The sequence below is a fragment of the Paenibacillus sp. JT22N15 genome (genome assembly GCF_059383755.1).
Window position 1 is genome coordinate 115,343 of record NZ_JBXENV010000005.1, and the last position, 115,343, is coordinate 230,685.

109 protein-coding genes, 12 tRNA genes and 3 pseudogenes (1 of these 124 cut by a window edge) are annotated in these 115,343 nt (G+C 45.4%); 94 read left to right on the forward strand and 30 right to left on the reverse strand.

The genetic code is table 11. From position 1 onward, the window contains the following. The first annotated feature begins 83 nt into the window (after window positions 1-83). The 5 genes from AC50X8_RS11205 (at window position 84) to AC50X8_RS11225 (ending at window position 4,606) form a co-directional block, all read left to right on the forward strand. On the forward strand, window positions 84-1,490 hold the full coding sequence (locus AC50X8_RS11205; RefSeq protein ID WP_494859551.1) for an undecaprenyl-phosphate glucose phosphotransferase: 1,407 nt from the start codon (window positions 84-86) through the stop codon (window positions 1,488-1,490). A 13-nt stretch (window positions 1,491-1,503) separates the two neighbouring features. Next, entirely contained in the window at window positions 1,504-2,460 is a 957-nt protein-coding gene (locus AC50X8_RS11210) for a glycosyltransferase family 2 protein (protein ID WP_494879793.1), read from the forward strand. A 199-nt stretch (window positions 2,461-2,659) separates the two neighbouring features. Beyond that, the gene (gene cls, locus AC50X8_RS11215; protein WP_494879795.1) at window positions 2,660-4,105 is read left to right on the forward strand and encodes a cardiolipin synthase; all 1,446 of its coding nucleotides are present in this window, start codon (window positions 2,660-2,662) and stop codon (window positions 4,103-4,105) included. A 95-nt stretch (window positions 4,106-4,200) separates the two neighbouring features. Continuing rightward, window positions 4,201-4,401 (forward strand): hypothetical protein, encoded by a 201-nt coding sequence (locus AC50X8_RS11220; RefSeq protein WP_235533129.1) that lies wholly within the window; start codon window positions 4,201-4,203, stop codon window positions 4,399-4,401. Between the two features lie 25 nt (window positions 4,402-4,426). Next, on the forward strand, window positions 4,427-4,606 hold the full coding sequence (locus AC50X8_RS11225) for an H-type small acid-soluble spore protein (RefSeq protein WP_056034102.1): 180 nt from the start codon (window positions 4,427-4,429) through the stop codon (window positions 4,604-4,606). 112 nt (window positions 4,607-4,718) lie between these two features. Here AC50X8_RS11225 and AC50X8_RS11230 read toward each other — a convergent pair whose 3' ends face one another. Then, the gene (locus AC50X8_RS11230; protein WP_494879798.1) at window positions 4,719-5,030 is read right to left on the reverse strand and encodes a dehydrogenase; all 312 of its coding nucleotides are present in this window, start codon (window positions 5,028-5,030) and stop codon (window positions 4,719-4,721) included. A gap of 147 nt (window positions 5,031-5,177) precedes the next feature. Here AC50X8_RS11230 and uptA point away from each other — a divergent pair, with 147 nt between their 5' ends. The 6 genes from uptA to AC50X8_RS11260 all read left to right on the forward strand — a co-directional run bounded on the left by uptA (window position 5,178) and on the right by AC50X8_RS11260 (window position 10,909). Further along, window positions 5,178-5,786 (forward strand): undecaprenyl phosphate transporter UptA, encoded by a 609-nt coding sequence (gene uptA / locus AC50X8_RS11235; RefSeq protein WP_056034095.1) that lies wholly within the window; start codon window positions 5,178-5,180, stop codon window positions 5,784-5,786. Window positions 5,787-5,845: 59 nt separating this feature from the next. Then, the gene (locus tag AC50X8_RS11240) at window positions 5,846-6,412 is read left to right on the forward strand and encodes a thioredoxin family protein (protein WP_056034092.1); all 567 of its coding nucleotides are present in this window, start codon (window positions 5,846-5,848) and stop codon (window positions 6,410-6,412) included. A gap of 32 nt (window positions 6,413-6,444) precedes the next feature. Continuing rightward, complete coding sequence (locus AC50X8_RS11245; protein ID WP_081418765.1) at window positions 6,445-7,080, forward strand: MBL fold metallo-hydrolase; 636 nt, start codon at window positions 6,445-6,447, stop codon at window positions 7,078-7,080. A gap of 197 nt (window positions 7,081-7,277) precedes the next feature. Further along, window positions 7,278-9,554 carry a Tex family protein gene (locus tag AC50X8_RS11250; protein ID WP_494879997.1) on the forward strand — a complete coding sequence of 759 codons (2,277 nt, stop codon included), beginning with the start codon at window positions 7,278-7,280 and terminating at the stop codon, window positions 9,552-9,554. A 102-nt stretch (window positions 9,555-9,656) separates the two neighbouring features. Continuing rightward, window positions 9,657-10,121 (forward strand): RrF2 family transcriptional regulator, encoded by a 465-nt coding sequence (locus AC50X8_RS11255; protein WP_056034085.1) that lies wholly within the window; start codon window positions 9,657-9,659, stop codon window positions 10,119-10,121. A gap of 146 nt (window positions 10,122-10,267) precedes the next feature. Continuing rightward, window positions 10,268-10,909 carry a nitroreductase family protein gene (locus AC50X8_RS11260; RefSeq protein WP_056034082.1) on the forward strand — a complete coding sequence of 214 codons (642 nt, stop codon included), beginning with the start codon at window positions 10,268-10,270 and terminating at the stop codon, window positions 10,907-10,909. Window positions 10,910-11,091: 182 nt separating this feature from the next. Here the strand turns inward: AC50X8_RS11260 and cmpA are convergent, their stop codons facing one another. Then, window positions 11,092-11,244, reverse strand: coding sequence for a cortex morphogenetic protein CmpA (cmpA, locus tag AC50X8_RS11265; RefSeq protein ID WP_099516750.1), 153 nt, complete (start codon window positions 11,242-11,244; stop codon window positions 11,092-11,094). 78 nt (window positions 11,245-11,322) lie between these two features. Further along, window positions 11,323-11,673, reverse strand: coding sequence for a hypothetical protein (locus AC50X8_RS11270; protein WP_056034079.1), 351 nt, complete (start codon window positions 11,671-11,673; stop codon window positions 11,323-11,325). Between the two features lie 224 nt (window positions 11,674-11,897). On the opposite strand from AC50X8_RS11270, the gene AC50X8_RS11275 reads away from it, so the two are divergent. The 12 genes from AC50X8_RS11275 (at window position 11,898) to AC50X8_RS11330 (ending at window position 18,648) form a co-directional block, all read left to right on the forward strand. Further along, window positions 11,898-12,380 (forward strand): SprT family protein, encoded by a 483-nt coding sequence (locus AC50X8_RS11275; protein ID WP_442952525.1) that lies wholly within the window; start codon window positions 11,898-11,900, stop codon window positions 12,378-12,380. A gap of 55 nt (window positions 12,381-12,435) precedes the next feature. After that, window positions 12,436-12,511, forward strand: a tRNA-Asn gene (locus AC50X8_RS11280). A gap of 5 nt (window positions 12,512-12,516) precedes the next feature. Continuing rightward, window positions 12,517-12,605 (forward strand) — tRNA-Ser (locus tag AC50X8_RS11285). 88 nt (window positions 12,606-12,693) lie between these two features. Then, window positions 12,694-12,768 (forward strand) — tRNA-Glu (locus AC50X8_RS11290). An 18-nt stretch (window positions 12,769-12,786) separates the two neighbouring features. Then, window positions 12,787-12,862 (forward strand) — tRNA-Lys (locus tag AC50X8_RS11295). A gap of 28 nt (window positions 12,863-12,890) precedes the next feature. Beyond that, window positions 12,891-12,975: transfer RNA gene (locus AC50X8_RS11300), tRNA-Leu, on the forward strand. Between the two features lie 121 nt (window positions 12,976-13,096). Next, window positions 13,097-14,020, forward strand: a complete 924-nt coding sequence (locus tag AC50X8_RS11305; RefSeq protein ID WP_494879800.1) for a tyrosine-type recombinase/integrase — start codon at window positions 13,097-13,099, stop codon at window positions 14,018-14,020. 13 nt (window positions 14,021-14,033) lie between these two features. Continuing rightward, a complete protein-coding gene (locus AC50X8_RS11310) occupies window positions 14,034-14,267 on the forward strand; it encodes a hypothetical protein (RefSeq protein WP_494879802.1) in 234 nt (77 codons plus the stop codon). Continuing rightward, a complete protein-coding gene (locus AC50X8_RS11315; protein WP_494879804.1) occupies window positions 14,264-14,521 on the forward strand; it encodes a hypothetical protein in 258 nt (85 codons plus the stop codon). Before AC50X8_RS11310 ends, AC50X8_RS11315 begins: the two co-directional genes overlap by 4 nt. A gap of 649 nt (window positions 14,522-15,170) precedes the next feature. Beyond that, window positions 15,171-15,368 (forward strand): XRE family transcriptional regulator, encoded by a 198-nt coding sequence (locus tag AC50X8_RS11320; RefSeq protein ID WP_494879806.1) that lies wholly within the window; start codon window positions 15,171-15,173, stop codon window positions 15,366-15,368. Next, the gene (locus AC50X8_RS11325) at window positions 15,365-16,957 is read left to right on the forward strand and encodes a hypothetical protein (RefSeq protein WP_494879808.1); all 1,593 of its coding nucleotides are present in this window, start codon (window positions 15,365-15,367) and stop codon (window positions 16,955-16,957) included. Before AC50X8_RS11320 ends, AC50X8_RS11325 begins: the two co-directional genes overlap by 4 nt. A gap of 293 nt (window positions 16,958-17,250) precedes the next feature. Then, window positions 17,251-18,648, forward strand: coding sequence for a TOTE conflict system archaeo-eukaryotic primase domain-containing protein (locus tag AC50X8_RS11330; RefSeq protein ID WP_494879998.1), 1,398 nt, complete (start codon window positions 17,251-17,253; stop codon window positions 18,646-18,648). Window positions 18,649-19,053: 405 nt separating this feature from the next. On the opposite strand, the gene AC50X8_RS11335 is transcribed toward AC50X8_RS11330, so the two are convergent. The 4 genes from AC50X8_RS11335 to AC50X8_RS11350 all read right to left on the reverse strand — a co-directional run bounded on the left by AC50X8_RS11335 (window position 19,054) and on the right by AC50X8_RS11350 (window position 23,052). After that, window positions 19,054-20,010 (reverse strand): EcsC family protein, encoded by a 957-nt coding sequence (locus tag AC50X8_RS11335; RefSeq protein WP_494879810.1) that lies wholly within the window; start codon window positions 20,008-20,010, stop codon window positions 19,054-19,056. 221 nt (window positions 20,011-20,231) lie between these two features. Then, window positions 20,232-21,125 carry an RES family NAD+ phosphorylase gene (locus AC50X8_RS11340; protein ID WP_494879812.1) on the reverse strand — a complete coding sequence of 298 codons (894 nt, stop codon included), beginning with the start codon at window positions 21,123-21,125 and terminating at the stop codon, window positions 20,232-20,234. A 182-nt stretch (window positions 21,126-21,307) separates the two neighbouring features. Beyond that, window positions 21,308-22,033, reverse strand: coding sequence for a hypothetical protein (locus AC50X8_RS11345; RefSeq protein ID WP_494879814.1), 726 nt, complete (start codon window positions 22,031-22,033; stop codon window positions 21,308-21,310). A 71-nt stretch (window positions 22,034-22,104) separates the two neighbouring features. Next, window positions 22,105-23,052 carry a hypothetical protein gene (locus tag AC50X8_RS11350; protein WP_494879816.1) on the reverse strand — a complete coding sequence of 316 codons (948 nt, stop codon included), beginning with the start codon at window positions 23,050-23,052 and terminating at the stop codon, window positions 22,105-22,107. A gap of 449 nt (window positions 23,053-23,501) precedes the next feature. On the opposite strand from AC50X8_RS11350, the gene AC50X8_RS11355 reads away from it, so the two are divergent. Both AC50X8_RS11355 and AC50X8_RS11360 read left to right on the forward strand, forming a co-directional pair. Continuing rightward, window positions 23,502-24,152 carry a DUF1643 domain-containing protein gene (locus AC50X8_RS11355; RefSeq protein ID WP_494879818.1) on the forward strand — a complete coding sequence of 217 codons (651 nt, stop codon included), beginning with the start codon at window positions 23,502-23,504 and terminating at the stop codon, window positions 24,150-24,152. Between the two features lie 303 nt (window positions 24,153-24,455). After that, the gene (locus AC50X8_RS11360; protein ID WP_494879820.1) at window positions 24,456-26,360 is read left to right on the forward strand and encodes an AAA family ATPase; all 1,905 of its coding nucleotides are present in this window, start codon (window positions 24,456-24,458) and stop codon (window positions 26,358-26,360) included. 519 nt (window positions 26,361-26,879) lie between these two features. Here the strand turns inward: AC50X8_RS11360 and AC50X8_RS11365 are convergent. From AC50X8_RS11365 to AC50X8_RS11375, 3 genes are all read right to left on the reverse strand, one after another. Beyond that, complete coding sequence (locus tag AC50X8_RS11365) at window positions 26,880-27,899, reverse strand: hypothetical protein (protein WP_494879822.1); 1,020 nt, start codon at window positions 27,897-27,899, stop codon at window positions 26,880-26,882. A gap of 90 nt (window positions 27,900-27,989) precedes the next feature. After that, window positions 27,990-28,190, reverse strand: a complete 201-nt coding sequence (locus tag AC50X8_RS11370) for a hypothetical protein (protein ID WP_494879824.1) — start codon at window positions 28,188-28,190, stop codon at window positions 27,990-27,992. A gap of 416 nt (window positions 28,191-28,606) precedes the next feature. Beyond that, complete coding sequence (locus AC50X8_RS11375; RefSeq protein ID WP_494879826.1) at window positions 28,607-28,870, reverse strand: helix-turn-helix domain-containing protein; 264 nt, start codon at window positions 28,868-28,870, stop codon at window positions 28,607-28,609. Between the two features lie 135 nt (window positions 28,871-29,005). Between AC50X8_RS11375 and AC50X8_RS11380 the strand changes: the two genes are divergently transcribed. The 5 genes from AC50X8_RS11380 (at window position 29,006) to AC50X8_RS11400 (ending at window position 34,457) form a co-directional block, all read left to right on the forward strand. Next, window positions 29,006-29,737 (forward strand): hypothetical protein, encoded by a 732-nt coding sequence (locus tag AC50X8_RS11380; protein ID WP_494879828.1) that lies wholly within the window; start codon window positions 29,006-29,008, stop codon window positions 29,735-29,737. A gap of 516 nt (window positions 29,738-30,253) precedes the next feature. Then, complete coding sequence (locus AC50X8_RS11385) at window positions 30,254-31,180, forward strand: restriction endonuclease (protein ID WP_494879830.1); 927 nt, start codon at window positions 30,254-30,256, stop codon at window positions 31,178-31,180. A gap of 291 nt (window positions 31,181-31,471) precedes the next feature. Beyond that, window positions 31,472-32,125: a restriction endonuclease gene (locus AC50X8_RS11390; RefSeq protein ID WP_494879999.1), complete on the forward strand. Its 654-nt coding sequence runs from the start codon at window positions 31,472-31,474 to the stop codon at window positions 32,123-32,125. After that, window positions 32,122-33,006: a hypothetical protein gene (locus AC50X8_RS11395; protein WP_494879832.1), complete on the forward strand. Its 885-nt coding sequence runs from the start codon at window positions 32,122-32,124 to the stop codon at window positions 33,004-33,006. The genes AC50X8_RS11390 and AC50X8_RS11395 overlap by 4 nt, the downstream gene beginning before the upstream one ends. Window positions 33,007-33,017: 11 nt before the next feature. Next, window positions 33,018-34,457, forward strand: a complete 1,440-nt coding sequence (locus AC50X8_RS11400) for an SEFIR domain-containing protein (protein ID WP_494879834.1) — start codon at window positions 33,018-33,020, stop codon at window positions 34,455-34,457. 205 nt (window positions 34,458-34,662) lie between these two features. Here AC50X8_RS11400 and AC50X8_RS11405 read toward each other — a convergent pair whose 3' ends face one another. Both AC50X8_RS11405 and AC50X8_RS11410 read right to left on the reverse strand, forming a co-directional pair. Further along, the gene (locus AC50X8_RS11405) at window positions 34,663-34,815 is read right to left on the reverse strand and encodes a hypothetical protein (protein ID WP_494879836.1); all 153 of its coding nucleotides are present in this window, start codon (window positions 34,813-34,815) and stop codon (window positions 34,663-34,665) included. Window positions 34,816-34,818: 3 nt separating this feature from the next. Next, on the reverse strand, window positions 34,819-34,983 hold the full coding sequence (locus AC50X8_RS11410; protein WP_494879838.1) for a helix-turn-helix domain-containing protein: 165 nt from the start codon (window positions 34,981-34,983) through the stop codon (window positions 34,819-34,821). Window positions 34,984-35,084: 101 nt separating this feature from the next. Here AC50X8_RS11410 and AC50X8_RS11415 point away from each other — a divergent pair. The 3 genes and pseudogenes from AC50X8_RS11415 to AC50X8_RS11425 all read left to right on the forward strand — a co-directional run bounded on the left by AC50X8_RS11415 (window position 35,085) and on the right by AC50X8_RS11425 (window position 37,813). Further along, window positions 35,085-35,169, forward strand: a tRNA-Leu gene (locus AC50X8_RS11415). 666 nt (window positions 35,170-35,835) lie between these two features. Further along, window positions 35,836-35,949: pseudogene (locus AC50X8_RS11420) on the forward strand (AraC family transcriptional regulator); the annotation flags it as partial. 142 nt (window positions 35,950-36,091) lie between these two features. Then, the gene (locus AC50X8_RS11425; protein ID WP_494879840.1) at window positions 36,092-37,813 is read left to right on the forward strand and encodes a DUF4127 family protein; all 1,722 of its coding nucleotides are present in this window, start codon (window positions 36,092-36,094) and stop codon (window positions 37,811-37,813) included. A 100-nt stretch (window positions 37,814-37,913) separates the two neighbouring features. Here AC50X8_RS11425 and AC50X8_RS11430 read toward each other — a convergent pair whose 3' ends face one another. Continuing rightward, window positions 37,914-38,831, reverse strand: coding sequence for a stalk domain-containing protein (locus AC50X8_RS11430; RefSeq protein ID WP_056034070.1), 918 nt, complete (start codon window positions 38,829-38,831; stop codon window positions 37,914-37,916). 323 nt (window positions 38,832-39,154) lie between these two features. Further along, window positions 39,155-39,847 (reverse strand): S-layer homology domain-containing protein, encoded by a 693-nt coding sequence (locus AC50X8_RS11435; protein ID WP_056034067.1) that lies wholly within the window; start codon window positions 39,845-39,847, stop codon window positions 39,155-39,157. Between the two features lie 898 nt (window positions 39,848-40,745). On the opposite strand from AC50X8_RS11435, the gene AC50X8_RS11440 reads away from it, so the two are divergent. From AC50X8_RS11440 to AC50X8_RS11480, 9 genes are all read left to right on the forward strand, one after another. Beyond that, on the forward strand, window positions 40,746-40,979 hold the full coding sequence (locus tag AC50X8_RS11440; RefSeq protein ID WP_155973058.1) for a hypothetical protein: 234 nt from the start codon (window positions 40,746-40,748) through the stop codon (window positions 40,977-40,979). 223 nt (window positions 40,980-41,202) lie between these two features. Beyond that, window positions 41,203-41,279 (forward strand) — tRNA-Glu (locus AC50X8_RS11445). 2 nt (window positions 41,280-41,281) lie between these two features. Next, window positions 41,282-41,357, forward strand: a tRNA-His gene (locus AC50X8_RS11450). 4 nt (window positions 41,358-41,361) lie between these two features. Then, window positions 41,362-41,435 (forward strand) — tRNA-Gln (locus AC50X8_RS11455). A gap of 9 nt (window positions 41,436-41,444) precedes the next feature. Further along, window positions 41,445-41,517, forward strand: a tRNA-Trp gene (locus AC50X8_RS11460). Window positions 41,518-41,542: 25 nt separating this feature from the next. Next, window positions 41,543-41,619 (forward strand) — tRNA-Glu (locus AC50X8_RS11465). 7 nt (window positions 41,620-41,626) lie between these two features. Beyond that, window positions 41,627-41,711 (forward strand) — tRNA-Leu (locus AC50X8_RS11470). 51 nt (window positions 41,712-41,762) lie between these two features. Beyond that, window positions 41,763-42,353, forward strand: coding sequence for a ribonuclease H-like YkuK family protein (locus AC50X8_RS11475; protein ID WP_056034289.1), 591 nt, complete (start codon window positions 41,763-41,765; stop codon window positions 42,351-42,353). A gap of 280 nt (window positions 42,354-42,633) precedes the next feature. Further along, entirely contained in the window at window positions 42,634-43,056 is a 423-nt protein-coding gene (locus AC50X8_RS11480) for a pyridoxamine 5'-phosphate oxidase family protein (protein ID WP_494879844.1), read from the forward strand. A 171-nt stretch (window positions 43,057-43,227) separates the two neighbouring features. Here AC50X8_RS11480 and AC50X8_RS11485 read toward each other — a convergent pair whose 3' ends face one another. The 3 genes and pseudogenes from AC50X8_RS11485 to AC50X8_RS11495 all read right to left on the reverse strand — a co-directional run. Then, window positions 43,228-43,782 (reverse strand): SEC-C metal-binding domain-containing protein, encoded by a 555-nt coding sequence (locus AC50X8_RS11485; protein WP_056034060.1) that lies wholly within the window; start codon window positions 43,780-43,782, stop codon window positions 43,228-43,230. A gap of 138 nt (window positions 43,783-43,920) precedes the next feature. Then, window positions 43,921-45,093 (reverse strand): annotated as a pseudogene (locus tag AC50X8_RS11490) (right-handed parallel beta-helix repeat-containing protein); the annotation flags it as partial. 120 nt (window positions 45,094-45,213) lie between these two features. Then, a pseudogene (locus AC50X8_RS11495) lies at window positions 45,214-45,825 on the reverse strand (LamG-like jellyroll fold domain-containing protein); the annotation flags it as partial. Window positions 45,826-46,099: 274 nt separating this feature from the next. Between AC50X8_RS11495 and AC50X8_RS11500 the strand changes: the two are divergent. The 22 genes from AC50X8_RS11500 (at window position 46,100) to AC50X8_RS11605 (ending at window position 68,911) form a co-directional block, all read left to right on the forward strand. Next, window positions 46,100-47,167 carry an AI-2E family transporter gene (locus tag AC50X8_RS11500; protein ID WP_494879846.1) on the forward strand — a complete coding sequence of 356 codons (1,068 nt, stop codon included), beginning with the start codon at window positions 46,100-46,102 and terminating at the stop codon, window positions 47,165-47,167. Window positions 47,168-47,240: 73 nt separating this feature from the next. Next, a complete protein-coding gene (hflK, locus tag AC50X8_RS11505) occupies window positions 47,241-48,275 on the forward strand; it encodes an FtsH protease activity modulator HflK (RefSeq protein WP_063892544.1) in 1,035 nt (344 codons plus the stop codon). Further along, window positions 48,272-49,138 (forward strand): protease modulator HflC, encoded by an 867-nt coding sequence (hflC, locus tag AC50X8_RS11510; protein ID WP_056034052.1) that lies wholly within the window; start codon window positions 48,272-48,274, stop codon window positions 49,136-49,138. Before hflK ends, hflC begins: the two co-directional genes overlap by 4 nt. A gap of 158 nt (window positions 49,139-49,296) precedes the next feature. Next, window positions 49,297-50,055: a peptidoglycan recognition protein family protein gene (locus tag AC50X8_RS11515; protein ID WP_494879848.1), complete on the forward strand. Its 759-nt coding sequence runs from the start codon at window positions 49,297-49,299 to the stop codon at window positions 50,053-50,055. Window positions 50,056-50,196: 141 nt separating this feature from the next. Further along, window positions 50,197-51,942 carry an ABC transporter ATP-binding protein gene (locus AC50X8_RS11520; RefSeq protein ID WP_494879850.1) on the forward strand — a complete coding sequence of 582 codons (1,746 nt, stop codon included), beginning with the start codon at window positions 50,197-50,199 and terminating at the stop codon, window positions 51,940-51,942. Beyond that, on the forward strand, window positions 51,935-53,764 hold the full coding sequence (locus tag AC50X8_RS11525; RefSeq protein ID WP_494879855.1) for an ABC transporter ATP-binding protein: 1,830 nt from the start codon (window positions 51,935-51,937) through the stop codon (window positions 53,762-53,764). Before AC50X8_RS11520 ends, AC50X8_RS11525 begins: the two co-directional genes overlap by 8 nt. A 147-nt stretch (window positions 53,765-53,911) precedes the next feature. Then, on the forward strand, window positions 53,912-54,679 hold the full coding sequence (locus AC50X8_RS11530) for a VWA domain-containing protein (protein ID WP_056034043.1): 768 nt from the start codon (window positions 53,912-53,914) through the stop codon (window positions 54,677-54,679). A 171-nt stretch (window positions 54,680-54,850) separates the two neighbouring features. Continuing rightward, window positions 54,851-55,453 (forward strand): TerD family protein, encoded by a 603-nt coding sequence (locus AC50X8_RS11535; protein ID WP_056034039.1) that lies wholly within the window; start codon window positions 54,851-54,853, stop codon window positions 55,451-55,453. A 36-nt stretch (window positions 55,454-55,489) separates the two neighbouring features. Continuing rightward, window positions 55,490-56,065, forward strand: a complete 576-nt coding sequence (locus tag AC50X8_RS11540) for a TerD family protein (protein ID WP_056034038.1) — start codon at window positions 55,490-55,492, stop codon at window positions 56,063-56,065. A gap of 139 nt (window positions 56,066-56,204) precedes the next feature. Beyond that, complete coding sequence (locus AC50X8_RS11545) at window positions 56,205-56,783, forward strand: TerD family protein (RefSeq protein ID WP_056034033.1); 579 nt, start codon at window positions 56,205-56,207, stop codon at window positions 56,781-56,783. After that, a complete protein-coding gene (locus AC50X8_RS11550; protein WP_056034030.1) occupies window positions 56,780-58,150 on the forward strand; it encodes a TerD family protein in 1,371 nt (456 codons plus the stop codon). Before AC50X8_RS11545 ends, AC50X8_RS11550 begins: the two co-directional genes overlap by 4 nt. 18 nt (window positions 58,151-58,168) lie before the next feature. Continuing rightward, on the forward strand, window positions 58,169-58,909 hold the full coding sequence (locus tag AC50X8_RS11555) for a TerC family protein (RefSeq protein ID WP_056034027.1): 741 nt from the start codon (window positions 58,169-58,171) through the stop codon (window positions 58,907-58,909). 157 nt (window positions 58,910-59,066) lie between these two features. Continuing rightward, window positions 59,067-60,272 (forward strand): HpcH/HpaI aldolase/citrate lyase family protein, encoded by a 1,206-nt coding sequence (locus AC50X8_RS11560; protein WP_494879861.1) that lies wholly within the window; start codon window positions 59,067-59,069, stop codon window positions 60,270-60,272. Further along, complete coding sequence (locus tag AC50X8_RS11565; RefSeq protein ID WP_494879863.1) at window positions 60,217-61,650, forward strand: phosphoribosyltransferase family protein; 1,434 nt, start codon at window positions 60,217-60,219, stop codon at window positions 61,648-61,650. The genes AC50X8_RS11560 and AC50X8_RS11565 overlap by 56 nt, the downstream gene beginning before the upstream one ends. Then, on the forward strand, window positions 61,647-62,828 hold the full coding sequence (locus AC50X8_RS11570; RefSeq protein ID WP_056034024.1) for a cysteine protease StiP family protein: 1,182 nt from the start codon (window positions 61,647-61,649) through the stop codon (window positions 62,826-62,828). Before AC50X8_RS11565 ends, AC50X8_RS11570 begins: the two co-directional genes overlap by 4 nt. After that, window positions 62,825-63,676 (forward strand): HAD family hydrolase, encoded by an 852-nt coding sequence (locus AC50X8_RS11575; protein ID WP_494879865.1) that lies wholly within the window; start codon window positions 62,825-62,827, stop codon window positions 63,674-63,676. Before AC50X8_RS11570 ends, AC50X8_RS11575 begins: the two co-directional genes overlap by 4 nt. Beyond that, window positions 63,673-64,704, forward strand: a complete 1,032-nt coding sequence (locus AC50X8_RS11580) for an ATP-grasp domain-containing protein (protein WP_056034020.1) — start codon at window positions 63,673-63,675, stop codon at window positions 64,702-64,704. The genes AC50X8_RS11575 and AC50X8_RS11580 overlap by 4 nt, the downstream gene beginning before the upstream one ends. Before the next feature lie 37 nt (window positions 64,705-64,741). Beyond that, a complete protein-coding gene (locus tag AC50X8_RS11585; RefSeq protein ID WP_442952527.1) occupies window positions 64,742-65,422 on the forward strand; it encodes a hypothetical protein in 681 nt (226 codons plus the stop codon). Between the two features lie 39 nt (window positions 65,423-65,461). Then, on the forward strand, window positions 65,462-66,568 hold the full coding sequence (locus AC50X8_RS11590; RefSeq protein ID WP_494879867.1) for a toxic anion resistance protein: 1,107 nt from the start codon (window positions 65,462-65,464) through the stop codon (window positions 66,566-66,568). 540 nt (window positions 66,569-67,108) lie between these two features. Next, complete coding sequence (locus tag AC50X8_RS11595; RefSeq protein WP_494879869.1) at window positions 67,109-67,504, forward strand: hypothetical protein; 396 nt, start codon at window positions 67,109-67,111, stop codon at window positions 67,502-67,504. Between the two features lie 46 nt (window positions 67,505-67,550). Then, on the forward strand, window positions 67,551-68,177 hold the full coding sequence (locus tag AC50X8_RS11600) for an RNA polymerase sigma factor (RefSeq protein ID WP_056034011.1): 627 nt from the start codon (window positions 67,551-67,553) through the stop codon (window positions 68,175-68,177). 59 nt (window positions 68,178-68,236) lie between these two features. Further along, window positions 68,237-68,911: a TIGR00266 family protein gene (locus tag AC50X8_RS11605; protein WP_056034008.1), complete on the forward strand. Its 675-nt coding sequence runs from the start codon at window positions 68,237-68,239 to the stop codon at window positions 68,909-68,911. A gap of 104 nt (window positions 68,912-69,015) precedes the next feature. Here AC50X8_RS11605 and AC50X8_RS11610 read toward each other — a convergent pair whose 3' ends face one another. Then, window positions 69,016-69,561 (reverse strand): glutathione peroxidase, encoded by a 546-nt coding sequence (locus AC50X8_RS11610; RefSeq protein ID WP_494879871.1) that lies wholly within the window; start codon window positions 69,559-69,561, stop codon window positions 69,016-69,018. A gap of 102 nt (window positions 69,562-69,663) precedes the next feature. After that, window positions 69,664-71,940: a helix-turn-helix domain-containing protein gene (locus AC50X8_RS11615; RefSeq protein ID WP_056034005.1), complete on the reverse strand. Its 2,277-nt coding sequence runs from the start codon at window positions 71,938-71,940 to the stop codon at window positions 69,664-69,666. A gap of 328 nt (window positions 71,941-72,268) precedes the next feature. Here AC50X8_RS11615 and AC50X8_RS11620 point away from each other — a divergent pair, with 328 nt between their 5' ends. From AC50X8_RS11620 to AC50X8_RS11670, 11 genes are all read left to right on the forward strand, one after another. Then, on the forward strand, window positions 72,269-74,290 hold the full coding sequence (locus tag AC50X8_RS11620; protein ID WP_494859595.1) for a beta-galactosidase: 2,022 nt from the start codon (window positions 72,269-72,271) through the stop codon (window positions 74,288-74,290). Window positions 74,291-74,636: 346 nt separating this feature from the next. Continuing rightward, window positions 74,637-75,560 (forward strand): ABC transporter permease, encoded by a 924-nt coding sequence (locus AC50X8_RS11625; RefSeq protein ID WP_200931609.1) that lies wholly within the window; start codon window positions 74,637-74,639, stop codon window positions 75,558-75,560. 835 nt (window positions 75,561-76,395) lie between these two features. Then, window positions 76,396-77,289 (forward strand): carbohydrate ABC transporter permease, encoded by an 894-nt coding sequence (locus tag AC50X8_RS11630; RefSeq protein WP_056033995.1) that lies wholly within the window; start codon window positions 76,396-76,398, stop codon window positions 77,287-77,289. An 85-nt stretch (window positions 77,290-77,374) separates the two neighbouring features. Next, entirely contained in the window at window positions 77,375-78,970 is a 1,596-nt protein-coding gene (locus AC50X8_RS11635; RefSeq protein WP_056033992.1) for an extracellular solute-binding protein, read from the forward strand. Between the two features lie 246 nt (window positions 78,971-79,216). Beyond that, entirely contained in the window at window positions 79,217-80,377 is a 1,161-nt protein-coding gene (locus AC50X8_RS11640) for a Gfo/Idh/MocA family protein (RefSeq protein WP_494859598.1), read from the forward strand. Between the two features lie 41 nt (window positions 80,378-80,418). Beyond that, window positions 80,419-81,489, forward strand: coding sequence for a Gfo/Idh/MocA family protein (locus AC50X8_RS11645; RefSeq protein WP_046228814.1), 1,071 nt, complete (start codon window positions 80,419-80,421; stop codon window positions 81,487-81,489). A gap of 63 nt (window positions 81,490-81,552) precedes the next feature. Beyond that, on the forward strand, window positions 81,553-82,416 hold the full coding sequence (locus AC50X8_RS11650) for a sugar phosphate isomerase/epimerase family protein (protein ID WP_494880000.1): 864 nt from the start codon (window positions 81,553-81,555) through the stop codon (window positions 82,414-82,416). Continuing rightward, window positions 82,379-83,236: an AraC family transcriptional regulator gene (locus AC50X8_RS11655; protein WP_494879873.1), complete on the forward strand. Its 858-nt coding sequence runs from the start codon at window positions 82,379-82,381 to the stop codon at window positions 83,234-83,236. The genes AC50X8_RS11650 and AC50X8_RS11655 overlap by 38 nt, the downstream gene beginning before the upstream one ends. A 26-nt stretch (window positions 83,237-83,262) precedes the next feature. Beyond that, window positions 83,263-83,919 carry an SGNH/GDSL hydrolase family protein gene (locus AC50X8_RS11660; protein ID WP_056033983.1) on the forward strand — a complete coding sequence of 219 codons (657 nt, stop codon included), beginning with the start codon at window positions 83,263-83,265 and terminating at the stop codon, window positions 83,917-83,919. Between the two features lie 203 nt (window positions 83,920-84,122). Continuing rightward, window positions 84,123-84,845, forward strand: a complete 723-nt coding sequence (locus tag AC50X8_RS11665) for an MBL fold metallo-hydrolase (RefSeq protein ID WP_056033980.1) — start codon at window positions 84,123-84,125, stop codon at window positions 84,843-84,845. A gap of 57 nt (window positions 84,846-84,902) precedes the next feature. Further along, window positions 84,903-85,478, forward strand: coding sequence for a TetR/AcrR family transcriptional regulator (locus AC50X8_RS11670; RefSeq protein ID WP_056033977.1), 576 nt, complete (start codon window positions 84,903-84,905; stop codon window positions 85,476-85,478). Window positions 85,479-85,507: 29 nt separating this feature from the next. Here the strand turns inward: AC50X8_RS11670 and AC50X8_RS11675 are convergent, their stop codons facing one another. The 3 genes from AC50X8_RS11675 to AC50X8_RS11685 all read right to left on the reverse strand — a co-directional run bounded on the left by AC50X8_RS11675 (window position 85,508) and on the right by AC50X8_RS11685 (window position 87,852). After that, entirely contained in the window at window positions 85,508-86,863 is a 1,356-nt protein-coding gene (locus tag AC50X8_RS11675) for a hypothetical protein (protein WP_494879875.1), read from the reverse strand. Beyond that, the gene (locus AC50X8_RS11680) at window positions 86,860-87,543 is read right to left on the reverse strand and encodes an ATP-binding cassette domain-containing protein (protein ID WP_056033973.1); all 684 of its coding nucleotides are present in this window, start codon (window positions 87,541-87,543) and stop codon (window positions 86,860-86,862) included. Before AC50X8_RS11680 ends, AC50X8_RS11675 begins: the two co-directional genes overlap by 4 nt. 105 nt (window positions 87,544-87,648) lie before the next feature. Next, the gene (locus tag AC50X8_RS11685; RefSeq protein WP_056033970.1) at window positions 87,649-87,852 is read right to left on the reverse strand and encodes a hypothetical protein; all 204 of its coding nucleotides are present in this window, start codon (window positions 87,850-87,852) and stop codon (window positions 87,649-87,651) included. A 521-nt stretch (window positions 87,853-88,373) separates the two neighbouring features. Between AC50X8_RS11685 and AC50X8_RS11690 the strand changes: the two genes are divergently transcribed. The 9 genes from AC50X8_RS11690 to AC50X8_RS11730 all read left to right on the forward strand — a co-directional run bounded on the left by AC50X8_RS11690 (window position 88,374) and on the right by AC50X8_RS11730 (window position 96,641). Further along, window positions 88,374-88,592, forward strand: a complete 219-nt coding sequence (locus tag AC50X8_RS11690; protein ID WP_046228807.1) for a response regulator transcription factor — start codon at window positions 88,374-88,376, stop codon at window positions 88,590-88,592. A gap of 39 nt (window positions 88,593-88,631) precedes the next feature. Further along, a complete protein-coding gene (locus AC50X8_RS11695; RefSeq protein WP_056033966.1) occupies window positions 88,632-89,318 on the forward strand; it encodes an ABC transporter permease in 687 nt (228 codons plus the stop codon). Between the two features lie 5 nt (window positions 89,319-89,323). Beyond that, window positions 89,324-90,244, forward strand: a complete 921-nt coding sequence (locus tag AC50X8_RS11700; protein ID WP_056033963.1) for an ABC transporter ATP-binding protein — start codon at window positions 89,324-89,326, stop codon at window positions 90,242-90,244. A gap of 63 nt (window positions 90,245-90,307) precedes the next feature. Beyond that, a complete protein-coding gene (locus AC50X8_RS11705; protein ID WP_056033960.1) occupies window positions 90,308-90,664 on the forward strand; it encodes a hypothetical protein in 357 nt (118 codons plus the stop codon). A gap of 163 nt (window positions 90,665-90,827) precedes the next feature. Beyond that, window positions 90,828-92,084, forward strand: coding sequence for an MFS transporter (locus AC50X8_RS11710; protein WP_056033957.1), 1,257 nt, complete (start codon window positions 90,828-90,830; stop codon window positions 92,082-92,084). A gap of 95 nt (window positions 92,085-92,179) precedes the next feature. After that, window positions 92,180-93,286 (forward strand): rhamnogalacturonan acetylesterase, encoded by a 1,107-nt coding sequence (locus AC50X8_RS11715; protein WP_056033954.1) that lies wholly within the window; start codon window positions 92,180-92,182, stop codon window positions 93,284-93,286. Window positions 93,287-93,415: 129 nt separating this feature from the next. After that, window positions 93,416-94,132: a hypothetical protein gene (locus tag AC50X8_RS11720; protein ID WP_494879878.1), complete on the forward strand. Its 717-nt coding sequence runs from the start codon at window positions 93,416-93,418 to the stop codon at window positions 94,130-94,132. 150 nt (window positions 94,133-94,282) lie between these two features. Then, window positions 94,283-94,942, forward strand: a complete 660-nt coding sequence (locus AC50X8_RS11725) for a hypothetical protein (RefSeq protein WP_056033948.1) — start codon at window positions 94,283-94,285, stop codon at window positions 94,940-94,942. Beyond that, on the forward strand, window positions 94,935-96,641 hold the full coding sequence (locus AC50X8_RS11730; protein ID WP_056033945.1) for a GMC family oxidoreductase N-terminal domain-containing protein: 1,707 nt from the start codon (window positions 94,935-94,937) through the stop codon (window positions 96,639-96,641). Before AC50X8_RS11725 ends, AC50X8_RS11730 begins: the two co-directional genes overlap by 8 nt. A 390-nt stretch (window positions 96,642-97,031) precedes the next feature. Here AC50X8_RS11730 and cobA read toward each other — a convergent pair whose 3' ends face one another. The 4 genes from cobA to nirB all read right to left on the reverse strand — a co-directional run bounded on the left by cobA (window position 97,032) and on the right by nirB (window position 101,558). After that, complete coding sequence (cobA, locus tag AC50X8_RS11735) at window positions 97,032-97,805, reverse strand: uroporphyrinogen-III C-methyltransferase (protein WP_494879881.1); 774 nt, start codon at window positions 97,803-97,805, stop codon at window positions 97,032-97,034. Continuing rightward, window positions 97,805-98,692: a formate/nitrite transporter family protein gene (locus tag AC50X8_RS11740; protein WP_494879887.1), complete on the reverse strand. Its 888-nt coding sequence runs from the start codon at window positions 98,690-98,692 to the stop codon at window positions 97,805-97,807. Before AC50X8_RS11740 ends, cobA begins: the two co-directional genes overlap by 1 nt. Before the next feature lie 100 nt (window positions 98,693-98,792). Then, window positions 98,793-99,104, reverse strand: coding sequence for a nitrite reductase small subunit NirD (gene nirD / locus AC50X8_RS11745; protein WP_056039167.1), 312 nt, complete (start codon window positions 99,102-99,104; stop codon window positions 98,793-98,795). A gap of 18 nt (window positions 99,105-99,122) precedes the next feature. Beyond that, window positions 99,123-101,558, reverse strand: coding sequence for a nitrite reductase large subunit NirB (nirB, locus tag AC50X8_RS11750; RefSeq protein ID WP_056039168.1), 2,436 nt, complete (start codon window positions 101,556-101,558; stop codon window positions 99,123-99,125). A gap of 301 nt (window positions 101,559-101,859) precedes the next feature. Here nirB and AC50X8_RS11755 point away from each other — a divergent pair, with 301 nt between their 5' ends. Further along, window positions 101,860-102,480, forward strand: coding sequence for an ANTAR domain-containing response regulator (locus tag AC50X8_RS11755; RefSeq protein WP_056039171.1), 621 nt, complete (start codon window positions 101,860-101,862; stop codon window positions 102,478-102,480). A 12-nt stretch (window positions 102,481-102,492) separates the two neighbouring features. Then, a complete protein-coding gene (locus AC50X8_RS11760) occupies window positions 102,493-103,557 on the forward strand; it encodes an anthranilate phosphoribosyltransferase (protein ID WP_056039173.1) in 1,065 nt (354 codons plus the stop codon). A gap of 98 nt (window positions 103,558-103,655) precedes the next feature. Here the strand turns inward: AC50X8_RS11760 and AC50X8_RS11765 are convergent, their stop codons facing one another. The 3 genes from AC50X8_RS11765 to AC50X8_RS11775 all read right to left on the reverse strand — a co-directional run bounded on the left by AC50X8_RS11765 (window position 103,656) and on the right by AC50X8_RS11775 (window position 105,630). Then, a complete protein-coding gene (locus AC50X8_RS11765; protein ID WP_056039176.1) occupies window positions 103,656-104,087 on the reverse strand; it encodes an HlyD family secretion protein in 432 nt (143 codons plus the stop codon). 196 nt (window positions 104,088-104,283) lie between these two features. After that, a complete protein-coding gene (locus tag AC50X8_RS11770) occupies window positions 104,284-104,511 on the reverse strand; it encodes a hypothetical protein (RefSeq protein WP_046228538.1) in 228 nt (75 codons plus the stop codon). 150 nt (window positions 104,512-104,661) lie between these two features. Then, a complete protein-coding gene (locus tag AC50X8_RS11775) occupies window positions 104,662-105,630 on the reverse strand; it encodes a helix-turn-helix transcriptional regulator (protein ID WP_494879890.1) in 969 nt (322 codons plus the stop codon). Between the two features lie 150 nt (window positions 105,631-105,780). Between AC50X8_RS11775 and yicI the strand changes: the two genes are divergently transcribed. The 8 genes from yicI (at window position 105,781) to AC50X8_RS11815 (ending at window position 114,489) form a co-directional block, all read left to right on the forward strand. After that, window positions 105,781-108,102, forward strand: coding sequence for an alpha-xylosidase (yicI, locus tag AC50X8_RS11780; RefSeq protein WP_056039180.1), 2,322 nt, complete (start codon window positions 105,781-105,783; stop codon window positions 108,100-108,102). Window positions 108,103-108,369: 267 nt separating this feature from the next. Next, window positions 108,370-109,140: a sugar phosphate isomerase/epimerase family protein gene (locus tag AC50X8_RS11785; RefSeq protein ID WP_056039181.1), complete on the forward strand. Its 771-nt coding sequence runs from the start codon at window positions 108,370-108,372 to the stop codon at window positions 109,138-109,140. A gap of 59 nt (window positions 109,141-109,199) precedes the next feature. Continuing rightward, window positions 109,200-110,219 carry a Gfo/Idh/MocA family protein gene (locus AC50X8_RS11790; protein WP_046228542.1) on the forward strand — a complete coding sequence of 340 codons (1,020 nt, stop codon included), beginning with the start codon at window positions 109,200-109,202 and terminating at the stop codon, window positions 110,217-110,219. A gap of 495 nt (window positions 110,220-110,714) precedes the next feature. Then, a complete protein-coding gene (locus AC50X8_RS11795) occupies window positions 110,715-111,035 on the forward strand; it encodes a PadR family transcriptional regulator (protein WP_046228543.1) in 321 nt (106 codons plus the stop codon). Then, window positions 111,032-111,592, forward strand: a complete 561-nt coding sequence (locus tag AC50X8_RS11800) for an HAAS signaling domain-containing protein (RefSeq protein WP_056039184.1) — start codon at window positions 111,032-111,034, stop codon at window positions 111,590-111,592. Before AC50X8_RS11795 ends, AC50X8_RS11800 begins: the two co-directional genes overlap by 4 nt. Beyond that, the gene (locus tag AC50X8_RS11805; protein ID WP_494879893.1) at window positions 111,589-112,536 is read left to right on the forward strand and encodes a DUF4097 family beta strand repeat-containing protein; all 948 of its coding nucleotides are present in this window, start codon (window positions 111,589-111,591) and stop codon (window positions 112,534-112,536) included. The genes AC50X8_RS11800 and AC50X8_RS11805 overlap by 4 nt, the downstream gene beginning before the upstream one ends. 366 nt (window positions 112,537-112,902) lie before the next feature. Then, the gene (locus AC50X8_RS11810) at window positions 112,903-113,685 is read left to right on the forward strand and encodes a CAP domain-containing protein (protein WP_056039190.1); all 783 of its coding nucleotides are present in this window, start codon (window positions 112,903-112,905) and stop codon (window positions 113,683-113,685) included. A gap of 108 nt (window positions 113,686-113,793) precedes the next feature. Next, complete coding sequence (locus AC50X8_RS11815) at window positions 113,794-114,489, forward strand: 3D domain-containing protein (RefSeq protein WP_494879895.1); 696 nt, start codon at window positions 113,794-113,796, stop codon at window positions 114,487-114,489. 130 nt (window positions 114,490-114,619) lie between these two features. Here the strand turns inward: AC50X8_RS11815 and AC50X8_RS11820 are convergent, their stop codons facing one another. Continuing rightward, window positions 114,620-115,343 carry the 3' portion of a polysaccharide deacetylase family protein gene (locus tag AC50X8_RS11820; RefSeq protein WP_494879897.1) on the reverse strand. Its footprint extends 128 nt past the window's final position, so only the last 724 of its 852 coding nucleotides appear in the window; the start codon falls outside the window, past its right edge; the stop codon is at window positions 114,620-114,622.

The window sequence follows — 115,343 nt, forward strand, 5'->3', positions numbered from 1 at the left end:
GAAGCGGGGTTTTATCTTCTCCTAGATTTTGTTACAATGCTAGTAGAGTCGAAATTTGATAGAATGTAGGTGAGTGCGCTGTAATGATCCGACAGAATCAAAGGATTTTAACGCAATTATATATGTTGGCGGATCTTCTGTGTACGCTAATCGTTTTCTTAGCAGCGTATTGGCTTAAGTTTTACAGTGAGTTGCTTGATTATGTTCAATCCATTCCGTTTTCTACTTATTTGCTTTGGGGAACCGTTTATTCTTTCTCAGCTGTTGTTGTGGGCTTCTATTTGCAGTTTTATTCACCCAAACGCCGCAAAAACTTTTCCTATGAAGTATTGAAAATTATTCAAATTCAGACGATTAGCTTTCTTGGTTTGCTGAGCTTGTTTTATTTTACAGGCGAAGTACATATTTCCCGGGAGTTTCTTGTTATTTTCTTTGTAATGAATATTATTGCGGTATCGTTATATAGGTATGTAATTAAGTCAATGCTGTTCTCCTTCCGTCGCCGCGGGTATAACAAGCGTTATGTGCTTATTGTTGGTGCAGGCTCAGTGGGGCGAAGCTTTTACGAGAAATTGATTAGGCGTCCGGAACTCGGTTATGAAGCAGTCGGCTTCCTTGATGATTACCAGGAGGAGCATGCGGAAGAGTTTCAGACCATGAAGCCGATTATCGGCTGCCTGGATGATCTTGAGGCGAAGCTGAACGAGCTAACGATTGACGAGGTCATTATAGCGCTTCCGTTAGAAGCGCATAAGAAATACGCGCAAATTATTGAGACATGCGAAAAGACAGGCGTGAAGACGCTAATTATACCGGACTTTTTCGATTTGCTGCCGGCTAGGCCGTTCTTTGATAATTTTGCGGGTATTCCGCTTATTAATGTGCGGGATGTGCCGCTGGATGAGCTCAGCAATCGCGTGCTGAAACGTGGCTTTGATATTATTTTTTCCTTAATCGCAATTATCTTAACGTCCCCCATTATGCTAGCTACGGTAGTCGGGATCAAGCTCACTTCCCCTGGTCCTGTGTTGTTTAAGCAGGAACGGATGGGGCTTGATCGCAAAAACTTTTTTATGTATAAATTCCGCTCGATGCGCGTATCGACTGGTGAGGTTTCCAACACGCAGTGGACGGTGGAAAATGATCCGCGGCGTACGAAATTTGGCAGCTTCCTGCGCCGTACGAGTCTAGATGAGCTTCCGCAGTTTTTCAATGTGCTGTTCGGGCATATGAGCGTCGTCGGTCCGCGGCCTGAGCGTCCGTATTTCGTCAGCCAGTTCAAGGAAGAAATTCCGAAGTATATGATCAAGCACCAGATTCGCCCTGGTATAACCGGTTGGGCACAGACGAACGGGCTGCGTGGCGATACATCGATTGAGGAACGCATCGTCCATGATATTTTTTATATCGAGAACTGGACGTTTATATTGGATTTGAAAATTATCGTAATGACGATTGTGAGAGGGTTTGTCAATAAAAATGCTTACTGACCGCAGTACGGATGTGAAAGTATCAGTTATCATACCAACGTTAAATGCGGGGGCGGGATTGGCTGAGCAGGTGGAGCGGCTGAAAAAACAGACTCTGCGTCCCTACGAAATTATTATAATGGATTCTTCTTCAGAGGACGGTACGGTCGAACGGGCGCGAAAGCTGGGAACGCGGTTGATGTCCGTGCAGCGCAGTGAATTTGACCATGGGGGAACACGAAATGCGGCGGCGGCTCAAGCTAAAGGCGATTTTTTCGTATTTATGACGCAGGACGCCCTTCCTTATGATGACTATTTACTTGAAAAGCTGATCCAGCCGCTGCTGGCAGACGAGAGAACGGCCTGCTCTTATGCGAGACAAATCCCTTATCCAAATGCTGGCATACTGGAACGGCTTGCGCGGGAATCAAACTATCCGCTAGAACCACGTTTGAAATCTAAAGCGGATATTGACCAAATGGGCATTCAGACGTTCATTTGCTCAAATGTGTGCGCGGCGTACCGGAGGGAAACCTTTTATGAGATGGGCAGCTTTGACGCACCGGTTATCTTCAATGAGGATATGTTTATGGCGGCTACTTGTGTGATGAATGGCTATAATATTGCTTATGCTGCTGAAGCTGGTGTGTATCACTCCCATGAATATACGGTACTGCAGCAGTTCAGGCGTTTCTTTGATAATGGGGTGTCCATGTGCCGAAATGAATGGATTATCCCATACAGCAAGGTGGGAAAACCCGGTTTCAAGCTGGTAAAAACCCAGCTCAAATGCTTGCTGAAAGAACGGCGTTATCACTTGATTCCTGTACTGGTTGCGGAATCGGCTGCGAAGCTCATTGGCTACAAGCTCGGCATTAAGCATAAGCGGCTCCCATTATTTTTGTGCCGGCATTTCAGTATGCATAAGCTGATATGGGACCGGATGCACAGAGTCAATGATACTTCGGCAACGATGAAGCGCACTGGTTAGCACGGGACGAAAATGAACCGCACAGCCTAGCATGTCACCTGGTTTATCAAATCAGGCTGGCATGCTTTTTTTATCTTCAATGTGATTTGCCTTCCGTTTAACTTGAAAAAAATGAACGCATAAGGAAACCTTGAACCGCCGACACTAAAACAGCAAGCGCACGAACGCAGGTTATATGGGGGATGCAAGGGGGACTACTATGTCCGTTTGGTTGATTACAATTGCCCTAGCCATCGTTCTAGGGCTTTATTTACTGCAATTTGTATTTATCTTCACAATGGAATATCGTAGGCCTGCACGCCTAGCTGCCTGGATGACGATTACGATGCTGCTGCCGATTTTAGGGATTGTGCTTTACTTGCTGCTTGCACGGCCGGTGAATCGCCAAAGCAGCCATACACATAAACGGCTGGCTCAAGAGAAGCTTCTCCAAGCCGGGGAGCTGACGCAAAATGCGCAAAGCTTTGCTGATTTGAAGGCAAGACAGGAGCTTGATGGGCAAGAACAGCTATTCCGGCTGTTGACGGCTTCGAAAGGCCACTGTATTACGCTGCGCAATAAGGTCGATGTGCTCCAAAATGGACACGATACCTACGAGGCGATCTTGGCGGCGATAAGCCGGGCACAAAGCTTTATTCATCTTGATTATTATACGATACGGGATGATAGAATCGGACAGCGCTTCAAGCAAGCTTTGATCGAGAGGGCAAGGGCGGGGGTAAAAGTTCGCGTGCTGTATGACGGCATCGGCAGCATGAATCTAAGCCAGGCCTATATTCACGAGCTTAATACGGCTGGCATTCAGACAAGCTGTTTTTTGCCGCCGCGCCATGCCTGGTACGAGCGGAGGCTGAACAACCGCAATCACAGTAAAATCGTAGTCATCGATGGCAAAATCGGCTTCGTTGGAGGTATTAATATTGGCGATGAGTATTTGGGTAAAAATCCGAAGCTTGGGTTTTGGCGGGATACCCATGTGCAGCTGGAGGGAGATGCGGTTTATTTTTTACAGCAGCTGTTCAGGAGCGATTGGGCTTTTGCTGCAAAAGAAGAGCTGAGCGAAGCGCTCTATATGCCGCTGCATCATTGTGAAGGCAACGATCCCGTATTGATTACGCCTGGAGGCCCTGATCAAATCGGGGAGCCGATCTTGGAATCAGTCGTTGCTTCGGTAATGGCTGCGAAAGAAAGCATATGCTTGTCGACGCCCTATTTTATACCTGATCCGGGATTGCTGATGGCGCTTCGCGTAGCGGCGCTGAGCGGCGTCGATGTGCGAATTATTATTCCGGGCAAAGGGGATTCCCAGCTTGTATTGTGGGCTACGCTCTCCTATGTAGAGCCGCTGCTTAAGGCGGGGATTAAGGTGTTTCGCTATCGAAAAGGATTTATACACGCCAAGGTGCTCATCATTGATCGCATGCTGGCGTCAGTGGGAACGGCGAATATGGATATGCGCAGCTTCTACAACAATTATGAGCAAAATGCGCTTTTATTTGATGCGGGATCTATTTCGCAGCTGAAGCGGGATTTTCGGCAGGATGAGCGGGATAGCGAGGAGCTGAGCTTGAACCGTTTTTCGGAGCGGCCAGTCCTTCAGAAAATGGCGGAAGCTGCTGCGCATCTGCTGTCTCCATTATTATAAGCGGGCACTTGAACGGCAGGAATGAATGAACAAGTGTCCGATCGGGCATATTTTGCAAGTAGGCAAGGAGCTGTTTAAAGAAAGGAGGGATGGCAATGACAGATATGAATGATCAACCAGCAGGCGAAAACACAACTAATGGTACAGGCGTTGACGCCCAGCATGAAGGGCGCTCCGATTATTTTATGGATATTGACCGTATGGTGAACGAAGGGCTTGGAGGAGGCAATGTAACGCCTCATAACGGCCTTATTGATGAATCGACGACCGATACGATGGAGGAAGAGGGCAGATAGCAATTAAGCTTAAGGAGGGATCCTGATGGACGTTTCGCGCGCCAAGCAGATCTATGATTCATCGCAAACAATTGGAGTGCAGCTCGATGGGAAAGCCGTATGGATCGAGCATGTAGACGTAGCGAACAGCATGGCAACCGTACAGGTGGGCTCCAATCCATTAAATACGGAAACGGTATCGGTGGAGCGGCTGCGGGAAGAGTAATTCCCGCTTTAAGAGGCGCAGCCTAAGCATATCATGAAAAGCAGGGTATTTTCTCAGGCCAGCGGCCCATAGAAAAACCCTGCTTTTTTCGTATGCCCACAGGCCGGGCATCTTACCCGCCAAACGACTCGCGGAAGGCTTCGCTTAGCTTCGCTCGGTCCGTCTCCCATAGCTCGGCGATTTCAGCAGAGACGTTCTCATCCCACCAATCCACGAGCAGCTTGCGATTGCTTTTATGCTCGTGAATCCACAGCAGATTGACTGCTACCTTCTTAAAATACAAATTTTCCGCCTGATCAAGCTTTTCTTTGGACACCCACAGCTTCAAACGTTTGGCCGTACGGTACAGCTCATTGCTGCAGGCACGCCGTATTTTGCGAGCGGTAGGCAGGCTTGAGTCATGCTTCTGGGCAGTAGGCTTCATGGCAGACCCGCTCCTCTCTTTCCTCTATATGTATGCTTCCGCCCGTATGAACGTCACCTGCACGGTTTCGACTGGATGAGCCTTCCTTCGGTGTGGTAGAATAACAAACGAAGCAGTAGTTTAGAGAGGATGTGAGAGGCAAGCGTGATGGATAGCATTTCGGAGATTTTGCATACCCTGCTTTTATGGATTGAAAGCCTTGGCTACTTTGGGATTTTGATCGGTTTGCTGATGGAGGTCATTCCAAGCGAGATTGTACTCGGCTTTGGCGGCTACTTGGTGTACAAAGGCGAAATTTCCTACGCGGGCGCCGTCTTTTTTGGAACGCTCGGCGCGGTTGGGCAAAACTGGATTTTGTATGCTTTCGGCAGATTCGGCGGACGTCCCCTGGTGGAGAAATACGGAAAATATATTAAAATTAAAAAGAAGCATGTCGACCTAGCCGAAGAATGGTTCAAAAAATATGGCTCCGGCATTGTATTTACAGCCCGTTTCGTTCCCGTCATGCGTCAGGTCATCTCGATTCCTGCAGGCATGGCGAAGATGAATTTCTGGCTGTTTACTGCACTTACCGCAGCTGCTTCCCTGCCATGGGCGCTATTGTTCGTCCATTTGGGCCGCTCGCTTGGCGAAAATTGGGAAAATATTCATGAGCAGGCGAAGGATTATGTGCTTCCAGCTATTATTCTCGCAGTATTGTTAATCATTGTTTATTCGCTTTATAAATTTAGAAAATCACGTAAGAAATCAGCGTAATGCAGCCTGATCCGCATGAACCTACGATACATATAACAGGAGAAAGAGGGTAATTAATTATGAGCAAAAGCGTAGCAGAGAAATTGAATAAAGGCATTAGCCCGCAGCAATTCATCGACGGCATGGAGAAAAATAAAGAGGCTTTTCAAGACTGGTACAATCAGTTTGCATGGACGGATGAAAGCGATCGTGAATTTTTCGAATCGCTGAACAACCGCGACGATTTGCGCTGCTTGATTTTAATGGCAGAATGGTGTGGCGATGTCATTCGCAATATTCCGGTTGTATTCCGTGCGCTCGAAAATAGCGGCGTTCCAACAGAGGTGCTCATTATGGAGGAGCATCTCGATACGATGGAGCAGTTTTTGACCATGGGCGGCCGCGCGGTGCCGATCGTTATTATTGCAGATACAGGCGGCCATGTGCTCGGACAATGGGGACCGCGTCCTAAGCATGTTCAAGAAGCGATGACCGCATTCAAGCTGGAAAATCCAGACCGTGAAGCAGCGGATTATCAAGACAAGCTTGGACTTGTTCGCCAAGAAATGGGCCGCCGTTACGGCGAAGGCACAGGCTATCATTCGGTTATTGTGAAAGAGCTGCGCGATCTGCTGGAGTCGTTCTAAACAGAAGAATAGGAGCGCTGATCATGAGTGAAATGCGAGTTGAGTCATTTGCGCTGGGACCTCTCCAGACAAATTGTTACCTGCTCACGGTAAAGGATGAGGAAACAGGCAAGGAACGGGGCCTCATCATTGATCCGGGCATGAACCCGAAAGGTGTGCTGAAGCGGATTGCCGATACGCATATTGAGGCGATTTTGCTGACGCATGCCCACTTCGATCATATGGGCGGTGTGGATGAGGTTCGCAAAGCGGCAGGCTGCCCAGTTTATATTCACGATCTGGAGGCCGACTGGCTGACGGATGCTGGGAAAAATGGTTCCATGCGCTGGCAGGAAGTAACGCCGCCGCTGACGACCGATCCGGCGGAATACGCCTTGGATGAAGGGATGACGCTGGAGCTGCTGGGCGAGAAATTTCGCGTTATGCATACGCCGGGGCATTCTCCAGGCAGCGTGAGCTTTTTGCGCGGCAACGATCTTTTTTCCGGCGACGTGCTGTTCAGGCTTTCCGTTGGACGTACGGATTTGCCGGGCAGCCGCGAGCGGGATTTATACGATTCCATTCAGGGCAAGCTTTACAAGCTGCCTGATGAGGTTAAAGTATATCCGGGGCATGGCCCGCGGACGACGATTGGCTTTGAGAAGGCGAATAATCCTTTTACGCGATAATCGCTTAGGCTTTTACAAGCAATATAACCGTCAGCCAGCGTGGCATTTGCCGCCTGCGGCAGGCGGTTTTTTTGTGCTGAATCCGGTAGCTGTGCACATTTGAAATGTATAGGCGGTTCAATGATTTTGAACACTTGCCCAACATAATGGTAAAATAGGGAGAAGCCCACCTGCGGCAAAACAAGCAGGCTATGAAAATGCAAAAGGACGGTGCGTACCGCTTGGCAAATACGACGACGAATATAACGAGTGAAGCACTCGATGGACCAACTGGCAAGGTGGAACGGACAGCGGAGCAAATAGCTGCGGAAAATGAACGGATTATTAAAGGCGTAGCTGCCCAGCTGTCTATCCCGGTTACTAAAGTGAAAGCGGCTGTCGCCTTGCTGGATGAAGGCAATACGATTCCGTTTATCTCCAGATACCGCAAGGAAATGACGGGCGAGCTGGATGAAACCGAGCTTAGAGCGATTGAGGAAAAACTGCAATATTTGCGTAATTTGGAAGAGCGCAAGCGTGAGGTAATCCGGCTTATCGACGAGCAGGGCAAACTAACCGAGGAATTGAGCTTAGCCATCAATGCGTCCGTAAAGCTGCAGGAAATCGAAGATTTATATCGGCCGTATCGCCAGAAGCGCAAGACGCGGGCGAGCGTGGCGAAGGAGCGTGGATTAGAGCCGCTTGCCCAGTGGCTTTGGTCGCAGCCCCGTCAAGGGGAGCCGCTCGCCGAGGCTGCTAAATATATCGATGAGGCCAAAGGTGTTCCCGGCGCTCAGGAAGCGCTGCAAGGGGCAATGGATATTTTGGCTGAAAATATAGCGGATGACGCGTCGATTCGCTCTTGGGTGCGAAAGCATACGTTTGATCATTCGCTTATTCGTACCGAGGCACGTGATGCGAAAGCGGAGTCTGTATACGAAATGTACTACAGCTACAATGAACCGCTGCGCAAGCTGCCTCCTCATCGCGTGCTGGCGATTAATCGCGGCGAGCGCGAGGATGTGCTGAAGGTAGCATTCGAATTGTCCACAGAGCGGATTCATGAGCATGTTGGTCGTAAAATTTTACGGAATCATACAGCTGAAGCGGTGCGAAGCGTGCTCGTTGCCGTCATTGAGGATTCGTATAAACGCTTGATAGCGCCGTCCATTGAGCGCGAGGTTCGCGGTGAGCTGACGGATAAAGCGGAGGAGCACGCGATTTCGATTTTTTCGGAAAATCTGCGCAATCTGCTGCTTCAGCCGCCTGTTCGCGGCAATGTCGTGCTTGGCGTCGATCCCGCCTTCCGCACAGGCTGCAAACTGGCGGTCATAGACGATACAGGCAAGCTGCTGGAGGTGGCTGTATCCTATCCGACTGCCCCGCATCATAAAGTAGTGGAAGCGGAGCGTTTAATTAATGGCCTGATTGATAAATATAAAGTCGAGCTGATTGTCATTGGCAATGGGACGGCCTCAAGGGAAACGGAGCAATTTATTGCGAACCTGATTAAAGCCCGCCAAGCTGCGCCTGGTCTCGAGCTGAAATATATTATTGTCAGCGAGGCAGGGGCGAGCGTGTATTCGGCTTCCAAGCTGGCAGCCGAGGAATTCCCTTCGCTTGACGTTGCCGAGCGCAGCGCCGTGTCCATTGCACGCAGGCTGCAGGACCCGCTGGCCGAGCTGGTCAAGATTGAGCCAAAGGCAATCGGCGTCGGCCAATACCAGCATGACGTGAGCCAGAAGCGCCTGGATGAAAGCCTGGGCGCTGTCGTGGAGTCAGCGGTTAACCATGTTGGTGTAGACGTTAATACGGCTTCAGCGTCGCTGCTGTCCTATGTGGCAGGCATTAATGCAACAACAGCTCGCAACATCGTCAAATACCGCGAGGAAAATGGCCGTTTCGTGAAGCGGGCGCAGCTGCAAAAGGTGCCGCGTCTTGGTGCGAAAGCGTACGAGCAGTGTATCGGCTTCCTGCGCATTCCTGAAGCGGCCAATCCGCTGGATGCGACACCAATCCACACCGAGTCGTATGCGGTCGTGGACAAGCTTTTTGCCCATCTGGGCGTTAAGCTGAACCAGCTTGGCTCGGAAGAGCTGAAGCAGAAGCTGACAGAGCTTGATGTGGCTTCCGTTGCTCCTGAGCTTGGCGTCGGGGTTCCAACGCTGCGCGACATTGTGGACAGCCTCCTGCGTCCCGGACGCGATCCGCGGGAGGAGCTTCCCGCTCCTATTTTTCATACCGAGGTGCTGAATCTGGAGGATTTGACAGCGGGCATGGAGCTGCAGGGCACGGTTCGCAACGTCATCGATTTCGGCGCTTTTATCGATATTGGGCTTAAAAATGACGGGCTCGTCCATATTTCCCAATTAAGCGATAAATTCGTGAAGCATCCGATGGACGTTGTTTCTGTAGGGGATACCGTTACCGTCTGGGTACTGACCGTAGATGTGAAAAAAGGGCGCGTTGGCCTTACGATGCGCAAGCCAGGTTAATAAAAGCTTGAAAGACGGACTTGCCGATTGCCGGCAAGTCCGTCATACTTAACAGGGAATATAATGAATGACCCTGTTATGTGACAGAGAGGATGACTATCTATGCAAGCCGAGAAATGCAGCACTTTTCCCCATCATAAATGGTTTGGCATAGCGCTTCAGGCGCTCGTTGTGCTTGCTCATAAGGATCAGCCATGCACAAGCGCAGAAATTTCAAAACGGCTCCAGGTCGAGCCAACGCTGCTGCGTCGCGTGATGGCGGAGCTTGCCCGCGAGGGGCTTTTGGCAACGAAGGAAGGCAAGGACGGAGGCTACAAGCTAAGCCGTTCTGCAGGCGCAATTACGCTCGCAGATGTGTATTTAGCGCTTCAACTAGGCGAGCCTTTATGCAAAGGGCTGGAGCAGACGACTGGAGAGCATGAATTTGGACAGGAAATGCGTCAGGCATTTGGTGAAATTTCTGAAGGAGTCAAAAATAGCGCGCTCGAAATGCTTGGTCAAGGGACAATTGAACAGCTGACGAGACGGGTTTGCGACCTTAAAAAGGTAACAGATAACCAACTATAAAATAGTTAGAAATATACGATTGACAAGTGAGTAGATGGAGGACTATACTATTGCTTGTGTAGCAGATGTTTTTTTTGAAATCAACTGTGTTATATTACGCACAGTAAGAATTGCACTTATATAAACGATATTCGGAGGGAATTATCATGACTGTACAAACACAGCTGGATCAATCTTTTTATCAAGTATTAAGCGATCGCCGCTCGGTGCGCCACTATGACAATACTGCAAAAATGACAGAAGCGGAAATTACGGAAATTTTGGAAATTGCCGCTAAAGCACCGTCATCGTCGAACATGCAGCCTTGGCGTTTTCTAGTTGTAACGGACGAGGAGCTCAAACAGCAATTGCTGCCTATCTCGAACAATCAGCAGCAGGTTGTGGACGCAGCAGCTGTTATCGTCGTGTTGGGCGACCTGGAAATGTATAAGAATGCTGAAAAGATTTACGGTTCAATGGCGGAAGCTGGCCTTATGACCAAAGAGATGAGCGAATCGTTCGCTGCCAACTCGCAAAAGCTGTACACATCCATTCCAAAGGAACGTCTGCATGAAGTGACTGTATTTGATGCAGGCCTCGTATCGATGCAAATTATGCAAGTAGCAAAAGCCAAAGGCTATGATACCGTGCCTATGGGCGGCTACGATCGCGATAAAGTAAGAGCGCTGCTGAACATTCCAGAGCGTTATGCATTGAACATTTTGCTGCCAATCGGCAAAGCTTCCCAAACCGGACATCCGAGTACGCGTCTGCCGATCAACGACATTGCATTTTTCAACAAAATGTAATTCATAATCATAAACGAAGAAGCCTCTGGCAGCCACTGCAATTAGTGGGAGCCGGAGGCTTCTTTTTTTTAAAAAAGATAAGAATGTATAAGCTGCACCCTTATAAATTCTTATCTTTCACCCTAGAAACGGCAGCTTTGCCGCCAGAGGACAGCGACAGCCGTTTACGCTTGCTATGACGCTCAATGGCGAATCGTCAATTCGTTGTTATTGTCCGTATCCTTGGTGCTTTGCTTGCTGCGATAAAAATACCAGCATTCATTTAGCAGCTTAATTTGCCTGCGATCTTTCTTATGAAACGCACGCATCATTTGATTGCACAGCCACTGCGGCATAGTGGATCGCCCTCCTCCCGGTCATCCCTGATGTATTACTACCATATGGGGAAGGGCGAATGTCCGTGCAGGTCCTATTTAGCCGATTTCATCTTCGTACCATTGCTCAAGCTGAGCTTGCAGCGCACGAATTTCCGTGAGCAGCGCAATAAGCGGGTAAGCAGACTCTTTAACAGCCGCAAATTCGCGTTCCAACTCGTTAATGTAGTCTAAGCCCGAAGCAATGCGAATCGAGCTGTCATGGAGCTCTACGCGGTCACATTCAGCAATCGCATATGGAAGCGCAGGCACCTGCTCAGCAGTAAGCTTGTCCAGCTCCTTGTGCAGGCGCAAGTTAAGGGCGCTTAATTGATAGGCATGCGTATCAGGCATTTCTACAAAGAAGACCTGATCATTGTTTTTCATTAGTACAAAACGCATCGTTGGCATAAGATGATTGGATTCTCCCCTCAAAACATTCGCTGCATCATGCAGCTGTTTATTGCTGCTGTGCCATAAAAGTGCATCACTACTTGACAGTGTAGCGTATGGGCTGCAAAAATGCCAGAAAAACGAGGGAATTTGCTGCACTTTTTTGGCCCTCTTTACGGTTGTTATTTTATTTGGCAAACTAGAGTGCAAGAGAACAAATGAACAAGGGAGAATCAAGATTTATGGTGCAGACGATGAAAGACGAGGAGCTTCAGCAATGGGTGGAGCGGGTGTCCTTGGAAAGCTTTGGACGGCCATTCAAACATCTGGCAACTTTTAACGGTCGTTTGAAGGCAACGGGCGGACGATATTTTATGAAGTCGCATAATATTGAAATTAGCCCTTATCAACTATCGACGTTCGGTGTGGACGAAACAGAAAAAATAATTAAGCATGAGCTGTGCCATTATCATCTACATATTTTGAAAAGAGGCTATCGTCACCGGGATGAGGATTTTAAGCGGCTGCTTGCTCAGGTGGGCGGTTCGAGGTACTGCCAATCGCTGCCGGAGCGCCGTGTAGAGCCATTTCGGTACAAGCTTGTATGCAAGGAATGCGGGATGGAATACATGCGAAAAAGGCGGATAAATCCTGCAAAATATGCGTGCGGAAAATGTCGTGGAAAATTATTTTTAAAAACGCTTGACTTAAATTCAGATACATGATAAATTATTACTTGTCGCCGCGGTTCACAGGCAACACTGAGAAAAAACAAAATATTCCCTGATAGCTCAGTTGGTAGAGCACTCGACTGTTAATCGAGTTGTCACAGGTTCGAGTCCTGTTCGGGGAGCCACACATGGAGAGGTACCCAAGAGGCCGAAGGGGGCGCTTTGCTAAAGCGTTAGGGTGTAACAGCCGCAAGGGTTCGAATCCCTTTCTCTCCGCCATATTTTTTCTCAAAAGTGATTGTAACGGAAGGCCGTTCAACATGCCGGTCTTTTTTTTACGCCTAATATCACAGTGTGCGACATTTAAGGCCCGTTGGTCAAGTGGTTAAGACACCTCCCTTTCACGGAGGTAACAGGGGTTCGAGTCCCCTACGGGTCACCATTTATTTTTTGTTAGTGCGAGTCATTAGCTCAGCTGGTAGAGCACCTGACTTTTAATCAGGGTGTCGTAGGTTCGAATCCTACATGACTCACCATCTTTTCTTGTAAGACTTCCCTAAATGTGCGGTAGTGGTGGAACGGCAGACACGCTATCTTGAGGGGGTAGTGTCCAATGGACGTGCAGGTTCAAATCCTGTCTACCGCACCATAACTCGACTTTAAGGTTTTACTAAGCATATTTTAGATAGTGGGCATATCTGCACACGATTCTAAAAACACAAACCACTTTCTTTTCAGAACATTAAAATTCTGATTAAGGAGTGGTTTTCTTGTTGTTAAAATTTGCTATACAAGAGTTCAAGGATGACCGAGAGTACAAGAATTTATCACCTAAAACGATTGAATCGTATCTGATGACCTTGAGGGAATTTCAAACGTATTGTGCTGAACAGGAAGTTGTTAGTGTCGAAGATGTTACGCAGCCCATAATCAAATCGTATCTGATTTATTGCCAAAAGGAACGAGGTAACAATCCGACTACGAGAAATTCAAAACTTCACTCAATCAAGATTTTCTTCAACCATCTTGAAGAAATCGAAGTTATCGAATCCAAGAAAAATCCAATCAAGAAATTGTTCTACGTTAAAGAAGATATTAAAATAGAAGCATTCAACGATAATCACATCAGCCAGATGCTTAACTACTACCGCCGAATTAAACAACGTGAGAGAACGTTCCATGCATACAGAGATTACACAATTATCATCACGTTACTTGGAACAGGAATCCGTCTAGGCGAACTAATTAATCTCAAATGGAATGATGTGGATTTCAAATCTGGAACTGTTACTGTTTACGGTAAGAAAAGGGAACAATCTTCAATTCCCCTTACTGACAAATTGGTCAAGGAACTTGCGGAATATCAAGTTTTCTGCAAACAGTATTTCAAAGAGTTATCGGATTATGTTTTTGTAAGTGACCGCAAGAATGGGAAGTTAGCGGTTGATGCTGTTAAGTCAATTTTCATGAGATTGAAAAAGGCAATGGCTTTCAAGGATGTTCGACTTTCTTGTCATACGTTCAGACACACTTTCGCCCATAGAATGCTTATGAACGGTTGCGATATTTTTACACTCCAAAAGATGCTTCGTCATAGTCAATTGAACATTACCCAACGCTATCTTTCAATATGGGGTACTGCTCTGCGTGACCAGAATCAAAAATTTAATCCACTCAATAACTTAGATGTATAGGATGGATGAGTATATGACGATTGAAATTTTGAACAACGCCATCTCACTTCACCGCGTATTGTGTATAATGGACGATGAATCCTTTAACAAACTCTTTGCCATCACACAAGCCCATTTGCGACTTGTTAAAGAGTATGGAGACACAACCTTGACTGAGCGTAGACAAGCTATACAAGCCAAAATGGAGTGTCTGAGAGCAGGAAGGGAATTGTTGTTGACTTCCTTTGAGCAGGGGGTCGTAAAATGAGCGAAGACTTCGAGGAATACGAGCGACTCGTATGCCGCGAGGATGAATTGTGTTTTGAACTAAAGACATATCAAGAAATAATTTCAGAATTGTTGATGCTAGTTCATAAACGAGGTACTAGCGTTCTGAATTTGGAGACTGTTGAGGAAGTTATGACAACGCTACATATGGCAGAAATTGATTGTCGCACCGAACTGTTAGATACACGGCTTGAAAAAAGCATTTTATCTTACAATCTAGGTCGGGAATCATAGGGTGATCGATCGATTTTGAACGTCTCCAGTAGCTCGTCCATCTTGTGATTTTTGAACTTGCTGCCGTAGTCTGTTTGTTAAATGCCCGTAAGCTTTGTAGATTATCGTTCAGTACATGGACTAACATTGAAAGAGCCTTATCAGTTGCTTCACCTGATAGGCTCTTTTGTACGATTTCTAGCACCGTATATTGTAATAATCTTCTCTTGAACTCTGCTACTGTAGCTTGGTTAATGTTAGTAGTACATCTTCTATAATAAACGGCATTAAAACTTCTTTGTTGCCCATATAAGCTACAGGTGCTAGCGCTATGCCTAATGAGAATGAAGATGGATTGTTTGTTCAAGTCCTTTTGAACTGGAGGATTCATATATAATATGAAGTAATACTAGGCATATCAGGTTTTCGGCATATTTTTTTAAAAAAAGTTTCGGTAAAAAACTCAATTTTAATCATATATCATTAAAAAAACCAATAAAAATAAGTTAAAATCAAATATTTGACAATATAGAATAAGTGTGCTATAATAATTTCAGTGAAGAAGATGTTCCGTCGAATAATTTATTTTGAATAGGTAGTTAAAGCGGGGAGGAAACTCCTCGCTCCTTTTTTTTGCATTTTTATGAAAATAATATTGGAGGTTTACAGAATGGGAAAAGAGTCAAGAGAGAATTACAGAATTAAACGAATTATGAAGTACATCAAATTAGGGGAATTATCAGACCTTTTAGATTGCGATCTTGCTATGGTTAGCCGCTATGAGGATGGTAGATATAATTTGTCTAAAGAGAACGAAGAGAAATACAAAAATTATATTGATTCACATCAGGGGAGAATAGAATCATGAGTGCATGCTTAGTTATACAAACAGGACAAACCATTATTATGGGTTCTGATGCAGCTATTTCAACAACAATTAATGGACAGATTTATCGAGTAGATGAATCAGGTGTGAAGCTATGGAAAGTGGATAATATGGTTATCTTTTGTTCAGGGAACATGAAATATGCTTATCAAATCATGGACATTTTCCTTAGCCACAAAGATAAAAGCGTATTAAATTTAGGGTTAATTGTAAAAGAAGTTTGCTTAGACAATACAGCTATTCCACTAGAGGTATTGATAGGTATTGTTCAAGAAGATTCTTCTCATTTGTATAGCATTTCTTCATCAGATAACTTCAGAATTGAAGATCGTAGGATGGATGATACGAATGGTGTTGCTATTTGGGCAGCAGGAATTAAAACAGTGGAGAGCACTGACAAAGCTGAGCAATATCTTTTACAAGGACAAAGTATCAAAGAGGTATATCAAAATGTATACAATGATATTTCCTTTGAAGGGGTTGGTGGTGAACTAGTTGTTTATCAGTTAACCAAGAACGATTGCAAGAAATTAATACAATCAACGATATTGGAAAAACAGGGTATGAAGGTTTTGACAGAGCAAATCTATCTTGATCTTTGTACAAAAAGTATGATTATTGGCGAAAGAATAATCGGAAAGCTTCTTGCTGGTACGAATCTTGAAATCGATGCATCAGACGTACATGGTCAACAAATATTTAAGGTTGATGGTAACGGTGTAACCATCCAAGGTGGCAAGCTAACCGTCACAGGAGGGATTCCAGCAAATCAGCTTGATCCTGCTTATAAAAGTGAACTAGTGCAGCTAATGAAGCCTTACAATGGCGTTACAATCGACTCAGAGAATGGGCTATATGTTATGAAATCGGATTCTACAATCAGAACAATGTTGAATGCTACAGAGGGTTTCAAGTTTCAAAAGAATGCTGGAACAATATCAGCGCCAACATGGACTGATATGTTGTACTACGATGTGAATACTGGAAACCTATTCATAGATGGTGTTGTTAATGCTAGAGATTTGAAGGTTAATGGAGCAAGCGTACTGACAGGGGATGGAAAGTTTAAGTCTTCATCACTGGAAACGCTGTATGTAGGCAAAAACGTATTTATTGCTCCTGAAGCTAGGATTTCGTGGACTCAGGTAACAGAACAGCCAACAGCAGCTCAGCTGGGTGGAGTAATGACTAATTCGCCTAAGATGACGTACATTGATGCAAATGGTGTCTATACAGGTACTGTGTCAGCTGATCAGATTAATGCAGGTAAAATTAGATCGCAATATATTGATGTAGAGGATCTGAAGGTAAATCGAATTTATAGAGAATATAATGACAGTTCAGGATATTTGCAACTATCGGAAGCTGGGGCTGCTGGGCAATCTTTTGGAGATTTGGAACTATGGTTTAGTAATGAACGTTGGTTTAGGGTCTATAACGGTGGAGGTGGAAAGGCATACTTAGACGTACAGGACAAATCATTTTTGGAATCGGATGGAGCAACTACGACAGCACTAGGAAATTGGGAGTTTAAAGGAAAGGTTACAGGAGTAACAGCTACATTCGCGTAAAAATTGCTGTTACTACTTAATTTGATGAGCAATTGCAATCAAGTAACGATGGCAGGAAGGGCATTCCTTTCGTAGGAGTGTTTATTCATGCAATTTAATGAAAGCGCTAACTAAATATTATCATTCTGAGCATCTATCTAAGGGTAGATGCTCTTTATTATCTATAACAGGAGAAGAGTACAATAAAAATTAGGAAAAAAAGGAAGAGTACAATTATCGATAAGATTTATGATCTGTACGTAATTCAAAACAAAAAATATCTAATTCAAGATCAATCAGGGAAATACAATACTATAGTAAGTGGGAAAAACGGTGTTTCATTACTACAACATGTAATGAAGTACCATATGAAACGGGTACATACCGTAGGAGTTTTTGGTGGTATAGTGTATTCCAAGTTCATTTGCTTTGATGTGGATTACACTGATCCTGAATATGCTAAGTGGATTACATATAAGCTTGCGGATGTGTTGAATAATGTAGGAATTAATCAATACTATATCAGCTTTAGTGGTAGTAAAGGTTACCATATCGAACTGTTCTTTAATGATTTGATTGATATCACTACAGCGAAACGATTTTATAGTTTTGTGTTGCAAGAAGCTGGGATACAAAAGTCGAATGAGGGTAACGTAGAATTTCGTCCTACCGAAAAGCAGGGAGTCAAACTTCCCTTAGGCATCCACCAGAAGAGTGGGAACTATTGCGGTTTTTGTAGGGTTGAGGATGGATTACATGTAATGGATAGTAAAGAAAGTGAGCGTTACTTGTTGAAGATTGAAAAGATTAGCATACAATTGATTTTTAATATATTGGAGCGTTCATCAGATAACATAGAATATACTACAACGCTTGATAAACCAGCTACTGAAGAAATGGTAACAGCTGAGGAGGTTATTGCTAAACATAGAGATTTGTCTATTTACGCTGTTTCACCAGATTCAATCATTGATAGTGCAATAGAGCTGCTGAAGTACGGATTACAGGTAGCTGGAACTAGGCATAATTCTTTATTTAAAATAGCTTTGTACTTGAAGTATCAAGGTAATGATGAAGAACAAACAGTACAAAAGTTGAATGAATGGATGGACAATCAGAACAAAGCGTATTTCAGAAGTGATATGATTGACTGTTACAAGGACATTCATGAAATAGTTATGTATATCTATTCAAACGATTCGACTATTGTACCTAAGCAAAAAGAGGTTACAGTCACTTTTAAAGAAATTAATTCGATTATAGAACGCTGTAAACAATCAAATTGGAAGATTCTAACTTACGCTATGCTTGTACATAGTAAAAGATACGCCAGGAAGGACGGAGTGTTCTTCATGACGTTTAAACAAATGATCGAAGCAACAGGTCTTGCAGAAAGCACAGTTGAAAGGAATATGAACAAACTTGCTGAAATAGGAGTAATTGAAATTGTTGAGCGTAATCGTATACAGAGTGGTACGAAGATGAAAAAACCTAACCTTTATCGAATGAATTTGGTTTTGGATAAGTTAAGTTCCAGCCCAGAAACAGCAGATACTTTAACAATACTTAAAGGAAATGAGAATAATGGCGTATTCATTTCATCAGATGAAAATGCTACTACCAGTATTGTTGCTTGTTTTGACTACTACTATACTAAATCTCAATTAAGAAAGCTGTTACCCAGAAGGCAGTTTGTTAGCTTAACTGGTTGAGAGTGGGCGTTAAGGTGGATTGTAGTGGGAATGAAAGAGCTAAGGCATGCTGGTAGTGCTTTGTAAAGCGTTAAAAAGATATAAATACCTATTAACCCTCATTATGTACACAAGTTAAAAATCAATAGAACGGCTATTTGGTGTGAGTTGAGATACATTCTTGAATTTTCTTGTAACATAACGACTAAGCGAATAAGGATAGTTTGAGAGAACATGTATTAATCTTATTAAAATGACTAACAGGAAACATTATAAATATATGCTCTCTCCACCTCGCTCCTTCAATTGTAACTATTGGGAATGAGTTAGGTGGAGAATTCTACCCTAAGTAGTTAGCACTTGTTAGAGGGCGATATAGGATGTCTAAATTATAGAATAGGCAAAGCGTGTTATTAATATTTGAGCTTAATTATTATTCTTAAGTCGATTTATTTCTGCATTAAGCGCTGTGTTTACACGCTCTTCTCCATATTTATTATCTAAATATAGTTTTCTAAAATAGTTTTTAGCATTTGTGTGGTTCATTTGTTGAAATGTTAGATTAAGCCCCCCATTAATGGCAGCTCCAGCCATAGGTATAATCATACCCAACTCTTTTTGGGTAACAACAACACCCAAACGTTCAGCAACTTTCTGAATTAATTTAATAAGCTGAGGGCAAGATTTTTCTACAACTTCAGACGTTAATTCTCCAGTCATATCTTTAGCAAACTTTACAGCAGCTCTAACTTCAGCAACCGCAGCATATTTTGTTGATAAGAATCCTTCATCTGATGAAGAAGAGGTAGGTGCCATTGCTGATAAAATATGTGGGATATTTATTGGATCAATGGGGGTATAACCATATGAAGTTGCAATTTGGCTTATATGTCGTGACATAAGGGTCATTGATGCTGTTACATCGGCAGTTACAGTAAGAGGAGCTAGAAGTCCAACAGACACGGTAGTAGCTAGTCCCATTGCAACACCCTCTACTGAAACAATAATGCCATTACTGAGGTCAAATGTATTTGCAACAATGTCCATTTCTTTTAAGGATAGAGAGCGAATATCTTCTATATGGTTAATGCTTATTTTATGTTTTTTAAAGTACTCTTTACGAATAGCATTATCATTTGTTAAAGTCATTGCTAACTTAATAGTACCTCGCAATGATTTTTCAATTGTCATGTCAATATTAGAGATTGCCTTCTGTACATGTTTATTCTTTGATGAATGTGCTACTTCCATAAGTTTAGCTACAGGTCTCCCTGCTAATTCAAGGAAAGTTTGAATTGGATTTTTATCGAAGCTGTTCTTTGCTATTTCTTTGATAACAAACTGTTCATATTCATTAAAATCTATGGAATCAAAATCTATCATTGAGGCGTCCTCCAATTGATTTAATGCTAAAATGATCATTCTTTAAAAGTTGTGGTTCTTGAATTGAGTTGTAGTTCAAAAGGAGTTTTGTTATCTTTTTTCTTTATACTTATTATTCATGGTGGTCTTATATGTCTATTCCTTCATTGTTGAATGGAAAATAATATTACGTTATCGTCATAATAACATTATTCATTATTTAAAATGTGGATGAAGAATATTTATATTAAGTCTTTGGTTAAATCTTTTTTGATTAAACTGTTTAACTTTAGTTGTTTAGCTTCTAAGAGCTTGAAATGAAGCAAATCAAGTTTGTCATCAGGAAAAATAGCTTTAGCTTCAAAACAGATATCTTTAATTTGATAAAGCATTGAATTTAAAGGCTCACAATTCTGATAATTGAAAATTGTAATATTTCTGCCTCGTTTATAGAGTGAACTGTTAAATCTTACTCCATCCATACCTAATGTTTTAATAAACTCAGCAACGTATTGAGTAGGTATGTAACTTTTTTTGTTAGAATTTGAAGGTTTTGAAAAATCGCTCATTATTAAATACATGAGACATTCTTCTACACCACCTAATTCATTCAATGATTCATACGAAAAATTCACAACTGTTAAAGGTGATTTTACTATTATCTCTGCAATACTAACCACGCTCTCTAGAAATGGTCTTACTTCTACCATAGCGGTATATGCGTCCTCTGCTGTATAGAGATATTTTATAAACGAGGGATTGGCTCTACCATCATTTATTAAATCATTATCTAATGGAACAAAAGATTTTTCTTTATTGTAACCGTAAAATCCAGAATCTCTTTTATTCATTGTTTGATAGAAAAGACGTTCTAAGGAAATTTGTTTGTCTTCAGGATTATTCATTACTTTATTTTCAAGTTGATTAAGATACAAAATCTGATTAAGATTATCCTCGAATATCCTAGCTCTATACAAAATTGTTTCCGATTCAATTACTCTTTTGTTTGCCTCAGCTAATTTTACTAAGTAGTCTAAGACAGTATGTTTGATAATAAATCTGTTTTTATATAAAACCTGTAATTTAAAATCAGACCATAGTTCGTGTGCTTCAGCAAAATCAGCATCTTTTATCAAGTAAATTCTCCTTAATTGTTAGTAAGCACTACCGCCACCCTAGTGTTGTTACATTCACCGTTAAGATATTCCCTGCAATCAATAAATAGCTATAAAGCGAATAACAACAAGGATATCTTCGTTAAAAATTTAACGTACTTGCATAATATTCTGTATATAAAGTCTGAGTTTTATATGAGTTATTAATTTTTAAGTTCCTGTTCTTTTTCTGGGAATTGAATAAGTAAATCTTCAAGTTTCTCTACTAACCTTTTCCGAAGTGAGGAATCAGTTATTATAATAGTATCTGATAATTCTGTTGTGATCCATTTTAATGCTCCAATAAAACTTATCGTTATGATAACAAATAACGATATACTCCAAAGTAATGTTGCAGCTTCACCGCCATTTTGAACATTCTTAAATTCTAATATTACAAATTGTATCCATACAGGTACAAGAAATGAAATAAGTAATCCTGGTGCGACAAACGGTGGTAATTTTTTTCTTTCTATTTCTTTAACCAGAGTTGCTATAAGCAATTCGATTTTTTTATAAGTGTACAATTGGTGCAATTTTAAGTAAGAAATTAATTTTTCATTTTGGATGTTTGCATATTCCCCTTGGCGCCAGTTTTCTTTTCTGATTTGTATATTGTACCTTTTTTCTAAAACTTTTTTTGTGCTTCTCTGAACAACAAAAGACATTGTAGCTAAGAATAAGACTGACATTAAGAAAAATATTATGATGTTAATTAACTTGATAGAGATAAAGTAAGAAAGGATAAGAGAAGAGATTAATAGCATGCATGAGAATATAGTAAATACAAATGAAATACTGAATACAGTATGTCTGACACTGAAATATTTGAATACAAGTGCTTTAGTAGTAACATTATTTTTGTAATAATGGACTAGCTTTTCTGTCATGGTGTTCTCCTTCTCTATGTCCAAGTTATTTTCGTGTTTAAAACTATGTTCCTTTAACATGTATTGGCCGTTTATTGATCCACATTTGATGTGTAAAACTTTTGATTTAGCCATTCATATTCCCTATCAATTATGTTGTGACTACCAATAGGTACATAGAGCTTGTTGTCCTCAATCCAAATTTTGTCTTGCATAAACCCAGACAACTCAAGATGAAAAGGGTCTACTTTGGTTAAATCATAAACAGGAGTATAAGAGATAACCCAAAACATTCCTAGTGAAAAACCATCACTGATAGCAATGATAATCTTATCTCCAGTAGTCTTATCACCAAAATCATGTGTTGTTGCTTGCACAGTCAAAGCGTCATTGTTTAAATCCCCATAATCATTAAATATCAAGCCATCAGCATCCTCCACTGGTAAAGGCAATCCAAGAGCTTCTTCTTTAAAGATAACATTGAACCTAAAAGAATTTGGGTGTCCAATGCCCAAAACCAGTTCAGCTTTTTTATTATTTTTTAGATTTAGTGGAAGGATCTTGTCATTTTGAATGTTGTCAGATGTCCACTCTACAGAATCATTAAGCTGCGTATCTGTTTGAAAACTTCTTATATATATTCGTTCAGAGGTGAGAGCAGGTATTTCTTCTACATCAGTTGAAGTTTTCGTAATTGGCGAAGAGGTTAGACTTGGTTGTTCTTGTTTTGATGTAATATTTGTTTGTTTCAATTGAGGGAACTGTAAACCCAGATAGTTATTGAATAATCCAACTGCGGTGATTTTTTCAGAATCACTAATGGTTGAAGTACACATGTTTAAAAATACGTAGTTCTTACAGGTTGTTATATTTTCTATAATCATTGTTCCAAGTAGATCAATTCCAAGATTAACCAAAAAGCTATTGCTTTCGTTTTTGACTTCTTCTTTCAACCATTCACTGTATTGCTGCTTATTAGGTACACTAACAGCAGCAACTACAAGTAAAAATAGGATAAGTATCATAATGTACTTTTTCATAACAAACCACCTATTAATAATGAATTTAGAATTCCAGTTAAACGTGAGATTTAATGTCAGCAAGCTAAATATTTTGCTTCCTTTCCTATGGTATATGTTAGTATGGGTATAGGTAATTATAACTATTTTTTAGTATTAGTGGAATGCCCCTGTGGAATTTACTTGGAGAGTATGGAACTCAGCTGATTTTAGTATATTTACTGAAAGCCCTTTTACAGTAGTACATAAATGAATATGTATTGTCATTATTAAATAACAATTGATTGAATTAATTAGATTAAGGGGTCATTTGATTGGAGGTTGCAGCTGTAACAATGTAAACAAGATGATATGTGTTAAGGTCTGTAGAACTTAAAGTGCGTGAAGGTATAGATGCAGAAGGATATCAAAAGAGAACTTTTCTTAAATTAATTAAATAAGAGACTTTAAATCTAAAGGAGATGACTATGTTGAAGATAAAGGAGTATCCTTCTTGTGTAATCAGTAGGGAATGTCAGCCAGTCCATATTATTGACGGAATAGAGGCAAGGTACTGTTTAACTGTTACTATTAATGAGAGCCACAAGAATGTATTAACATATATAATGATGAATCCTAGCAAGGCAGATATGGATCAGTCAGATGTTACAGTAAATAAGGTAATTTGCTTTGCGTCTGACAATAAGAATGATAAATATCAGATTGGTAAGGTTCGTATTCTCAATCTTTTTGCTTTATATGAACCTAAATCCACATCACTACAAAGTTTGTTAGACCAAGTTATGCAACATCCTACCGAATATAATAGATATTACAACAGGAATAGGTACACTATAGACAATGCAATATCAGATTCAAGATATATTGTTCTTGCATGGGGAAATGTTCCCAAAGGTATGAGTGCAAATGTTCATAATACAGAGGCTATCTTTATCTATGATTGTCTTAAAAAATATAAGAAATTGAATTCAGTTTATGTATTGAAATCATCTAGCTCCTATCATAAAACAATATTGACTGCTACAAAGCGTCCACGACATCCAAATCGATTTAGTATATCTGAGTATGTGAAGTGTTCCTCACTTTCAATAAGGGGAACCTTCTTAAAATTAGTGTGTTAGACGACTTGAAGCAGAGACAGGCAGATTGGGAGATAAAAAAGATAGATGAAAGCTGAAACGGAAACTGAAATATGCAATATAAATATGAACAGGTGCTCAAGCGCTCTCACTTCATGCGATAAAATGGGGATTATCGTTTATCTTCAAAAATCGAGTGGAAGGTCAAATTAAAATTGATAGATACATATAGTGATATTTCAGGTTTGGAGTGAATTTATTGCTTTTTGAGCTCAAGAAATAGTGATATTAAATAATGTATAGTTTTAAAAAGAAGATTTTTAATTAACCCAAAGGATTGATTTTATGATAAAAAGTATAGTACTTCCTTATCATTTTAAAAGGGATTATTTGATACTAAGCGATGATGAAGAATTAATTGATAATCTATCGAAAATTAATATTATGGTTGGAGAGAACAACTCAGGTAAGAGTTTATTATTAAGAAATCTATATAAATTAACGAAATTTGAATATAGGTTGAATGAGGACATAAATGCTAAACTCTATACACTTATAGAGGGTATTTTAGACTTATTAACAATTACTTTTTCAGAGTACTGCGTTGATGATTATGACAATATTCTCAAGGAACTTACTGAATTAAAACTTCCAGAAACATTATCTAGTTCCTCTGAAAATTATACTAAATTAAAGCAGTATGCCGATAAAATGTTGAAAATGAATTTTAACGGAATCGTAATTAGGAATGACTCATTTTCCACAGAAGCTTTACTAAATTCGGAAAAGATTGAAATCGTAAATAAAATAAATGTTTTAGGGAAGGAATTAAAACACGACATAATAAGTGTAATAGGTGACATAAATGAAAAATACGTTAATCTGTATATTCCAATGTTAAGGGGTTTAAGACCTGTAGCGGACAAAGACTGTTATTACAATAGAACTTTAAAAGATTATTTTGATGAGCAGGTTCAGTATTCACCAGAAACGATGATATTTACTGGATTTGAAATGTATTCAAAAATTAAAGAACTAAGGTTAAGTAAGTTTGAAGATAGGAGAAGATTGGATAAGTTCGAATCATTCCTGTCACAAGAGTTTTTTATGGATAAGAAAGTAACTTTAACAGCAGATAAAGATTCAGATGTGTTGTTAATAAAGATTGGTACTGAAAAAGAACAACCAATATATAATCTAGGAGATGGTATTCAGTCGATAATATTGATTACATTTCCCTTGTTTTTTTACAGATTAAAAAAATTGAATGTTTTTATAGAAGAACCTGAATTGAATTTACATCCTGGCTTACAAAGAAAGCTGTTAGATGTACTTTATAGTAATAAATATTTTGATCATTGTCAGTTTTTTATCTCTACTCACTCTAATCATTTTCTTGACCTTACTCTTGATTTTTCAAAAGTTTCAATTTATACAGTGAAAAAACAATTTGAGAAGGATTCTAATGATTTTTTTGATTTTGAGGAGAGACCTAGATTCATTATAGAAAATGTAAGTAATGAGGATAATACAGTTCTTGATATGCTTGGTGTCAGGAATTCTTCAGTTTTCTTGTCGAATTGTACAATTTGGGTCGAAGGCATAACTGATAGATATTATATCAGACATTATTTGAATTTGTATCAATCACATTTAAAGATGCCTGAATCTCAAAAACTGTTCGAGGATATTCATTATTCATTTGTTGAATATAGTGGAAATAATATAGTGCACTGGTCATTCTTGGATGAAGAAGAGTCAAACAATAAGACGATTAATGTTGAAAGACTTTGTGGACGATTATTTTTAATTACAGATAAAGATGGCGGTGAAGAAAAATTACCGAGACAACAAAAATTACAATCCAAGTTGAAGGAGCGCTACTATTGTCTAAAATCAAGAGAGATTGAAAACTTAATAAGTAAAGATGTTTTAAAAAAAGTTCTAGCAGATTACGAAGGTATAAGTGTAAGTGAACTACTTTTAAAAGATTTTGAAGAAATTGATTATCAAGATGAACAATTAGGTGTTTTTTTGCAAAACATATTTTATAATTCCCCAATGAGAAGAGGGAGCTATAAATCTAAATCGGGATCGGTCAGTAACAAAATTGATTTTTGTGAGAGGGCAATTAAAAATATAATTAAATTTGAGGATTTATCTGAGGAAGCAAAAGAGTTAACAATTTTAATTTATACATTTATTCAAAAAATGAATGCTACAAAATTCACTGAGAATGTTAGTAACTAAATGAATAAAAATACAATGATATCTTTCAGTAAAGTTAGGGTTTAGTTTAAAGTGATAAAATTTTGTTGTCGCGAAATTAGGGTTTTGCGACATAGGCTGCTTAGAGCGAGTGTTTAATCAATTTGTATTGTATAATTAATCTTTTGTATGAATTTATATGCAAGTTGCATTGAAGAGTAATTGGATTTCAAAAGCATGCACAACAGATGAATTATAAACCTTTACAAGTGTTCAGTATGTACAGGAGCTGCGCTGGGGTTTGTAGGTCATATTGCCAAGCAACAAGAGAGCGTATCAGGATAACGCACCTACGCTTGTTAAAGAAGATGATAAAATACAGTACACGTGAAAAGCCCTCCAGAGAGAGGGTTTTTGTTTGGGGATATAAACTCAGATTGTGGGGGGGTGGTTTTCGGCAACAGAAACTAATTGGAATTCTGTATAGGGGCTAGCACATCAGCAGCGCGAATATTTATAACTTGTGCTTATTTCTCTGGAAATGTCAGGTGATTGTATGCTTTATCTGAGTCTTTTTAATGTACCCATTGAATAGTGTTGTTCAAAAGAACTTGTTTTTACTGTCTGAAAGTCAACATCAAAAACTATCCAAGAGTGTCCTTTTTCAAGCCACAGCTTTGCAAAATTAAACATTTGAATAATTTGTTCATCATTCGGCAAAAAATCTTTTCTTGAAATCAATCGAACTTCTTTCCATCCGCTTCTGTATAAAGCATATCTCCTTTTTTTCTCATACGCATCAAAATCGTCAATAGTTTTTGATTTGAGTTTAACACTAAGATCGTGACCACTGCCGTCATATTCAATGTAAATTTGATTGTCAGGATAGGCGATATCTAGAGACAGTTGTTTAACTGGGAAATTGAGTTCGCCCCCAAGAAGATAGTGAATATGTTTTTGCTGTTGGGAACAAACTCCCGAATCGTTCAGATACATTGTTTTTTTTGTGCGAGTTAGTTTGCAGTTCCAGCAACGTTTTCCAAATTGAAAATCCGCAAATGCTATTTTGCTCTCATGACCACACTCACATATATAACTTAATGGTTCATGTACTCCCTTATATTCTGTAAAAATTGGTTGGCAATTGTTTGCTATAAAATAGTTCCTGACATATTCAATATCATGTTTAAAGTGTTCTGATAGTTTGTTTAATCCACATGATGGGCAGCGTTTGCTTTGATTTTTAAAATTTGAAAAACAACTTGTAGAGATTTGTCCACACAGGCAAAGATAAGTTAAAGGCTTATTAGCGCCCTTATATTCTGATAGTAGCTTACATCCGTAACTCTGATAATATTGATCGACAAAGCTTTGAGTATATTTCATTAATCCTGTACAGTTTTTACAGCCGTGCTTGCGATTTTTAAATTTATTAAAAGTGATTTGCTGAATTGTGTTGCATTTGCAAATATACTTCAGGGGGCTTCCTGTGTTTATATAGGTGGACAGAAGAGTACAACCCTTCTCTTTGAAAATAGATTCTACATACTCTTGAGTAAACTTTGTATTATTGGAACCCATTATGAAGCCTCCTTTCTCGTGCGGGAACAGTTAAACCGCTAAAACATTGGGATCATCGGATATAAGAGTTATTTAAAAGTAATAAGTGAGCTAGTAATTCTGCCGCTTACGTTGTCTTAACTTTAGTTCCTTATACATCTCATCCCACTCAGGTTCTTCAGCCCATTCATCATCTTGCTTGACAGTTTTAGATTGTGAATCAGCATGTTCTCTGATTGCATCTTTGTGTTCCTCTATAAACTTTTCGAAGTTAGCATTTCGTATATCTCTGTTTTCCTGTGAATGAGTCATCATATCACCTCGATATTCATATGAGAAATTAATTTAAATATGATTCAAATCAATAATAGTATCTTTTTGTTCGAAAAGCAATGTTTTTTGTTGGTTTATCTTGAGTCCTTAATCCATTATTTAGATTCATTTTATTTAACGCTTGTTAAAATATTGTGAAATTCAATAATTCATTATTATTTATTTGTGGAAGTGAATTATAAATGAAATGTTGATTAATCATTTTTCTTCTTAAAAAGTGGGACATTTCTTGATTAGTAAATTGTGATTCTAAATGAAAATTATTTCTCTTTAGGAGAAAAAAAGTCGTAACGCCAAAAAGCTCAGAATGGATTCTGAGCTTCAAACCTGTTTTTGACTAGTGTGGATGTCATTTAAAAAATCATGGTGAGCTATTCAAATTTATCTTAAACGGGTTAGTTATCTGGATTTTCTAACTCAATTTCTATCAATTTAATCAAATCAGAAGCTTTGATGTTTAAAGCTCGTGATAGATCAAATAAGGAAGTAACGGTAGGTTGGCTTACATTCCTTTCGAGCATTGAAATGTATGTTCTGTCTAAGTTGCCTTCAGAAGCTAAATCCTCTTGTGACATGCCCTGTTTTAATCTTAATGATTTCATGATTTTGCTAAAAGCTAAGGCTTCTTTACTAGGTTCATTTTTCTTTGTTCTATTCATACCAAACCTCTTTTTAAACCATTATCAAATTGGTTTGGAAACTATGACCACGTAGCATGCTATTCAAAATGGTTTTAAATAACTATTTTTGATGTTATATTAGAATTATTCAGACGAAGGATGGGGATTAGAGACATGGAAAATAAGAAAAGTCTACTTAGTGTAGATGAAAAAGCAATTGAAGCAGAAGAGTTTTCAAAAGCTCCTCTGGTTCAAAAATTATCAGTATTCACATGGTGGATACCACTTCTCTTAACGATTTATTTATGCTATAAGCTTCAATTTTGGTGGGGAGCATTAACGCTAATAGTTTTTATTATTATGTTGGGGTTAGGACTAGCAATAGATACGAAATCAAAAGATAGAATCAAGAAACAGAAAGAAGAAGCCCTAGATGAAATAATAATCGCTAACGGAATAACTAGCATGAAAAAATATGTTACTGAATTTGATGATTTTGCTGTTGTAGTGGATGAAATTAAAGATCGTCTTTATTTTATAGATTATGAAGTTAGAGAATTTTCTTTCGCAGACGTCCTAGAGGTAGAAATGATTGAGGATGAAGTGCAAATTACGAAGACCTCTAGGGGGAGTCAATTAGGTGGGGCAGTAATTGGAGGGCTGCTAGCTGGCGGTGTTGGTGCAGTAATTGGTGGAGTTTCAGGAACGAAGATAACTTCCAATGATAGTGTAAAGAGAATATATATGAAGTTCATAGTTGATGATACGAAAAGACCCTATGTGACTGTCAATTTTCTAAATGAGAAGAGGGAAATATCTAAAAAAGATAAAAAAGCTGAGAAGGCAATAGAAGATGCTAATCACTGGTATGGATTAATTAGCGTTTTGATCAGTAGAGCTGTATAGGTACTATTCAAATTGAGATTTTTATTTTAACAGACTATTGCTGATATGAAAGCTTGGATGGTACTGTCTAGGAAATAATATTTTTACGCGAAAGCATCGCTAATTCTTGGGCAGGAACTGTCCTTGATTTAGTGGTGCTTTTTTACTTTTAAGAGAGGATAGTAAAATTGAAGAAAAAAGATATTCTTTCGGATGCTGATCTCCAGAACTGTATTTACTTTAAGCAAAAGGTTGAGGTACGAATTGCTGGAGTATTCGATAATGTTTGTACTATAATTGATTTTGTCGACAACATTGTTGGCGTAAGAATTTTATATTGCATTATTACATAAAATTGTACATTTCTTATTTTTTAATAATTTATATGAATAGACTTAGATGTATTTTAATGGTAGTATGGCAATAGGATGGGGCTTGCTTTTCAGAATTATTCGATAAGTTGTGTAGGGATTTGCGGTTAGAAATATTATTAAATAGTTCATAATTGAACAATTTGTATTGGAGGAGTCGGAGCAAATGAAGATGAACGAGTGGCTTTACACAACCAACTATCAGACATTTGAAGAATGGCAGAACCTTGTAGTGAATAGGGGGAAAGTATATCCAGCATTAAGGATTCCGTATGATGAATGGCTGGAAAAGTATATTGCGAACATCAAAGATGTACATCAGGGAGAGGTTAAAGATTTGTTGAGGTGTCTATTAGAGCCTTTAACACGCAATCAAGATAAAAGTGACTATGAGCTTAACCAGATGATGCAGAAAGTTGCAGATGTGAAAATTAGTCAGCATGCTGTAAAAATGGCGAGTAGCGAAAAGATAATCCGACTTAGTAAAGAATTAGATGCTTGGGAAGGAGTTACATGGATTCTAGAACTGCTTCCAGCAGCACCATACAATGCAGTTCAAGCACTTGAAAGTTATTTATATTCACAGCCCAATCTCCCTGATGATCGTATCATTGGAATAGCGCAATGCATAGAGATTATCTTTGCCAAGTTTATTCACTGCGAAAACTCTATTGAGAAGCTGCTGACATTAAAATCCGTGGAGTTTGAATGGTTTATTGAGTATCTGTATGACCGTATGGGCTATGACACCTTGTGGACTAAAGCCACTCGAGACGGTGGAAAGGATATTATAGCAAGAGGTAAAAGACCTGACGGTTTTGAGCAGGTATATGTAGAGTGTAAGCTATATAAGACTACACGACTTACTCTACAGGCTGTACAAGCATTTAGTCGTGTTATCAATAAGAATGAAGTGAACAGAGGGGTCATTTTTTGTACTGGTTATGTTAGTGAAAATCTAAAAAAAGAGGACAAGAGGATACAGATATGGTCGTATAAAGATATGCATACGCTCCTGAACGCTCATTTAGGAAGCGATTGGATTGATGACGTAAATACAATCGTAGAAATCCAAAGGAGAAAGTATGGATAACGGTCATGTACTAAAATGAATATTTTAACTTAGACCGCTGTAGCGGTTCAATAATAAATTGCAATAAAGTCAATTAGTATAGGGAGTTATAGTTTTTTATACCAAGAGGCGGTTTTGAAAAATGTTATGGTGGAAGTTGCTGGCACGGTATAAGAAGGGACAGTTTTTATGGCTGTCTCTTTTTTGTTTTCCAAATAATCTAGCGATATTGACCTATACGTGGTAATATTTAACTGTGTATAAACTTCAAATTTTGACAAAATACGAGTCTATTGTTTTGGGGTGGGAGCAATAACGGCATTTATCATAATAGGCGCTTTACTCTTAATTTTATTGTTTGGGAATATAGTCTATTCAAAGACAAGTAGAAAAGAAAAATCACAGTCAATTACAGCTATACCAGAAAGTTATGATTTGAAAACGATAGGCATTGTTGAAATAGACAAAATGGGGGATGGCTCTGAATTTGAGATGTATTTGTATAGGCTACTTATTGAGTTAGGCTATTCTGGAGTATACAAGACTACAAATAGTAGAGATTTTGGGGCAGATGTAGTGTTCACTGATCGAGAGGGCGTTAGAAATGTTGTACAGGCTAAACGTTACTCAGTAGATAATCCAGTTGGAATAAGCGCTGTGCAAGAGGTATTCTCTTGTATGCGGTACTACAAGGCTAAAAAAGCTCTTGTAATTGCATCAGCCAAGTTTACGGAGCCTTGCGAGATTTTAGCAGGAATCAACCATGTGAAGCTTTTAGATCGAAGTGATTTAATAGCCATGATTAACGATTTTAAGCAAAATGATATTCAGAGAATAATGGATAGAATTGAAGCAGAGCCAAGGATGATTCTAGAGTCATGGAGTGAGACAAATAGCGATGTTTTGCATGAGATTAGGAAGGATTATAAGGCAGAAAGAAATGTTAAGGAGATGATAGGTAGATGATTGTGCTTTCAGCAGTCAATACTGAGTTTAGTCTTTCGCTAAATATAACTATCATTGCAATGGTAATTATTTTTATAGTGCTGTTGTGGTTAGGATTGAATTTTGTCTTTAACAAATGGTTTATGCCGATTTCTGAGAATTTTGGTAGTGTTATTGGCTCGAAAATTCATAGAGGATGGGCAGTAACACTTTTAGAAGTAGTATCATTACTACTGCCATTTGTTTATACGGTGTTGTTACTTATAACATACTTTTCAACGGGTTATGGGAAGAGCGAATTTATGGTTTATTTCTTAATAATATCAATTATATTCTTCTTCCTAATGTTAGTTACAACATCTACTTACACCGAGTTTAAAAAGCATCATCTTGAATATAAGTCGTCTTTTATTGCAGGGCTGAAAAAAATATCGCAGTTGTTAAAACTTGATCGATTCAAAAATTTTTATATTATTAATCGCTTCATGTTGCTAATGGATCAGATGTTAGATTTTCTAAAGGCTATTACAATTCTTTATCTATCATTAATTCTATTAGTCAGCTTAAAGTGGTCTGATAATTACTACTTTTTATTGTTGTGTTTCGTTCCTCTATACGGAAACTATTGGGTTTATTATGTGAAAGTTGCTACAGTCAATTCTAAAAAGGATGAAGTATTTATCAGAAGAGTTGTTATGTACACTATAATGATGGCATTCGCTGTATACGAGTTGTTTTCTACATTCCAAGCAGTAGTATACGAAGTCGAAAATTCTGATGTATATGCATTTTTACTTGCTGGTTCAGCGGTTCTTTATATTGCTTTAGATAGGATTCTAAAGGAAGTAACAGTAGATTATTTAGTTTTCAAGGATGAACAGAGTAAGATCAGTAAAATATAAGGGGTGAAAAAATGAGTCAGCGAGTGATTACAAATCCTAAAGTATTTATCTCATACAGTTGGACAACACCAGAACATGAGGAATGGGTCGTAGAGTTAGGAAGAAGATTAAGAGAAGATGGAGTAGATGTGATATTAGACAAGTGGGATTTGAAGGAAGGGCAAGATATTTTTGTGTTTATGGAAAGTATGGTAACTTCGGAATCAGTAGATAAGGTGCTTATTATTTGTGATAATGGGTATCAGAAACGTGCTGATAATAGAATTGGAGGTGTAGGTACAGAGACGCAAATAATAACGCCACAAATATACAAAGATGTTAATCAAGAAAAGTTTATTCCCATTGTTGCTGAAAGAAGTGATACAGGTGAGGACTTCATTCCAACTTATATTGCAACTAGACTTTATATTGATTTATCGTCATTAAATATATTTGAAGAAAATTATGAGAAGCTTCTTCGAAATATATATCAAGTTCCTTTGCATCAAAAACCAGCATTGGGAAAAGCGCCAGCATTTTTGCTTCAAAGTGAAGAAGCTCACTTTCAAACAGCAAAAGTTATTAGACAGATGAAAGTAAACGCGGACAAATATCCTAATAGAATGAAGTATCATTGGAGTGACTTTGTAGAGAATTTTTTTGAGTCACTTAGTGAATTTACTATAGTTGAAACCAATGACATTAGTATGATTGAAGAAAAGGTTTTTGACCTAATCGGTAAAATGCGTCCTTTAAGAGATGATTATGTTGATGCACTTGAGATACTGCTTCTAACCGAAAAATTGGAATTAAACCAACTTGTTGATTTCTTTGAGAAAATTTATTCATATTCTGAATTTCAGGGGAATGGCTCATTTTATGATGAACAATTCGATCATTACAAATTCCTAATTACTGAGTTGTATCTGTACACAGCTACAATCTTGTTAAAAGGAGAAAAATATGAGTTTTTAACAAGGTTTTTAACTAGTGAGTATTTTGTCGAGAGTAAGTATGGGAATCAGAACACCAAAGATTTTATTGACTTTAGATTTTATATTAAATCATTAGATAATCGAAATAGAAAATTAAATTCAAACAAGCTTAGTTTGCATGCTGATTTAATAGTGCAACGTGCTTCTGAGAAATACAAGAGAGATTTGATAATGTCTGATATTCTTTTGTATAATCTCTCAAAACTTTACTTTTTTGATGAATCTGCATTGAAGAGTGTCTGGTTTCCAAACACTTATATATATCTAAGTGAAGTTAGAGTATTTAAGCTGTTTACCAAACTTAAATCACTGAGTCATTATGAAGAAGTGAGTGCATTGTTTAACGTTAAAGATATTGAGGATTTCAAATCAAAAGTTGTAACTATGGAAGGGGACAGAGGTTACTCTGGTAGATTTGGAAGTATACCTTTAATTAGAAGTTTCATTAAGCCAGAAGATATTGGGACTAAGCCTTAATAAAAATTATCATAGTGGAGCAAATTAAATGTAACTAAATTAAGTGACTTATAAAGAGGAGTGGACGCTTCTGGTGTGCTATGACGCATTCCAGCTTAGGTGTATGGCACTCTGATAGGAGTTGGATGAAATGCTTGATGATAGGATTAGATTACGTTAAACGATACATGATGGCGTATAATAAGAACAGCACTTAGTCTTGTGGCTAGGTGCTGTTTTTGGTATTCCCGCTTCCACTGAACGTTTCAAGCATATCTTTCAATATACGATAAACCATTTTAACTTCACCAGTATTCCTCTCTTGAATAAGAGCATTGATAGCTTGCAATGTTGCTTTTTTATCTGCTGTACCTTCCAAAACCTAAGAATCATCAAAGTTGAAGATTTGCATGGGATTAATTCCTAAGGCATTTATTACTTTCTCAAGTGAATCAATTGAAACATTGCGTTTGCCAAGCTCCATGGAAGATAAATAGCTACGATGAAGGCTTGCTAGTAGGGCTGAACTGTAACACACTATCTTCATAATTTCTCTGACGACTTTACATAGTTCGAGAACCACTATATAATTTAAGTTAATGAACTGAAGAGTAAGTGGTCAACCTTATATAAAGCCTTATAGAGCGTGCGGTAGTGGTGGAACGGCAGACACGCTATCTTGAGGGGGTGGTGTCCAATGGACGTGCAGGTTCAAATCCTGTCTACCGCACCATAACTTAAAACTTCCAGAAGCCTTGATATTCAAGGCTTCTTTTTATTTTACAGTTATTTAGGGGATGTGCAAGCAAGCTGGAATCGGTCTGCTGCACCTTGCATAGTGCATATTCGAGAGCAATTTCATCTGACGAGGGCAGGGGAACCGCAGCCTGTGATTGTTGCTGAGGCCAGGAAACGAGGAACATTCACTTCTTTTTTTGGAGGACTGAGGTTCCGCTATTCTGGCTTTTAAATCGATTTCATGCCGTAAGCGGACAGGAAAACCGTTATCGCTCTCATTATCCCGTCAAAATGGCTATTTGCTGCGCATTAGCGGCTCCTGAGTCCGCCAACTATGTCTTAACCATGATTTTGTTAAAATAGCGGCTCCTGAGTCCGCCAACTTTATGATGGGGTAACGGGTTACCCCCTGTTACGAAGAACATAGAACAGCCTTTTGGCACATATGTTCACATTTATGAGCTGTGACATTCCCATTATATAGAAGGAATATAATTGATGCTGGCTTCTATCCTAATCTCGCTCGCTTTCGTTGCATATACGCCCTAAGTAAAATTTAAAAATGGCTTGACTTAAGCCAAGCTTGCCGTAGGCCTGACGATTATCTCATTCACATTAACATCAGATGGCTGTTCAATCGCAAGCAAGATCGCTTTAGCAAAAGGAAATAACGGCGATGAGCCCGCTGCAATTCCAAAAGCAATTAAGGCTGCAAAAGGCGCGCGCTCTTCTACTTTTTGGAGCAGCCGCACTTTCAGATGCGGGTTTTCAAGTGTCCTCTCGAGGCGATTGAGAACTGTACTGAAGAATTAAAATATTTTTATGGTTGTTATTCTAACGAAAAGGTTACCTACATAAGTGAAGGTACAAGATATTTCAATGAGAAGTGCCTACCCTTACTTCATGGAGTGATTGAAATGAAAAAAGTATTATACATTCCGCTCGACGACCGTCCAGCGAATTTGGACGATATTATTTTGCAAGGCAAAGCCGCTGGTATTCAAGTAATTGTGCCGCCAGTAGGAGATATTCGCAACCGCCTCGATTCCCACATGACGACAGACGGAACGCTTGTGACCGGTACCTCTGGCCCGACGTTCGGCAAGCCGGAGCATATTCGCCGTTTTATTTTTCATCATGCTTCCAAGGTGGACGGTTTTATAATTTCTCTGGATATGCTTGTGTATGGCGGGCTTATTGGGAGCAGGCGCTTGCGCGCTACTGCTGAAGGTACATATCCTGCATATGACTCGCAGACGACTGAGCTGCTTGATGTTATTCGCGAGGTCAAGCAGGCTTATCCGTATAAGCCTATTTATGTGCTCGATACGATTATGCGGCTTGCCTCTACCGTCTTCGTAGACGGTCTGGCGATGCCAGCCTATACCGAGACGCGTACGCTCATGCAAAAGCCGCGTAAGCCGGAGACGGAGCTGCTGGCTATTTTGAATGGCTACGATATTCAGCCGGATGGAACGAGCTTCCCTGATACCGTCTATGTGGATAAGGAGCAATATTATAATGCGAAGCGCCATAAATTGACGACGACGTATTACATGCTGGATCAGCTCGCAAGGGAGGGCTATATTGATTTTGTCGCCATTGGCGTTGACGATGCCTATATTGACGGGATTCAGGCGAATGAGATCGCTTTTGTGGAAAATCGGATTAATGAGTGGCTTGGCGGCACGGATGGACAAAACCCAGAGCGGGCTATTATTTTGCCGGATGCTGATGGATTAGGACATTCCTTGCTGGCTCGCATGGCGAAAAAACTATATTGTGTGAACGGCAAGCCGCGCTTTGCAATCCGATATTTTGGCCCGGATGGCCGGGCGATTGTGAATCCCTATGAATATATGGATGTTCATCAAAACCTGCTGCGCCATATCGATATTGTGGGCGGGGAAGCGGTGGACAGCTGCGAAGGCATCGAGAGCGATATAGAAATCATTGCGATTACCGCGGTTGACCAAGCGGGAAATGCGGTGAGCCGTGAGGCTGAAAATGCGGCGAATATGCGGCCGACGATTGTGATTGATTTTACAGGCGGCGGCGCGGCAAATGCGGCTGTTACGACGGCGCTGCTAGGCAGCAAATACACGGGCAGCCTGCTTGGCTATAGCGGCTGGAATACGGCCGGCAATAAAATCGGCATGGCACTTGGCATGGCTCAGTCACGTTATGCCTGCCTGACGATGGAGACGCATGCGGCTGTGCTCGATGCGGCCATGGATGCACACGGCTCGCTGCTGTTCAAGCGTTTTCTGAAGGACTATTATTACAAGGTTGTTACAATCGCGGAAGTACGCACGGAGTCTCGCGGACGCTCGCCATATACGAATGTGACTGCGGATCAAAATATGCGGCTGTTCAATTCCACCAGCGACTTTGAGCTGTTGACTGCGCTTTTGCAGGGCCGCATGCAGACAAATACGACGACACTTGCCCAGCAAAAGGCTTTCGGCATTGGCTCAGCGTCCCCGGCCTGCGCGATCCGTCAAATCCGTGATGGAAGATGGTCGCTTGCGCCATATACCCGTGTCGTTTTGAAGCGGGATAATCCAAAATTTATTTGGGACCGCGCTTTTGAAATTACGGTGGAGCCAGACATCGTTTTGCGAAGACAACATTATTAATATTAAGCAGAAAAAAGCCTGGGTGATTGACATTCCTTATCAAAAGGAAAGGAGTGTCAATCATCCAGGCTCAGTTTTTAGCTAATCTTAAAGTAAAATCTTAATGAATATCAATGCTGCTTAAGCCAAACGATCCGTCAGCGAAAGTTTGATATTTAAAATATACATAGGTGCTACTGTATGCAGAAAAATCTTCGGGTATAAAGTTAAAGCTTACATCCATACTATAAACGCTTTTATAAGGAGAAATACCATCTTTAATATCAGAAACAGTTGCATTTTTCAGAGCGGCTGCATATTTTTTGATCGTGTTTTTATCATTAGCTTTTTGAAGACCTTCTACTGTTTCCTTGAATAATTTTTTTGAATAATCTTTACCCTCGAAGTACTTGTTAGTTTCGGTTTTATCTTCAACATATTTATCTACGTAGCTATTAAACTGACTGTAATCATTTGTTTCCAAAGCAGCTGAGAAATATTTGAGTAGCTGCACTACTTGTGTTTTGTTTTCTTTGCTTACACTGCTCAGAGTCACATTTGCTGGCCAATTTGTTTTAAAGCTGGATGACGATGTGCTGCTAGGAGTAGGCGTTGTAGACGGCTTCGCAGTAGGAGCAGGCGTTGCAGTCGGTTTTGCAGTAGGAGCAGGTGTAGCAGCTGGACTAGTACTTGTACTGTCAGTATCGTCATTATATGGAACACCTTCGTTTGAAGAAGAAGTTCCACTAGCTGTAATTTGAATCGTTTGTGAACTGCTTTCGTATTTGACGCTGGCACCTACAGCCTCGGATACCGCTCTTGCCGGCAAATAGGTGTAGCCGTTATACACAATAGGAGCCATTACTTTGCCATTGTTATCTTTAGGTGTCCAAGAAGAACCATTAACAAGGAATTTAATATCGTGATTGAGAAATACTTGGATTTTCTCGACACCACTTGCTGCAAAAATACCTACTGTTCCAAATACCAAGCCGCATGCTACTAAAGATGATACAAAAAAAGATTTTTTAATATACACTTTATATCCCCCTAAATATGAATGTATAGACAAATAGAACTATATGACGAAGAATAATGAGAATTTAATCCTAATTATGCAGTTATAAAGAACTATTATCTGTTTTTGATTATATAGGATATACGAATAAGAGTATATATCTTTTTTCCTAATTGTTGAACTGGAGGAAATGTTTCAATATTGACTTGCTATAATCAACTATTCAAACAAACACAAAAGCAGCCCACTCCCTTTGAAGAGTGGGCTGCTTTTGTGTTTGTTTCGATGCAGCATTGTGGCAGGCACCAGGAATTTAACGGGATGGGCGGGTAGCGGGCTTGCGTCTACTCGGCGGCTCCCGTTTCCGGCTCGACTGGAGCTGGTGCTGGATGCGCGGCAATATACTCCAGCACATTATAGGTCAAAACCGCTGCTTCGGCGCGGGAAATTTCCTCCTTCGGGTGGAGTTTGCGATCCGCGTCAAGATCCGCTATTTTCAGAACGAGCGCTCGTTGAACGGCTCCTTGATACTGTACGTCCAGATCGGCTTCATCGGCGAATTCCAAAGGCTTAATGTTGATAAGCGGCAGGTTGTTTGTCACTTCGGCGGCTTTCATCAAATAGTGGATAAATTCTTCTTTTGTCCATGGCTTGGCGGGGTCAAGATCGGCTGGCAGCTCAAGTCGATTATTCGCAGCAATGATTAAAGCGTCTGCATACCAGGCGTCATTGTTAGCTTTAGCGAAGTAGTCAGTCGCTAGCGGCGCTTTGAAAAATCTAATGTTATCGATGTTCAAATTCAGTGCATTCACAATCAATTGAATACCTTGGGCAGCTGTGATGGATGCATCCGGTTTAAACTCGTCGTTACTCACGCCTTTAACGATTCCCCTTTCCTGGAGTGAAGCGATTTTATCTTTAACAGAAGACTGATTAACGTCGGTGAACGGAGTGGAAGCCGCGAAGCTATGGCCAGCAAAAGACAGAGCCAGCAGAGCAGTAGCGGATAACATCACAAATTTATGTTTGATTCTCATTGTATATCACCTCTATGTGAAATTTTTGTTGCCGTTTATACCGTATCAGACGAGACATGACCAAAAAGGTTGCAAAAAACTTTTCCGATATAAAAACGAATCAGCTGAACACCTGTAGAATGCCTTATATTTTTTTGTGAAATGCGTTTTGTCGTTCGATTGCGGCAGTTTACTTGCGTTTTCGTTGAATATACCCTGTAAGCAGCGGATATCCTTTATACAGTCGAATAAATATTTACTGTTGACAGCATAGGATTATTTGCTATAAGATGGGAAACAATTGACGAGGATTAAATGCAATATTAACGGATGTTGTTGACTCCATATTAACTTAATCCATTTAACATAATCAATCGAAGGAAAGGAAGTGCACGGCGCATGTTAACCATTTTATTATTCAATCATGATAGCAAGCTTGAACAACCGTGGGGCTCTGAACAGAGCAGCCATCTTTTTGTGCAGGCCGAAAATGCGAACAGCCCGTGCAGCAGCCTTTCTCCTATATGCTTTCGACGCCAACCGGAAGGGAACCAGGTATTCGCCTGAGCCCCTGGATGGGTAGGCTATTGAAGGGGAGATGAAGGACTACTGCCGCTGAGCAGTAGTCCTTTTTTTTTATTTGCTAAAGGAATATTTCAGATGGAGAAAATCATTCATTAACGAAAAATGATTCGATTTTCCGTGTGTCATTCATGAATATAAGGTAATAAAATCAATAATATAAACTATTTTCATTTTTTGAAATAAAAAGGGTTGACTTGTTAAAAGTCGATATGCTAGTATGAGAAGCATCAAGTCGAACATGAATTAAAGCGTTAAAGCATTGAAGTGAAATGCGTGATCGGTAAGCCGATTCCATTGCGAGACCAATAACGAAGAGGAAAGGAAGGTGCAGGAAATGAAAAACACAGCAGAACAGCTTATGAATTGGCAAGCGGAGCTTGATTTACATCAGTATGAGCAAGTGCAGAGCGGAACAGTTAAGCATCAGGCGGATGAACAGCAGCATCCAGCTTTAGAAGAGATGAATGAAAACCTACATGTTGCCTGCATCGAACCGAATATTCGTTGTTTTTGCGTATCGCAGCCGGACTGCTCCATCCTGAACAAAGGGGGAGAAGCGGCAGCCTGATCTTGAAGCACGGGGTAGAATAATTCCGATGATTCATTATCTGTATACGTGAAGACTACTTGCACCCTTGGTGAGTGGTCCGTTTGTGTTTTCTCGTAACTTAGCTGAAGTAGGCTGAAGTCGAGGAGGCAAGGCGGAGCCGAGAGGGAGAAAGTAGTTTTTTTATTGCAAAAATAAGAACAAACGTTCCTTTTTTGGTTTGATTCAGTAGTAATTTAATTAAGGCGCATTCGGCAAGCGGCTAAGCCACACGACTTTCACTCGTGGATACGGCGGGTTCGAATCCCCCATGCGTCACCATGGAGATTATGGTGAAAAGGCAAACACGTCAGGTTGTGGTCCTGATAAGTACCGGTTCGAGTCCGGTTAATCTCCCCAATAATGCCCCTTCGCCTAACGGTAGGGCAACGGTCTTTGACACCGTGCGTCTTGGTTCGATTCCAAGAGGGGCAGCCAATTCGATAGAGGGGGACATGTCCAAGGCAGGCGATTCGGAGTCCAAATCCGAATGAGGCGGGTTCGATACCCGCGCCCCTTGTTTTAAAAAGCGATTATTTAATTAAGGCGCATTCGGCAAGCGGCTAAGCCACACGACTTTCACTCGTGGATACGGCGGGTTCGAATCCCCCATGCGTCACCATCACTTTGTGCTTCTGGCGGAATTGGCAGACGCGGCGGACTTAAAATCCGCTGTTCATTGGACAACTAAGGGTTCGAGTCCCTTGAAGCACACTAATCCAACTAAAGAAGGGAAGAAGCCTAATTGCTTTACAGGTGACGATGATGAAAATAAGAAAACATCTTCAATTGATTCACGACATGGAGTTTCACAATGTATCGGAAAGACGCCTAAATCTGGAGCAGGTGCATGATCGCATTGTCCGTTTTATGTCGCTTGATCCACATGCAAATTACAATTTCATGATCGGTACCGACTGCCAGGTGCATGCAGGACATACGACGATGATTACCGGCGTCGTTATCCAGCGTGAGGGCAAAGGGGCATGGGCCTGCTATCGGCAGGTCGTCATTCCGCGGGAACTGAAATCCATTAAGGAGAAGCTGTCGCTGGAGACGTCATATAGCGAGGAGGTAGCGCTGTTTTTCGGTGGCGAACGCAGGGCGCAAATGGAGGATATTGTGCTTCCTTTTGTTTACAAGGGCGCGTCCTTTGAAGCGTATATTGACGTCGATGCCGGAACCGATCCGGCTGTCAGCAAGACAGCTGCCTATGTGGCGGAAATGGTACTGCGTGTGGAAGCTATGGGGATGAAAGCTCGTCTGAAACCGGAAGCAATTGTCGCTTCTTCCTATGCGAATCGGCATTCCAAGAAGCCTTACCGCTTCACGGCAAATGATGTCGTTGAAATATAAATAATAGTAAAACATAAATATTCTTGATTAAAAACAAGCAGGCGTATTCATGCGTCTGCTTTACGATTGATGTACGTTTTCTGCACGTTTGCTATACGGCTGGCGCTGGTTGGAGGCTAAAGAAAAGCAGCTTATCTAACGGTGCCATGCTGTCTATTACATAAAACCGGAATAACACCAAAACAGAGCTCCGATTAAAAAAACGGCAAAAGGGGTAATCTATGGCAAGCGCGATGCCAGAAAGTCTGGCAAAAGATGAACCTTTAAAGGAGAGATACCGATGCCGAATACAACAAAACAATTGGAGCAGGAAATTATTGATGTGCTGCAAGCGAACCATGTTTGCTCGTTTGCTACCGTAAATGGCGATAAGCCGATGGTGCGTTATATGGCACTTTTCCATGATGGACTTAACTTATATTTGGCGACAAATCGCGATACGAGCAAGGTTGATGAGCTGCGGGCTAACCCGAATGTTCACATTCTTGTCGGATACGATGGCAAGCCATCTACCGATATTGTTCAAATTCAGGCTCGTGCCGAGTTATGTGCGGACGACAAGCTGCGTGAGAAGCTATGGAATGAAAACTTTAAGCAGTGGTTTGATGGACCTCACGATCCGGAATACATTATTATAGAAACGTTCCCGGAGTATATTGAATACTCGAGCGACGGTGGCGAGACCAAGGTGTGGCTGCAATAGCATCAAATAACGCTAGCAATTAACTAGAGCTATGCACAGGAAAAAAACAAACGAAAAGAGCCTGCTGCTTTCACTTTCATGTGAAGGCGGCGGGCTCTTTTGCTGCAATAGACGATCCGTAGCTAGAAGTGAAACAGCTGGCTGCTTAAGCCGAAATCCGGGGGCCCTTGCTTAAGCCTTCACAAGCTCTTCCTGCTGCGCCTGCTCCGCGCGCTCAGCATCGCCAGCGGCTGCAGCTTCAGGCTGCTCCGCTTGCAGCTCTGCATATTGCTCCATAAAGAAGCTGGTCAGCTCGGTGCATTTTTTCGATAGAGTAGATACGGATACGCTGTACTTCTCGGCAAGCTCGGCTTTCGAGCTTGGAATGCTTTGAATTTCGCAAATCAAATATTCCAAAGCCGCGCAGTAAACGCCGGATTTACGGAAGGAAGGTTTATTCGCATCCGTATACTCTTTCCACATAAACAGAGCAAGGCTAATTTGGGCAGGCGTGTAGCCGTCCTTCATTTGTCCAGCCAGCTCACGGGCAAGCTCTCCATAGGACGGTGCTTCCCACACGAGCTCTTGATCCAGCAGGCGCTCGATATCCGCGTACGATTGCAACCCCCCGGAAGCTTGCGCCGCCGCCAAGCGGCGCTCTTCCTCGCGATCAAGCTCGATACAGCATTTTTTATATTTACGGCCGCTGCCGCAGTGGCATACATCATTTCTTCCTGGCTTTAACATGTTAAGTCTCCTTAGGCAAAAAGTTAATCGCACATAAGGAGCCACAAGGGGCAGCATTCGCTTATGCACCCTTACCATGGTAGCGGTTTTGAAGCATTCAGGCAAGGGGCGGCCGTAAATTCCTGCTCTTATTTATGTCTAGCGGGCACCAATATTTGTACCAGACGGCGTGCCGGAGCCGATTAAATCGCTGCCAGTGGCCAGCTTGAGGAAGTTGCCAAGATTCGGCGATCCGTCTGCATTTCGGGTAACGGTTGGGGTCAAGCTCACGAAGTCAGCAGCGCTTGCGAGCAGACCTTTGCCGTTCACGCTTGCATTGCTTTTCCACCAAACATTGGTATTGGAAACGTCAGTGCCGCTAGTTTTATCGCTAGAACTGCCGCTGAAGCTCAAGTTGTTGGTGAAGGTGTGTGTGCCTAAATCAAAAGCGAAATTGCTTTGTCCATTGCTCCACGAAGTATTGTTTTTCATGGAAATGGAGCCTGGGTTGCTGTTATAGGTGAAGCCATGCTTTTTGTTTTGGAAAGCGATGCTGTTTTCTACAATGTGATTTACAGCAATTTTTTCGCCGCCCAGCTTGAAGCCATTGCCATCGCTGTCAGTTGTCGATGTACCGTCGGACGTTTGGCCATTTTGATAGGCGATGCTGTTGCGAATCGTTACAGCGCCAATGGCTCCGGTTTCGGTTTTTGCAAACAGATCCCAGCCATCATCAACGTTATACGCCGCAATACAGCCGTCGAAAACATTGCCCGGACCAACAGTCAGCTTCGCGGCAAAGCCGTCTGCATCTTCGCCATTATCCGGATCGTAGTTGTCATGGGAGTAAGAATTAATAATTTCATTGTAAGCTGGCCATTCGCTGTAGCCGGCCGTGGATACGTATCGTCCAAGCTGCAGACCCGTATCGCGGTTATGATGGGTTTCTACATTTTCAATGCGGTTGTAATTGCCGCCAATATAGATGCCGTTATCGCCAGCACCCTTCACTTCAAGTCCTTTCACAAACCAGTAATGGCCGTTAATTTGCAGACCGCGGTTCGTAGAGGCAAAAGCTTGTGCGGAAAAGTCCAGCACAGGCTTCTCGCTGCCATAAGCGACAAGTCCTTTGCGTGCACTAACAGAGCTTCCGCTATTCGTGCGCTCAATTGTTACCGTTCCGGAAAAAGCGTAGGTACCGCCGCGCATATAGATCGTTTTGCCCGGTTGAATTTGCGTAAGTGCTGCTGCAAGCGTAAGCGGGCTGCTGATCGTGCCGCTGTTGCTAGCAGAGCCATTCGCTGCTACGAATAGATCGCCCGTAGCTGGCGTTGGTGTAGCGGATGGTGCTGGTGTAGCTGTAGGTGTCGGAGTTGCTGTAGCTGTTGGCGTTGGTGTTGGAGTTGGAGTTGCTGTCGGTGTTGGCGTCGATGCCGAATCCGACACGATGACATTGTCGAATTTAGCAGCCGTCTTAAAGCTGACGAGACCAACAGCACCTGAGGTCAAACTGGAGTCAGTAGCCGTCAGCACCTGCGTGCCATTCACATGCATGGTGATTGCTGAACCAGACATCGTGAGTTTAACCGTATACCATGTACCGGCAGCAATGGGATAATCGACGGTTGCAAGAGTAGTTGTGGAACCGCTTACTTTTTTGCGCAGTTCAAGCTTGCCGCTGCCGCTGTTATAAAGCGATGCCGCATAAAAATTATTGCCATCCTGGTAGCGTCCGGCTACATAAGTACGGTTTGTTCCATTAAAATTATCAATTTTCACTTTGGCTTCAACGCTGTAATCCGTCCAGGCCTGATTTCCTGCGGAAGTGCGGCCCTCTTCGGAGCTTGTTTGGGCATAGGTGTAGGAGCCGCTATCCTGTACGACCGACCATGTACCGCTTGTCGACGTCCAGCCGGATGCTGTGCCCGTTTCAAAATCAGCGCTGTAAAGCGTAGCCGCCTGAACCTTACCGAGCATGGATGTAAAAGGAAGCGCGAGACAGAAGCAGAGCAGGAAGGCGAGTGGTTTGATCCCCTTTTTCTTAAATAGCATAGTAGTGGACATTACATTAATTTCCTCCTTTGTAATCGCTTAAATTGTATTTTATTCCAATTAACCTCCTTGGACACATCGTAAGGAATGAAAGCGATTCCAGCAATAATCATTACCTCACATGTTGTTTTAGCCGCGAAAAATGCGGCTTTTTCGATAGACGGTCTATTTACCGAACGCGCAAGCCAAGCTTGTCATTTGGTTTCAGGAGCAGGGGAATGGGTAAGCATAGATGATAGGCACGACTAAGCGACAGAGGGGAAGCTTTATTATGCGTTTAACCCGATTGAATCAAATTTTTGTCAGCATCGTATTGGTGCTGCTTATTTTGTATTTGTTTGCGCGCAACTCCGCCTTTTTTGACCCGATTATGCTAGCGCTGAAAATCATCTTTGTACCGATCGTGCTGTCGGTATTTTTGTATTATTTGCTCCGCCCATTGGTCGCGCGCCTGCATCGCTGGAAGCTGCCGAAGCCGCTATGCATTTTGCTCCTATATGTGCTCGCGGCTGCGCTCATTACGCTGCTCGGCATCGTCGTATGGCCGATATTGCAGCGCCAGCTGACGGGTTTGCTTGAGCAGCTGCCAAAGCTGGCGGATGATTTTCGAAGGCAGCTGGACCAGCTTCAGAAAAATCAAATCTTGTTCGGGATTGATCTGTCGAAATTTGATTTTGCTGGCTTTAATTTAATGGATAAAGCGGGGCCCTATTTAACGAAAAGCATTGCATCGGCAACCGACTATATGAAAAATGCCTTTTCTGTGCTCTCCAATTTTATAATTGTCGTATCTACGGCGCCACTGCTGCTTTATTACATGCTGATGGATGACCGGGCCGCGGTCCATAAGCTGCTGGATCGGGTCCCTGGGCGATATAAAAACGGTTTGAAAGAGACGCTTCAGGAGATGGACAAAGCGTTGAGCGGCTTTATTGTCGGCCGGGTTACGCTTTGCCTGCTGCTTGGCGGAATGGTGCTCGTTGGCTTCCTTCTAATCGGCGTGCCGTATCCGCTTGTGCTCGCGCTCCTCATTGCTTTCATGAATATGGTTCCGTATATTGGGCAAATTTTGGGGCTTATCCCTTGTGTGATCGTGGCGTTTATCGATGAGCCCTCGTCGGTCATTTGGGTTGTCGTCGTCATTATGCTGGCCCAGCAGATTGAAGGCAACATTTTGTCCCCGTATATTTATGGGCGAAAGCTGGACGTTCATCCCATTACAACGCTGCTGCTTATTCTCGTCTCAGGGGCGCTCGGCGGCATCATCGGCATCATGGTTGCGATCCCGGTTTATTTGCTTGTGAAGATCATCGTCGTGCGGATTTATAATCGCTGGGAAAAAACTGTCACCTAATAGGCTCCCTTCACGTATGAACAGATTAGGTTTGTTCTCATTTTGTTCATATAAATAGAAGGGAGAGGTTTAATTGAACACTGAAATAAACAGACCGCAAGGAAGCCAGAAGCCGCTTAATCCAAAAACGGTAAAAAAGGCGATCATCGGAGCAGCCATCGGCATCGTAGCCGTTACGCTCGGATTTTCATCTTTTTATACGGTACAGGAGCAGGAGCGGGCGGCGATTTTGACATTTGGACAGTATACGGGGGAGTCGACGGCGGGGCTGCATTTTAAGTTTCCATATCCGATTCAGCAAGTTGTTACGGTGCCAGCTGAGCTGGTGCAGCGCATTCATATCGGGTACCGCCAAAATGGCGATAGCGTGACTCCCGTTGACGACGAAGCGCTTATGATTACCGGGGATGAAAACATCGTATCGGCCGACGCCGTCGTCCAGTGGAAAATAAGCAATTTGCATGATTATTTGTACAATATTGATGATCCGGAGCGTTTCCTGCGCAATGCGGCAAGCTCCTCCATTCGTTCGGTTATCGGTTCCGAGAAGCTCGATTATGCGATTACGGACGGGAAAACCGTTATTCAGGATAAGGTGCGGGAGAAGCTGCTGGAGCTGCAGACGAAATATCAAACCGGCATTCAAATTATGGACATTAAGTTCCAGGATATTGAGCCGCCGAGCGGCCAGGTAGAGGAAGCGTTCCGCGAAGTCACGAATGCCCGCGAGGAGAAAAATACAAAGATCAACAACGCGGCAAAATATGAAAACGATCGCATTCCGAAGGCGCGCGGCGAAGCACAGGCACTGCTCGAAAATGCCGAGGCAGAGAAAAAGTCGCGGATTTTGAACGCCGAGGGTGACGTCGCGAAGTTCAATGCGATTTTTGCCGAATATAAAAATAATCCTGACGTTACGCAAAGCCGTCTCATCCTTGAAACGCTGGAAAAAATATTGCCGAATGCGCAAATTTTCATTACAAACAGCAATGGAGATACGGTGAACTACTTGCCGCTGAATGAACTGCTGCGCAGCAAAAGCGCTTCGAGCAGCACCGGCAATTCGCAAACCCCTGCTCCGCAGGCGGAAGGGGGCGTAACACCATGAAGAAAAACCAATTGATTTTGCTAGTCGCCATTGTGCTCGTCGTCATTCTTGGCGCAGGCTCGATGTACATCGTAAAGGAAGGCGAATACAAAGTCGTGCTGAAGTTTGGTGAAGCGGTACGGGTTGCTGAAACGCCGGGCCTCAAGCTGAAAATTCCATTTATCGAAAATGTATCGCCATTGCCGAAATACCAGATGACGTACGAGAGCAATCCAACGTCGATTTTGACGAAGGATAAGAAGCCGATCATCGTGGACAATTATACCGTTTGGCGCATTACGAATCCGGAGCAGTTTTTGAAAACGGCACAGACGGTAAGTGCTGGTGTCCAGCGTATTGATGAAGCGGTGTACAATTCGGTGCGACGCAAGCTGTCTGAGGTGAATTACGATAATATTATTAGCGAGCAGACGGAGCGCGGCAATATTAATGATGAGATTACGCGCGACGTAGCCGAGGCGCTGAAGCGTGACGATTATGGCGTTGAGGTAATCGATGTGCGTATTAAGCGTACGGATTTGCCTGAAGGCAATAAGCAAAGCGTGTACAATCGGATGATTTCCGACCGTCAATCCATCGCGGCGCGTTATTTGTCCGAGGGCGATGAGGAGTCGCGCAAAATTACGGCGAAGGCCGACCGTACCGCAAGCGAGCTGATGTCGCAAGCACAGGCTGACGCGAAAAAAATCATTGCCGAGGGTGAGCAGCAGGCGGCGAAAATCTATAATAAAGCATACGGGCAGGACCCGGCGTTCTATAATTTCTACCGGACGCTGGACAGCTATGTGACAACGCTCAAAAATGAGCCGGTCATCATGCTGCCAATCGACTCGCCATATGCGAAAATATTGCTTGGCAAATAAAGAGCCAGCTTGTGGCTGAATAACGAGGCGGGGAAGAGCAGCACTCTTCTCCCGCCTTTTTTGCCGCCCTCAGGCAGGTGTACAAACCAATTGTGGTGCTGCTGCACTTCCTAATAGGAGCGAGCGAATGATGCTTGCACCCGAAGGGAGGGTGAACGATGGTAGAAAGGATACAGGATTATATTCCAGCGGGCAGGAACAATCGTCCCGGCATCGCCATTCAAGGTCCGAAATATGTGACGGTACATGATACAGCGAACAGCTCGAAGGGAGCGGATGCGCTTTCGCATGCCAAATATTTAAAAGGCAGTGCCGCCGCAGCTTTGCCCGTGTCCTGGCATTTTACGGTGGATGATACGAGGGTCGTGCAGCATTTGCCAGTGGCCGAGCATGGCTGGCATGCAGGCGATGGCAATGGGCCGGGCAACCGCAGCTCAATCGGCATCGAAATTTGTGAAAATGCCGATGGCATCCGCAGCAAGGCGGAGGCGAATGCAGCGGCACTCATTGCCGGATTGCTGCGCCAGCTCGGACTGCCGATTACGGCAGTCGTCCAGCATAACCACTGGAGCGGCAAAAACTGTCCGCATACGTTTCGGAGCCGGCCGGGCGGTTGGGAAAGCTTTTTGCAGCAAATTAAAGCGCTGCTGGGCGATCCAGTAGAGCCAAAACCAGAACCAGAACCGGATAAGCCGGAAGAGGAGGGGGAGCCCATGACAGATGCGGAGCGCCAGCAGTTTGATGCGCTGGTGAAGCGGGTAACCGAGTTAGAAGCAAAGCACAGCATGGCGGTGCCAGCATGGGCGAAAGCAGCGGTTGCGGCTGCGGCAGCAGCTGGAGTCATCGACACGCCGGAAGGCGGATCGCTAGACTTTTATCGCGTGCTGACTGTGCTGTATCGCAAAGGGCTGCTGTAGGCGGCAGGCAGAGGCTGAGCGCAGAGCGAAGGCGGCTCAAGCGAGCCGTCTTTTCGTCATTTTCGACCCAAAAGGGGAATAAACTGTTACAATGGATACTATAGCAGTAAATAGTTAGCCGGCAAAGGAGTGATGTGCAGAATGAAAAAAGGGCGGATTTTAGTCGAGTTTCTAAGACAAAGCTGGCCTTTGTATGCAGTTGCCGTTCTGCTGCATGTCGCATCCAGTATCATTCAGGTGTTCTTCCCGCAGGTGCTGGGAAGGTTTACGGATGCGCTGCAAAATAACGGTTTATCGAGCGGGCTTATTCAAAACTACAGCCTGCTGCTGCTCGCCATTGGCGCGAGCTATGTTGTGCTGGCTTGTGTGGCGCAATTTCTCATTATGTACATTGGCAGACGTTTTGAGCGATTGACACGCGGCAAGCTGTTTGTGCATTTTACCGGACTTAGCGAACGTTTTTATTCGAAAAATGGCGTCGGCAAGCTGCTGAGCTATGTCGTCAATGACGTCACTGGAGTGAGGGAGTCGATCTCGATGGGCGTCAATCAGACGGCTAGTGCGGTGACGCTGTTTTTCGCCGTCGTGACAATGATGCTTTACAGCGGCATTCCGCTGTTCTTGCTAGCCTCGTCCATCGTGCCGCTGCTGCTGATCCCGTTCATCGTAACGAGATTCGGGCCAGTTATTATGCAGCGCTCCAAAAAAGTGCAGGCCTCGCTCGCTACGATGACCGAGTCAGCGGAGGAGCAGTTCGGGGGCATACGCGTCACGAAGAAGTTTGCTGTTGAATCGGTAATGAATGAGCGATTTTTCACAACCGTAGATCAAATCAAGGACAACCAGCTTCGTCTGGTCCGGGTTTCTTCGATTTTTCAGGCGATTATCCCCTTTCTCGGCGCTTTGTCTTTAATTATAGCCATTTCGTTAGGCGGCTACTTAACGGTGAATGGCGAGCTGTCGCTGGGGCATTTTGTAGCATTGACGCTTTACATACGGATGCTCATGAATCCGCTTCAGCAAATCGGCACTGTGATTAATACGATGCAGCGTTCGCGGGCCTCATTGGAGCGGCTGAACGAGCTGCTGTCAGAAACGCCGGATATTCAGGAAAGCAAGGCGGCTGCTTCGCTTGATTTGCATGGCAAGAGCATTCATGTTGCGGGACTGTCTTTTACTTATCCGGGGGCTCGCGAAGCGGCACTGCGCGATATTCAGCTGGACATTCGGCCAGGCATGACGATTGGCATCGTGGGAGCGACCGGCAGCGGCAAGACGACGCTTATGAAGCTGCTGCTGCGCACATATGAAGCGCCGATGGGCACCATTCGTTTTGATGGGACGGATATTCGCGACATTACGCTTGAGAGCCTGCGCAGCCAAATTGGCTACGTGCCGCAGGATGGCTTTTTATTCAGCACCTCCATTCGCGATAATATTGCTTTTTCGGATCGGGGGCGTGAAATGGACGCTGTTGAGGAATCGGCAAGGCAGGCGCAAATATTTGAAAATATTATGGCATTTCCCGAGCAGTTCGAGACGAAGCTTGGGGAACGCGGGGTGACGCTGTCCGGCGGGCAGCGCCAGCGAACGAGTCTTGCGAGAGGCTTCATTAAGCAGGCGCCGCTTATGATTTTGGATGACAGTGTCAGCGCTGTCGATGCTGTAACCGAGACGGAAATTATGAATACGGTACGCAGGATGCGCAAAGGGAAAACGACGATTATTGTAGCCCATAGAATTAGTGCGATCAAGCATGCCGATCAAATTATCGTCATGAAGGAAGGGACGATTGCACAGCAAGGAACCCATGCCGAGCTGTCGGCGAAGCCGGGCTTATACGCATCGCTGTGCGCGATTCAGGAGGAGGGAGAAGCAGATGGCTAATTCCATTCGCAATTGGGAAGCTGACCAGAGGGCTGATCAGCAAATGGGTCCAAACCAGCCGAAGCCAGATATAAAATATATGTCGGCATTTCGGGCGTTATCCGCCTTTGCTAAACCCCATAAATGGAGCTTTACGCTAATCTTCTTCTGTACGCTGCTTGCTATAGCGGCGGATTTGCTCCAGCCCTATCTAGTGAAAGTGATTATTGACGATCATTTGATGGCGGGCAAGGGGGAGTATCGCTCCATTATCGGTATAGGAGCCTTGTATTTGGGCTTAGCAGCTATGAGCCTGCTGTTTACCTACCTGCAAAACAATATGCTGCAATACACAGGGCAAAGCATTGTGGCGAAGGTCCGCAAGCAGCTGTTCGAGCACATTTCAAAGCTGTCGATGTCTTATTTTGACCGCACCTCAAGCGGCAGCTTGATTACCCACGTTTCCAGCGATACGGAATCGCTGAATCAGCTGTTCAGCCAAGTGCTGATGAGCGTGCTGCGCGATGGCATGACGCTGGTGTTCATTATATTTTTGATGTTCCAATTGGACGCACAGCTGGCGCTTTATTGCTTGCTTCTGCTGCCGATTATTGCGGGCATCGCCATCGGTTTCCGTTCTTATATGCGCCGGACCTATCAGCGGGCGCGGACGCAGCTCTCCCGGCTCATAGCTTTTACTGCTGAGAACTTAGCCGGAATGAATCTGATCCAGGTTTTTCATCAGGAGAAGGAGCAGCAGCGAGAATTTACGGAGCGCAATGAAGGTTATTTCCGGGCTAATATGAAGGAAGTAAAGACGCAGGTATGGTTTCGCTGCTCCTTCGATATATTAAGTAATCTGTCTATTGCTTTCGTTACGTGGCTTGGCGGCATGGCGGTGCTGAACAAGCAAATCGAGTTCGGCGTCCTTTACGCATTCATTACGTATATTCGCCAGTTTTTCCAGCCGCTTAATACGATTACGCAGCAGTGGAATACGCTGCAATCGGCAACGGTTGCGGTGTCCCGTATCTGGGGCATATTTGCGCTTAAGCCGGAGGTGGAAAACAAGGCGAAGCCGCGTACGCTTGCGAAAGCGCAAGTACGTGGCGATATTGAATTTGATCATGTTGTATTTGGTTACGGCGATCGGACGCCTGTCATTCAGGGCTTGTCGCTGCATATCCGGTCAGGGGAGCGAATTGGCATCGTCGGCACGACAGGGGCAGGCAAAAGCTCGCTGATTAGCCTGCTCTGCCGTTTCTACGATGTTCGCTCTGGCGGCGTGAGGATCGACGGCACGGATGTACGCGATATCGAGCAAGCGCAGCTGCACCGCATTGTCGGCCTCGTCCAACAGGAGCCCTATCTTTATTCTGGCAGCGTGCTGGATAATGTGAGGCTGTTTGATATGGACATTGATGAGGAAACGGTTATGGAGGCGTGCCGCCTAGTTGGGGCAGATGCTATTATCAAGCGGATGAGCGAGGGCTATAATACGCGGCTGTCCGAGCGGGGAAGCGGCTTGTCTGCTGGCGAGCGGCAGTTGATTTCCTTTGCCCGGATTATCGTATTTCAGCCGAAAATTCTCGTTCTTGACGAAGCGACGGCGAATCTGGATTCGTATAGCGAGCAGCTGCTGGAGCAGGCGCTTGCGATCGTCTCGCGAGGACGGACGACGATTATTATCGCACACCGCCTTTCTACCGTCATGAAGGCTGATCGCATTATTGTGATGCGCAAGGGCGAAATTGCCGAGCAGGGCACGCATGCAGAGCTGGTGAGACGGCATGGGTACTACGAAGAGCTGTATCGCCATTCGCGGGGCAAAGTATTCGCTTGAGCTGATTAAATGAAGCAAAAAATGGGTAATGATAGCGGGTATGCGTTATGTCGAAAAAAGTAAAAAACTAGCAATGCACTTTGGGATTTTTGTCATTTTATATTAGATTTGATATAGTTAACAGTATCAAGCTAAGGAGGGATCTCTTTGAGTATTGATCTAAGGAAGCAAGCGGAAGATAATTTGATTGATTTGAAGAAGAAAGCAACGATTTCCTTAACCAAGCGGGGGCTGAATGGGCAGGTTGCCCGAGTAGCAGCCGTGTTCGATATTTCCGGTTCGATGACGAATTTGTACAGAAGCGGCATTATTCAAAAAACAGCGGAGCGCGCGCTTGCGCTTGCGATGAATTTTGATGATAACGGTGCGGCGGATGTATTCGCTTTTGGACTGAGCAATCATGAAATTGGGGAAATTTATCAAGCGAATTTTTATCAATTTGTAGAGCGGGAAATTACGAGCAAGCATAAGCTTGAGATGGGCACGCAATATGCGGGTGTCATGAAGCAGATCGCAGATTTTTATTATCCAGGGGCGCTGAAGCTTACCCGCAAGGGCGGTTTTCTCGGCTTGGGCGGCCGGACGGAATATGAAATTGATGCATCCAAGATTAAAAATGACCCGCCCGTGTATGTCCTATTTTTCACAGATGGGGACAACTCCGACAAAGAGGAGACGCGCGAGCTGATTCGCGGCTTGTCAAGACTTGGGATCTTCTTTCAGTTTGTCGGCATAGGCAATGAGCGTTTCTATTTCTTGGACGAGCTGGACAATCTGGATGGTCGTTATATCGACAATGCAAATTTCCTCAAGGTGAAAAACCTCGATAAAATTTCCGATGACGATTTGTATGACAGCTTGCTTGTTGAGTTTCCGACATGGCTTAAAGAAGCGAAAGAAAAACAATTATTCTAAATAAATGACATGTTAATCCAGTACATTCTTCCCTTTATAAAATCTTTATACGTTTCGCCAAAATTCTCTGAAACTTGTTGGGCGCTACATGCGTAGAAAAGGTAGAATCAAAACGAAAGCCACGGATGACGAAGCTGCTTCGCCTGATGTGGGAAGGAGGTGACCTCGAACATGAGTATTAATCTGGTTAAGGGACAGAAGATTGATTTGACTAAAGGAACCTCCGGTCTTACCAAGCTGATGGTTGGTCTTGGCTGGGACCCAGCGGTGGAAGAGAAGAAAAGCTTCTTCGGAATGGGACGGAAGCAGGCGGCTAACATTGACTGTGACGCTTCGGCTCTAATGCTGAATGCGAGCGGAAAGCTGGCAAGCCGCGAAAGCCTCATCTGCTTCTATAATAAACAGAGTGCCTGCAACTCGGTCATTCACTCGGGTGACAACATTACGGGTGAAGGGGATGGCGATGACGAGCAAATTGGTATCGATTTGGCGAAAGTGCCAGCCGATGTGGAGAAAATTTTAGTCGTTGTCAACATCTATGAAGCGGAAGCAAGAAAGCAGGATTTCGGCATGATCCGCTCGGCTTATATACGGGTCTTAAATGCGAATAATATGCAAGAGCTGGTTAAGTTTAATTTGACGGATAATTACTCCGGCATGACCGCTCTGATTACAGGTGAGCTCTACCGTCACAATGGCGAATGGAAATTCAACGCTATCGGTGAAGGAGCCCAAGCGCCACATATTGATATTTTGGCGGCGCGATACAAGTAATACCCAATCCCATAAAATGAAAAGAGGTTTTTGACAATGGCAATTAACTTATCCAAAGGTCAAAAAGTAGACTTGACGAAAACAAACCCAGGACTTTCCAAAATTTTGGTAGGTCTAGGCTGGGATACGAATAAATATGACGGCGGCGGCCAATTTGACCTCGACGTATCGGTATTTCTTTTGGCAGCTTCGGGTAAAGTAGAAGGCGAGAAAAACTTCGTATTCTACAACAATACTTCCAATGAGAACGGTTCCGTCGTACATACAGGCGACAATCGTACAGGAGAAGGCGACGGAGACGATGAGCAAATCAAAGTAGAACTGGCAACTGTGCCTGCTGATGTAGAAAAAATAGCTTTCGCTATTACGATCTACGATGCAGAGACTCGCAACCAGAACTTTGGACAAGTTTCCAATGCGTACATCCGCATTGTGAACGAAGCGAGCAGCGAAGAATTAATCAAATTCGATCTGGGCGAAGATTTCTCGATCGAAACCGGCGTTGTTGTCGGCGAATTGTATCGTCACAGCGGCGAATGGAAATTCAGCGCAGTCGGCAGCGGCTATAAAGATGGCCTTGGCGGTCTGGCACGCGACTTCGGCTTGAACTAACATTTAAAAGCATAGAAGCAGGGGCAAGTCCTCTTTTCTCGCGTGCGTATGGCGGGAGGGGAGGGCAGGCCCCTTTACAGCTTTTTTTCTACCTATCCAACCTCTATAACATCACTCTTCTAGAAAGCGGGGAAATCATATGTCTATTAACTTGTCTAAAGGCCAACGTATTGATCTCACAAAAACAAATCCAGGATTGACCAAAGTAGTTGTCGGTCTGGGCTGGGATACGAATAAATATGCAGGCGGCAGCGAATTTGACCTTGACGCTTCTGCATTTTTGCTCCATGCTGATGGAAAGGCCAAGGGAGCCGAAGATTTTATTTTCTACAATAATAGAGAAACATACGGCGGGGCTGTGCTGCATACTGGCGACAACCGTACCGGCGAAGGTGAAGGCGACGATGAGCAAGTCATTATCGACTTCAGCAAAGTTCCAGCACATATCGTGCGTATCGGCATAACAGTTACGATACATGATGCTCCTGTTCGCCAACAAAACTTCGGTCAAGTGAGCAGCGCTTTCGTAAGAGTAGTCAATGAGGCGAATAACAATGAAGTGCTTCGTTTTGACCTTGGTGAAGAATTTTCGACGGAAACAGCAGTTGTATTTTGCGAATTTTACCGCCATGAGAACGATTGGAAGTTCCAGGCGATTGGAAGTGGCTTCGCTGGCGGTCTAGCCGATCTTTGCCGCAATTACGGCCTAGAGGTATGACGGTAGCGCTCGTAAAGGGGCAGAAAGCTGATGTAACCAAGTCAAATCCGGGTTTGACCCGGATTACGGCTGCTCTGGGATGGTCAGCCCCTTCCTCCTTCGAAATCGATACTTCCGCTTTTTTGCTAGCTGCAGGCGGCAAGGTGCGAAGTGACAATGATTTGCTGTTTTACGGCAATCCATCGAACGCTTTTTTATCCTATATCGAATCGCCGGGCGGCAATGACCGCAAGCAGTTCAAGATTGATCTTTCCCGTACCGACGCTGCAGTTGAGAAAATCGCCATTACGTTGACCATTTACGATGGGGAAAAACGGAATCAGCAGTTCAGCGGGGTAAACGGCCTATACATACGTTTTCTGAATGAAAGTACGGGCCAGGAACTCATTCGTTATGATCTGCGTGAGCCTTTTTCGGTGGAAAATGCAATTGTTATCGGCGAGCTTTACAGGTACAATCAGGAGTGGAAATTTAATGCGATTGGGGCCGGCTATTCTGGCGGGCTGAAAGACTTATGCGGAAGCTACGGCATTGAAGTGAAGGACGAGCCCAAAGCTCCTGCTGCTCCTACGCCTCCTCCTGCGCCGCCAGTACCGCCTGCACCGCAGACGTCTTCTGCACCACGGAATCCGCTGATTCCGCCAGCGCCTCCTAAACCACAGGAGACGCAAGGCTCGCGCATCGTCATTCCGCCAAGGCCTGGCTCTACGCCAGCTCCTGCACCATCTGCTCCTGCTGCTTCGCAGCAGCCGACTTCAGAAGCGCCGAAAATCAATTTTTCCAAAATTGAGCTGAAGAAGAAGGGCGACGTCATTAATTTGACGAAGCAAAGCGGCGGCTTGGGCGAAATTTTGGTTAACCTCAATTGGAACCAGAAAGCCGGCGGCGGCTTGTTCAAACGTACGGGTATTGATCTTGACCTCGCTTGCATGTATGAGTTGAAAGATGGCAGCAAAGGCGTTATTCAGGCACTTGGCAACAGCTTCGGTTCCCTGAACAGAGCGCCATATGTGATGCTGGATGGCGATGATCGGACAGGCTCAGTGACGACGGGTGAAAATATCCGGATTAACGGAGAGAAAATTAAGGAAATCAAGCGATTGCTCATTTTCACCTTTATTTACAAAGGGGTGACGCGCTGGTCTGAGGCTGATGGAGTCGTCACGCTTAGCCAGCAAGGCGGCCCGGACATTGTCGTTAAGCTGGATGAATACGACAATGGACAGGCGATGTGTGCAATTGCCATGATTACGAATGTGAACAATGAAACGTTCAGCATTGAGCGGATTGTTCGGTATTTTGAAGGGCATCGGAAGCTTGATAGTGCTTTCGATTGGGGTCTCAGCTGGGTTGCAGGAAGCAAATAAAATGGAGGTTAGAATGAAGTGGACTGGCTAACGAATTTTTTCACAAGCATTGTGGAGAACTACGGACATTTCTTTGATTGGGATGCAGTAGTAACTACCCTCTCCGACCCTGTCAGCTGGGGAATTATTGGAACACTGATTATATTGGAAGGACTTTTGTCCGCCGATAATGCGCTCGTGCTCGCTGTTATGGTTAAGCATTTACCAAAGGAACAGCAGAAAAGAGCGTTGTTTTACGGTATTTTGGGCGCTTATATTTTCAGGTTTCTGGCGATTGGTTTCGGTACGTATTTGGTTACGTTCACAGCCGTCAAATTCCTAGGCGCGGCTTATCTCTTGTACATCGCTTATAAAGGATTGTTCAAGGGCGGCGGCGAAGACAGTGTTGAAAACAAAGGGCAATCGTTCTGGAGAACGGTTATCGCTGTAGAATTAATGGATATTGCATTCAGTATCGATAGCGTTATCGCGGCATTTGGCGTCAGCAAGGAAGTATGGGTATTGTTCCTTGGCGGTATTCTCGGCGTTCTGATGATGCGCGGCGTGGCCCAAGTATTCCTCAAGCTGATTGAGAAAATTCCTGAGCTGGAAAAAACGGCATTTTTCCTCATTGCGTTAATCGCAGTTAAAATGATTTTGGGGGCCTTCCATATCGAAATCCCTCACATCTACTTCTTTGCCCTAATTGGCCTATTGTTTGGCGGTACGATCGTACTAAGCCTGATGAGACAAAAGAAGGGTACTTCAAACAGCAACTAAAGCTTGTTTAAATAGCGGTTTATGCGGGTAATGATCCCTTAATCCCTCCTGGTTAAAGGGGGGATTATTTTTTTTATGAATAGATCGCGCATTTGGCGATCGGGGCCGAGTAATTGGAACAGTGTCGATTACTGGAATGAATCAGGAGGAAACCGGAATGCGATACTTTGATTATTTTACCTGGGAGGAAGAAGAAGCGGTTTTCTTCTCGGCACCTACCCCATTCGATCATACGACGGAGCGGGAGCTTCTCGCTTATGCCGTCGGAGCTGCTTTGTATTGTCCGGCTACCCGACCAACGATTTCCGAAGATATTTTAAACCGCAAGCATGAAGGTTTGACGACGATGGTCATTGACCTGGAGGATGCGGTTGGCGACCATTTGGTGGAGATGGCAGAGGAGTCTCTGCTGCAGCAAATTTTTCGTTTATCCTCTTTTTTGAAAATTGGCTCTTTATCGCGCGATCATCTTCCTCTACTATTCATTCGCATTCGCAGCGCGCAGCAGCTTGCCCGTATGATTGAGCGGCTGGAAGAAAAGATCAGCCTGATTACCGGCTTTATTTTCCCAAAATTTACAGCAGCAAACGGTGAAGCCTATTTTAGTCAAATCGCTGCATTTAACCGTCAGCAAAGTGTTGGTTCGCCGGTGCTTTATGGGCTGCCCATACTAGAAACGCCTGCTATCATTTATCGTGAGACACGCCTGGAGGAATTGCTGGCCATTAAGCAGCTTCTCGATCGTTATCAGCGTTATGTGCTCAATGTGCGTATTGGAGCGACAGACTTCTCCAGTTTATTTGGCCTGCGCCGCAGCAAAACCATGACCATATACGATATTCTTCCTGTTCGCGATTGTATGGCGGATATTATAAATATATTTGGGCGAATGGATGCCTCTTATGTCATCTCGGGACCCGTATGGGAATACTTTTCGAGCAGCAAGCAGGCTTCTGTCCCTTCATTATTTCCTCTACAGCCAGAGCAGCTGTCTGGAAAAGGAGAGCGCTGGCCCCTGCGGCATTCGGCAGCACTAGAAACGGATGGCCTGCTGCGCGAAGTCATGATGGACAAGGAAAACGGCATTATTGGCAAAACGATTATCCACCCGTCGCATATTCGGCCGGTGCAATCGCTCTATGCGGTGACGTATGAAGAATATATTGATGCACAAAGCATTATTGCCAGCCATAACGGCTATGTCGGCGTACTCAAGAGCGATTATGCCAATAAGATGAATGAAGTGAAACCCCATATGAATTGGGCTAATCGCGTAATGGCAAGATCAAAAATATACGGGGTGCTGCATGAAGAACAACATTTTATCGCCTTACTCGCAAGCCAGGAGCAAGCATACGTATAACATTGTAGATGATCTTAAGGTATCGGTAACGGTAACAGCAAATCCATTCGGATTATCCCCGGATACGCTGTTTGCCATGGCAGCGCGCATGAACAAGAAGCGGGCCTTTCTGTTTGTCAGCAAAGTACTGGGCAAGCATCTTCCTGTTAATCCTTATACTTCGCTGCTTAGCGGCGCAGCATTGTCCCTGCTGCTTTATAAAAGGTACGCTGCGGATGAACAGCAGCATGCTCTGGCTAATGAACTGCTGGATGACGCTATCGAAGGTTTGACTAAACCGGGACGTTCAGAGCAGGTGTATCATCAAGTGATTGAAGCTAATCTAAAGCTGCCTGAGCAAGCGCTGTTTATCGGTTTTGCAGAAACAGCAACAGCACTTGGGCATAGCATGTATCGCGTGTTCAGTGAGGACTGTACCTATCTTCATACGACTAGGGAGCAGATTCCGGCGATAGAATCGCTCATTAGCTTTGAAGAGGAGCATTCCCACGCGGTTGCACATCGCTGCTACGCTTTGGATGCGGCCTTTTTTAACGGTAACGAGCCGATCGTTCTCGTCGATGATGAGCTCACGACTGGTAAAACAGCCTTGAACATAATACGGGATATCCAAAGGCAATTTCCCCGTCAACAATATATAGTAGCATCGCTGCTCGATTGGAGAACTGAAGCGGATGAGCAGCGTTTTGTGGAAGCCGCACAGGAGCTTGGCGTATCGATTGAAGTATTGTCGCTGATGAAAGGCGTAATTAGGGCGGAAGGCAGCTCGCCCGAGCAGGTAGCGGCCAGCGCTCAGACTCAGGCTGTAACATTTGCGAGCGGTCGCTTGAATAAAGTGTATTTTGACGAGCTGTTCGAGCTCGCATCCTACAGCTCGGTTGATTCAGCAGGAGCTGTGAATGCTTCGCCTTATTTGGCAGGAACGGGACGCTTCGGCGTTCGCTCCAGCGAGAATGGGACGCTGGATGCAAGCATTGCAGAGGCTGGGGCTAAGCTGAGAAGCTTTAGAGTGGGTGAGCGTACATTATGCCTAGGCACAGGCGAGTTTATGTATATACCGATGCGAATAGCGGCGGAGCTGGGGCAAGGTGTATGCTACCACTCAACGACGAGAAGCCCGGTTCATCCCATTGACAAGCCAGATTATGCGATTAAATCGGGACAAGCGTTTCCATCACCGGAAGATGAGCAGGTGAGGAACTTTTTTTATAATGTCGGTGCCTTGCAATACGACGATTGCTTTATTTTTGCAGAGCGCGACTGGCCGGAGGATCGTCTTGCTCCATTGCTGTCGGCGCTGCAAGCATGCGGATTCCAGCAAATCAATGTCATTATTTGCGGTCCATCAAAGGGCAGTCATAAGGAGGAAAAGGCATGAGCAGAAGCTTGCTTGAACAACGGTTGCAAAAACCGATCGGGGCTCCGAAGCCGCTTGGCAGCTATAAGCCGTCCGACGTCGTTTTTCTATTGAAGGATTTGAGTGATGTGCAGCTGGAGCGGGGAACCGAGGATCGTGAGGAAGCGATCCAATCCGGCGTGCATTATTCGGAAATGCTGCCTGTAGAATACCAGCCGACGCCGGAATACATCCAGCTGTTTCACCAGACATTGACGGAATCTGCAAAGCGGGTAGCATTGGCTGCTGGCATCGTAGCCGAACAGGTAGTGGCGCGCAGCGGCAAGCACACGGTGCTCGTTTCTTTAGCGAGAGCGGGCACGCCAATCGGCATTCTGATGAAGCGCTACATAGCAGAGCGATGTGGGCTTGATGTGCCGCACTACAGCATCTCGATCATTCGCGGCAAGGGCATTGATGAAAATGCGCTGCTTTATATTTTGCAGCAGCATGGTCCGGAGGCAAAGCTTCAATTCGTGGATGGCTGGACGGGAAAAGGCGCCATTACTCAGGTGTTGATTGAAGCTTGCAAGACATTCAAGCAGAAGTACGGCACTCAGCTGGATGCGGAGCTTGCGGTACTGGCAGATCCTGCTTGCAGCTCAAGCATATTCGGCACCCGCGAGGATTTCCTCATTCCGAGTGCTTGCCTTAATTCTACCGTGTCCGGGCTGATGAGCCGCACGGTACTGCGCGGCGATATCATTGGGCCGGATGATTTTCACGGGGCGAAGTTTTATAAGGAATGGATGAAGGAGGATCTATCCAATCATTTCATCGATACGGTATCCGCGTATTTCAGCCAAATCTCACAGCAGGCGAAGCAGGAAGCTGTGAAGCTGATGAACGAGAAGGCTGAGGTAACTTGGCAGGGGCTGAAGGATATTAAAGCGATTCAAAAGCTTTACGGCATCGAGGATATTAATTTGGTGAAGCCGGGCGTTGGGGAGACGACACGGGTGCTGCTGCGGCGCGTGCCTTGGAAAATTCTCGTTGACCGCCTGGACAACCCGGGGCTCCAGCATATTTTGCTGCTGGCAAGCGATCGCGGCGTTCCAGTGGAAGTATTTCCTGAACTGACGTATTCCTGCTGCGGCATTATTAAATCGAAAAATAAAAAGGCGGATATTGCTGCTTCCGCCGAGGAGGAAGCTGTATGATTTTCGCCAGTGATCTTGATCAGACGCTCATTTATTCCACGAGATCGATGGGACTGGATGGTGCGGAGGGCTCGGGGCTTGTGATGCCCGCAGAAACGAAGGATGGTCAAGTGCTGTCGTATTTTTTGACGGAAATGCTGCCGCTGCTGCAAGCTATTGCGCAGGAGGTTCATTTTATTCCAGTAACGACCCGGACGATGGAGCAGTACAACCGAATTGAGCTGTTCCGCGACCATATAGCGCCAACCTATGCGGTGACGAGCAATGGCGGCAATATTTTGGTGAATGGCGTAAGGAACGAAGAATGGAGCACGCATATCCAGAAGCTTATTGCGGCTAGTGCGGCTCCGGCGGCAGAAATTAAAGCGATCTTCGATGAGGTGGCGAGTACGGATTGGATTCATGGCGAGCGTTATTGCGATGAGCTTTTTTTCGCCTACGTCATTGATCGCGAGCGGATGCCAACCGAGCAGGTGAGCCGTGCTGTGGAACGAATTACGGCGCTTGGCTGGAAAGTGTCGGTACAAGGACGCAAAATTTATCTCGTGCCAAATGAGGTGAGCAAAAGCGCGGCGCTCTTGCATTTGAAGCAGCAGCTTGGAGCGACGGTCGTTGCTGCCTCCGGTGATTCCTTGCTGGACCAGTGCCTGCTAGATGCGGCAAGTCATGCGATTGCCCCAAGGCACGGCGAGCTGTTTCGCCAGGAGCAGCGCGAACCGGGAAATTTGGCTTACACGTTTACAACGCATTCGGGCATTATGGCTTCGCAGCAAATTTTGGACTTTGTGTCCACTGTCATGGCTGAATTTAAGACAGCAGCAGCAGTCGAAAGGAAGGCAAACGTATGAGCAACGTAACAAAAGTATGGTTCAACCGTTGGTTTTCGGTCGCTTATCATTATATGAATGCGATTCGTAACAATAGCGACGGAGCAGCCTTTGAGCTGTACGGCACGCATTCCGATCCGAAGCATATGTCGCTGCAGGCTTGCGATGTGGCGGAGGTTGAGCCGCCCTTTAAAGGCGAGGCTTATGTTGATTTTTGCATTGATTTCTGTTTGAGGTATAAAATAGATGTGTTCGTCCCAAGACTGAATATGCTGGATATTGTGAAGAGCATCAAGCGTTTTGATGAAATAGGCGTTAAAGTCGTCGTCTGCCAGGATGAGGAGCTGCTCGGCAAGCTGATGGTCAAGGATCAGTTTTATGAATCGGTGAGCGAGAGCGGCATTATGGTCATTCCTGATTATCATGTCGTTTCAACGGCAGAGCAGTTTAAGGCGGCCTACGACGATTTGGTATCAAAAGGGCATCGCGTTTGCTTTAAGCCAACGGATGGCGAAGGTGGACAAGGCTTCCGCATCATTGACAATGAGCGCGACAAGCTGGCGGATTTATTCGGTTCCGTGTCGCGTGCGCTGCCGTTTGAAGAGGTGTACCGTACCTTAGCGACCGTCCCGCAGTTTGGTGATTTAATGGTGATGGAGCTGCTTGACGGGTTTGAATACAGTATTGATTGCCTAGCTGCGCCAAATGGGGAGCTGCTTGCCGCAGTTCCGCGCCGTAAAGCGGGCGGCCGTCTGCGTCTGCTGGACAATGTGCCGGAATTAATGGAAATTGCCCAGAGGGTTTCAGAAACGTACAAAATCCCTTACAATTATAATATACAAATGAAATACAAAAATGGAGTGCCCAAGCTTCTGGAGATTAATCCGCGGATGTCTGGCGGTCTCCATGTTTCCTGTCTGAGCGGCATCAACTTTCCTTATCTGGCGGTCAAGCTGGCGCTTGGGGGAGAGGTGGGCAAGCTGACGCCTGAGTATGGCGTACTGGCGAGCCACGTTGAGCAGCCGTTGCGTTTGACAGCATTCGAATAGAAGCGAGTGGCACAGCAGGTTGGAGGGTGAGAGAGTGATTCAAAAACGCTCGATTATCGGAGCGGCAATGGGACTTGTTATTGCCGCTGCAACAAGCTGGCTGCTGCCAGAATTTATAACGGTGCTTATCCCTGTCGCAGCTACACTCGTAGGTGTCGTGCTCGATGAGAAGCGGCTGCTGCGCAAAACCAATATTATCGATGCAATTCCGTCGCCAGCCCGTGCTTCTTCTGAGCCTGGGCAGCTGCCAGAAGCATTGCAGCCTTCTTCCTCTGGCGGAGGCGGGGCATTTGCATCTGCACCAGCACCGGCGATTAGCCCGATATTTGATCCCGTGCTGGAGTATTTGGAAGTGCTGGAGGATATGGTTATATCCGAAGGGCAGAAAAATACGCTGGACAATGAAATTGTGGAAAAGTCCTGTTCGCTTTTTCTCCGTTTGCACCGGGTATTGCCGCTCTTGACTGAACTGAATAATGATGAAATTAATCATACGGTCAGACGGCTGGTGCTCAAGGAGCTGAACAGCGTCATCAATCCTTTCTTAAGGCTGAGCGGCGACGCCAAAACGAAAAACCGCCGTATTTTGCTAAATGGTCTGAGGGATATTAATACAAAAATTTCGGAAATTGTTGCAACGATTGAACACAAGGATTTGATGGAGCTGCAAACCAAGGCGGAGGTTATTCACAAACGCTACAACTACTCGGAGTTTTAATGGCCTATTAGATTGAAAATCCGTGGGGAGGGAACTTGAGTGTCCATACAAACGATTCAATTGAAAAAAGAAGACGAGCAGAAGGCCGTCCAGGAAGCGGCCGTCATTATTCAGAAGGTAGCGCAGGCCGATACGCTCTCACTCGATGGCTTAATGGACGAGATGGGCAAGCTGGGCGCCAAGACGCAGGAGCGTGCGGGCGCGACACTTAAGCAGTTGGAACGTCCGGTCGCCACCCTCATGTCAGGCGGGTCCAGTCAAGTATCGAATCTGATTTTGTCTCTGCGTAATGAATGCGAATCTTTGCAGCAAAGTAAAAACGTCGGCTTTATCGGCAAGCTGATCCGCAAGTCGCCCGTGAAAAACTACGTTTATAAATATCAGTCCGTGCGGACGAATATTGATGCGATTGTGCAGGGGCTGCGGGACGGCAAGGATGGCCTTGAGGAGAGCATTGTGAATATGCGTACGCTCAAGCGCAGCTCGCTTGAGGAAATTTATTCGCTGCAAGAGAAGATCGCCATGGGCAACAAGCTCAAGGAGCTGTTCGAAGCGGAAATCGCCAAGCCGGAAAATGAGCAGCGCAAAACGTATCTGGAGCGTGGCTTGCGTAAAGTCGTCACCCGCATCCAGTCGATGACCGAGGATATACTGCTGTTCAATCAGGCGGTTGCTGCGACGGACATCGTCAATGACAACAGCGACAAGCTGATTGATGCGGTCAACAACAGCATCTATAAAGCGTCTAATCTGATTACGGTGTCGGCGATGATAACGCTCGCTATCGAGGATCAGTTAAAAATCGCAAATGCAGTCGAGAGTGTAAACAGCACGATTGAAGACCAGTTCAAGCGCAACGCAGAGCTGCTCAAAACGTCAACGGAAAAGTCGGCGGAGCTGCTCAAAAAACCAGCGATGTCGCTGGAGGCTGTCAACACGGCGATTACCGACCTGATTACAGCGCTCGACACATCGGAGAAATCCAATCGCGACATTATCGCGACCTGCAAAACCCACACGGAGAAGCTGGCGCAAATTAACCAAAGCATGTCGAAGCGTCTCGGCTTGGAAACAGGCGGACAATCGCAAGCGGCCATTAGCAGCGGAGCTGCTGGCGGAAACGACATAGACAGGCTGCTCAGCTAAATATAGCAGGAGGCTCGTTCTATTTTAACAACGATACACATAGATGGCGCCACTCTTTCATAGGCTTAACAAAAGCGATGGAATGAGAGGATGGTTGTCTTTGATTGCAGTAGGCACGCTCGGCTTATTGATTGTAACGTTGATTATCGTTGCCACAAGCGAACGGGTAGAGGCCATTTTAGAGCAGCATAACCAATTATAATCGTGGGCAGGGCCGTATTTTCTGTAGTACAGGAAGATGCGGCCATTGTTATCGTTCTATGGAAAACGAGAATAGAGTCGAATTTTATATAATATTAGCGTAATGGCGGATCATTTGGTAAAATTGACTTATCGGAAGAATTCGGGCCTGCTGCTCGTATGGAGGGAACGATAATGTTGGATTTTTCATTTGAGATGCTGGATGAACATACAATAAACGTAGAATACGTTTTTGGCAGCGAGAAATTTATATTTAATTTATTTTATTCGAATGATAATTGGACCATACATCCCTTCGATGGCATCTTACTTAAAAATCGAGATTTGTGTCGCAGCGTTATGAGCGATTTATTTCAAAACAAGTCGTTCCAAATTATGCTCGCGAAAGAAAATATTATTTTATCGTCGATTCGTTCCTCGGTTAATCTGAATCCTTACGAGGAAGAGGAGGAAGTGCCAGAGCCGGAAAGGCTGCGGGGTGAGCGTTACGGCGGTGATGGGGGCGGCGGCCGCGCCGAGCGGAGCGAGCTGGATGATTTCATTAACAGCCACACACTGGATGAAATTTTGGAGCTGGAGCGCAGCTTCATTGAGGAGCGGACAACCCTTTTCAAATCGGTGCTGCAGAAAATGTTTATGGATGGCCTTGGGCCGGGAGACAGTGAATTTAATCAAATTCAGGAGCTTGTGAAGGCGTATAAGAGGGCGGGCGAGGATATCGCCAAAATTCGGTAATGCCAATGTTAAAGTCTATTATCCTATTTAAGTTTGGAGAGAAATTATGGATGCTTCCCAGTTAGCGGTTCGGATCAAAGAGAAGGACCCGTTGGTTTTCGCGGAAATTACAAAGGTCTATTATGATAGGCTGTTTTCAACTGCTTATAGGATGCTTGGCAGCCGTCAGGAAAGCGAGGATGTTCTGCAAGAGACGTTTATTCGCCTCTTGACGAATATCGATAAGTTCGACCCTTCGAAAAACTTCACGACCTGGATTTTTCAAATTACGATTAACTTATGTATTGATACGCTCAGAAAACGCAAGACGCGCCGAAGCGTCTCTTTGGATGCAGAGCCGGATTATTTTATGTCGCAATGGCCGCTCAAGGAAACGCTGCCGAGCTTGGATAAAGGGCCGGAGCATGTGTATTTGGAGCAGGAGCTGTCCGAGGAGCTATCCGAAGTGATGAAGGGACTGTCTGACAAGGATCGCGAGCTGGTTGTGAAGCGATATTTTTACGATATGTCGCTGGATGAAATTAGCCAAGAAACACAGGTTCCTGTCGGCACTATTAAGTCACGGTTATTTCGCGTGCGTCAGCTATTGAAGAAAAAATGGAGCATACTAAATTTGCGTGGTGCTTCCTTGAAATTTCTTAGCAGCATGATGATGAGTGGGCCGCTTTTTTAGAAAGCGGCCCAACATCGGCAAGCTTGAGGCAGTACGAATGATCGGAGGAATAAATTGAAATGAGACATGAAATTTTATATCGCGGCGCTTTTCCCTTATTGAAGGTGCAGTTGGAGCGCGGCGAAACGATTAAAGCAGAGTCGGGTGCGATGGTATCGATGTCGCCAAACCTGGAGCTGAAAGGTACGCTCGATGGCGGCATTATGCGCGGCCTTGGACGGATGCTGAGCGGCGAGAAGTTTTTCTTTCAAGAGCTGTCTGCCACACGGGGCCCAGGCGAAGCATTGCTTGCTTCTGCAGCGATTGGCGATATTGAATCGATTGAGCTTGATGGGTCGTACAAGCTGTATGTGCAGAAGGATGGTTTCTTGGCTGGAACGCCGGGCATTGAGGTTAACACGAAGATGCAAAACCTGGCGAAAGGTTTCTTGTCGGGCGAGGGCTTCTTTATTGTTGAAATTAGCGGCAAAGGAACGGTGTTTCTTTCCTCCTACGGCACGATTCATGCCGTGCAGCTTGCTGCAGGCGAGGAAGTTATCATTGATAACGGACATCTGGTTGCATGGCCTGATTATATGGATTACCGGATCGAGAAGGCTGCTAACGGCTGGTTGTCCAGCATTACAAGTGGCGAAGGCATTGTGTGCCGGTTCCGTGGCGAAGGCGTCGTCCTGATTCAAACGAGAAATCCGAAAAGCTTCGGCGGCTGGATTAATCAGTTTATTCCAAAGTGATGAAACAATGGTACATAGACGAATCGGCTCGAAGGTCGCAGGATTGTGAAAAAGCAAGGCATTTAGCTCTGATGGACGAGCTAAGCGCCTTGCTTTTCATTTTTTTAAAGCAATGCTCTTATCGCTGAATCAAGCTCCGGCGGTAGTACAGTCGGCTCAAAACGGCCTGCTACTTGACCTCTGCGATCAATGAGAATCTTAGAAAAATTCCACTTGATTCCATCTCCAGCATGGAGCTCGGGGTATTTTTCACGTAAAAACTGGTCCAGCCACTTGCCGTTCGGGGTTCGCATATCGAAACCGTGAAACGGAGCTTCGCTCACTAAATAGTGAAATAAAGGATGAGCTGTTTCGCCTCGAACGTCCACCTTGCTGAGCAGGGGGAACGTAACGCCAAAGTTTTGTTCGCAATAGGCTTTTACTTCAGCATCGCTGCCCGGTTCTTTGTCATTAAATTGATTGCAGGGGAAAGCGAGTATCTCCAATCCCTGTTGGTGATGGGTTTCGTAAAGCTGCTGGAGCGCGGCAAATTGGCTGGAATAACCGCATTTACTCGCCGTATTAACAATGAGGACAACCTTCCCCTGATAGGCTGCCCAATCTAGCCATTCTCCGTTTATCGTTTTAACTTGAAAGTCATAGATGGACAAGTTGATCGCTCCCTTCGGCGCTATACAACCCATCATAGGACAAATTCACTTATTGGTCTAATATATAATAGAGATAAAGCTTATAGTTTTCACCTATGTCGATCAGCCATGCTGGGCGAGTCTCGTTTTGCGATAGTCGGCGGGGGTGACGCCAAAGCTTTTCTTGAACATGCGATGGAAATAAGAGCTGCTCGTATAGCCGCTTTTGTCGGCAATATCGACGACGGACCAATCCGTATTTTCCAAATAATCTTTGGCATGCTCCAGCCGCACCTGATTAATGACGTCGACGACAGCGGTCAGCGTCTGCTGCTTGTAAACCCGGCTAATATAGATGGAGGACATATCCAGCTCCTCAGCAATCCAATTCAAGCATAGATTGGAGTTCGCGAAGTCGCGCTCAATCAGCTCATTGATTTTACGAATGAGATCGCTTTGCTTGACCGTGCGTTTCTCCATAAGCCTAGCCTGAATATCATCAAATAAGGTGAAAAATAAGGCGTTCATTTCCTCCACCGTCTCGAATTTATCGAGTGAAGGGATGTTCGTATTCAGCCCGGTTTCGACCTCGAGACTGTTATTTTTATGAATCGTGTACAAAATCGTATTGACCGTCATCGTTAAATGCGAGATAGCAAGCTGCACGACGTGAATCGGATAGTCAGCCGTCTCCTCTACAATAGAGGCGAAAATCTGTTTTGCATCGATATTTTTGGAAGCCATCAGCGCATCGGTCAGTTTTTTCTCTTTATCGACGGGGAATTTATATTCCTTCGCTTTCAGCTCCATAATCTGTTGCGAATAGATCAAGCAGCCCTGCCCATAAAATAAGCGGTGCAGCGAAGCTTCCTTCACCTGTTTATAGAGGGAGGCAAGCTGCTGAGGCTGGTTCGCCTCCGGGCTGTACGTCATAGAAATGCCTATCCGCAAATATTCCAGGCTCGAATGCTGAATTTGCAGCAGCATCGTCCGCAGCAGCTCATCATCCGGCTGTTCCGTCGATTCGAGGCGCCCAAGCATGAGCACAACGCTGTCTTCATTCATATCAACCGTTTCGACGCGGTAATGCTTCAACCCAATTTCCCAGCTAATGTTCATAATGGCGAATTTATAAGCGAGCAGATCATTGCCCCGCGTTTCCCTGAGCGCTTCTAGGTCATCAATTTTAATTAATACGACGCGGTAATGGTTTGTGAAATCAAACGTAATGCCGCTTTGCTCAAGCTTGTCGAGCTGGGTTTTCGTCTGCAATTGCTGCGCGCCTTCCAGCAAGTTGCGTAAAATATTTTGTCTAATCGTATAGGAGCTGTTGCGCCGCTCTGTTTCGAGCATATTCATTTTATCCATAATATGATGGATCGGGCGATAGAGCATACGTGACAGCAGCCAGGAAATAAGCAGGCCGATGGCCAAAATCGCGGCAGCAATAGCAAGCGTCGTATTGCGAATGGCACTTACTTTTCCTGTAATTTCGCCATAAGGCGTGACACGAACATATTGCCATTCGAGCGCATCCGAGGACGTATAGGAAATGAGCGATTTCTGGCCGTCAAATCGCGCCACAATATAACCCGGCTGCTGCTGTCCGAAAATTTGCGATAAAAGCATATCATTATCTTGCTTATTCAGCGATTTGAGGGCAAGTGTATCGCGCGAAAGCATGCGCTGGCGATCATCGATAATAAACGATTTGCCGAGTGACTCGCTGGAAGCGGTTCCAATATCTTTATTAATCCACGACGATGAAATATTGACGATGACTGCCGAATTTATCGTTTGATTTTTACCGACCGCATCATAGCCTAAATAAGTATATACATGATGCACGGGTGACGGCTGTCCAGGCAATACTGGACTGTCTGCATCCTCTGGCACATAGGAGCGTGGAATCGGCGTAAACGGCTTATACGTCTGGAAATCTTCTAACGTCTGTAAAATGCCTTTATCGGAAATTTCCTCCTTGGTAAAAATCCCGCTTTGCCCCGAACGATTAGCAATGTAAAATTGATTGTTGGCTGAATTGTATACATATATCGACTCAATAAACGGCATGGAGCTCAAGTAGTTGGTCAAGTCATTCATAGCTGCCGTCACATCATAAATATTAGGCTTCGTATAAAAAAGCAGCTTGGAAATCGTAAACGTCCGATACAGCTGGAAGGTGAGCGACTGGGCGCTCTCCGTCATGTTGTTCACTTCATGGCTCGTTCGGGTCAGGCTGCTGACGTCGGATAAATAGGCTTGCTTTAGATCCAGCCTTGTATAAGCAAGATAATAGAAGAAGGACGAAATAAGCAGCGTCAATACGATACATAATGTAATGCTGAGCAGAAACCTGCTGTAGAGCTTTCCGTTATTTTTCCATGCGTTGGCTTTCATAGCTGTCCCCCTCTTTTCTTAGTAAGCGCTTACTTTTTATAAGTCTCTAATTGGTTTAGATATCGGTTGCCTGATTATGCGCATATGTCAGTTTGTTCACCTGATCCCCCATGCATCTCTGTTCATATTATAAACTTCACTTTGCCAACCGTACAATGTATTCTATGCATAAAATTGAACGACCTTGCTCTGAACGCTGTGAACAAACCGAACTGGAGTGAACTTTTTGGCAAAACCAATACGTTCAGATGACAAAGCTAATGCTTTCCTTTAGACTTTTCCTCGAATTCGCAGTGCAATATGGATAAGTCGAAGGGAAAGTGACAAAATGATTCATTCCAAGCTTCCAAAAATTTGGTATGGCGGTGACTATAACCCTGATCAATGGCCAGAGGCGATCTGGCAGGAGGATATGCGTTTATTTAAGGAGGCGGGCATTAATGTCGTCACACTTCCGGTATTTAGCTGGGCGAAGCTGCAGCCTTCCGAGGACGTTTATCAGTTTGAATGGCTGGATAAGCTGCTGGATCTCATTGCTGAAAATGGGATTTACGCCTGCCTCGCCACCTCGACGGCTGCACAGCCTGCATGGATGTCACGCAAGTATGACGATATTTTGCCGGTTGATGTAGATGGACGGAAGCGGACGCATGGCTCCCGTACTAATTTTTGTCCGAATAGCAAGACATACCGCCGTTTCTCCCGTGCTCTTGCGGCGAAGCTAGCTGAGCGCTACAAAGAGCATCCCGCGCTGCTCATTTGGCATATTAACAATGAGTATGGCACACATTGCTATTGCAATCATTGTGCGGAGGCTTTCCGTGTCTGGCTGCAGGCGAAGTTCGGCACCACCGAGCGCTTGAATGCAGAGTGGAACATGAGCTTCTGGGGCCATACGGTGTATGACTGGGAAGATATTGTACCGCCATCTAACCTCAACGGAGACAACCGCCATTTTCAGCCGATGGCACTCGATTATAAAAGGTTTATGTCCGATTCCCTTCTAGCCTGCTACAAGGGGGAGTATGAGGAGCTGAAGCGTATTACCCCGGATTTGCCGATTACGACAAATATTTGGGGGCTGTTCAACGGCCTTGATTTGCAAAAATGGGGCGATGCGATGGATGTCGTATCCTGGGACAGCTATCCGCAAATGAATGAGCCGATGGGCAATGTGGCGATGCGCCATGATTATATGCGGGGCCTCAAGCAGGGCAAGCCGTTCATGCTGATGGAGCAGACGCCAAGCCAGCAAAACTGGCAGCCCTACAACAGCCTCAAGCGCCCGGGCGTCATGCGGCTGTGGAGCTACCAGGCGGTCGCGCATGGCGCCGACACGGTGATGTTCTTCCAGCTGCGCCGCTCGATCGGCGCTTGCGAGAAATATCATGGCGCGCTCATCGAGCATGTCGGGCATGAGCATACGCGCGTATTCCGCGAATGCGCGCAGCTGGGGCGCGAGCTGGAGGAGCTGGGCGACAAGCTGCTGGATGCTACGGTACAGGCGGAAGCGGCGCTGCTGTTTGATATCGACAACTGGAATGCGGTTGAAATCACGAGCGGGCCAAGCGCGGACTTGAACTATTTGGAGCAGGCGCAGCGCTATTATAAAGCTTTTTACGACCAAAACATTCAAATGGACGTCATCAGCCCGCTCAGCGACTTCTCCAAGTACAAAATCGTCATCGCTCCCGTCATGTATATGCTGAAGCCAGGCGTAGCCGAGCGCATCGAAGCGTTCGTGCAGGCTGGCGGCACGTTTATAACGACCTTTTTCAGCGGTATCGTCAATGAAAATGATCTGGTCACGCTGGGCGGCTATCCAGGCGCATTAAGAAAGCTGCTTGGCGTATGGGTCGAAGAAATCGACAGCTTGACGCCGGATATGCGCAACACAATCGAAGTAGGAGAGCAGTTTGGGCATATAGCTGGGGGCTCTTATGAGTGTGAGCTGCTATGCGATTTGCTTCATTTGGAGGGCGCAGAGGCCATTGGCAGCTATGGGGCCGATTTTTATGCGGGGATGCCAGCGCTAACCGTCAATCGCTACGGGGAAGGCGAAGCCTATTATGTGGCGACGGTTCCTGAGCAGAAGCTGCTCAGCGGGCTCGTGCAGACGCTTTGCGAGAAGCATGGCATCGGGGCACCGCTTCTGGCGGATGCCGGAGTCGAGCTTGTGCAGCGTCATAAAGGGGAGGAAGCTTACACTTTCGTGCTGAATCATAATCCTTTTGAGTCCAAGCTTGAGTTGGGAGAAGTAGCATACACCGATTTGCTGACCAGTGAACACTTGTCTGGCACAGTATCAATTGAACCATATGGCGTCATGATCTTGCAGATATCGACATAGGCGGGGCTGGTATAGAAGAGCCGTTTTTCCTGTTCACACTGGGAAAAGCGGCTTTTTCTCTATGTTTTTAACATCTTGCAGCGTTAGTGGACAGCCTGTGAAAAGCTGAAAAATGCATAGTGGTGCAATTCGTTCACCTGTGTTTTCGCAGCATTTTTCACTAATTGCCTGATGTTGCTCTAGCTGAGCGTTTCGAGCCTGCTATACACTGAGGGCACAACGAACGACGTAAGCAGCAGCAGTCGCCTAGAATTGAGCAAGTGAGCCTGAGGGCATTGCAGCTGGCATCGTACAAATGAAAAAAGAAAAAGCAAAGCTGAAAGCTGAAAGGGGAGACATAGCCTGCATGAATACGAGAAGAGGTTTTTTTCACGAGCTGATCACCAACCGCATTTTATTTCTCATGCTGTTGCCGACGATTTTATTTTTCATCATCAATTCCTATTTACCGATGGTCGGCATCTATTACGCTTTCACGAGGTTCGATTATAATACGAGCTTATTCAATAGTGAATTCGTTGGGCTGGAAAACTTCAAGTTTTTATGGCAATCCGGCATTTTGACTAAACTGACCTTAAATACGATTGGCTATAATATAGCCTTCATCGGGCTTGGCAATGTGCTCGCCATCGCGCTGGCTATTCTGCTAAGCGAGCTTAAATCGAAATGGTTCAAGAAGCTGACGCAATCCGTTATGTTTTTGCCTTATTTCGTATCGTTCGTTATCCTGAGCGTTATTGTGTACAATTTGTTCAACTATGAAAGCGGATTCTTGAACACGCTGCTCAAGCAGCTCAGCATTGAGCCGGTTGATGTGTACAACACGCCTTGGGTATGGGTACCGCTCATTATTTTGTTCTATCTATGGAAAAACCTCGGTTACAGCATGGTTATCTATCTGGCTGCTATTACAGGTATCAGCGATGAATATTACGAAGCGGCCAAAATTGACGGCGCCAACATTTTCCAACGGATTTGGTACATTACGGTTCCGATGCTGAAAACGACATTCGTCGTCCTGCTGCTGTTCGCTCTCGGCAGCATAATGAAAGGACAGTTCGACTTGTTCTATCAATTAATCGGCAACAACGGCGTGCTGTATGATGCGACGGACATTCTGGATACGTATGTGTACCGCTCGCTGAAAGTAACGTTTGATATTGGGATGTCGACTGCTGCGGGTCTTTACCAATCGTTGTTCGGCTTTATCCTGATTATGACGGTCAACTATATTATTCGAAAAATCAACGACGAATACGCATTGTTCTAGGAGGATGATGAAAAAGAGGCTGCGTTGCATGAAAAGGTTGGTTTACGATCGCCATTACCCTTGAATTTCTTCGAATACCCCCTTAAGGGGGAAATTCAAGGGTAAAAGCGAACGCTCACGCTTCTCGGGCTCAACCTTTTCATTCCACTACACCTTTTTCATCTCCCTCCTAGGAGGAGGGAAAAGCTGCTTAGCCGCTTTGCGCTTGCGCTGTACCTTTAAGTTCAAAACCAAGAACCAAAACCAAGAACCAAAACCAAGAACCAAAACCAAGAACCAAAACCAAGAACCAAATCATTAGCGCATTCGCACTTGCGCCGTACCTTTAAGAGCCAAGAGCCAAGAGCCAAGAGCCAAGAGCCAAGAGCCAAGAGCCAAGAGCCAAGAGCCAAAAGCCAAAAGCAAGACCAGTAACAAATCCTTTGCTGCATTCGCGTTTGCATTATACCTTCGTGAGCTGGAGCTAGAGCAAGGCATTACGCTTGCTTTAGTGCACAGACTTGTGCTTAAGCATGGGAGCAAAGAAGCCTTAACCACAGAGATGTAGACATTTATAAGCGTCAAATCAATTGTTTTCTGCTGTATGAATTCGAACTTTGTGGTTCGTGTTTTAGAAGGAGGGTGTTGGTGAAGGGGGCCTGAGCGGAGTAAAAGGTTTGAGCTGGAGAAGCGAACGCGTTCGCTTTTGTCCGTGGAAATTTACCGCTGGCGGTATAGTTAAGAATTTCCACGGGCAATGGCGATCGGAGGCCAAACCTTTTGCGCAGCGACGAACCTACCTCACCAAGCGCACTTATTCTAATCACCGACACAAAGAGAACATGGAGGTTACTTTATGAAAATCAAAGACGACAGCTATATGCTGCTGTTCCGCATTATTGCTTTCGTAGTTATTTTGCTCACGTCCGTCGCTTGCCTGTTTCCGTTTCTGCTCATTGTGTCAGCATCGTTCACCCAGAACGAATCGATTCTCCGCGACGGGTATCATTTGATCCCGCAGGTGTTTTCACTTGAAGGCTACACAACGGTGCTGCGATTCCCGCAGCAGGTCATCAACGCCTACACCGTTACGATCATAACGACAGTTGTCGGCACATTTCTCGGGCTGTTCTTCATTACGATGGCGGGTTACGTCCTGCAGCGCAGAGATTTTAAATATCGGAATTTTTTCTCCTTCTTTATTTATTTCACGACGCTGTTCGGGGGCGGACTTGTGCCGTGGTACATTATGCTGACGAAATATTTGCAGCTCACCGATACGTATGCGGTGCTCATTCTTCCAGGACTTATGACGCCGTTCCTCATTATATTGATGAAAAACTTCATCCGCTCCGCCGTTCCCGATGAGGTAACGGAATCGGCTAAAATCGATGGCGCGAATGATTTTACAATCTACGCTCGCATCGTGCTGCAATTGTCGATGCCGGGCATCGCAACCGTCGGATTGTTTCTGGCGCTGGCTTACTGGAATGACTGGTTTACATCCTCGCTGTTCATCAATGACACGACGATGTACCAGCTTCAATATTATCTCTACAACATTATCAATGCGATGAGCTTCCTGTCACAGATGGGAGCAGGTACAGGCGTTTCACTTGGCGGGGATATGCCGATGGAGTCGACCAAGATGGCGATGGCGATTATTGTAACCGGCCCGATTTTGTTCCTTTACCCTTTCGTTCAGCGTTATTTTGTAAAAGGCTTGACGATTGGGGCTGTCAAAGGTTAGAACTGTACCAGAGTGCATAGCGGCAAGCTTGCTACTAGGGTCCAGCTAACATATATAGGTTCAACTTATAAAAGGGAGGATTCACATGATGAAGAAAAAGAGCAAAGGTTTAGTCATGCTTCTCACCGTAATGCTGCTTATGAGCATGATCGCAGCTTGCAGCGGCAATGGTGGCGGAAATACGGCAGCATCCAGCAGTCCAGCAGATAGCGGAGCAGCTACCGCATCGCCGGACAATGCGCAAGCAGGCGAGAAAACGGGTATCGATACTTCCAAAAAAGTAGAATTGCAATTTTATATGCTAGGCGATGCGCCGAAGGATCTCGCTACCATTCAAGACAAAATCAATGAAATGGCGCTTCAGGATTTGAATGCAACCGTCAAATTCAACTACACGTCATGGACCGATTGGGAGCAAAAATATAAATTGCTGCTTGGCTCCGGCCAACAGGTCGACCTGATCTTTACAGCAGAATGGACGCAATACCAGTCCTATGCGAAAAAAGGCGCATTCCAGCCGCTCGACAAGCTGCTACCTGTAGCTGCGCCGAAGCTGAATGAGTTCGTGCCGAAAGATATGTGGGAAGCGGTTAAAATCGACAACCAAATCTTTACCGTTCCAGCAACGTACAAAGAGTATGTAACGAATGGCTTCGTATGGCGTGAAGATCTTCGTAAAAAATACAACCTGCCTGAGCCAAAGGATTTGAAAACGTATGAAGAGTATTTGGCGGGCATTAAAGCCAATGAGCCGAGCATGCGTCCAATCGCACTTGGTGCAGACGTTCGCGGCAGCCTTGTGAACCAAATTCGCGATATCGAGCACAAAGCAATCGGCGCGCTGCCTTACGGTCTTGGCGTGAACTACTTCGAGCCAGGCAACATCTACACATACTGGGGCTCGGATGAGCAAAAAGCGGATTTGGAGCTGATCAAGCGCTGGCAGCAAAACGGCTACATCCCGAAAAACGTACTGAACATCAACGACGTTATTCAGGAGCAGCTGACAAGCGGCAAAGCAGCAACGATTTTCGGAGACAACCCAACTCGTTTCAATGATTCGGTTATTAAAGTACAAGCGGCTCACCCGGATTGGGAGCTGAAATACTACCCATTCCCGCTTACAACAGGCATTGCAACACCAGTACATGCGATTCACAACGGCTTTGCGATTCCAACAAGCAGCAAAAACGCAGAGCGCGCACTGGCATTCTATGAGAAAATGGTAACGGACAAACGTTACAATCAGTTGACAGAGTACGGTGTGGAAGGCAAAAACTATGAAGTTAAAGATGGCTACTACCAAATGATCGGCGATGCAAGCTCCAACGGCTTTGCTCGTGAAGGCATGAATGGCTGGGCATGGAGAAATCCAGAGTTCATGCTGTTTGACAAAAACTATGACGGCGTAAAAGCGATCTTCGACGAGCTGGACAAAATCCAAGTTCCAGACAAATTCAACGGCTTTGCCGAAGACTACAGCTCTTACCAAGCCGAGAGAGCAGCGCTTGAGCAAGTGGAGAAGCAGTACCTGTTCCCGCTGCAAGCTGGTCTCGTGGACAATATCGAAGAAGGCTTGAAAACGTTCATGGACAAAGCGAAGCAAGCTGGACTTGAGAAAATTCAAGCCGAGTACATGAAACAATGGCAAGCTTATGTAACTGAGAAAAATATTAAATAAGCGACAAAGCCGTACCAGAGGCAGCTCTCGGTATGGGAGGAAAAGCGGTGGTGTGTCCCTGAGGGACATAACCGCCGCTTTTCTTATGCAATAAGAGAGGGGATTAGGTGCGGACACTTGAGTACAATGACAGTCAAATGATAAGCGGATATTCGGCCTTTTGAATCAAACGCTTACATAATGATCTATGCTACAATATAGCTATAGTGATCCTTCTTATAACAGGTTTAGAGAGGATGTTAATCATTGGATAAAGTCAGAATCGGCATATTAGGCCTTGGGAATATGGGAACAGGACACGCACGTTATTTGATTGAAGGAAGAGTAGAGGGCGCCGTGCTTGCTGCGGTGTCGGATGTGCGTTCCGAACGTTTGGAGCTGGCAGCGCAGGAATGGGGGACAGAACTAAAGCTGTATTCGACGGCTGAGGAACTATTCTACTCAGGCGAGGTGGACGGCGTGCTCATCTGCACCCCGCATTATGATCATCCGCAGCAGGCAGCCGCAGCGTTGAAGGCCGGGCTGCATGTATTGATTGAGAAGCCAGCTGGCGTTTATACGAAGCAGGTTCGCGAGATGAATGAAGCGGCGGCTCAAAGCAATAAAGTGTTCGGCATTATGTATAATCAACGCACGAATCCGCTGTACGCGAAGCTTCGCGATTTAATTACATCCGGGGAGCTCGGGGAAGTTCGCCGCACGAACTGGATTATTACGAACTGGTACCGCTCACAGAGCTATTACGATTCGGGCGGCTGGCGTGCAACGTGGGCTGGCGAAGGCGGCGGCGTACTGCTGAATCAGGACCCGCATCAGCTTGACCTGTGGCAGTGGACGACAGGAATGATGCCGAAGCGCGTGCGCGCTTTTTGCTCCTTTGGAAAACACCGTGATATTGAAGTGGAAAACGATGTGACGGCTTACGTGGAATATGAAAACGGAGCAACGGGTGTGTTTGTCACCTCGACCTTTGAGTCGCCGGGAACGAACCGTTTTGAAATTTCGGGTGAACGCGGCAAAATCGTCATTGAAAATGACAAAATGACGTTTTGGCGGCTGCGCGTATCTGAAACCGAATTTAATGCGAGCTTTAAAGGCGGCTTCGGCCAGCCGGAATGCTGGAAATTCGAAATTCCGGTCAGCGATGGCGGCAATCACATGGGCATTACTCAGGACTGGGTAAATGCGATTCTGCATGGCACGCCATTGCTTGCTCCAGGCGAAGAGGGGATTAGGGGACTGGAGCTGTCCAACGCGATGCTGCTCTCTACATGGACAGATGGATGGGTCGATCTTCCGATTAACGAGGATTTATTTTATGAGAAGCTGCAAGAGAGAATACGCAGCTCGGAGAAGCACAAGGATGCGAACAGTTATGAGACGCTGGATGTGAGAGGTACCCACTAATCAATAACCACTGATGAGCAAGCGAGAGGGAGGCAACATTTATGTCAACAGCAAATGGAATGAATTATGCCCCGAAAGGCAAGCCCAAACCAGTTGTCAAAGAAGGAGAGTTTGTATTCGCTGCTTTGTCGCTGGATCATGGGCATATTTATGGCATGTGCAACGGTCTTCGGGAAGCGGGCGGCACGCTCAAGTGGGTTTATGATCCAGACCCGAAGAAGGTAGAAGCATTTGTGCGCACTTATCCTGAGGTTCGCCCAGCGGAATCGAAGCAGCAAATTTTGCAGGATGCGGAAGTGGTGCTCGTTGCAGCAGCAGCGATAACGAATTTGCGCGGCCCGCTTGGCGTCGAGGTCATGAAGCATGGCAAGCATTATTTTACGGACAAAGCGCCGTTTACGACGCTTGAGCAGCTGGCTGAGGCGCGTAAAGTAACGGCAGCTACAGGCAAAATTTATGCGGTCTATTACAGCGAGCGCCTTCATGTAGAATGCGCGGAATACGCAGGGCAGCTCGTGAAGGACGGGGCTATCGGCCGCGTGCTGAATGTAATGGGATTGGGACCGCATCGTTTGAATGCAGCGGCTAGGCCAGACTGGTTTTTCAATAAGGAGCAGTACGGCGGCATCATTTGCGATATTGGCAGCCATCAAATTGAACAGTTTCTTTATTTCGCCGGCTGCAAAGATGCTACGGTGCAATCCAGCAAAATAGCCAATTACAATAACAAGCAATACCCGGAGCTTGAGGACTTTGGCGACGCTACGCTTATTGGCGACAACGGGGCTACGCATTATTTTCGCGTGGACTGGTTTACGCCGGATGGCTTGTCTACTTGGGGCGATGGCCGGACGATTATTCTCGGGACAAAAGGCTATATCGAGCTGCGCAAATATGTCGATTTGACGAGAGGCGGCAGCGACCATCTGTTCCTCGTGAATGGAGACGGCGAGCAAAAAATAGATGTGAAAGACAAGGTGGGTTTCCCTTATTTTGGAGCGCTCATTCTTGATTGCTTGAATGGCACGGAGCTTGCGATGCCGCAGGCGCATACGTTTAAAGCGGCAGAGCTGTGCTTGCAGGCGCAATTGCAGGCTGTACGGGTCGAGTAGGGAAAGAGCAGAGGAAGCGAAACATATAATACGGATAGAGGAAGGGAGAAGCGTGAATCGATGATGAAGTTGTCTGTATTTACGGTAGCAACACCGGAGCTGGGGCCTGAGGAACTGGCAGCCGCCGCGCAAGAGGCAGGAATTCATGCTGTAGAATGGCGTTACAAGGAAGCACCGGATGCAGCTGTGGCGAGCCAGGAGCCTTCTTTCTGGGGCAACAACCGCTGTACGATTTTTCCCTCAGGCGGAGATGAAATGCTGGATCGCTTTGGCAAGGCTGCGGCTGATCATGGACTGACATCGCTCAGCCTGACGCCATATCTCACCGCTGGCGATTTGGAGGCGACCGAGCAGGTGCTGAAAGCGGCGAAGCGGGTAGGGGCTTCCTTTATCCGGGTTGGTGTTCCAAATTATGATCGCAGCCGTCCGTTCGGCGAGCTGTTCACGCTGGCAAGAACGTATTTGCAGCAAGTGCAGGAGCTGTGCCGAAAGTATGGCGTTAAAGGCTTAGTCGAGACCCATCATCAGACGATTGCGGCAAGCGCTTCCGCAGCTTATCGGCTCTGCGAAGGGCTGGACCCGGATTGTATTGGCGTGCTGTACGATCCCGGCAATATGGTTTACGAAGGCTTCGAAAACTACCGGATGGGACTTGAGCTGCTAGGTCCGTATTTGGCCCATGTGCATGTGAAAAATGCGGGCTGGCAGGCTGGACCGGAAGAGGCGGATGGCAGCATCAACTGGAAGGCGGATTGGACGGGACTCGCTAAAGGGATAGTGCCGTGGAAGCAAATCATCGAGGATTTGCAAGCGGTCGGCTATGACGGCTATCTCGGCATTGAAGATTTCAGCAAAGAATTTGCGGAGTCTCCAGACATGCTGCGGCATTTTGTCCGCTATATTAACGGATTGCAGTCGCAAGGTTAAAATGCTCGATTTCGGCTACCGAATTCAGACGCCGCTTGAAGCGATTTTTCATTCCCATACGAATTACGAGGTTTATTATTTTCATGAAGGAAAATGCAACTATTTGATTGGCGATCAAATTTACCATATGCAGCCGGGTGATATGATGATTTTGTTCGGCATGACGCTGCATTGTGCCAAAATCGATCCTTCCGTTCCTTATGTCCGGACGATTGTCCATTTTGAGCCTTCGCTGCTGCGCCCGCTGCTGGAGCTGCCGCAGGCGCTCAATGTTATGGAGCCGTTTGAGGAGTTGCGCAATCACCGCCTGCGGCTCAGAGGCGAGCATAAGGAAGAAGCGGAGCGGCTTTTGGCTCAAATGCATGTGCATCAGCAGCGGGGCGATGCCATCGGCAGCAACCGTCTGCTGCTTGCCTTTGTTGATTTATTGTATTTTATTTTTGGCTTGTGCGAGCAGCCGCTAAGGGACCGGCAAGAATTTTCCTCGGATAAGGAGCAGACGGTGCAGCGCATCATTTCCTTGCTGGAGCACAGCTATACGGACGATTTGCATATGGAGCAGCTGGAAGAACGGCTGCATTTAAGCAAGTCGTACATTGCCAGGCTGTTTAAGGATGTGACGGGTGTAACGGTGTTTCACTATGTGTATAGAAGGCGAATCAATGAGGCGAAAATCATGTTTTTGATGGAGCCGTCCGTCACGGTTACAGAAGCATGCTATCGTCTGGGCTTCAAGCATCTGGCCCATTTCAGCAGAATGTTCAAGCAGTTTGTCGGTGTATCGCCAGAGCAGTTCAAGCGGCGCGAGACGCAAAGCTAATCGTATAAATAGGGGGAATGATTCGGGTGAAGCTGGAACGTGGGCAGAAGCTGCTGTTTATTGGAGACTCGATTACGGATTGCGATCGGAACAAGCAGAATGGCGAGGGGCTGTTCGGCGCGCTTGGCAGAGGTTACGTAGCGCAGGTGGATGCGCTGCTGCAGGCGGTTTATCCGGAGCTCGGTATTCGCGTAGTGAACATGGGAACGGGCGGGCATACGGTCCGTGATTTAAAAGCGAGATGGCAGGAAGATGTGACGGATAAAAAACCGGATGTGCTTTCGATCATGATCGGCATCAATGACGTATGGCGCCAATATGATACGCCGTTCATTACGGAGTGGCATGTCTATATCGAGGAGTACGAGCAAACGCTGCGCGAGCTGGTCGCACTGGCGAAGCCGGTGGCCGGAAGCGGTATCGTGCTCATGACGCCTTTCTTTCTGGAAAGCAATGAGCAGGATGCGATGCGCCGCACGATGGACGAATATGGTGCAGTTGTACGCCGAATAGCAGATGAGACGGGCTGTCTGTTCATTGATACACAGGCGGCATTTAATAAAGTGCTGGCCCATCTCTATTCCGCTACTTTGGCGTGGGATCGCGTGCATCCGACGGCGGCAGGCCATATGGTGCTGGCGAGAGCTTTTTTGCAGGCAATGGATTTCGATTGGACGAAATAAAAGTGGGTGAAAAGCTTATCCGTCGAGGATAGGCTTTTTTTTGATTTTAATGCCGCATAAGCCGTCCATATGTGTGCATGATGAACGTAGATGATGAATGTAGACGAATAAACGTATTGCAAAAACTAATATCATTAGTTATTATAAAACTAATGATATTAGTTTTTGCGCAGCAAGCGCAAAATACCGAGGAGCGATGCATTGTGAGAATGACCAAACATCAGCATATTTATCAGTTGACCTATTTGCCCCATGTATTTCCTGTTAATTGCTATTTGGTCGAAGAAGAGGACGGCTTGACGCTGATCGATGCAGCACTGCCGAATAATGCCGAAGCGATTATGCAGGCAGCACGCAAGCTGGGCAAGCCGATTGTACGAATCGTGCTGACGCATGCGCATGATGATCATATCGGAGCGCTGGATGCGCTCAAAGCACAGCTGCCGGATGCAGTCGTAGCAATCTCGGCGAGGGATGCGCGATTGCTGCGAGGAGACCGCTCTTTGGAACCGGGAGAGCCGGCTACCCCAATCAGAGGCGGTGTGCCGAAAAAAGTAGCAACGAAGCCGGATCTGCTGCTTCAAGATGGCGACCGTATCGGCTCGCTGCTGGCGGTTGCAGCACCGGGACATACGCCCGGTTCCATGGCCTTTCTCAATACGAGAGGCGGCGAGCTGATTGTCGGGGATGCTTTTCAACTGCGTGGAGGCGTTGCGGTAAGCGGACAAGTTCGGCCGTTGTTTCCATTTCCGGCATGGGCAACCTGGAATAAGCAGCAGTCGCTGATTAGTGCGAGGCGCCTGCTTGCACTGAAGCCGTCCTTGCTGGCAGTCGGACACGGCAACCTGCTTGTTGACCCGGTGGCCGCAATGGAGCAGGCCATCATAACGGCTGAACGCAAGCTCGCTGCTGCTGCGGCACATTAAAGGAAAAGCACGCTGATATAATCTGTATGGATTTCACAACAGCAAGGAGAAGATGACATGTCGCCAAGAATAGGCTTGGATGTACCGACGATAGTTCGGACAGCCGCAGAAATTGCCAATACGCAAGGGCTGGAAGCAGTGACGATGGCTTCGCTTTCGCAGAAGCTGGGTATTCGCTCTCCCTCTTTATACAACCATATAGACGGTTTGAGTGGGGTGAAGCTGGCGCTTGCGATTTATGGCTTGCGCGAAATGAACGAGCAGATGAGTAAAGCGGTAGAAGGACTGACAGGGGAAGACGCCGTTTATGCGGCGGGCAAAGCCTATGTTGCTTTTGCCCGCTCGAATCCGGGTGTTTACGAGGCAACAATTCCGTCCCAATCACAGGATAATGATGAATTTAAAGCGGTTAGCGAGCAGCTGATGGGGCTCATTATTAATTTGCTGGATAGCTACAAATTAAAGCAGGAGATAGCGATTCATATCGTCCGCGGCTTGCGCAGCCTGCTGCATGGATTTAGCTCCATCGAGCAGAAAGGCGGCTTCGGCTTGCCCTACCAGTTGGACGAATCGATGCAGCTTGTGCTGCAAACGTATTTGTCGGGTATTCAACAAATGTGTATAGAAGAGTAACATCTTTAATCTAATCGCAGCATGTCTATTTAATTTCGCTTCCGAATAAATATTTTCTTCCTTATACAATATAAGGATAAACATGCGAAAAATACAGTCAAGTGTACATGCCATTTTGAAGCAGGGACATTATCCATAACTATTTTTAAGGGAATAGAAAGGATGAAAAATTGAAAGTAATAAAATAATTTATTTATGTTAGATAATTTTTTTTGCGGGATGGATATACTTCTGCTGATGAAGTAAAAACTGAAAAAAGATAAGAAAATAACACCTGTCATTTGAATGGCACTATTTCCTGTGGCAAATTCGATAAGCATTAAAAATATTAAAAATAAAACTAAAATAAAAGCATCGATTAAATCAATAATAAGATTTATTTTCCTGTTTGTGATGGGGAACTCATCTAAATAAGAATTTTTAAATATAGGATATTCTAATTGTAGCGTTAGAAAAGTAACAAGACATATCATGTAAGGAATATCTACAAATGCAGCCTTGGGCATATTAAAAAAAGGAGCTAGAACTACATCATTAAAACATGATAAAAGAGTTACAACAGTAAAAATACGAATAATTCTACCCATATAGTCAGAATTTCTAAGCAAGCGGGTTATGTGAGTAGTTAACATTGCTTTTGTATGTTTATTTAAATAGAGAATACGGGTAGAGAGTTTCATAAGTTTACTGGTGAAATAGAAATAAAGCATTGCGTTTCTGCTGAATTGATTCATTTGTTGAGCAGCGAGTAGCGGACCTGTGAGTAAGCCTAAAATGGTTAAAATTATAATAATATAAGCAGCAACTGAAGGTGAATATTGAAAAATAGATAGACTAAGCATTTGCTTTTTGTTTAGTACATACAGTAGTGCGGAACATGAAAAAAACAACATTGAAAACCAAATGCTCAAACCAGGTAAACTTTTTAAAAATCCAAATAAAAACTCGAAATAAAGTCGTAAAAATCGTATTGCTTCCAACAATATAACGAATATAATTACAGTTTTTAAACTGGTATCATTCCAAAGTAAAATTAAAGCTGCAATAAGATACTCTAATAAAATAAAAAACTTTAAGGAACTAACTAAATAAACCTTATAAAAATAAGCAGTAGGCTTAATTGGCATAGAACCAACAAATTTGCTTAGCGTAGGGATACTTTTCAAAACGGCAGCAGTGAAAAATAAAAGAATTAAATTTAGAGCCAAATAGATACCGATGTAATATTCCATAGTTATTGCTGTGCCAAAATTTTTGATGCCTAAAAGGATAAGACTCATTAAAAAGCCGAGGCTGCAAAAATCAATGATGGCTTGTTTAGTCACATTTGAAATACGATCGTCATAAGCAATCGATAAAAGTTTTCTAAAAGCAGACAGATTCATGTAATATCCTCTTTCACAACATGAATACCATTATTGAAAAGTTCGAAAATAAGATCGGCAACCTCTTCACCATAATCACGAATATGTGTAGTGAGAAGTGTTCCCATACCTTGTAATTTTCTATGCTGATAAGCTTGTTGAATAAAAAGCACTGCATCAGTATCTAAGCCCTCATAAATCTCATCACAGATGAGAAGCTTTGGACAAATAAGCATTGCTGCTATGAACTGGATTTTCTTTTTAGTTCCAAAGGAAAGTTTTGAGAAAAGGGTATTCAGTTCGGTTAAGACATTTAAATCTTCTGCAAGATGGCTCACTTGTTCTATTCGTTCAAAAGGGATCATATAAATTTCTTTAAGAAACTGAAAAAATTCGTTTGGAGTCAACAGCTCGATAAATTGCTGATGGTCTGATGAGATGAAAAAAGTATTTGTTCTTAGACTTATACGGTCAGATAAAGGATTGCCGGCAATTTCTATAATTCCAGCGTCAATTCGCTCATAATGAAGCAAGCATTTTAGGAACACACTTTTTCCAACACCATTTGCTCCTTTTAGTACATAAATGGAGGGCGCTGGCATAGCAAAATTGATTTTGTTTAATACAAGTTTTTTTCCAAAGCTTTTAGATACATTTCTTACATCAATAAGAGGAGGAGGGGATGTTGTATTCATTGACATATTTTATACCAATCCTTATAATGATTTATTAAAGGTAAGCCAGAGGGAGTTTTCTGGGTCTTATCTCATCACTTTTTTGCTCAGCGTTCGTGGCGCTGGGCTTTTTTAGTTATCTCCGAAAACAGCTTTTAATGCTTCATATATGATTTCAACGTATACAGATCTTTCCACCAGCCATTGGGTGGCTTTCCACACGCCAGCATCCCATGCTGCTTTAAAGCTGCTCCATGCTGACCCAATAGCCACTTTGATTACATCCCAAGCTTTTGAACCATATTTAATAATATAAGCAATAATCTTTGCGATCAATTAAATCATCTCCTCTAATTTTCCCCTCTGACTTCACCTGAATACAATATTATACTTATTTTACAAATTAGTAAATTTCGCATATGCGCAATTATTTGGTTAAAAATTTAAAAAATATACATTTATTAGACTGTAATTTATATTTTTAATATGGGTAATATAGTAAGTTTTTGACTTGTGGGATTTATCGCCAGACCCAAAAAAGTTAAGTTTCCGTAGAAATTAACGCCGGATTTTTTATAGAAAGTGAAAATTTTGTGAAATGTAATAAATACTCAAAGATTGAAATTGAAATAAAAATATGGTATTAATTAGTTATGTATTGATTGTCTGAATTATGAAAGGAGTGGAAAAATGAGAAGAATTTTTGAAGTGCTAAGTTTTGTTGGGATACTAGGCTATCTGTTATGCCGAATCTTTTTTTATGAAGAGACGGAGACGATGAGATACCTATTTGGAGGCGCGGCATTATTAGGTTTCATAGGCAGAGTATTTTTGAGAGAAAGGAAAACTAGCTAAACATGGAATTGAACGCAACGGAAAAGAAGATATTGTTGCTCATTTGCAAGGAAAAGCCTAATAAAGAGATCGCCTCAATTTTGTATATCTCAAAGCGAATGGTCGATTATCATGTTACGTCCATACTTGGAAAGTTTAACGTAGCCACACGGGTAGGAGCTGCTGTATTTGCTTTGCAAAATCAAATTATCACTTCCGAGGAAATGAATGAAAACGTTTAAAATAGATTTGATGAAGTAAATATAATATAGGAGGACATTATGTTTGGTATTGTTTTGAAAGAGTATCTGGGGCTAATAAAAGGTGTGAAATCTTTTCTTGTCATTCTATTTGTAACATCCGTATCTATTTGGGCCGCTCAGTATGCTTCAAGCAGTACATTTTTGACAGAGGCATCCGGAGATTCTCAAGGAACGGAGCTTGCGGGGTTATCTTTTATTTTTATTTTGTTCGGGGCATTGTTTATCTATATATTATCCCATGATATTGTAAACCGGGATATTGAATTGCAAAGAATAAGACTTCTCATTACAAAAACATCTCGGAAAAACGTAATAGTTGGCAAGTTTATATCAGTATTTTCTTTTTGGGCAAGCGTTACTCTAATCACCTTTGTTTGTATTTCTATCAGTACTCAAACTTTTTATATTGCTCCATTAATTTTATTGTGGGTTTTCATAGCATTTCATTCTGGAGTAGCGATAATGATGTCCACTATTATTACGAAACATAGCTATACGGTACTTATCAGTTTAATTGCCGGGCTTGTAATTCCAGGTATAGGGATATGGAGTTTATTTAACAAATCAGTTATAGCCAAAGTTTTAAATTATGCGCTGCCTTATTATATTGCAATGGATGATTATCGTTTTATTGCTTTAACAGTTGTTGAGATTGCTATTATGTTAATAATCTCAATTATCGTTTTTGAAAGAAAGGAACTCTAGTTCAGATGACTATACTAAAAGTGGACGGATTAACCAAGGAATATAGAAATCATAAGGTAGTGGATGAAATTAGCTTTTCACTAAATAAGGGTGAGATTTTTGCCTTTCTAGGCAGGAATGGGGCCGGGAAGAGCACTACGATAAATATGTTGACAGGAATTTTAAAACCTACTCGTGGAAGTATAGAAATCTTTGACCAACCTTACGAATATTTAAATCGAATTAAATCGCGTATGGGTGTTCTGCCTGATAACAGCAATTATTATAATGACATGACTGCCCTGCAGCATATGTTTTTTTTCGCTCGCATTAAAGGCTTTGGGGCAAATAAGAAAGCGATGCTCGAATTGTTAGAGGAAGTTGGCTTAGGAGAGCATGCGAATAAGAAAGTAGGTAAATTCTCGTTAGGAATGAAGAAGAAATTAGGTATCGCTCAAGCCTTAATTGGCTCTCCTGAATTGCTCTTTCTTGACGAACCGACCTCAACGCTTGATATTGAGTCATCTATTATAATTCGAGATTTAATTATAAAATGGGCCTCACAAGGAACCACTGTGTTTATGACCTCGCATAACCTTGATGAGGTGGAAAGAGTGTGCAGTCGCATCGCTATACTTCATAAAGGGAAAATTGAGAAAATAGGGAGTATGAAGGAGCTGCAGCAGTCTCATGATGAGCATGTTCGACTAAAAATTAAATATCAATCGAATACCGAGAATGAATTTCAACTATGGATGAATGAAATGAGCCAATTCGCAGAAATTGCAGCATGGAACAATGAATGGGTGGAATTAAACATAGCAAACGAAGGCGTAATTCCTCATATAGTCAATGGAGCGGTTCGCTATCATTTAGACCTATTTCGAATAGAGGTTGAACATACTTCATTGGAAACCATTTTTGTTAACCACGAGAATAAAGGTTGAAAAATAATGCTCTTTTGGCATAAAACAGTTTTCCCGGTTGTAATTATGAGGGAGGAACCTATTTTGCCAGAAGGGAGAGGGCTGCCCATTACGAAGCAACAGCTGCCGCGAAGCTCGCTATTGTCTATTGGAGGGATGCTGCTTCCCCTTGTCATTCACGGCATTCATTTGCTGCTTCCACTGCTGTTGACAGGGAGTATAGCAGTGGAAAGCAGCATGCATAGGCATCACGGCGAAGCGGCCGGCTCGGGAACAGATTGGGTGGGCTTGCTGCTAAACGGCATTACGGCTATCTCGGTCATCGTTACCATCATTTATTTATACCGAATTTGGACCAGCAAAACCTGCAGCAGAACGAACGCATGGCTGTACACGGGCATTTCCGTTGTCTGCTTTGTGCTCATCGCCGCAACATTATAAGGTAATAGGGAAGGCTCAAAGCCAAGCAGCGGCCGGAGCTTTCTCTTTTTTTTTGCAAAAATCTTCTGTTGCGCTTCTGGTTGAATTTTGCTCTAATGAAAGTAACGTAAATGAATGAGTACTCTTCGGGAAAAGGAAGAGATTCGAAAGGAAGCAGCAGAAGATGGAAACAAAAGCCCGATTGCAAAAATTTGGCATGCAAATGACTCCTCGCGTCTGGTATAACGCCAAAATTGATGTGGGCGCTTCATTATTGTTCAGCTTGTTTAATGTGGTGCTTAATCAGTTTTACATGCCGTTTGCAATACAGCAGGGGGCGACGAACTTTCAGGTAGGGCTATTGTCGGCAGCCCCGGCAATTGGCCTTATTTTCTCGCCGCTGTGGGCGAACTGGATCGAGAAAAGCAACAATCCAAAACCATTTGTGGTCATTCCAAACTTAATTGGCAGGCTGCTTCTGCTGCTTCCGGCGTTGTTTGCTCATCCTTCGGTGTTTGTGGCAACGGCGCTCGTTTTTCAAATTTTGATGGGTATTCAAGCTCCGGCTTATGCGGCACTCGTGTCCCGCATGTATCCGCCCGATGTAAGAGGCAGGCTGATGGGGTATGTGCGAGTGGCCATGGGAGCCATTATGATCCCGCTCGCCTATTTGGTCGGAAAATGGGCCGATACGTCCGGTACGGCCTGGCCGCTCGTCTGTGCAGCAGCAGCAGGCACATTGTCTATATTGCTGTTCCAGACGCTGCGTCTGCCGAAAATTCCGCTGAAAAAGCTGGTGGCTCCCGGCGCTTCGGTCACCCGCTTCTCGCTGCGCGATCAGTGGAAGCTCGTGTCGGGCAACAAGAAGCTGGCTGTGCTGCTGGCCGCAACGTCGCTTGCTGGCTTCGGCAATATGCTGTCAATTCCGCTATACCAGATTATTCAGGTACAGGTGCTTGAACTAAGCAATGTGCAAATTGGTTATGCGCGCGTCGCTTATTTTATCGGACTGCTGGTCACTTATTTTATAGCGGGCTGGATGATTGATCGTTTTGATATCCGCTATACGATATTGGGCGGGATTGCAGCATATGCTATCGTTCCGATGCTTTATGGGCTGATAGGCACCTACCCGGCGGTCATACTCGGCAATGGGATTCAGGGGATTGGCGAAGCGATTTGGGATATTGGCATCCTTTCTTATATTTTCAGGCTTGCTCCTGGGCGTGAGGCGGTCGTGTTCGGTATCCATCTGATGCTGTTTGGCGTGAGGGGCACGCTTGGACCATTGCTGAGCGCGGGCTTTTCGGACAGTGTGCCGCTGAGTACGCTGCTTATCGGGGCTGCTATTTTTGGCTGGGTCGGCACGCTGCTGTTTGTAATCGGCAACCGCAAGCGGGCGGGGACGCGGCTTTCAAACGGCACTACGCTAGGAGAGTAAAGGGGCAGCAGAAACGCTGCCTTGCATACAACTTAGAGAACGCTTACAACCAGCATGGGAAACGGCTGATGATCATTTGAGGGAGGAAAACAAAGATGACGGATGTTTTTCGATTTGATTTTGGTGTTGGAGCTGCGAGGGACGGGCATGTGAAGGTAACGGACTCAACGTTGTACGAGCCAGGCAAAGGCTACGGATTCAGCTCGGTCACGAAGGTAGCGGCGAAGAGTCGTGTGGAAGCGGAGGGCATGGGCAGCGACTTCTGTATTCCGATGGAAACGTCCTTTTTGCTTGATGTAGAAAATGGTGTCTACACCGTGAATTTGTTAATCGGCGATGCCATAACCGCAACGGAGACGACGATTAAAGCCGGCTGTGGCCGGCTCATGGCACAGCGTGTGAGGACGGTAGCAGGCGAGTTTATTCGCTACAGCTTTTCCTTGTCCATAAGAGATGGTCAAATCCGCCTGGCCTTTACGGGATTGGCGCCGCGCATTAATGCGCTTGAGGTGCTGCCTTCCAGCCAAACGCCGACCCTTTTTCTTGCCGGAGATTCAACCGTTACGGATCAGCGCGAGGATGGCTATCCCTATGCTGGCTGGGGCCAAATGCTGCCCAAATGGTTCAAGCAGGATGTAGCTATTGAGAATAGGGCGGTTTCCGGGCGGAGCTCCAAAAGCTTTATCGGAGAGGGCCGCCTTGATGAAATCTTACAATGGATGAAGCCGCGGGACGTGCTGATGATCCAGTTCGGACATAATGACCAGAAGCCGGATGAGGAGCGGCGGACGGAGCCTTTTACCACTTATAAGGAATATTTAAAACAGTACATAGACGGGGCTCGGCATCGCGAGGCGATTCCCGTGCTGGTGACGTCCGTACAGCGGCGATTTTATGAAGCAGATGGTAGTCTCGTCGATACGCATGGCGATTATTTAATTGCGATGAGGGAGCTTGCCGAGGAGGAAAATGTACCGTTAATCGATTTGGCAGAGGAAAGCCGCAAGCTGTTCGAGGAGCTTGGGCCGGAAGCGACCCAATCGGTATTTATGTGGGCGGCGCCCGGCGAGTTTATGAACTTTCCCAATGGCGTAGAGGACAATACGCATTTTCAGGAGCGCGGAGCGCTGCAAGTTGCCAGCCTTGTTGTCGAGCAGCTGAAGCAATTGAGGCTTGGAGCAATACAGGTCGCATTCCGCTAAGCTTTGTTGTCACTAAGTGCGCGCCGCACATTCAGCGGACGTTAAGGCGGCATTCATACGGTGTTCATAATGGTTTGATAAGCTGTGCTTGTACAATTAAGCAAGGCTTATTGAAAGGAAGCGAACCCTATGAAGAATTGGAAAACACTACTAAGTACGATTGTGATAACGGCCACTTTGGCTGCATGCAGCGCCAATCAGACAGCAACGAATACGACTGCTGCTGCAGGCACGGAAGCGGCCGCTGCGCAGAGTGGCACACAAGCGGATGCTGGTGCTGGACAAGCGCAACGCGGTCCGGGCCAAGGCGGCATGATGATGGGAGGCACAATGGGCAAGATCAAATCCATTGATGGGCAGACCATTACGTTCTACAAATCTTCCTTCACGCCAGGTGACCGCCAAGGAGGCGGCGAGCCTCCAGCGCAAGGCGATGCACAGCAAGGTGAAGCGGGAGCGGCGCCAGATGGAACACAGCCGGAGCCGCCGGCTCAGGATGGTGGACAAGCTGCTGAGGGTCAGGGCGGTGGCCGGATGAATATGGAGAATATGTTCACCGAGGAGACGGTGGAAGTGACGGTGACCGATGCGACAACGATTACAGCCATTTCTTTCGAAAACGACCAGCGTGTGGAGACGGCCAAGACGCTTGCCGACTTGAAAGCCGATGACATTGTCACTTACACGTTAACCGACGGCACCCAGGATGCGGCAACGATTCAAATCGGCGGCATGATGGGTGGAGGAATGGGCGGCGGCCGTCCCGGCGGCCAAGGCAGCGGTGGCGGTACGGCGGGCCAAGGCTCGGATACAGCTGCTGACGCCTCCGAGGCAGCAGCTTCATAACGATATTGAAATCGCAAAAAGGAAAGAGCGGCCCTAATGGCTGCTCTTTCCTTTTTGCTTGTGAAAGAATAATAGACAAACTAATGGAATAGATTTTGTTATATTGAGTCCAAATGCTAACATCTCTGCTTGCAAAGGGTGGAATCCGACATGCATCGAACAAAATCATATATTAATTCCATTGATCTTTCTACGGTTGCAACGTTTCGGGCGCTGGTCGAAGCCATTGTGCCAAACACACCTGCGCTTGCCGTTTACGGAGCGGAGCAAACGGCTGGAGCAGTAGATTTGCACATTCATGAGTATATGATATGGGAATTGGATCATAGTCTTTCGCTTTTTTTAGGCACACATCTTACGGTCGTTCCGTTAGCTGCCCCAACGGCCCAAATGCTCAATGCGGGTGCGGTTCAACTCGTCACCTCTGGGCGTGCGCAGCATGCTCCAAATCATGCGGTTTGGGAAAGCAGCCCCTATGCCGCACTTTCTCCTATCGATAGGATTCGGGTTCTAGCAATGCTTGAGCAGCTTGATGTTGATCTTTGGAGCTTGCCCCCTCCGTACCAGTATGATGGAGGCATTGTCCGCTTTATGGTTGACTTTCTCAACAGGCAGACGATGTTTGGCAATTACTCGGAGTGGTCCGCGTATGGTACGACTCGGCTCGCTACGCCTACCGAGCGAAGATTGGAATATTTCCCGATCAGCTGGAAGCAGGTCGGTTACCCAGGCGTCGTTCCGGGTTACCGGGCGCTGCTCGGTTATAAGTTGACCATCGTTCGTGAGGGAGGGGAATCTACCATTGTATGATGCGGATGTAATCGTAATCGGATCCGGCGGCGGAGGTGCCGTTGCTGCCAAGGAGCTCGCAGAGGCTGGACTGCAAGTATTGGTGCTGGAAGCTGGCCCATGGTATGGAAATAAAAACTGGCAAAACCCGAACAGCGAGCGTGGAGGGGAATGGAGCTCCAGCTACAATGATCTGGATGTAGCTCTCTATAAGAAGCTGTACAATGGGTATGAGAACAACATGAATGATGTGGTGTCCGGCATGTTCCGCTTCGGTCCGGCAGACCGCCGGCGTACACCTTGGCATAGGGTTATGCGCCAGAAGGGAGACATCTGGCAGCTTTCAGGAGTTGGAGGAACGACCCAGCATTATTGGACGCAGTCGCCGCGGGCTTTTCCGATTGCAGTTGATGGGATATGGCCCATTAGCTATAAGGAGCTGATTCCTTATTACGAGAAAGCTGAAGCCACATTGCCTGTCCAGTTTGCACCGACGACTCCGAAAGAAGAGCTTTTTTACTACGGGGCTAAAAAAGCGGGCTGGCAGCTCATACCTACGCTCAATGTGACGACGCCAGGTTATCGCCCGAATCCAAACGCTATACTCCCGACAAATGAGCATCTGATGGACCCCAATTATTCATTGGAGCAATTATCCCACATGGAAGGGTGCACCTTGAAGGGGAACTGTGTCAACGGCTGCTCGGTCGGACCGTCCGTCGATAAAATCGCCAAGAGAAGCACCCTTGTCAGCTACATTCCTCTCGCTCTCAAAACCGGCAACGTTGCCATTCGTCCCAATTCCTTCGCGATTAAAATTTTAACCGAGCAGGACCCGAAAGAAGGGCTTCGTGCAACAGGTGTGCAATTTCGAGATACGTGGACAGGAGAAATCGGAGAGCTTCATGCAAAAACGGTCGTCATGGCTGCAGGCTGCATCGAATCTCCACGTCTGTGGCTAAATTCTGGACTGCCCCATAATGCTTGGGTAGGAAGAGGCTTGACCAATCATTGTTTTGACTGGGTTTCAGGCGTTTTTGATGAAAAGGAACTAATGAACATACTGGGCATGCCTGCCGTTTATCCGTATGTGGGGCACACTTCGGGAGCCAGAGTTGATATTCCGGGAACAGGGATTTTCCAAGTGTCCTGTTTGAGCCCGGGTTTAATGTCTTTTTTGACTTATGGCTTCAGCGAGGCAGGCTATAATGCCCTTAACCCTCCCGAGCCGGGAGCGCCTTGGGATATTCACGGCCGGGTCGTTGGTCCTCAATTGAAAGAGCTGATGATGAACTATACTCGAACGATGACGATGCTGCTTCTCACGGATGACGAAACGCTTTACCACAACAGGGTTGAGGTGGATCCGCTGCTGAAGGACGAGAACGGCCCAATTCCTGTTGTTTATTATACTCCGAGCAAAAAAACGCTGCAAAGACGTGACAAATTGGCCAGATATGCTTCCGAGACGCTAAAGCAAGCAGGAGCCAAAACGATTATTCGCTCGGATACGCCCTTCAGCTTTATGCTCCATATTGAAAGCACCATGCGAATGGGATACGTTACGGATACGAACTGCGAGGCGATGCAAGTCAAACGATTATTCATCGCTGATAACAGCGTGCATTTCAACGGAATCGGCGGTCCGAATCCGACCCTTACCACACAAGCGCTGGCCACACGAACGGCCGAAAAGATTTTTAATCAATATTTTGCATAACGCTAAATTTGTTATTTAGCATCTGTATGCATCCCCAAGCACATTTCGTTGACCACGCAGACAGGTACCCTCTCTCATTTTTGAAGGACAGAGGTTCCGCTATTTCCGCTTTTTTTCCGATTTCAGCCTGCACGCGGACAGGAGATCCGCTATTGCCCTCATAATTGTGTCAAAATGGCGATTGCTGGCGCATTAGCGGCTCCTGAGTCCGCAGGATTCTTCATAACCGTTATCCTGTTGAAATAGCGGATGCTGTGTCCGCCAAGTTTCTGAAACTCCGATTATCGTTTGCAATACCAACCTAGTAAGTGGCAGCAGGCGCTGCTCTAAATGCACATGAGGCCCCGGAGAGCAATGCTCCCCGAGGCCTCAATCATTTAAACTTTTCTGTCAGCCAATCAATTGCTCTGCTTGCTGCTCTGCCATAAGCAGCTGCTCTCGCACTTTGACAACCTCACCGATAATAATTAACGCAGGGTTGCTGAGCTGTACGGAAGCGGCCAGATGATGAATATGCTCAAGTGTGCCAGTAAAGGTACGCTGCCTCGAGGTGGTGCCTCGCTCAATAAGTGCAACGGGCGTCGAAGCGGCTTTTCCATGCTTCAGCAGTTCTTCGCGGATGGCGCCAAGCTGGCTGACTCCCATATAGATGGCTAATGTATCCACGCTATGTGCCAGCAGATCCCAGCGTACAGGCGCTTTATCGCCATGGCAGCGGGTGCCTGTGACGCAGGCGAAGGATGAAGCATGCTCGCGGTGAGTCAGCGGAATATTCGCCGCTGCCGCAGCTCCGATCGCCGACGTAATGCCGGGTATCACCTCATAAGGAATGCCATGCTTGGCAAGCTCCAGCGTCTCCTCGCCGCCGCGTCCGAAGACGAAGGGGTCGCCGCCTTTCAGGCGAACGACATTTTTTCCTTGGCTAGCGTATTGTATAAGCAGTTGATTAATTTTATCCTGTGGCATGGCGTGGGCGTTTGGTGCTTTGCCGCAATAGATGAGCTCGACGTTTTTGCTGGCATAATCGAGCAGCTCAGTGGTAGCGAGCCTGTCATACAAAATAACATCAGCCGACTGGATGCGCCGCATTGCTTTAACGGTAATGAGCTCGGGATCGCCCGGACCTGCTCCGACAATGTAAACCGTGCCTGCTGACTGCTTCATCATAGTCCACCTCCTTTGGAGGTTACTGCTCCAGCTGCTGCCGGTTCGGATTTTATCGTTGCTTTAGCGTTCAAAGCTTGGCTTGTCGGCGAATGATGGGACAAATACAGCAGCATCCCCGTAAATACTGCACCGCCAATAAAGTTGCCAATGAGTACCGGAATTTGATTCCATACCCACCAATCAGCAAAGCTGACATCAGCGCCAAGCAGCATGCCTGCGGGAATGACGAACATATTGACGACCGCATGCTCAAAGCCTTGGGCGAAGAAAATAACGATGGGCAGCCACATCGCAATGATTTTGCCGCCCGTTGATTTGGACGTCATTGCCATTACGACGCCGAGTGTCACCATCCAGTTGCACAAAATCGCTTTAATGACAACAAGCATCATGCCTTCAGACCCCATATGCTTGTAGCCGAGTGTTTTCGTTTCGCTAAGCTGAATAATCATTTGAATGAGCGGATTGCTCGTATCGGTGAACATTTTTGTTATGACTAAGCCGTACAGCAGCGCATATGCAGCGCAGCCAATTAAATGACCGACAATGACCCAGAAATAATTGGACAGCATGCGGGCTGCGGTCGTCTTGCGGGCTGCGGTCGTCTTGCGGGCAACGACAGATAGAGGGCTTAGTGCAAAGCTGCCAGTCACAAGCTCCAATCCAAGGAGGACGATGATCACGAACCCAGCGGGAAATACGAGAGCGCCTGCAAGGCCAAGCGAGGTTTGGCTGGCAGCCGTAAACGCAAGCGTTGTGGCAAAGGCCAAAATTGCGCCTCCGAGAAAACCGCGGATGACCATTTGCAGCGTGCTCGCATTAGCTTTCGCAGTCCCAGTATCAATCATTGTATTTATTACTTCTGCGGGTTTGATATAGGACATAATGATGTCTCCTTAAGATTAGGAATCGCCTAACATGCTCTTTATTATAGAAGTAAAGCGATGAGAATTGGAAATAAGTAATATTTATAAAAGATATAAATTATATAACCACGTAAATGGCGCCGTTATCTGGATCAATTTCAGTAGCAAAAGTCGTTACGCAGCCGTCATCCGGGTCCTTCACCAAACCGCTATGGAGGTCAACCTTCCAATCATGCAGCGGACAATGGACAACCGTACCGCATACCATGCCTTCGGATAAAAGTCCGCCTTTATGCGGACAACGATTTTCAATAGCGAGTACGCTGCCGTCCTCAAGACGGAATAAAGCAATTTCCGTCTCCTTCACGCGCACGGTGCGCGAGCCGCGAACATCAATATCAGATAATTTGCCAATCAGCAGTTTGCTCATATTTAATCCCTCCTGATGTTAAACCGGCAGTGGGCCGGCAATCGGTTCGAAGTTTTTACGCAATTCATCGTTATCCACAATTTCTTTCCAAGGGTCTGTCGTCAGGCTGAGCGTTTTCTGTACACGTTCAACGAGCGCGAGGCGGTCTTCTTGCTTCTCCAACGCTTTTTTGACCGTATCAAGGCCAACACGGTCGATCCAGTGGGCGGTACGCTCATTCCACTGGGCTGTTTCGCGGTAGTATTGCAGGTAAGCACCCGTCCATTCCATTACCTCGTCTTCTGTTTTCACCGTTGTCAGCAAGTCGCAGGCCCTTACCTTCACACCAGCATTGCCGCCAACATGAATTTCCCATGCCCCGTCAATCGCTACAACACCCAAATCTTTAATCGTTGCTTCCGCACAGTTGCGGGGACAGCCGGAGACCGCCAGCTTGAATTTTGCCGGAGCGTTCAGACGCTCGAAAGCCTTTTCCATCTTAATGCCCATGGCCATGGCATCCTGTGTACCGAAGCGGCAGAACGTATTGCCGACGCATGTTTTTACGGTCCGGAGCGTTTTGCCGTAGGCGTGGCCCGAAGCCATCTCGAGCTCCTCCCACATTTTGGGCAAATCCTCTTTTTTAACACCGAACAGGTCTAGGCGCTGGCCGCCTGTAAATTTCACTAGCGGCACATTGAATTTTTCGGCTACCGAAGCGATTTTAATCAAGTCTGCTGGAGTTGTGACTCCGCCATAAATACGTGGGACGACGGAATAAGTACCGTCCTTCTGAATGTTGGCGTGATAACGCTCATTCGTGAAGCGGGATTCCTTCTCATCCACATAATCTTCTGGGAACAGCATGCCCAGGTAGTAGTTGAGGGAAGGGCGGCACTTCGAGCAGCCTTCTTTGTTATTCCAGTCGAGCACATGCATCACTTCTTTGATCGTCATCAGGCGCATGCTTTGGATTTGTTCTACGATTTCGTCACGGCTAAGCGATGTGCAGCCGCAAATGCCTTCCTTCGCGGATTCGCCTACTGCGTCACCTGCGAACAAGTGCAGCAATCCTTCGATATCGGCCTTGCAGCCGCCGCAGGATGCGGATGCTTTCGTGCAGGCTTTCAGCTCACCGAATGTATGGCAGCCTTTGTTAAGGACTGCATCGCCGATGGCACCTTTAGTGACGCCGTTGCAGCCGCAGACGATTTCATCGTCGGGCATGTTTTCCAGCCGGCTAGCACTGCCGCCTGATTTGCCAAGCAAATCGTTCGAAATGCCGAGCAGCAGCTCCTTCTCGCGGCCTTCAATCGATTCACCGCTTTTTATGGAAGCAAACAACGAGGCGCCGTCCGCTGTATCGCCGAACAATACCGCACCAATCAGCTTGCCGCCCCGGATAACGATTTTTTTATAAGTGCCCGCCATATCATCTTGAATCCGCAGCGCCCGCGAGCCTTCCGTCTCAATAAAGCGCCCCGCTGAAAAGACATCGACGCCAGATACTTTTAGTTTGGTGGAAGTGACCGATCCGGCATAACCAGTCGTTTCGACGCCTGCAAGACGTTTAGCGAGCACCGCGCCTTGCTCATACAAGGGAGCCACAAGGCCGTAAGCAACGCCCCTATGCTCTACACATTCGCCAAGTGCCGATACATGGGCCATATTCGTATTCATAAAATCATCGACGAGTATGCCGTTGTTATAGTCAATACCGGAGCTTTTCGCCAAATCCACATTCGGGCGTATGCCGACGGCCATCACGATCAGGTCGGTAGCCAAATGGCTGCCATCGGTAAATTGCAGCTCCTTGACTCTGCCGCGGCCTGTAATTGAAGCGGAGTGCTTGCTGAGCAGAAATTTCATGCCTTGAGCTTCAAGTTCCTTTCTCAGCATGAGCGAGGCTGCCTCATCGAGCTGGCGTTCCATAATATAAGGATGCTTATGAATGACGGTGACTTCCATACCGAGATTGAGCAAGCCGCGGGCAGCTTCTAAGCCGAGCAGGCCTGCGCCGATAACGGCTGCTTTTTTATACGATTTGGCTGCGCTGAACATTTTCTCGCAATCTTGAATATCGCGGAAGGCAATGACGCCTTCTTTATCTGCGCCGGGAATAGGGAGCATAAACGGCTTGGAGCCTGTTGCGATAACGACTTCATCATAAGGGGCCTCCATGCCGCTTTCGGAAATGACGACTTTGCGCTGCGTATCAATTTTTTTGATCGCTTGATTCGTATGAAGCGTAATGTGGTTGTCCTTGTACCAATCCCAATCATTAATAATGATATCTTTAAGCTCGGTGCTGCCTGCCAAGACGGTGGACAGCATAATACGATTATAGTTAGGGTGCGGCTCCGCACCGAAAATCGTAATCTCATAAGTGTCTGGGGCCAGCTTGAGCAAATGCTCGATTGCACGAACGCCTGCCATGCCGTTGCCGATAAGTACTAATTTTTTAGGGATTGTCATCATGGTTCTCTCCTCTCAAATAGGGCAGCTCTGTCTGGATAAATATAAAAAGCCTGATTTCGCTCCCAAGGACACAGTTGTGCTTCCTTGGTAGAACGAAACCAGGCTCCATTGCCGGTTCAATCGAATACGCCATTGTACTCGTGAAAAACGTTATAGTTGATAGTGCTACTATACACTGGATTTTTATATCATGTCAATATACCTTACGTAAATTGTTGCATAAATTGAAGTGTCGACAAATTAAAGGAGTTTGTGTTATAAATATTCACAACAGTCAAATAGGAGGGGGCGCTCCTGAATGCGTTCTTTATTACTTATTGAACATAAAGCTGCCGATTGGGAGCCTGTAAGACCGAAAAACCAGGCAGACCGCGATTTAAGCAGGCTTTTGCCCGAAGTTATATTGGAGTCCGGCGGTTATTTTGTATTGCATGGCGGCAGCGAGGAGCTTGCGCGCAAGCATATCGCCCAATCGGATGCAGTTGTATTGAATCTCCCATTAAACGAGGTAAAGTACTGGGGCACTAAACTGCTGGGCTGGAAAAAAATTCCGATGCTTTGGTGGTGCAGTGCCGAAACCGCGACGCTTTCGAATGCTTTTTGCGAGGATGATCTTCCGGTGGATGGCATCATAACGCCGCTTATGAGCGAGCAGGAGCTGCATTGGGCATTCCATTTTGGAGCCAAGCAATGCAGTGAGCGGCAACAGTGGCATTTGGAACGCCAGCAGCTGGAGGGCCGTCTGGAAGAACGAAAATGGATTGATATGGCGAAGGGCATTTTATGTGACATTAAAAAAGTTTCCGAAGCGGAGGCTTATGATTTGCTGCGCAAGCAGGCTATGAATGAGCGCAAACGCCTTGTGGATGTAGCGACGTCCATTGTAAAGGTATATCAGCTGCTGCAGGAGCAGAAATAAGGGGGAGTACCGATGATTACCAATCTATTGAAGGAAGTCGGGCGCGGGAAGAGGGGCGCGCGTGATTTGACCTATGATGAAGCGGTGCAAGCAGCCGAATGGATTGTGAATCTGGAGGCGACTCAGGCGCAGATCGGTGCTTTTTTTATGGCGGAGCGAATTAAGATGGAAAGCGTTGAGGAGCTTGAAGCTTTCGTCAACGTGTGCCGGAGCCAGGCCCGCCGCGAGCATGTGCAGGAGGGAATTGACTGCGCAGGGCCATACGACGGTAGGAAAAAATCATTTTACGCCACATTCGCCACCTCCTTCGTCTTAGCGGCTGCCGGATTGCCGGTCACGCTGCACGGTACAGCTTCCCTTCCTCCAAAATGGGGCATTACGCTGCAGGATCTGCTGCTCGAAATGGGCATAAATCCGAAGCTGCTTTCGCAGGAGGCATCGCTTGAAGCTGCAAGGGAGACGGGCATTCTGTTCGTTCCCGCAGAAGAGTGGTGCCCGCCGCTTAAGCGACTGCACGGGCTGCGCGAGGAATTGGGCATGCGAACGGTATTGAACACAGCTGAGAAGCTTGTGGATTATGGACATTCGCCTTATCTCGCATTCGGCGTTTATCACAATACGGTATTTGACCGCATGTCGAAGCTATTGACGAATTTGAATTATAAGAAGGCGCTCATTGTGCAAGGGACGGAGGGCTCGGAGGATTTGTTCATCGAGCGGCCAACTAGAACGTATCAGGTAGAAAATGGCGAAGCCAGCCTGCAAATGATTGACCCAGATGCCTATGGACTGGAGCTGCCTGTACCCGACGTGGACTGGACGCCCGCGGAGCAAATGGCTGTGACGGAGGCCGTGCTTAATGGAGGCGGGCATCTCGCTTTTATGAATCAGGTGCTGCTTAACGCTGCGGTCCGGCTTCATTTGGCAGAGCGAGTCGATTCCATTGAAGAGGGCTTGTACACGTGCAAGGACTTGATCGACAATGGGGTGGCATGGGAGCTCTATGAGAAGTGGAAGGTTAGCTTGCTCATCTCGGAGCAGCAGCAGCTTCATAAGGCGACTGTGACGACGCCGTAATTTTAACCGTGAATAGAATCTATGATTTACATGAAAAAAAGCAGTCTTCAAGCTCGCGTCGCGGGCAATTTGAAGGCTGCTTTTTGGTATGGGATGAATTAGTGATCATCGAGCACATTTTTATATTGACTGGAAAATAGCGGTTGTTTATGTTTTAAACGTTCAATTTCGAGCTTAATAATGGATTGCTCCTTAACGATGTATTCCACATCTTGTTTAAGGCTGGTAACATTTTGATTCAAATGCGAAACTTTGTCATGCGTATGACGAAGTATGCTAATGACATCGTCATTTTGCGATTGTTCCATGCGCCCCAGCTGGATTTGAATTTGATCAAGACGCGTGTCTGTTTGGTCAAGGCGATTATCCACATGGTCAAAACGCTTGTCCATTTGGTCAAGGCGACTATCTACATGGTCAAAACGCTTGTCCATTTGGTCAAGACGCTTATCAAACTGATCAAGCCGTTCGTTCGTTTGCTGCGCAAATTGGATCAATAACTGTTCAATACGGTTAATTTGTTCGCTCATTTAACAGCCTCCATGTAGTCATTGAATCTAGTATAACATGTATCGAAATTTCAGCAATGGCCTAGTAGTCGTCTAAACGCAGCAAAGCAGGCGATGCCAGATCGCCTGCCTGAACCGTACACAATCAAAACCTAAAATCACAGCTTGTCCAATTGCTGGAGCAGCAAGGACTCAGCTTGCAGCAGCATACTCTAGCTTAGTAAAGGGAAATCGTTAACGTATCCTTCTCATGATACGAATGCAGCGTAGCTTCGCTGCCGACGATTTCGACGCTGATCAGCGACTTGATACAGAGCTTGAGCGCATTTTTGCCAGTGTTCAGCTTGCGGTTCAGTACATCGGTAAGTTTCTCGACAGCTTTTTTATTCGTATCCGTTATATAGACGGGAATCGTTTTATTTTGAAACAACAGCATTGTTTTCATAAAGGAATTCCTCCGCTCATTGGTTAATTTTAATTTTACTTTACTTGATGAATCTTAAGCGAATCTTAAAAAAAAGTTATGAAAAGGTTACAAAATCGTAATTTTTTCTAAAAACATAAGAATGTATAAGTTTGCACCTATAATAGGCTTCTATTTCTCGGACTGAAACGCGCCTTGCCGCCAAAGAGCAGCGACAGCCGTTTCACCTTGTAATGCGCCATTTTGGACCGGATTCCGCTTTTGCTTGCGAAAATCGGACGGGGTGCAGTTCAACGTCTTGCGAAACACTTTAACAAAATAGCTGATATGGTCGAAACCGACCTCCAGCGCGATGTCTGAAATTTTGCGTTCCGTGTGCAGCAGCAGCTCGGCCGCCTGGTTTACCCGATAGGCGTTCAAATATTCAACCGGCGTCTGCCTCGTCATTGATTTGAAAAAACGGAAAAACTGTCCTTCGCTCATCGGAATTTGCTCCGCCAGCTCGCCTATGCGTATTGGTCTGCGATAATGCAGCTGGATATAGAGTATGCTTTTCTTAAGCCGCTCTATTCGGGTTCTGTCGTCTGTTCTTGCTTCGCTGCGATTGCATGCCCGGTTCTCAATAGCGATCTCATGCAGCATTAAGTAGAAATACCCTTTCACCGCAGCCTCGAATCCGGCATAGGGTGCTCTGCAGCAGTTAATCATAGAACGGAGCAGGAAGAGCAGCTGCCGCTTCCAACCACTGTCCGGTGATATATGTCTCGGAAACGTCTTTTTCTTCTCCTGGAACGGACGAACGCAGGTTTCCTGTACAGCATCGTAGCTAGTGCTATCCAGCCAGCGAACGTCAAATACGATGGCGCAATAGGTGCAGGAGGAGCCATTTAAAGAGTGTCCGGCATGAATATCTCCGCTGTCGATGAAGACGGCTTCGCCAGCGCGAACGGGAAAATACTCGGTGTCAATCTGGAAGAGCATCTCGCCCTCCAGCACAACTAGAAACTCAGCCTCGTCATGCCAGTGACAATCTACATTTACCTCGCCAGGTGCATATTCCATCCAGTAAGCAGCAAGAGGAAAGGTAACATCGCCATGCATGCGGTCTTCCCTGAGCGAATGACGCAGCGTCAAATCCATTGCAGTCAACCTCCGGTGATGAAGAAATCAGAATGGTGTTATAAACGGGCATAATTCTGTTAGTTTGTTGCTTTGCTTATCAGTATAATGCAAAATAGAACGATTTTAAAGTCAAATAATCGATATAAAAGCAGAAAGGTCGGTTCTATTATGAAATTTACTGACGGCAACTGGATGCTGCGTAAACAGTATGACCTTCTGGGCGCGGTACAAGCCCATGATTTCGAGCAAAAGGATGGCGTGCTTACGGCATATGCGTCTCCGCGTCCTATTTTGTCACGTTCCAATATGTTAGATACGATGCTGCTTACGGTTCGGTTTCATTCTCCGATGCCGGGCGTTGTCGGCGTTAAGCTGATTCATCACATGGGCGTGCGTGAGCGCGGTCCTGTATTCGAGCTGACGAAGGAAACGGGAACTTTCGTTACTATAGAAGAAACAGAAGAAGCAGCGATCCTGACAAGCGGCAGCCTGAGCGTTCATATTCGTAAAGGTCCCGAGTGGTCAGTGGATTTCTACCGCGGCTCCGAGCGCATTACCGGAAGCAGGCAGAAGTCGATGGCGTATATTACGGAAGGCAAAGAGCAAGCCTATATGCGTGAAGAACTGGATCTTGGTGTAGGCGAATGGGTTTATGGCCTCGGCGAGCGTTTTACGCCTTTCGTGCGCAACGGCCAGGTCGTCGATATTTGGAACCAGGACGGTGGCACAAGCTCCGAGCAAGCGTACAAAAATATTCCGTTCTATGTAACGAACAAAGGTTATGGCGTATTCGTCAACCAGCCGGATCTCGTTTCCTTCGAAATTGCTTCGGAGAAAGTGAAGAAGGTTCAATTCCATGTGCCTGGCGAATCCCTTGAATATTTCGTCATTGATGGTCCAACGATTAAAGAGGTGCTTGGAAAATATACCGCACTGACAGGCAAGCCTTCTTTGCCGCCGGCATGGACGTTCGGCCTGTGGCTGTCGACCTCTTTTACAACAAATTATGATGAAGCAACGGTTAATTCCTTCGTCGATGGCATGGAAGAGCGCGGTTTGCCGCTGCATGTATTCCACTTCGACTGTTTCTGGATGCGCGATTTCCATTGGACGGATTTCAAATGGGATGAGCGGATATTCCCGGACCCTGTCGGCATGCTCAAACGCCTGAAAGAGAAGGGGCTTAAAATCTGCGTATGGATTAACCCTTACATCGCGCAGCGCTCCCGTCTGTTTGAAGAGGGCAGAGACAATGGCTATTTGATCAAAAAGCCAAATGGCGACGTATGGCAATGGGATATGTGGCAGCCGGGCATGGCTATCGTGGACTTCACGAATCCTGCGGCATGCGAATGGTACAAAGGCTATCTGCGTGAGCTTGTAGATATGGGCGTTGACAGCTTCAAAACGGACTTCGGCGAGCGCATTCCGACCGATGTGGTGTACCATGACGGCTCTGACCCTGAGAAAATGCACAATTTCTACACGTACCAATATAACAAGGTTGTATTTGAGGTATTGGAAGAGAAGCTGGGCAAAAATGAAGCTGCGCTGTTCGCGCGTTCCGCTACCGTTGGCGGTCAAAAGTTCCCCGTTCACTGGGGCGGCGATTGCTACGCGGATTACGAGTCAATGGCTGAATCGCTGCGCGGCGGCCTGTCGCTGGGCTTGTCCGGCTTTGGCTTCTGGAGCCACGATATCGGCGGCTTTGAGAGTACAGCTCCAGCCCATGTCTTCAAACGCTGGCTTGCGTTTGGCTTGCTTTCCAGCCACAGCCGCCTGCATGGCAGCAGATCGTACCGGGTGCCTTGGGCGTATGATACAGAGGCGGTTGATGTTACCCGCTTCTTCACGAAGCTCAAATGCAGCCTGATGCCTTACCTGTTTAATACAGCTGCGCAAGCGGTGGAGCAAGGTTTGCCGTCGATGCGTGCGATGGTGCTGGAATTTCCGGAAGATCCAACTTCCGAGTTCCTTGATCGCCAGTACATGCTGGGTGATTCCATCATGGTTGCCCCTGTATTCGACGAAAATGGCTTTGTACAATATTATTTGCCGGAAGGCAGCTGGACGCATCTTCTGACTGGCGAAATCGTAGAAGGCGGAAAATGGCTTAAGGAAACGCATGACTTCCTCTCGCTTCCATTGTTTGTTCGTCCGAATTCAATCATCGCAATCGGTGCGAATGATACGAAGCCGGATTATGACTTTGCTGACGGCGTGAAGCTGACGGCTTACAGCCTCGCTGATGGAGCATCTGCATCATCCACCGTTCGCGACATTAAAGGCGCTGCCGAGCTGCTCGTTACTATGAAGCGCGAAGGCAAGGAAGTAGCCGTTAAGGTACAAGGCAGCGGTAAAGCGCTCAGCCTGGCTCTACACGGTATTGGCGAAATTGCTAAAGTGGATGGCGCTGCTTCGCTTCAAGACGGCACGGTATCAATTGCTGCTGGTGCGAAAGAAACAGCATTTACGATTACGCTGAAGTAATTGAAATAAAAACTGAAATAAATATTGAAAGAAACAAACGGCATAATGCCGGATGTGCTTTTAAAAACAGACCAACGCCTTGTGACGACCGCATCAACAGCCGTCGCAGGGCGTTTTTTTCTTAGAGTAAAAGACAGCATTCAACAAAATAACATATAAAAAGACTAATAAGACAGCTGTTTTTTGCAGCGCTCCTTCTATATAATTTGAAATGTAAGGTACAAGACTTGAGAAACTAAATTCACAATATAAAGGAGTGCGGCCAAAGTGGGACAAATCGGAATTGGTTTACAATTGTATACGCTCCGTGACGCAACAGCGGAAGACTTCGAGGGCACGCTGCGCAAGGTTGCGGCAATGGGATATGAAGGCGTGGAGTTTGCAGGCTACGGCGGTATTGAAGCGGAAAAAATGCGTGACTTGCTCCAAGAGCTTGGACTTAAAGCAATCGGAAGCCATATCGGCCTGCATTTGCTGGAAAGCCAACTGGATGAAGAAATCGCTTACTTGAAAACGATCGGCGCAAAATATGCGATCTGTCCTTATTTGCTGGATGATCAGCGCAGTGCTGAAGCTTGGGCGAAGCATTTTGTAGCTTTTGAGGAGTATGGTAAACGTTTCCGCGAAGCGGGTATTGATTTTGCCTACCATAACCACGATTTTGAATTTAAAGTGGAGATCGACGGCAAAGAAGTATTTGATGCGCTTTATGAGCGAATCAGCCCTGAGCTGCTGAAAGTGGAAATGGATATCGGCTGGGTACAATTTTCCGGCAAAGATCCACTCGCTTACATTGCGAAATATGCAGGACGTCTGCCTTTGCTTCATTTGAAGGACTACCGCGACAACAATGGCCAATTGCCAATTGATACGGTAGAACTTGGCCGTGGCGATCTTCCGCTGCTTCCTATCATTAATAGTGCGGTTGAAGCGGGTGCAGAATGGTTGATCGTTGAGCAGGACACTTGCGCAAATCCTCCGCTTGAAGCAGTAGCGGAAAGCATGGACTGGCTGAAAAACAATTTTCTGAACGCTTAATTCGCAAATAGGGAATGACCTTATCCATTATTTATTGAAAAGGCAGGGATACATTAATAATGAGCAAAATTAGAGTAGCAGTAGTAGGTTGCGGTTCCATTTCGAAATATCGTCACATTCCGGAGTATGCAGACAATGCAAATGTAGAATTAGTCGCATTCGTTGACCCGATTATTGAGCGTGCAGAAGGATATGCCGAGAAGCATGGCGGCAAAGCTTTTGCAGATTATAAGACGATGCTGGCTGAAATTAAACCCGATGCCGTTAGCGTATGTACACCGAACGCGCTTCATGCACCAGTAGCGATTGCAGCAGCAAACGCTGGCGCACATGTATTGGTTGAGAAGCCAATGGCAGCTACGGATGAAGAAGCGGCAGCAATGATTGAAGCGGCAGCGAAAAACGGCGTTAAGCTGATGGTTGGACATAACCAACGCTTCATGCCGCCGCATGTAAAAGCGAAAGATTTGCTGAAAACGGGCATTATCGGCAAAGTTTTGACATTCCGTACGTCGTTCGGCCACCCGGGCCCGGATGCATGGAGCATTGATGGCGCGGAAAGCTGGTTTTTCCGCAAGCCGGAAGCAATCATGGGCGCAATGGGCGACCTTGGCGTGCACAAATCCGACTTGATCCGCTGGCTGCTTGACGATGAAGTGGCGCAAATTGCTGGCTTCGTTGGCACAGTAGATAAAGACAGCGATGTAGACGACAATGCAAACTGCGTGCTTCGTATGAAGAGCGGCGCGATGGGTTCGCTTGTAGCGAGCTGGACTTATTACAAAGGCGAAGACAACAGCACGATTTTGTGGGGCTCCAAAGGCGTTATGAAAATCGGTACGCACCCGGAAGATCAAGTCATCATTGAACTGCGCGACGGTACAGTAGAGCGCTACAAAACAGGCGAAATCTCCACAAATGAGAAGCAGCTGTCGAGCTTTGTTATCGATAAATTCATTGACTCCATCGTCAATGACACGACTCCACCTGTAACAGGCGAAGAGGGCCGCAAATCGCTTAAAGTCATTTTGAGCGCCTTCGAATCCCAAGCAACAGGCAAATTCATCGACATCAACTAATCTCCATCTATATAAGGGTTTTAATTAAGTATGTGTTACATGATTTTACTCACTATATGGTAGGGATAACGAGCCAAGCGCGTTATCCCTCAAAAAACTGCCTTCGCCGAGTTAAATGGTGGAGGCTTTTAAATTTGCAGGTGAAAAGTGGCAAGTGGTGGAGAGAAAGGTTTGAGCTGGAGAAGCGATAGCGTTCGTTTTTGCCTTTTCATTTCAACCTCAGAGAGGTTTAATTCAAGAAATGCAAAGGCAATGACGATGTTAGGCCAAGCCTTTCACGCAACAGCGCAGCTCCTATTTCACCATCCTATTTCACGTCTCTCCGTCTTAAGGAGGAGAGACACTCGGGCGCTGGTATTGTTTTTAGCTTAGTATATAGCATTATAGAATAGCATGTGGTAAATTTAGCTTAACAGCAAGGAAGTTTAATTCACTATTCGATAATATCGAATAGCTGAGGCTTTTGCATTTTAAGCAAAGCAGGGAGCGTCGTGTATGAATGTGCAGTTCAAGAAAGGTGTGCTGGAGCTATGCGTTCTCGTCTTGACGTCTGAGGGAGACCGTTACGGATATGAACTGGCAGTGAAAATATCGTCCAAATTCGAGGTGGCCGTTGGGAGTGTATACCCGCTGCTCAATCGCCTAACGCTGGAAGGCTACTTCTCGACTTACCTTAAAGAATCGAATGAAGGACCTCCGCGGAAATATTATCAACTGACGGAGGCGGGCTGGCAGCATATGCGAGGGCTCATTCATGAATGGTCGAGCTTCTCGACAGCCGTAAATGAAATTATTGAGGAAGGAATCCGTCCATGATGATGACGAAACACAATTATATGAGCGAGCTGGAGAGGCTGCTCGCGAAAGTGCCGGATAAGCAGCGCCGCGAGTGGCTGTTCGATTATTACAGTCATTTTCAGCAGGCAGAAGAAAATGGGCAGAGCGAGCATGAGGCTGCATTGGAGCTAGGCGACCCAAGGCAGATTGCGAGCGAACTGCTGCTTGGTTATAAAGTACAACGGGCTGAAGCGAAGAAAAGCTTCGGCAATACGTCTAAGGCGGTGCTTGCAACAGTGAGCTTGGGATTTTTCAATATCGTATTTGTACTGGGGCCTTATGCGGCTGCAGTTGGCGTGCTTATTGCCCTATGGGCGACTACTCTAGCGCTTGGATTGGCAGGCGTCACAACGGTGCTGGAGAGCACGTGGAGCGGCATGTTTACACTAACCCAAGCAGCCTCTATTGGGCTCGTCTGCATTGGATTGAGCATTTTGCTGGGCATAGGCGTTAATGCTCTGACAAAAGGATTTTTCGCTGCAACGATTAAATATTTGAAGTTTAATACGAAAATCATCAGGGGGAAAAAACAATGAGAAAGGCAATTGCAGTTGCGCTTATATTAATTGGAATCGGCTTGGCCGGAGCGATATATTCTTTTAGCTGGGATGAGCTGCTGTCCTTCGGAACGAAGCCTGTATCGCAGGAGAAAACAGTTGATGCAGCTGGCGTAAGCAGCTTGACGGTAGAAGCTGGCTCGATGGATATAGAAGTGGTGCCAGGGAGCTCGGATAAGATTGTTGTACACTTGGAAGGCCGGGCAAGCTCGAAATATTTAAACAAGCTAAAGCTTGAGACGGAGCAGGATGGCGACAGGTTAGTCATTAAAAGCAGCTTTAATACGGGTTTTACCATCGGTATCAACTATTCTTCATTTAAGCTGACGGTAGAGCTGCCGGAGCGCCAATGGGATGAGGTGACGCTGAAGGCGAACAGTGGCAACGTCAGCGCCTCCGATATGAACAGCCGCACCTTGGCGATGCTAACCTCATCAGGACGTGTGAAGGGGGAGGATTTGTCTGCGGACGAGATGGATTTTGAAACGACAAGCGGAAAAATTGAGCTGCTTGGCGTAACTGGTGAGAGCATGAAGCTGGATGTCAGCTCCGGCAGCATCAAGATAGAAGACTATAAGGCAGAAACGGTCGAATTCAACACGACAAGCGGCAATGCAAGCTTTATTAATGGTACGGGAGAGCTGAATGGCCAAGCGAGCAGTGGGAAAATAAGAGTTGAATCGGAAACCATTACTCATAGCATGAAGCTTGACGTTACCTCTGGCAATATCGTCGTTGAAGCTAAGCGGCCGCCACAGTCTGCCGAAATTAAGCTGAAAACAACATCCGGCAGCCAGAAGGTCGAATGGGACAATGTTCAAACGGAAAAAGAGGATGATCGTTCCTTTGCTGGCACAATTGGGACTGGATCGGACCTTTCAATTGATTTGAAAACAAGCTCGGGCAATATTACGCTCAAATAGCGTGTGCAAAATAAGCAGCAAGCTGAAAGTCCCGCAAAGCCAAGCGCAGCGGGGCTTTTTTCTGTTTTTTAAACGGTTTGCGCTTGGAAAATGAGGGGTTTATGAGCGGATTCTAATATGGCGGAGCATTCATTTGGATGACAAGCTGGCGAAGAGTGAAAAAAGGCAGTTGCGGCTATTCTTTCACCCGGATTTCCAAAGTGAGATGATTCTCATAAACGTCTGAAAACGGTTTATTTCGCGTGAAAAACGCTTGTTTTACCATTTTTTGAGCCGTGTAACCGCCCAAATGCCATGTTACGATAGTTTGCGTCGGGATGACCGGCACACACAAATTACACACAACTTCGAGGAGGAGATTTCATAATGAAGAAGCAACCATTTAAAGTAGGTGTCGCTGCCGTAGCCGCAGCCGCATTAATCGGAGCAGGCGTAGCAGCACCATCGACGGTGGGAGCAGCACCAGCAGTGAAGGCGAACTCCAAGATTACGGCTTATAGCATTGACCAAGACTTGTTGAAGCAAATTGCGGAGCAATACGGAATTGATTTGAGCAAAATTAATTTTAACGGCATTACAATCAGCTTCCCTAACGGAACGCCAACGGGTACTGGTACAAGCAAACCAAGCACAGGCACGACTAAGCCAAGCACAGGCACAACGAAGCCAAGCACAGGCACGACTAAGCCAAGCACAGGCTCTGGTTCCACTGGCAGCACGAAGCCAACGACAGGAACAGGCTCTGGTTCTTCGAATTCGGGCAGCGGTACAACTGTCGATCAAAGCGCTTATCAAAGCGAAGTCGTCAAAATCGTAAACCAAGAGCGTGCAAGCGCTGGTCTTCCAGCTTTGACGGTCGATGCGCTGCTGACAAAAGTCGCGGTAGCCAAAGCGAAGGATATGGCGGACAACAAATATTTCAGCCATACGTCCCCAACTTATGGATCGCCGTTTGATATGATGAAGAGCTTCGGTGTTAGCTACTCTTACGCTGGCGAGAACATTGCTGCCGGACAACGCAACCCGTCTGAAGTAATGACAGCATGGATGAACAGCACAGGTCACCGTGAAAATATTTTGAGCAAAAACTTCGGCAAAATCGGTGTTGGCTACTACAACGGCCAATGGGTACAAGAATTTACGAACTAGAAGTGAACAGAAACAGGCGATCGTTAGCTAAATCTTTCACGCCGCGCAGCTCCTTGCCCGCGCGGCTTAGTAAACTATGGACTTAATCGATTTTGGAGGATATTTGTGATGAAAAAACTAAGTATTTCAGCTGCTGCTCTCGTGCTTTCCTGCGCGCTGGCAGCAGTTCCCGCTAACGCGGCAACCCAAACACATAAAGCGGCAGAAGGCGATACGTTCTGGAAGCTCTCCCAGCAGTATAAGGTCGATTTAGATGAACTGCTTGCAGCTAATTCCAAAATTAATCCGCTGAACATAATGGTAGGCATGAAATTAAATGTTCCAGTTGCAGCAGCAGCGGTGAAAACGAATGCCAAGGCAGCGGAAAATGCCGACAATGCAGCTAAAGCAAGCGCTCAGGCGCAGCCAAAAGCAGCAGCAACGATTAAGGCTGAAAGCCTATCTGCAAAAAGCATTATTGCAAGCAACGGCAACAGCTATACGTTCAGCAAGCAGCTGAATGTAAAAGCGACCGCTTACACAGCGGCAGCGTCGGAAAATGGAAAATGGGGCGCCGTCGATTATTTTGGCAATCCGCTTAAAGTAGGAACAGTGGCGGTAGATTCCTCGGTTATTCCGCTTGGAACGAAGCTTTATGTGACAGGCTACGATTATGATGGATTGCCTGATGGCGGCATGATTGCTGTAGCAAACGACATGGGTGGAGCGATCAAAGGCAATCGCATCGATATTTTTGTACCTGGCAGCACAGCCACTGCTCAAAGCTTCGGCATTCAAGACGTTAAAGTATATATGGTAAAGTAGAGCGTTATTTTGAAATAGGTCTGTTGCGTTATTTAGTTTAACGCTGACTCCAATAACCCTATGTACAAGCCCAGTGTTCCTCGCACCCGAGGAGCGCTGGGCTTGTTTGTATTGCAATTACAACACAGGGCTAACGGATGTGTCTCTCCGCACTTTGTTCGAGCAGCTCTGGCAGCGTGACGATGCGATAGCCCTTCTGCTGGAGGGAGGCAATGAGCTGTGGAAGCGCCTCGATAGTGCCAGAGAGGCTTTGCTTGACGCCGCCGCCGGCATGCTGCAAGATGATGGAGCCTGAGCGCAGCGTTTTATGCATATTCCGTAAAATGGCCGTGCTGGTCGGATTGTTTTTCCAATCCGCTGAATCAACATCCCAATTCACAACAATATAGCCGTTGTTTTTGGCCCAAGCGACTTGACTAGGCTGCATCTCGCCATAGGGGGGCCGGAAAAAGTGCGGATGATACGGGATGATTCGACTAATGATCGTATCGGTACGCCACACTTGACGGTGAAAATCATTCGGTGAAAGCTTCGACATCACCTCATGATTATAAGAGTGGTTGCCGATGATATGGCCTTCGCGATGAATTCTTTTTACGATTTCGGGATGTTTATCCGCTCGCGTGCCTACAAGAAAAAAAGTTGCCTGTACGTGATGCTTCGCCAATATATCCAGTATTGCTGGGGTAAAGCGCGGATCAGGAGCATCATCAAAGGTTAACGCGACCTCTTTTTTATGCCGCGGCCCATTGAGAAAATAGGCGCCGGGATAGCGCTGCTGCAGCTTAACCCATGACACGCTGTCAGAGCGGCGTTTTTTGCCTGTTTTGGCTTTATCCGCCTGACTAAGGCTG

Excerpts from the sequence above, each read along its gene's own strand:
- AC50X8_RS11275 (WP_442952525.1), top strand. The coding sequence starts at position 11,898 with ATGGTGCAGACGATGAAAGACGAGGAGCTTCAGCAATGGGTGGAGCGG.
- AC50X8_RS11790 (WP_046228542.1), top strand. The coding sequence starts at position 109,200 with ATGAGCAAAATTAGAGTAGCAGTAGTAGGTTGCGGTTCCATTTCGAAA.
- AC50X8_RS11675 (WP_494879875.1), bottom strand. The coding sequence starts at position 86,863 with ATGAATCTGTCTGCTTTTAGAAAACTTTTATCGATTGCTTATGACGAT.
- AC50X8_RS11625 (WP_200931609.1), top strand. The coding sequence starts at position 74,637 with ATGAATACGAGAAGAGGTTTTTTTCACGAGCTGATCACCAACCGCATT.
- AC50X8_RS11725 (WP_056033948.1), top strand. The coding sequence starts at position 94,283 with ATGCATCGAACAAAATCATATATTAATTCCATTGATCTTTCTACGGTT.
- AC50X8_RS11320 (WP_494879806.1), top strand. The coding sequence starts at position 15,171 with ATGGGAAAAGAGTCAAGAGAGAATTACAGAATTAAACGAATTATGAAG.
- AC50X8_RS11485 (WP_056034060.1), bottom strand. The coding sequence starts at position 43,782 with ATGTTAAAGCCAGGAAGAAATGATGTATGCCACTGCGGCAGCGGCCGT.
- AC50X8_RS11370 (WP_494879824.1), bottom strand. The coding sequence starts at position 28,190 with ATGACTCATTCACAGGAAAACAGAGATATACGAAATGCTAACTTCGAA.
- AC50X8_RS11250 (WP_494879997.1), top strand. The coding sequence starts at position 7,278 with ATGCAAAAGGACGGTGCGTACCGCTTGGCAAATACGACGACGAATATA.
- AC50X8_RS11520 (WP_494879850.1), top strand. The coding sequence starts at position 50,197 with ATGAAAAAAGGGCGGATTTTAGTCGAGTTTCTAAGACAAAGCTGGCCT.
- nirD (WP_056039167.1), bottom strand. The coding sequence starts at position 99,104 with ATGAGCAAACTGCTGATTGGCAAATTATCTGATATTGATGTTCGCGGC.
- AC50X8_RS11270 (WP_056034079.1), bottom strand. The coding sequence starts at position 11,673 with ATGCCAACGATGCGTTTTGTACTAATGAAAAACAATGATCAGGTCTTC.
- AC50X8_RS11360 (WP_494879820.1), top strand. The coding sequence starts at position 24,456 with ATGATAAAAAGTATAGTACTTCCTTATCATTTTAAAAGGGATTATTTG.
- AC50X8_RS11385 (WP_494879830.1), top strand. The coding sequence starts at position 30,254 with ATGAAGATGAACGAGTGGCTTTACACAACCAACTATCAGACATTTGAA.
- AC50X8_RS11225 (WP_056034102.1), top strand. The coding sequence starts at position 4,427 with ATGGACGTTTCGCGCGCCAAGCAGATCTATGATTCATCGCAAACAATT.
- AC50X8_RS11480 (WP_494879844.1), top strand. The coding sequence starts at position 42,634 with ATGCCGAATACAACAAAACAATTGGAGCAGGAAATTATTGATGTGCTG.
- AC50X8_RS11815 (WP_494879895.1), top strand. The coding sequence starts at position 113,794 with ATGAAAAAACTAAGTATTTCAGCTGCTGCTCTCGTGCTTTCCTGCGCG.
- AC50X8_RS11740 (WP_494879887.1), bottom strand. The coding sequence starts at position 98,692 with ATGTCCTATATCAAACCCGCAGAAGTAATAAATACAATGATTGATACT.
- yicI (WP_056039180.1), top strand. The coding sequence starts at position 105,781 with ATGAAATTTACTGACGGCAACTGGATGCTGCGTAAACAGTATGACCTT.
- AC50X8_RS11345 (WP_494879814.1), bottom strand. The coding sequence starts at position 22,033 with ATGACAGAAAAGCTAGTCCATTATTACAAAAATAATGTTACTACTAAA.
- AC50X8_RS11220 (WP_235533129.1), top strand. The coding sequence starts at position 4,201 with ATGACAGATATGAATGATCAACCAGCAGGCGAAAACACAACTAATGGT.
- AC50X8_RS11240 (WP_056034092.1), top strand. The coding sequence starts at position 5,846 with ATGAGCAAAAGCGTAGCAGAGAAATTGAATAAAGGCATTAGCCCGCAG.
- AC50X8_RS11560 (WP_494879861.1), top strand. The coding sequence starts at position 59,067 with ATGCGATACTTTGATTATTTTACCTGGGAGGAAGAAGAAGCGGTTTTC.
- AC50X8_RS11680 (WP_056033973.1), bottom strand. The coding sequence starts at position 87,543 with ATGTCAATGAATACAACATCCCCTCCTCCTCTTATTGATGTAAGAAAT.
- AC50X8_RS11620 (WP_494859595.1), top strand. The coding sequence starts at position 72,269 with ATGATTCATTCCAAGCTTCCAAAAATTTGGTATGGCGGTGACTATAAC.
- AC50X8_RS11670 (WP_056033977.1), top strand. The coding sequence starts at position 84,903 with ATGTCGCCAAGAATAGGCTTGGATGTACCGACGATAGTTCGGACAGCC.
- AC50X8_RS11765 (WP_056039176.1), bottom strand. The coding sequence starts at position 104,087 with ATGAGCGAACAAATTAACCGTATTGAACAGTTATTGATCCAATTTGCG.
- AC50X8_RS11540 (WP_056034038.1), top strand. The coding sequence starts at position 55,490 with ATGGCAATTAACTTATCCAAAGGTCAAAAAGTAGACTTGACGAAAACA.
- AC50X8_RS11810 (WP_056039190.1), top strand. The coding sequence starts at position 112,903 with ATGAAGAAGCAACCATTTAAAGTAGGTGTCGCTGCCGTAGCCGCAGCC.
- AC50X8_RS11440 (WP_155973058.1), top strand. The coding sequence starts at position 40,746 with ATGAAAAACACAGCAGAACAGCTTATGAATTGGCAAGCGGAGCTTGAT.
- AC50X8_RS11350 (WP_494879816.1), bottom strand. The coding sequence starts at position 23,052 with ATGAAAAAGTACATTATGATACTTATCCTATTTTTACTTGTAGTTGCT.
- AC50X8_RS11255 (WP_056034085.1), top strand. The coding sequence starts at position 9,657 with ATGCAAGCCGAGAAATGCAGCACTTTTCCCCATCATAAATGGTTTGGC.
- nirB (WP_056039168.1), bottom strand. The coding sequence starts at position 101,558 with ATGACAATCCCTAAAAAATTAGTACTTATCGGCAACGGCATGGCAGGC.
- AC50X8_RS11535 (WP_056034039.1), top strand. The coding sequence starts at position 54,851 with ATGAGTATTAATCTGGTTAAGGGACAGAAGATTGATTTGACTAAAGGA.
- AC50X8_RS11435 (WP_056034067.1), bottom strand. The coding sequence starts at position 39,847 with ATGAGAATCAAACATAAATTTGTGATGTTATCCGCTACTGCTCTGCTG.
- AC50X8_RS11400 (WP_494879834.1), top strand. The coding sequence starts at position 33,018 with ATGAGTCAGCGAGTGATTACAAATCCTAAAGTATTTATCTCATACAGT.
- AC50X8_RS11230 (WP_494879798.1), bottom strand. The coding sequence starts at position 5,030 with ATGAAGCCTACTGCCCAGAAGCATGACTCAAGCCTGCCTACCGCTCGC.
- AC50X8_RS11760 (WP_056039173.1), top strand. The coding sequence starts at position 102,493 with ATGATTACCAATCTATTGAAGGAAGTCGGGCGCGGGAAGAGGGGCGCG.
- AC50X8_RS11695 (WP_056033966.1), top strand. The coding sequence starts at position 88,632 with ATGTTTGGTATTGTTTTGAAAGAGTATCTGGGGCTAATAAAAGGTGTG.
- AC50X8_RS11245 (WP_081418765.1), top strand. The coding sequence starts at position 6,445 with ATGCGAGTTGAGTCATTTGCGCTGGGACCTCTCCAGACAAATTGTTAC.
- AC50X8_RS11315 (WP_494879804.1), top strand. The coding sequence starts at position 14,264 with ATGAGCGAAGACTTCGAGGAATACGAGCGACTCGTATGCCGCGAGGAT.
- AC50X8_RS11565 (WP_494879863.1), top strand. The coding sequence starts at position 60,217 with ATGAAGAACAACATTTTATCGCCTTACTCGCAAGCCAGGAGCAAGCAT.
- AC50X8_RS11515 (WP_494879848.1), top strand. The coding sequence starts at position 49,297 with ATGGTAGAAAGGATACAGGATTATATTCCAGCGGGCAGGAACAATCGT.
- AC50X8_RS11645 (WP_046228814.1), top strand. The coding sequence starts at position 80,419 with ATGTCAACAGCAAATGGAATGAATTATGCCCCGAAAGGCAAGCCCAAA.
- AC50X8_RS11650 (WP_494880000.1), top strand. The coding sequence starts at position 81,553 with ATGAAGTTGTCTGTATTTACGGTAGCAACACCGGAGCTGGGGCCTGAG.
- uptA (WP_056034095.1), top strand. The coding sequence starts at position 5,178 with ATGGATAGCATTTCGGAGATTTTGCATACCCTGCTTTTATGGATTGAA.
- hflC (WP_056034052.1), top strand. The coding sequence starts at position 48,272 with ATGAAGAAAAACCAATTGATTTTGCTAGTCGCCATTGTGCTCGTCGTC.
- AC50X8_RS11580 (WP_056034020.1), top strand. The coding sequence starts at position 63,673 with ATGAGCAACGTAACAAAAGTATGGTTCAACCGTTGGTTTTCGGTCGCT.
- AC50X8_RS11635 (WP_056033992.1), top strand. The coding sequence starts at position 77,375 with ATGATGAAGAAAAAGAGCAAAGGTTTAGTCATGCTTCTCACCGTAATG.
- AC50X8_RS11365 (WP_494879822.1), bottom strand. The coding sequence starts at position 27,899 with ATGGGTTCCAATAATACAAAGTTTACTCAAGAGTATGTAGAATCTATT.
- AC50X8_RS11720 (WP_494879878.1), top strand. The coding sequence starts at position 93,416 with ATGAAGAATTGGAAAACACTACTAAGTACGATTGTGATAACGGCCACT.
- AC50X8_RS11615 (WP_056034005.1), bottom strand. The coding sequence starts at position 71,940 with ATGAAAGCCAACGCATGGAAAAATAACGGAAAGCTCTACAGCAGGTTT.
- AC50X8_RS11795 (WP_046228543.1), top strand. The coding sequence starts at position 110,715 with ATGAATGTGCAGTTCAAGAAAGGTGTGCTGGAGCTATGCGTTCTCGTC.
- AC50X8_RS11325 (WP_494879808.1), top strand. The coding sequence starts at position 15,365 with ATGAGTGCATGCTTAGTTATACAAACAGGACAAACCATTATTATGGGT.
- AC50X8_RS11475 (WP_056034289.1), top strand. The coding sequence starts at position 41,763 with ATGAAAATAAGAAAACATCTTCAATTGATTCACGACATGGAGTTTCAC.
- AC50X8_RS11205 (WP_494859551.1), top strand. The coding sequence starts at position 84 with ATGATCCGACAGAATCAAAGGATTTTAACGCAATTATATATGTTGGCG.
- AC50X8_RS11600 (WP_056034011.1), top strand. The coding sequence starts at position 67,551 with ATGGATGCTTCCCAGTTAGCGGTTCGGATCAAAGAGAAGGACCCGTTG.
- AC50X8_RS11410 (WP_494879838.1), bottom strand. The coding sequence starts at position 34,983 with ATGAAGATAGTGTGTTACAGTTCAGCCCTACTAGCAAGCCTTCATCGT.
- AC50X8_RS11605 (WP_056034008.1), top strand. The coding sequence starts at position 68,237 with ATGAGACATGAAATTTTATATCGCGGCGCTTTTCCCTTATTGAAGGTG.
- AC50X8_RS11755 (WP_056039171.1), top strand. The coding sequence starts at position 101,860 with ATGCGTTCTTTATTACTTATTGAACATAAAGCTGCCGATTGGGAGCCT.
- AC50X8_RS11545 (WP_056034033.1), top strand. The coding sequence starts at position 56,205 with ATGTCTATTAACTTGTCTAAAGGCCAACGTATTGATCTCACAAAAACA.
- AC50X8_RS11775 (WP_494879890.1), bottom strand. The coding sequence starts at position 105,630 with ATGGATTTGACGCTGCGTCATTCGCTCAGGGAAGACCGCATGCATGGC.
- AC50X8_RS11570 (WP_056034024.1), top strand. The coding sequence starts at position 61,647 with ATGAGCAGAAGCTTGCTTGAACAACGGTTGCAAAAACCGATCGGGGCT.
- cls (WP_494879795.1), top strand. The coding sequence starts at position 2,660 with ATGTCCGTTTGGTTGATTACAATTGCCCTAGCCATCGTTCTAGGGCTT.
- AC50X8_RS11715 (WP_056033954.1), top strand. The coding sequence starts at position 92,180 with ATGACGGATGTTTTTCGATTTGATTTTGGTGTTGGAGCTGCGAGGGAC.
- AC50X8_RS11260 (WP_056034082.1), top strand. The coding sequence starts at position 10,268 with ATGACTGTACAAACACAGCTGGATCAATCTTTTTATCAAGTATTAAGC.
- AC50X8_RS11575 (WP_494879865.1), top strand. The coding sequence starts at position 62,825 with ATGATTTTCGCCAGTGATCTTGATCAGACGCTCATTTATTCCACGAGA.
- cobA (WP_494879881.1), bottom strand. The coding sequence starts at position 97,805 with ATGAAGCAGTCAGCAGGCACGGTTTACATTGTCGGAGCAGGTCCGGGC.
- AC50X8_RS11770 (WP_046228538.1), bottom strand. The coding sequence starts at position 104,511 with ATGAAAACAATGCTGTTGTTTCAAAATAAAACGATTCCCGTCTATATA.
- AC50X8_RS11550 (WP_056034030.1), top strand. The coding sequence starts at position 56,780 with ATGACGGTAGCGCTCGTAAAGGGGCAGAAAGCTGATGTAACCAAGTCA.
- AC50X8_RS11380 (WP_494879828.1), top strand. The coding sequence starts at position 29,006 with ATGGAAAATAAGAAAAGTCTACTTAGTGTAGATGAAAAAGCAATTGAA.
- AC50X8_RS11375 (WP_494879826.1), bottom strand. The coding sequence starts at position 28,870 with ATGAATAGAACAAAGAAAAATGAACCTAGTAAAGAAGCCTTAGCTTTT.
- AC50X8_RS11335 (WP_494879810.1), bottom strand. The coding sequence starts at position 20,010 with ATGATAGATTTTGATTCCATAGATTTTAATGAATATGAACAGTTTGTT.
- AC50X8_RS11525 (WP_494879855.1), top strand. The coding sequence starts at position 51,935 with ATGGCTAATTCCATTCGCAATTGGGAAGCTGACCAGAGGGCTGATCAG.
- AC50X8_RS11395 (WP_494879832.1), top strand. The coding sequence starts at position 32,122 with ATGATTGTGCTTTCAGCAGTCAATACTGAGTTTAGTCTTTCGCTAAAT.
- AC50X8_RS11800 (WP_056039184.1), top strand. The coding sequence starts at position 111,032 with ATGATGATGACGAAACACAATTATATGAGCGAGCTGGAGAGGCTGCTC.
- AC50X8_RS11425 (WP_494879840.1), top strand. The coding sequence starts at position 36,092 with ATGAAAAAAGTATTATACATTCCGCTCGACGACCGTCCAGCGAATTTG.
- AC50X8_RS11710 (WP_056033957.1), top strand. The coding sequence starts at position 90,828 with ATGGAAACAAAAGCCCGATTGCAAAAATTTGGCATGCAAATGACTCCT.
- AC50X8_RS11700 (WP_056033963.1), top strand. The coding sequence starts at position 89,324 with ATGACTATACTAAAAGTGGACGGATTAACCAAGGAATATAGAAATCAT.
- cmpA (WP_099516750.1), bottom strand. The coding sequence starts at position 11,244 with ATGCCGCAGTGGCTGTGCAATCAAATGATGCGTGCGTTTCATAAGAAA.
- AC50X8_RS11630 (WP_056033995.1), top strand. The coding sequence starts at position 76,396 with ATGAAAATCAAAGACGACAGCTATATGCTGCTGTTCCGCATTATTGCT.
- AC50X8_RS11690 (WP_046228807.1), top strand. The coding sequence starts at position 88,374 with ATGGAATTGAACGCAACGGAAAAGAAGATATTGTTGCTCATTTGCAAG.
- AC50X8_RS11595 (WP_494879869.1), top strand. The coding sequence starts at position 67,109 with ATGAGCGATTTATTTCAAAACAAGTCGTTCCAAATTATGCTCGCGAAA.
- AC50X8_RS11805 (WP_494879893.1), top strand. The coding sequence starts at position 111,589 with ATGAGAAAGGCAATTGCAGTTGCGCTTATATTAATTGGAATCGGCTTG.
- AC50X8_RS11310 (WP_494879802.1), top strand. The coding sequence starts at position 14,034 with ATGACGATTGAAATTTTGAACAACGCCATCTCACTTCACCGCGTATTG.